The organism is Pseudomonas sp. MEJ086, from assembly GCF_030209025.1.
Lineage (GTDB): Bacteria > Pseudomonadota > Gammaproteobacteria > Pseudomonadales > Pseudomonadaceae > Aquipseudomonas > Aquipseudomonas fulva_A.
On sequence record NZ_JARVSV010000007.1, the window covers coordinates 1 to 115,343 of the forward strand.

Sequence of the window (115,343 nt, forward strand, 5' to 3'; positions counted from 1 at the left end):
CTCCTACGGTATTGGGGCGGTTGCGAGGTGAATGTACGGCGCCAATGCGCTAGGCCCGCGGCCCCGGCAACCCGTGGAGATCGAAACCTGTAGGAGCCCGCTTGCGGGCGAAGCGCTTGCGGCCATGGCAATCGTCACCCAGCGAAAATCGCCCGAGAGCGGTTCCTGCGCATGGGTTGTGAAATTTCTTCCCGCGCGCTGTCCCTTTTTTTTCACTGGCCTGTCATGGGTAGTAAGTGAATTAAAAAGAGAGTCTTGCCAATGCCATCCATGACACGTCATCGGCCTCGTCTGGTGTCATCCATTTCCTACTCGACGGTATGCCTGAGCCTGCTGCTCGGTTTCGGGGCGGTCGCACCGTTCGCCGCTCATGCCCAGAGCCAGGAGCGCAGCTACAACGTGCCGGGCAGCGACCTGGGTGCCGCGTTGAGCCGTTTCGCCAGTCAGGCTGGGGTGAGCCTTTCCGTCGATCCGGCGCTGGTCAGTGGCCACAGCACTCAGGGGCTTTCCGGCACCTACAGCGTCGACGAAGGCTTCGCGCGGCTGCTGCAGGGCAGCGGGTTGCGCCTGCAGCCGGTTGGTGCAGAAGCCTATACCCTGGTGCCAGCCAGCGAAGGCGCCTCTGCCATGGAAATTGCCCCGACGGCGATCAGCGGCGTTACCGATCCGGCCGAGAGCCTGCAAGGCGAGCGCTACGCCGGTGGCCAGGTGGCGCGCCGCAGTTCCCAAGGGCTGCTGGGTTCGCGAGACTTCATGGAGTCGCCGCTGAGCATGACCACCTACACCAGCGAGGCGGTGAAGAACAATCAGTCGCGCACCCTGGCAGACCTGACCGCCAGCGACCCGGCAGTACGCTCGACCAACCCGGCGGGCGGCCGTTTCGAGCAGTTCACCATCCGTGGTTTCAGCCTGTTCAACAGCGACGTGTCCTACGGCGGGCTGTACGGCATCATGCCGACGTACTCCATCGACATGGAAATGGCCGATCGTGTCGACATCCTCAGAGGCCCGACCCAACTGGTCAACGGCATCTCGCCGCGGGGCAGCGTTGGCGGCGGCATCAACGTGGTGCCCAAGCGCGCCACCGACAAGCCGATCACCGAATTCACCGGCAGCTATGCGTCGGACAGCCAGGTTGGCGGCGCCGTCGATGTCGGCCGTCGTTTCGGCGAGGACAACCGCTTCGGTATCCGTTTCAACGGGGTGAAACAGTCCGGCGATACCGAGTGGGATCAGCAGAAGGTCAACCGCGAAATGGCCGTGCTCGGTCTGGACTTCCGCGATGAACGCCTGCGTCTGTCGATGGATGTGGGTCATACCGAGCGCGACACCGACGCGCCGCAGGAGCGCGTACTGGTAAACGCAGCTGCACCGGTGCCAAGAGCCAGTGACGTGCGCCATAACTACGCCCAGGCCTGGACGAAGGCTGAAACCAGTGACACCTTTGGTGCCCTGCGCGGTGAGTACGATATCGATGACTCGCTAATGGTTTATGGCGCTGTGGGCGCGCGCAAGAGCAGCCATGACTTCCTCCGTCACAACGTATCCATCACCAATGCTGCCGGTGACTTCACCGTTTCGCCGCGCGACTTCACCCGGGAAGAAGACGTGCGTACGGTGAACGCGGGCGTGCGTAAATGGTTCCAGACCGGCCCAGTCAGCCATGAGATCAACCTGGCAGCCGATTACTTCTCCATGGACTTCGAGAACGGCGGCGGGCGTTACGCCAACCGCGCGGGCAATCTCTACAACCCGATCGCGACACCTGAGCCAACCGTACGGACTCGAGATGACGCCAAGGTCTACACCGAGAACCGTTTCAGCGGTGTCGCGCTCTCCGACACCATGGGTTTTCTGGACGATCGTGTATTGCTGACCCTTGGCGCCCGCTGGCAGCGGGTCAAGGTCGACGATTGGGAAAACGGCATCAAGGGTGAGACCGGCTACGACGAAGAGAAACTGTCGCCGTCGGTCGGCGTGCTGTTCAAGGCCACCGACCAACTGTCGCTCTACGCCAACTACATGGAAGGCCTGAGCCAGGGCAAGATCGCCCCCTCGACCGCCATCAACGAAGACGACATATTCCCTCCATTCATCAGCCGTCAGCTCGAGGCCGGTGCCAAATACGACATGGGTAAGTTCGCCATTACCGCTGCTGTATTCCGCATCAAGCAGCCTGCCTATGAGACAGGTGATGCACCCGCCCTAAATGTTGAGGGTACCTTCGGCCCCAGTGGCAAACGGGTGAACGACGGTATCGAGTTGAACGTGTTCGGCGAGCCGGTCGAAGGCTTCCGCCTGCTCGGCGGCGTGATGTACATCGACAGTAACCTGGAAGATACCAACAACGGCGGCGCCACCGACGGCAACCGCGCTCCGGCAACGCCCGAGTACAACGCCAACCTCGGTGCTGAGTGGGACGTGCCAACGGTTAACGGCCTGACCCTGACCGCGCGCAGCATGTACAGCAGCTCCCAGTACCTGGATCAGGCGAATACCAAGGAGATCGACTCCTGGACGCGCTACGACGTGGGCGCGCGCTATGCCTTCAAGGTCGACGAGACCGATGTCACCTTGCGCGGCACCGTCGAAAACGTGGCCAATTCCCGGGACTGGATCTCCGCTGGCGCCTCGGACGACAGCGAGCCTGGCCTTACGCTCGCGACCCCGCGCACCTTCATCCTGTCGGCGACCCTCGGGTTCTGACAGTTCGTAGCACCTCTGCGGTGAACGCCCGTGTACCGGGCGCTCGCCGCACACAATAAAACCAACCATTCAGGGATGAAGCGGGAAGCCTCGCAGAAGGCTGCCCCGTGCTTTGCGTGACCTGCCATTGACTGATGAGTGCAGTGCTGACGACTTTCAACGGCTCCAACCGGAGCCTCGAACAGATAGAGGCGAGCACCATGTTGAGTGAACGAGCGATACCACTGGACCGATTCCAGCGCGATTCGGCCCACAGCAACAACGCGGATTACCTGGAACGCCAGGAACGATTCGAATCCAATGTGCGCAGTTACCCGCGCAAGCTGCCCCTGGCCATTGCCAAGGCGCAGGGCGTGTGGGTGACCGATGTCGAGGGGCGTCGGTACCTCGACTGCCTGGCCGGCGCAGGAACCCTGGCGCTGGGCCACAACCACCCAGCCATCGTCGACAGCCTGTCGAGCTTTCTGGCTTCCGGGGTGCCCATGCACACCCTGGACCTCACCACGCCGCTGAAGGATGCCTTCAGCGAGACCCTGCTCGGTGTGCTGCCGAGCCAGGGCTATTGCCTGCAGTTCTGCGGCCCCTCGGGTGCCGATGCCGTGGAGGCCGCGCTCAAACTGGCCAAGACCGTTACCCGGCGCAGCAACGTGATCGCCTTTTCCGGCGGTTACCACGGCATGACCCATGGTGCCCTGGCAGTGACCGGCAATACCGGCCCGAAAGATGCCGTGGCCTCGCTGATGCCCGGTGTGCAGTTCATGCCGTTCCCCCACGAATACCGTTGCCCGCTGGGCATCGGCGGCGAGGCGGGTGCCCGTGCGCTGTCCTACTACTTCACCCAGTTCATCGAGGATGTCGAGAGCGGCGTTTGTCTGCCGGCTGCGGTGATCGTCGAGGCGGTGCAAGGCGAGGGCGGGGCCAACCCGGCCCCCAATCAATGGCTGCGAACCCTGCGCGAGGTCACCCGGCGCCACGGCATCCTGCTGATCCTCGACGAGGTGCAGGCCGGCTTTGGTCGCACCGGGCGGATGTTCGCCTTCGAGCATGCCGATATCGAGCCCGACATCATCGTCATGTCCAAGGCGGTCGGCGGCGGCCTGCCACTGGCGGTACTGGCCATCAAGCGCGAGTTCGATGCCTGGCAACCGGGCGCCCATACCGGCACTTTCCGCGGCAACCAGATGGCCATGGCCAGCGGCATGACCACCCTGCAGATCATTCAGAACGATGCCCTGGCCGAGCAGGCTCGGGTGCGCGGTGACTGGCTGAAAGAGCGCTTCGATGCGCTGCGTGAGCGCTACCCGGTGATTGGTCAGGTGCGTGGTCGCGGGCTGATGCTCGGCCTGGAAATCGTCGACGAGCGTCAGCCTGCCGACGCGCTGGGCGCCCACCCCATGGATGCTGCGCTGTCGGCTGCCATTCAGAGCCACTGCTTCAGGCAGGGGCTGCTGCTCGAACGAGGCGGGCGCAATGGCAGCGTCATCCGCCTGTTGCCGCCATTGATCATCGACGAGGCGCAGTGCAGTGAAGTGATCGTCCGTTTCGAGCGCGCGCTGGACGCCGCGCTGGGAGGTGCCCGTGGCTGATCTGTCTGCACGCGCCGTGCGTGCCTACCCAGACCTCGATGCCCAGCCGAGCGACGTCACTCGCATCGACTCCGTGCGTGCCAGCCTGGCACGGGTGGTCAGTGAAATGGCTGCCTCCCACGCGCTGCTCAACTGCCTGATCAAGGAGTTCGCGCTGCCCGAGAACTGCGCACGTTATGCCTGGCCTTCCCATGTAAGAGGTATCGCACCCGCCAGCTACCTGCGCGCCATTCAGGGCAAGGGCATGCCACTGGTGATCGATCTGCCGCAAAGGCGGCAGTTTCTGGTGCTGGTGGATCGCCGCGATCCGCTCGGCAGCCAGCGTTACTTGAGCGACGTGTACACGCGCCAGGGCGATGCCGACTGGCGTTGCCCGCCGTTCGCCGAATTCGCCGCGCAACTGCTGGAGGCCTGCCAGCAACTGACCGGCTCGCGCAACGACGAATTGCTCGAACAGGTCATGCAGAGCCAGGGCGTTACCGCGGCCATCGTCGACAGCGCGCTGCAGGCGCAGGACCAGCACCCGCTGCGCGACTACCTGGCCAGCGAGCAGGGACTCTGGTTCGGCCACCCCAACCACCCGGCGCCCAAGGCCCGACTGTGGCCCGACCATCTGGGACAGAAGACCTATGCTCCGGAGTTTCGCGCCCGGGTCCCGCTGCATGTTCTCGAAGTCCCCCGTGATGGCCTGCAGGTGCGCGGCAACGGCCTGAGCGATGAGCAGGTGCTCGAAGGTTTCGCCAGCCAGGGCCTGGCACGCAGCGGGCGTGCGGCTATCTGTCTGCACCCGGTGCAGGCGCAGCTGTTTCTCGCCGACCCGCGGGTCAAGGCGCTGATCGCCCGTGGCGAGATCGTCGATCTCGGCCAGAAGGGCCCGTTGGCCAGCCCCACCGCCTCGATGCGTACCTGGTACGGCGAAGGCCGCGGTTATTTCCTCAAGGGCTCGCTCAACGTGCGCATCACCAACTGCGTGCGCAAGAACGCCTGGTACGAACTGGACAGCGCCATGCTCATCGACCGTCTGTTCACGCGCCTGCAGCGCGAGCACAAGGCCAGCATCGGCGGCGCTACCCTGGTCAGCGAGCCGGGTTCGCTGAGCTGGGCCCCGGCGCAGAGCAGCGCCGAGGATAGCCACTGGTTCCGCGAGCAGACCGGCGCCATCCTGCGCGAGAACTTCTGCCGCTACGCACCGCCGGAATCCTGCCTGATGGCGGGTACGCTGTTCGCCAGGGACCTGCAACTGCGGCCGCTGATCCATGGTTTCCTGCAGCAGGGATCGAAAAAGCCCAGCGACGACCATCTGCTGGGCTGGTTCGAGGCCTACCAGGCGCTGTTGCTGCGGCCGGTGCTGTCGCTGTTCTTCAATCACGGCGTGGTGCTCGAGCCGCACCTGCAGAACGCGGTACTGGTCCACGACAACGGCTGGCCAGCGCAATTGCTGCTGCGCGACTTCGAAGGCGTGAAGCTCACCGACGATCTCGGGGTGAGCTACATCGAAGAGGGCGTGCAAGAGCGCGTTCGCCAGTCGCTGACTTACTCGCGGCAGCAGGGCTGGAAGCGCATCAGCTACTGCCTGTTCGTCAACAACCTGTCCGAAGCGATCCTGGCACTGAGCTGGGACCGCCCGCACCTGGCGGCCAGCATGTGGCAACGGGTCGAGCGCCAGTTGTTCGCGCTGCGTGGTGAACTGGCACGGCCAGCACCGGAGCTGGACGCGCTGCTTGCCGGGGAACCGATAGCCTGCAAGACCAACCTCAAGGTGCGTCTCTCGGCCCAGGCCGACCGGCATGCCGGTTACGTACAGCTGGTGTGCCCGTGGGGCGAGGGGGCAGCCCATGGATAAGCTGCCCACGACAGTGCTCGACGCCATCGAGCAGGCCCGCAGCCGCGCGGCGGATCCCCTGGCGGTGTTCGTCTACGACCTCGATGCACTGGCGCGGCATGTTCGCGAGGTGATGGCCGAGCTGCCAGCGGGCGTGGAGCTGTATTACGCGATCAAGGCCAACAGCGAGGCGCCGATCCTGCAGACGTTGTTGCCTCTGGTCGACGGCTTCGAGATCTCCTCTGGTGGCGAGATCGAGCGACTGCAAGCGGCCGCCAGCGACAAACCCTTCGTGTTTTCCGGCCCCGGCAAGCTGGACTCCGACCTGCGTGCGGCGCTGAACCATGGCGTGGCAGCGATCCACGTCGAGAGTCTCGGCGAGATCGACCGCCTGCAACGCATCGGCGCAGAGCTGGGCCGTGTGCAGGCGGTGTTCATCCGCATCAATCCGGAACTGCCAGCCACGCTTTCCAGCCGCCTGGCCATGGCCGGCACCGCGACGCCTTTCGGGTTGGACGAGGCCGACGTGCCTGAAGCGATCAGGCGGGTGGAAGCCTGCAGCCATCTGCGGCTGGAGGGCTTCCATGTGCATGCGATGTCCCATCAGCAGCAGGTGGAGCGCCACGAGCAGTTGCTCGATCTGTATCTGCAGCGCTGGACGCAATGGAAGGCCCTGGCCACGCGGCCTGGGACGATCACTCACCTGAACGTCGGCGGTGGCATCGGGGTGGACTACCTGAGCGGCGAGCGGTTCGACTGGGCGCGCCTGTGCCGCCACCTCGAGCAACGCCTTGGGGCGTTGCGCGACGCGCCGCTGGTACGCTTCGAGCCGGGGCGCTTCATCAGTGCGTTCTGCGGCTACTACGCCATCGAGGTGCTGGACGCCAAATCCAGCCACGGCCAGCATTTTCTGGTCTGCCGCGGCGGCACCCATCAGTTCCGCCTGCCGGTCGCCCAGGGCCATGACCACCCGGTGATCCATCTGCCAGCGACAGGCCGTGCACCGAGCGGTGCGCCTCGGCCATGGACCATCGTCGGCCAGCTGTGTACACCCAAGGACGTGCTCAGCCGTGGTCGTCAACTGGTCGATGCCGCCGTGGGCGATCTGCTGGTGCTGCCGCTGGCCGGTGCCTACGGCTACAACATCTCGCATGCCGATTTCCTCTGTCATCCGCGGCCTAAACAGCTGTTCATCGGGGCCGAGGGCCGCCGCGGAGGTGCTGGATGATGGCGCCGGCACGGGCTCCCGTCGTGGCGTCGCGCCGGCTGGTAGTGGTCGCCGTGATCCTCGGTACCACCACCGTGAGCCTCAACAACACCTCGCTGAATCCGGCATTGCCGGCCTTCATCGAGGCGTTCGAGCTGGGCCCGGTGATGGCCACCTGGATAGTCGCCGCCTTCATGGTGAGCATGGGCATGACCATGCCGCTGACCGGCTACCTGGCGCAGCGCGTGGGCCGCAAGCTCATGTACCTGGCCGGCCTGGCGCTGTTCGTGGCGGGCTCGCTGCTGGGCGCCATGGCCGACTCCATCGCCTGGGTGATCACCGCGCGGGTGGTGCAGGGCATCGCCAGCGGGCTGATGATTCCGCTGTCGCTGGCGATCATCTTTTCGGTCTATCCGAAAGGTGAGCGGGGTGCGGTTACCGGCCTCTGGGGCGCTGCCGTGATGCTCGCGCCTGCGGTCGGGCCACTGTGCGGCAGCCTGGTGCTGCAGGGGTACGACTGGCGTGCGCTGTTCCTGGTCAACGTCCCCATCGGTCTGCTGGCCTTCGGCCTGGGCGTCAACGTGCTACCGAGGAACGAGGCAGGGGCGGGCAAGCCGTTCGATCTGACCGGCTACCTGCTGGTCGCGGTCGGTATCGGCGTGCTCATGCTCACCGTGGGGCAACTTCGCCACATGCAGGCCCTGCAGGATCCGCTCAACCTGCTCGGTCTGCTGCTGGCGGCGGCTTGCCTGCTGGGGTTCGTCAGGCATCAGTTGCGCCACACGGCGCCCCTGCTGGAGCTGCGTATCTTCGCCCTGAAAGGCTACCGGTCGAGCGTGATCATCGCCGTGGTGCAATCCATCGGCATGTTCGAGTGCCTGGTGCTGGTGCCGCTGCTGGTGCAGATGGTGATGGGCCACAGTGCCATCTGGACCGGTATCGCGCTGCTCTGCACCGCCTTGTCGGCGAGCTTGTTCGGTCACTACGGCGGCAGGCTGCTCGATCGCCATGGGCCGCGGGGCATCGTTTCGCTCGGCTTGCTGCTGACCGGCCTGCCGACCTTCGCCCTGGGCACCGTCGACCACGATGTCGGGATGCTGGCCATCTGCCTGCTGATGGTGGTACGCGGTGCCGGCCTGGGGCTGTCCTACATGCCGGTGACCACCGCCGGGCTGGACGTGCTGCCGGAGGCGCTGATCACACAGGGGGCGGCGATGAACAACATCTCGCGCCGTCTGCTGTCGTCACTGGCCATCGTGCTGGCCTCGTTGTGGCTGCAGATTCGCCTCGGCGATGAGTGGGGGGCAGCCCATGCTGGCGCGGTGCACTCCGGGGCAGCCCAGGCCGGTACGGCCAGCGCCATCGGCGAAGTGTTCATCGCCACCGCGGTTTTGATCCTGCTCGCGCTGCCGTTCGCCTGGCGCTTTCCGCATTCCCCTTCCAACGACCCGGTCGAGCAAGGCTCGGCCCTGTCCGAACACCGTTCATGAGGTGTCTATCCATGTCTTCCTTTTCTCCACTTCGTTTGCCCGAACTCATCGCCCATGCCCACGGTTGGCTGACTCCAGCGGACCCTCAGCGCTACCGCCAGGTGTCGCAACGGGTGATCGGGCAACTGCTGCAAACCCTGCTCTTCGAAGATGTCCTGAGCTATCGCTGCGAGCCACTCGCAGACGGCCGCCAGCGCTTCATCGTCGAAGGGCGCGATGAGCAGGTCCAAGCCGTGGTCGAGTACCGCTGCCTGGGGCTGCTCAGCGACAGTTTCGCCATCATCCGCCTGGATCCGGCCACCCTGCAGCGTGTCGATGCCCAGGGCCAGACCAGCCAGCCGGATCTGCACCAGGCGCTGGCGGAACTGCTTGGCGCCCTGGCCGACGGCCCGCACATGCCACGCTTCATTCAGGAACTGGAGCAGACGCTGCTCAAGGATCTGCAGTCGCGCACCCAGAGCTACCGGCCCGCCGCAGCGCCGCACACCCTGGATGCCGATACCCTGGAGCGGCATTTCATGGATGCCCACAGCTACCACCCTTGCTACAAGTCGCGCATCGGCTTTTCCCTGGACGACAACCGTCGTTACGGCCCCGAGTTCGGCCAGCCGCTGGCCGTGGTCTGGCTGGGTATCGCCCGGCAGCTGGGTTCCGCCAATGGCTCGCGGGGTGTGGATCTGCAGGCGTTCCTGACGGATGCATTCGGTCAGCAGCGCTGGGCCGAGATCGACCGCGCATTGGCCGAGCAGGGCCGCTCTCTGGACGATTACTGGCCGATCCCCGTGCACCCCTGGCAGTGGGAGCAGGTCATCGTGCCGACCTTCCAGGCCGAGCTGGCGAGTGGCGAGCTGCTTTACCTCGGCACCTCGGGGGCCGATTACCGGGCTCAGCAGTCGATCCGCACGCTGGCCAACGTCGAGGAGCCCACCAAGCCCTACGTGAAGCTCGCGCTGAGCATGACCAACACCTCCAGCACGCGCATTCTGGCGCGGCACACGGTGATGAACGGGCCGATCATCAACGACTGGCTGCAACAGCTGATCGCCACCGACGCCACGGCCCGGGAACTGGGTTTCGTGGTGCTTGGCGAGGTCGCCGGGGTGAGTTTCGACTACGCCCAACTGCCGACCATCCGGCAAAGCCAGGCCTACGGCACCCTCGGTGCGATCTGGCGGGAGAACCTCAATACGTACCTGAAACCGGGCGAGCAGGGCGTGCCTTTCAATGGCCTCAGCCATGTCGAGAACCGCTACGGCGAAGGTGACCAGCAGCCCTTCATCGATGCCTGGATCGCCCGCCATGGCCTGCACGCCTGGGTGCAGCAACTGCTGCGGGTCAGCGTGGCGCCCATCGTGCACATGCTCTATGCCGAAGGCATCGGCATGGAGTCCCACGGCCAGAACATCGTGTTGATCCACCGTGACGGCTGGCCGGAGCGTATCGCCCTCAAGGACTTCCATGACGGCGTGCGCTACTCGCCTGCGCACCTGGCCCGCCCGCACCTGGCGCCGCACCTGGTGCCGCTGCCCGAGAGTCACGCGCGGCTGAACCGCAACTCGTTCATCCTCACCGAGGATGTCGATGCGGTGCGGGATTTTTCCTGCGATGCGTTCTTCTTCATCTGCCTGGCCGAGCTGGCGATCTTCCTGCGTCAGCACTATGGGCTGGAAGAGGGCGAGTTCTGGCGCATGACCGCCGCCGTGGTGCTCGACTACCAGCGCGAGCACCCGCAACACGCAGCGCGTTTCGCGGTGTTCGACGTGTTCGCCGCCGAGTACGAAGTGGAGGAACTGACCAAGCGCCGGCTACTCGGTGACGGTGAGCGACGCTTCAAGCGGGTGCCCAATCCACTGCACATCCATGGGCCACGCACATGCTGAGAACCAATCGACTCAAGGCGCAACTGGCCGCGGGCGAGGGGACCCGTGGCCTGATCGCGTCGATTCCCTCGCCGGCATCCATCGAGCTGATCGCCGAAGCCGGCTACGACTTCGTGATCATCGATCTGGAGCATGTGCTGATCAACCCGGAAACCGTTGAGCACATGATCCGCACCGCCGAGAGCTATGGGCTCACGCCCCTGGTGCGGGTGCCGGACTTCGACCGCAAACGCATGCTGCGGCTGCTCGACGGCGGCGCCCAGGGCATCGTTCTGCCCCAGGTGGAACGGCCGGAAGACCTGAGCGCGGCGATCCGCGCCTGCAAGTACCACCCGCTGGGCGAGCGCAGCCTGAATGCCGGTCGTCCCGGTGCCTTCGGCAAGGCCAGCCTGGCCGAGTACGTCACCCGGGCCAACGGCCAGATCATGGTCGTGGCCATGATCGAGAGCGTCGAGGGCGTGCGGCGTGCCGCCGAGCTGGCCGCAGTGCCGGGGCTGGACATGATCCTCGAAGGCGCTGCCGATCTTTCCCAGTCGTTCGGCACGCCCTGGCGTATCGACCAGCCCGCCGTGCAGGAAGCGCTGATCGATACCTGGCGCGCCGCCCAGGCTGCCGGCATCCCGTACTGCGCCATACCACGCCAGCCCGATGACCACCTGCGATGGCTCGAACGCGGCGTCAATACCTTCGTGCTGGGCGACGAACGCGGCATCGCGTTCCGCGCCCTCCAGGCCAGACTGGCCGCCACCTCGACGAGAGGAAACTGATCTCATGACCACCACCAAGCAAGCCATCGCCAACGATCTGGTGATGCAGGACCTGATCGACTGCCTGCTCGCCGAAGACTTCTTCGGCACCCTCGACGCCAACCTGACCGAGCCTGCCGCCTGGCGTGCCGCTCAGCCCGACTCGCCGCTCGCCAGCGTGGAGGCGCCGCACAAGATCTGGCACTGGCACTACGACCCGGCCGAGCAGCGCGGCCTGGCGGTCGCCCTGCGGGCCGGCATCACCCAGGCCTGGGAGAAAGTGCCGGGAACCCCGGTGCTCGACGTGCAGGGCGGCAGCACCCGGCCGCTGAGCCCCGATGCGTTCATGGCTCTGGCCCTCAAGGGCGTGAAAGTCGATGCGGTCGATAACGACAAGGGCATCGAGCTGTTCATGGACGTGCTGCGTACCAGCGTCCGGCAGACTGCGCTGTCACTCGACCATCAGGTGCCTACGGGCGGCCTGCTGGAAAAGGACGGTGCCGCATTCTTCCTGGCCATGGAGCAGTGGGGCTCGCTGCGCGACCGCCCGTTCCATCCCCTGGCCAAGGCCAAGCAGGGCCTGGACGATGCCCAGTACCGGCAGTATCAGGCGGAGTTCGACCAGCCACTGGCGCTCAACTGGGTGGCCGTGGCCAAGGACAGTCTGACCTTTGGCGACGGCGTCGACGGCCTGGACAGCTGCCAGCCAGCCCACTACATCCTCGATACCGAGCAGCGCGCAGACCTGGATGCCGAATTGCGTGCCCTCGGCCTCGCTGACAGCCATGTCGCCCTGCCTGTGCACCCCTGGCAACTGGAGCGGGTGCTGCCTGTGCAGCTCGGCGGCGCATTCGAGCGGGGTGATTGTCACCGTCTGAACTTCCAGAAGGGCAGCTTCAACCCCACGTCCTCCCTGCGTTCACTGGCTTGCGCGGCGGCGCCGGCCGATCACATCAAGCTGCCGATGGCCGTCTATTCGCTGGGCGCCTCCCGTTATCTGCCCGCGGTGAAGATGATCAACGGCGGGCTGAGCGAAGCGTTGCTGCGCCAGGGCCGGGAGCGTGACGAGGTGCTGCGAGAAACCCTGCACATCTGCGACGAAAGCAAATGGTGGGGGTACATGCCTGACGGCGGCACATTGTTCGACGAGGCGCCGCGGCACCTCTCGGCCATGGTTCGTGGCTATCCGCCGAAACTGCTCGCGGACCCCGCCAAGCGCCTGCTGCCCATGGCCGCGCTGGGCACACCGTTGCAGGACAGCGACCGGCATTTCTTCGACGATTGCATCCGCCAGCGCGGTCTGCCTGCGGGCCCGTCCTCGGTGCTGCAGTTGTTCGGCGAATTGTGCGAGCTGTTCTTCGACGTCAACCTGCGCATGTTCCGCCTCGGCATGCTGGGCGAGGTACACGGCCAGAATGCGGTGCTGGTGTATGACGCGGGCACGGTCAGCGGCCTGCTGCTGCGTGACCATGACTCGCTGCGCCTGTACGTGCCCTGGCTGGAGCGCAATGGCATGCTCGACCCGCAGTACCGGATCAAGAAGGGCCACGCCCAGACGCTCTACCACGAGCGCCCCGAGGATCTGCTGTTCTGGCTGCAGACGCTGGGCATCCAGGTCAACCTGCGCGGTATCATCGACACCCTGGAGCGGGTCTACGACGTGCCGGCCGTGCAGGCCTGGCGTGTGCTGCGTGACGCGCTGAACGGACGAATTGCCGCCGTGCCGTTCGACGACCAGGCCCGTGCCGTGTTGCGTGGCCAGTTGTTCGAGTCCGCCACCTGGCCGCAGAAACTCCTGCTGCGCCCGATGATCGAACGAGCCGGTGGGCCGGGCAGCATGCCGTTCGGCAAGGGGCTAGTCGTCAATCCATTGAATAGGATCGAGCTTGGAAGGTAATAAGGGATCGTTGTCCAGGCGCACGTTGATGCGCCTGTCCCTGGGAGCTCTCGCTGCAGGTGCAATCCCTCTGGCCAAGGCCGGGCCTGCACCGCAGCGCGTCATCAGCTTGTTTCAGGGCGCCACCGATACCGCGGTGGCGCTCGGCATTCGGCCGGCTGGCGTAGTCGATTCGTGGAGCGAGAAGCCCATGTATCGCTACCTGCGTCCAGCCCTGGCAGGCGTGCCCCATGTCGGCCTGGAAACCCAGCCGAGTCTGGAGGACATCGCCTTGCTCGCGCCGGATCTGATCGTCGCCTCGCGGTTTCGCCACGAGCGGATCCAGGGGTTGCTCGAACAGCTGTGCCCAGTGGTGATGCTGGACGAGGTTTTCGAATTTCAGAAGACCCTGCGCGTGATGGGTGCCGCCACCGCGCGCAGGGTCGAGGCGGATGCCCTGCAGGCGAGCTGGGACGCACGCATCGCTGCGCTCGGGGCTCGTCTGCAGGCGTATTTCGGCGAGCGCTGGCCGCTCAGCGTGTCGGTACTGGATGTTCGCGAGGATCACTTGCGCAGCTACCTGCCCGACAGCTTCGCCGGCAGCGTGCTCGGCCAGCTCGGTTTCGTGTGGAACGAGCAGGGCCGCAATGCACAGGGCGTGTCCATCAAGCTCAGCAGTCGGGAAAGCCTGCCGGTGGTGGATGCCGACGTGTTCTTCGTCTTCGGGCGTGCCGACAGCCCGGGCGTACAGCGTCACTACCAGAGCCTGACCGCGCATCCGCTGTGGCAGCGCATGGCGGCGCCCCAGGCAGGGCGGGTCTGGTGGGTGGATGGGGTGGCGTGGATCTTCTCCGGCGGCATTCTCGGCGCCAATCGCATGCTCGACGATATCGAACGCACGATTCTGCAGGGCGGCCAGTCATGAGCGGCGCCGTCAAACTCGGCATCGCGCTGCTGATGCTGCTGGCCTGCTGTGCGCTGAGCCTGTCCATCGGCGCCAGCTGGATCGCGCCACGCACGGTGTTCGCCGCGCTGCTGCATGCCGACCCGCTGAACATCGAGCAACTCTTGGTCAGCACCACACGGTTGTCGCGCACGCTGATGGCGGTGGTGGTCGGAGCCAGCCTGGCGGTGGCCGGCGCACTGATGCAGGCCATGACCCGCAACCCGCTGGCGTCGCCGGGGCTGTTCGGCATCAATGCCGGGGCCACTTTTTCGCTGATTCTCTGCCTGTCGCTGTTTTCCATCAGTTCTCCCGAGCAATGGCTGTGGAGCGCCTTCGTCGGTGCGGCGGTGGCCGGGGCGTTGGTGTGGCTGGTGGGCAATAGCGGGCAGGGTGCGCTCAATCCGTTGCGCATGGTGCTCGCCGGTGCGGCGATCACCGCGTTGTTCACCGCCTTCAGCCAGGCACTGCTGGTGATCGATCAACAGGGCCTGGACACGGTGCTGTTCTGGCTGGCCGGTTCGCTCAGCGAGCGCAGCCTGGAAACCGCTCAGCCGTTGCTGATCTGCGCGCTGCTGGCCTTGCTGGTCGCCTGCCTGCTCGGTGCCCAGGTCAACGTGCTCAACGCCGGTGTACAGATCGCCATCGGCCTGGGCCAGCGTACCGGGCTGATTCGCCTGCAACTGGGCGTGCTGGTGGTGATGCTGGCCGGTAGCGCGGTGGCGCTGGCCGGTAGCATCGGTTTCATCGGCCTGATCGTGCCGCACGTGGTCCGTCGTCTGATCGGCATCGACCACCGGGTGATGCTGCCCGGCTGCGCGCTGCTCGGGGCCACGCTGCTGCTGGTAGCCGACATCCTGGCCCGGGTGGTGATTCTCCCGCAGGAAGTGCCGGTCGGGGTGATGACGGCGCTGTTCGGTGCGCCGTTCTTCATTGCCCTGGCCAGGCGTGGAGGCCGCAATGCTTGACGTGATGACTTTACGCTGGCGAGGGTTCTCGCGTCGCATCGAGCGCAAGGGCTCGTTGCGTCTGCTGCTGGCCGTGCTGTTCAGCGTGGCGGTGATGCTGCTGAGCCTGTGTCTGGGCAAGGTCGCGCTGTCGCCGCAGAGCGTTTTGCAGGCGCTGGCGGGCGAGGGCAGTGCGGCCTTGTCGTTCATCGTCGAGCAATTGCGCCTGCCGCGCCTGCTGCTCGGTGCGTTGATCGGCGGCGCCCTGGCGATTTCCGGGCTGATCCTTCAGGCCATCGTGCGCAACCCACTGGCGTCGCCGGATCTGCTCGGGCTGTCCAGTGGCGCCAGTGCAGCGGCGGTGCTGTACCTGTCCAGCTTCGCAGCGGTGTGGGGCATGGGCGGCTTGCCGCTGGCGGCGATGCTCGGCGCCGGGGCCGCCGCGCTGGCGGTCTATGCCCTGGCCTGGAAGCAGGGCACGTCACCGCTGCGGCTGGTACTGATCGGGGTCGGCATCTCGGCGATGCTGGCTGCGGCCACCACCTTCATGCTGGTGTTCAGCCCGCTAAGCACCACCTTGTCGGCCTATGTCTGGCTGACCGGCAGCGTGTACGGCGCCGGCTGGCCCGAAGTGCGTGCGCTGGCGACCTGGCTGGCCTGCCTGCTACCGATCCTGATGCTGCTGTCGCGCCATGTGGTGGTTCAGCAACTGGACGAAGGGCTGGCTCGCGGCATCGGCGTACGCGTGCAGTGGCTGCGCGCCGCGTTGCTCGCCGTCAGCGTGGCGCTGGCGGGCTCGGCTATCGCCTGGGGCGGGGCCATGGCCTTCGTGGGGCTGATCGCTCCGCACATCGCCCGGCAGCTGATCCCCATCGGCTTCGCCGCCCAGGCCTGCATGGCGGCGCTGGTCGGCGCCAACCTGGTGATGCTCGCCGACCTGGCGGGGCGCACCCTGTTTCTGCCGCTGGACCTGCCTGCCGGCATCTTCGTCGCCGTGTTCGGCACCCCCTATTTTCTGTACCTGCTGATCAAACAGCGGCAGTGAGGAATCATCGACATGACTGCGATCGCGAGCCGTAACCTGACCCTGGCGTATCAACGCCAGACCATCATCGATTGCCTGGACCTGGAATTGCCACGCGGGCAGGTCTCGGTGCTGATCGGCAGCAACGGCTGTGGCAAGAGCACCCTGCTCAAGTCCTTCGCGCGGTTGCTCAAGCCCCAGTCGGGGACGGTGATCCTCAATGGCGCCGACATCCAGCGCAAGCCGACCGCCGCCGTGGCCCGGGAGCTGGCGATCCTGCCGCAGATGCCGGTGCCGCCCGAGGGCATCAGCGTGCGCCAGTTGGTCGCGCTGGGGCGTTATCCGTACCAGAGCTGGATGCAGCAATGGTCCGCCGAAGACGAGGCCGTGGTGGTCCGTGCCCTGAGCCGCACCGGCCTGGATGAGCTGGCCGAGCGCCCGGTGGACGCCCTGTCCGGCGGCCAGCGGCAACGCGCCTGGATCGCCATGACCCTGGCCCAGGAAACCGAGCTGGTGCTGCTCGACGAGCCGACCACCTTTCTCGATCTGGCCCATCAGATCGAAGTGCTCGATCTGCTGCGCGAGCTCAACCGTCAGGAGGGCAAGACCATCGTCATGGTGCTCCACGACCTCAACCTGGCCTGCCGTTACGCCGATCACATGGTCGCCGTTCACCAGCGCACCGCCTATGCCCAGGGCCGCCCGGCGGACATTCTCACCGAGGCGCTGGTCAAGACGGTGTTCGATCTGGATTGCCGGATCATTCCCGACCCGTTCTTCCATACGCCGCTGTGCATCCCCTTTGGCCGGGACATTCCGCGATGAGCTTCAGCGACGCCGAATGGGCCAGCCTGTCAGTCGCGCTGCGACTGCGCCGCGAGGAGGAACGCGACCGTGGACGCAGCCTGCCGGCTGCCGAGTTGCTGGACGAAACCACCTGTATCGCGCTGCTGGATCAGCTCGGGCCGGTGATCCTTTCGCCGTCGCGGCGCATCACCGCCTCCCTGCTGGGCAAGCGCCTGTCGTTCCTGCTCACCGGCGCCTGTCTGTACGCCATGTCGGCTTACGACAAGGGCCTGCAACTGTCGCTGGCCAACACCTTCATCGAGTATGGCCACGACGACGGTGTGTGGACGTCGTCGCTGCCGCTGCACAGCCTGGCGGTCAGCCGGCCCGAGCCGGGCGCTCGTGATGACTGGCGCGAGGCCGTGACCACGCAGCTGTTCGCCGGGCTGCTGCAGCCCCTATGGGATACCTTCTACGGCGTCACGGGCGTATCGCGGCGCATCCTCTGGGAAAACACCGCGGTGCGGGTGTACTCACTGTACGAGCGGCGCCTGGCCAAGCTCGACTGCGCCGAAACCGGCCGGCGCTGTGTCGAGGACTTTCACTGGCTGACGGAGCAGGCGCCGGGCAGCGTGTTCGGCCTCGACTACAACCCGCTCAAACACTTCAACCGGCCGCTGACGCTGGTCGACGACGGCGCGCGCGCCGTGCGCTTTCGCAGGACCTGCTGTTTCTACTACCAGGCCAGCGATCCGGTGGAGTATTGCTCGACCTGCCCATTGATCCGCCCGAGGGCCGCCAGATGACATTCGCAGCACCAGCCAACAGCATGCCCGCCGCAGTGCTCGATGCCTACCGAGGCATCGCCGCGTCGACCATCGGCCACTTTCTGCGTGAGGGCCACATTCACGGCCTGCCACCGCTGGTGGGCGACGTGCACGTCGTTGGCCGTGTGACCACCGTGCAGATCCACGCGCCGGATGGCAGCGTGCTGCGCGACGCCCTGATCGCCAGCCAGCCCGGTGATGTGCTGGTGGTCGCCAACCAGGGCGAGCGGGGCTGCGCCTGCTGGGGGGAACTGCGTACCCTCGCCGCACGCATCAAGGGCCTGGCCGCCGTGGTGATCGACGGCCCGGTGACCGACGTGCGCGCCCTGCGAGCGCTTGGCCTGCCGATCTTCTGCAGCGGCGTCAGTGCCTACACCACGCGCTCCCTCGGTGAGCACGGCGCGGTGAACGTGCCGGTGACCATCCGCGGCGTCGATGTGCACCCCGGCAATTTGCTGGTGGCCGACGACGATGGCATCTACGTGCTCGCGGCCGAACAGGCCGCTGACTTGCTGGAACGCCTGCAGAACAAGGAAGCCGCCGATGCCGCACGGCGCGCCGAGTTGCAGGCGCGGCTAGACCAGGTGGTGGGCTGAAGCCCACCCTACACGCGTCCCGAATGAGGATCGCGTCAGCTACGCGCCCCGATCCGCCCTACGGCGGGAGAGGGGCACAGGTAGGGTGGGCTTCAGCCCACCGAGCCCGCGACAAGCTGGCAGGACGACGGCCGGACAACGCTCTTTTTGTCCACCACGGCGGTCTCGGGCCCGTGCCCCTGGCTGATCATCCAGCGCAGCAGGCTGACCAGGGGCACCTTGTGGTCGCGTGTGGCACCCCAGATGGACTGGTCTTCGCAATACAGCTCGGTATAGCGGCTGAGCACCAGGTGGCGGCCATCGGCGTCGAGGCGCAGCTCGAGTTCGCGGCAGTGCAGCGACGCCCGGTCCGGCGTTCTTATCCGCCGATGCAGAAGCAGCACGTCGTCGTTGTTCATCAGTGCACCCCATTGTCGCAGCCATGAGCCAGGTCCAGCTCGGCACCGAGTTTCCCTTCGCTCACGAAGTGCGCCCGGCGCTCGGCCACGGCGTTACGCAGCGCCACGTAATAGTCGGGCTCCTTTCTCAGCTCGTCGGTCAGCGGCAGGGCCTCCGCGCGGCCATCGACGATGCCGCCGACGGTATCCACCGTACTGAGGGTTTGCACCGTATCGCTGTTGCTGCCGAACGGCGACACCGCGAAGCTCAGCACCTTGCCCGTGGCGTCGCGCAGGTTGCCGGTGCCCAGCAGTGGCAGTTCGACGATGGGGCCGTTGGCGATATTCCACACACCGAAGGTCTGGCCGAAGTCGGCGTCGTGGCGCTCCATGCCCAGCCGCCCGGACACATCCACCAGGCCAACGATGCCCACCGTGGTGTTGAGCGCGAAACGGCCCACCGTGGTCACCGAGCGCCGACCGTTGCCCTGCAGAAGGTCGTTGATGAACACCTTGGGCTCGCCGAAGTTGGCCACGAAGTTGTGCACGCCGCTCTGCACGAAGCCGGGCAGGTGCCGATAGCCCCGGGCGACCGGCGACAGCACGTAGTCGTCCACCGTCCTGTTGAAGGCGAAGATGCCGCGGTTGACCGGCTCGGCAGGGTCACGAGGTTCGTAGGTGGCCGCCTGGCAGACGGCACCGCTGCCAGCGGGTGGCGAGCTCGCGCAGCCACCTGCAAGCGCTACGGCAGCGGCGAGCGAAAGGGTGCGGACGAAGGGGGTAACGACAGTGATGGTCGGCATGCTGAAACCTCGATGGGGACTGCACCCATGCTGCCTCCTAGGTTTTGCTCGGGAATGTCTCAACTGTTGCGACAGCGCAGCTTTATTGCCGGATTGAAATATATGACGCGCCCGCGCCAATGGTTTTAGATAGCCGCTCCAGAACCTGCCGGCAGAGAGCGTTGCGTGATCCATTTACTGCTTGTCGACGATGACCTCGAAGTCCTCGCCCTGCTGAAGAAATTCCTCGAGCAACACGGCTATTGCGTCGATGTGGCAACCGACGGCGACAGCCTGTGGCAGGCGATGGAGCGGCAGTTGCCGGATCTGGTCATCCTCGACGTCATGCTGCCCGGCGAAAGCGGCCTGGTGCTCTGCCAGCGCCTGCGCAGCCAGCACGCGGTGGCGGTGATCATGCTCACCGCCATGGGCGAACTCAGCGACCGCGTGGTGGGCCTGGAACTCGGCGCCGATGACTACCTGACCAAGCCCTTCGACGCCCGCGAGCTGCTCGCCCGGGTAAGGGCGGTGCTGCGCCGCACGGGGGAGGTCAAGAGCGTGCTGAACGACAAGCCGCGACCAACCCTGGAGTTCGCCGGCTGGCAGCTGGACGTCACTCGCCGTGAGCTGCGCTCGCCGGACAAGGTGATGATTCCGCTCTCCGGCGGCGAATTCGAACTGCTTCTGGTGTTCGCCGAACATCCGCGCCGGGTGCTGAGCCGCCAGCAACTGCTCGACATGACCCGTGGCGAAGCCTTCGAGGCCTTCGACCGCAGCATCGACGTGCAGGTCAGCCGCCTGCGCCGCAAGCTGGAGGGCGATGTCAGCGCTTCACCGATGATTCGTACCGTGCGCAACAGCGGCTACCTGTTCACCCCCAGCGTGCTGGTGAAACGATGAAACTGCTGGAAAGGCTCAATCGCCCCAGCGATACCGTGGCCCGCTGGATCGCCCTGACCACCACGGCGGCGATGCTCACCGCATTGCTGTTGACCTGGCTGCTCAGCCAGCTGGCGGGTGTCTGGGCACGGCCACCCCTGCTGCAAACCGGCCTGCTGGAAAGCCTGGCCAGCATCAGCCGCATCATCGACGCAGCGCCACCCGAGCAACGGCCGTCGATTGCCAGGTCCGCCAGTGACGAGGTCTACACCACCACCTGGCTAAGCCGTTTCGACGATGCCGGGGTGCCCGCGCCGGACGACGACGCGGACTTTCGCTCCGGCGAGGACTTTCTGCGCCACCAGTTGCGCAACCCCAGCGCCAGGATCGTCGGTTACGAGCCAGCCGACTGGCCGGCCGATGACCCGCGCGCGGGATACGCCCTGCTGGTCGAGTTGCGTGATGGTTCCTGGGTGAAGTTCTCGGCTTTCACCCGCAACTGGGGCCTCGACGAGCTGCCGCGCAGCCTTGTCATCATCGCGTTGGTCCTGCTTTCGACCATCGTCGTCGCACTGGTCGCCACCCGCCATCTGGCCGCGCCCCTGGAGCGCTTCGCCCGTGGCGCGCGGCGCTTCGGCAGCGACTTTCGCGCGCCGCCGATTGCCGTCGAAGGGCCACAGGAAATTCGCCAGGCCATCGTCGCCTTCAACGCCATGCAGGCCCAACTGCAGCACTTCATCAACGATCGCACGCAGATGCTCGCCGCCATCTCCCACGACCTGCGTGCGCCGCTGACGCGCATGCGCCTGCGCGGCGAGTTCGTCGAAGACCCCGACCAGCAGGCCAAGCTGTTCCGCGATGTGGACGAGATGCAGGCCATGGTCAACAGTGCCCTGGAGTTCTTCCGCGACGACGCCCGCCTTGAACCGGCGACCGCCTTCGACCTCGCCGAACTGCTGCACACCGTGGTCGACGACTACAAGGATGCAGGCCTGGAGGTGCAATTGCGCGGCCCGAGCCGGGTGGTGTACGTGGGTCGCCCGATTGGCATCAAGCGCATGCTCACCAACCTGCTGGACAATGCCATCAAGTACGGCCATGAACCGCTCATCGAGCTGGGAGAGGGCGCGCATGCGGTGGAGATCCGCGTGCTGGACCGCGGGCCGGGCATCGCCGAAGAGCATCAGGAGGAGGTCTTCAAACCCTTCTTCCGCATCGAAGGCTCGCGCAACAAGCACACCGGCGGCGTTGGCCTGGGCCTGTCGGCCGCCCGTGCCACGGTACTCGAGCACGGCGGCAGCCTGACGCTGCGCAACCGCAAGCAGGGCGGCCTGGAAGTGCGAGTGGTGCTGCCGTTCGCCTGACGCCGGCTTACCTGCACGGCCGAAGCGCAAGGGCCATGGCGATCGACCTAGATGGCCAGCTCGCTGCGGTTGCGGCCATTGCGTTTGGCTTTGTAGAGCGCCTCGTCGGCCAGGGCGCGCAGCGTCTCGACATCATCGTCCTCGGCCTGGCTCGCCAGCGCGACACCGAAACTCGCCGTCACGGCGATGGGGTGATCCAGGCCGAGATCGAACGGCGCTTCGCTGATGGCACCGCGTATGCGCTCGGCGAAGTGCAGGGCAGCCTCGGCGCTCGATAGCCACAACTGGATGGCGAACTCTTCACCACCAATTCTGGCGATGCGCTCCTCTCCGCGGATCTGCGCCTGGCAGCGCGCGGCGATGAGCTGCAGGAGCCTGTCTCCAGCCGGGTGCCCATAGGTGTCGTTGACGCGCTTGAAGTGGTCGATATCGAACAGGATGATCGCGCGTTGGCGGCTGTCGTCCTGTGCGGGCGCCTGGAACAAGCGGTCGAAGGCGCGGCGATTCGGTAGCCCGGTAAGGTGATCGGTTTCCGCGTTGGCCTTCAGTTCGGCGATCAGTTCATCACGTTCACGACGCACCACGTGGGCCTGTCGCAGCTGACGCTCGAGCTCCTGCAGGGTCTCGAACACGCTGTAGCCATCGTCCGCCGAGACCGGGAGCGCCGTGCTGTGCGAATCGATGAGCGTCATGATCCTGTGCGTGCCCAGCAGCAGCGGTTTGATTACCCGCCGCCTGAGCCACAGATAGCCGGCAGCCAGTAGCAGCAGGAGCGCGAATCCCGAGCCGGCAACCAGCAGCAGGTGGGTCATCGATGTTCGAGTCGTGCGCTGCAGGTCGGTCTTGGTCAGGCGCAAGGTGGTGTCGCGCAAGGCGATGATGCTGGCCATGTGCGGCACATAGCGCTCCGCGAATGCGGCCGGGGTTGGTGCCGTGTGCCGGGCCAGGGCATCCATCACGTTACGGTGCAACTCCATTCCTTCACGGCTATACGCCTGTTGCATGCTTGCATAGGCAGTCTTCAACTCGCGTGTGGCCGCGCCACTGAAGTGGTTCGGCAGATTGTTCATGCCGAGGCCGAGCTGCACCTGCAATTGTTCGAGGCGGCCCTCCGTGAGCTGCAACTGGCGAATTTCCGCAGCGTGCAGAGGGCGCTGCTCGGCCAGCGCCGGGGTCAGCTGTGAGCCCCAGCGGCCAGCGACCTCTCTCAGCCGTGCAGCCCAATAGGTGTTGTACAGCGTGGCACCGATCTGCGGGGTGCGGCGAACCATGTCGCGGGCAAACCAATCGACGAGTGGGAACATCCGCTCCGTTGCCGCGATCATGGCCGAGACGGCCTCCGCGAGGCTCGCCGGGTCGCGCTGCCCGACCGGCTGCGACAGCAGACTGTCGACCCGTCCGCGCGCGCGCTCCAGGGCTTGGCTTATTTCCGCTACGGGGTAGGGCAATGCTTCGCAGGGCAGGCAGCCGGAAATCGCCACCTCGAGAGAGCCGAGCCTCTCGTCGCTCAGGGTTCGGGCACGCTGCAGTCGCTGCGGATCTCCACCGAGGCCGCCGAGCATGCCGTTGGTAGGCCCTCGCTCGGCGGATATGGCTTCCATGGTGCGCAATGCTTCTTCGAATACGCTCAGTTGCGTAAGGGTTTTTGCCTGTGCCCGGTAGGTGCGATAGAAGTCGGTAACTATCAGCGTAAAACTCAGCACAATGCCCAGGCTGACGACCACCAGCGTAGTATTGATCCACTTGTCCAGGCGTGTGGCGACGTGCAGCGGTCCGCCTGCCAGCATAGGTCACTTCCCATTCAATGCGCGTGATTCGATCGTGCGTTGGATTCCTCAGTATAGTGGCGCATGGCTATTTATCGATACCAGCCGAATGCCTCCCATGTTCGGGATGCACGCGGCTGGCCACTTGCCTTGGGGGACTGATGCCTAGCTGACAGCGCTCAGCTGACGGACCTTTCTTTCTGGCTGGCGAGGAAGGTGCCCACCGGAGGGCGAGCTGCGAAGTGTTTCTGCACGCCGTTGCAAATGGCTTCGGCGACGCGCTTCTGGTGAAGAGGGTCGCAGAGCTTGCGGCAATCGGCGGGGTTCGAGATGAAGCCGGTTTCCACCAGAATCGAGGGAATGTCCGGCGACTTCAGAACGGCGAAACCTGCCTGTTCGACGCGTTTCTGATGGACGCCGGCAACCTTGCCGACATCATCGAGAATGGTCTTGCCCAGATCCAGGCTGGTGGTGATGGTGGACGTCAGTGACATGTCCAGCAGTACCCCGGCCAACACCGGGTCCTTGTTCTTGAGCGAAAGCAGATCCCTGGCGCCGAGCAGGTCCGCGCTGTTTTCACGCTCGGCCATCCAGCGTGCGGTGGTCGAGGTGGCGCCATTTTCCGACAGGGCGAATACCGAGGCTCCCGATGCGCTCTTGCGGGGCGCGGCGTCGGCATGCACGGAAATGAAGATGTCGGCGTTGTGGCGGCGCGCGACTTCTACCCGTTTTCGCAACGGAACGAATACATCCTGGTTGCGCACGAGTTGCGCCTTGAAGCCACGCTGGCGGTTGAGCTTCTGCGCAAGCAGCCTGGCGATGGCAAGGGCCACGACTTTTTCCTGTTCGCCCTGGCTGCCCAGGGCGCCAGGGTCCTTGCCACCGTGCCCGGCGTCGATCACCACGACCACGTCCCGTAGCGAGCGATTGTCGGCGGGCTGCTGCTCGGCGACTCTGTGCGTGACGGGGGCGTTGCCGTGCAGGTCCACGACCAGCCGGTGGCCCTCACTGCCGGCTGGCCCCAGGAGGAAGCTTTCCACCCGGGCAGGCTGCTTCAGATCGAGCACGATGCGCGTGCCAGCCGACTGAGCGCCGCTGCGAATGGCGCTGACCACCCGGCTGCCGACGGACAGCTCGTCGAGGCTAGTGAGAATGCCCGTATCGGTGAGATCCACGACCAGTCGCTCCGGGGCCTTCAGGGAGAAAATCTGGTATTTGGCCGGACCGCTCAATTCGAATACCAGCCTCAGTTTCTCTCCATCGTCCCATGCGCGAGCGTGGAGGATTTTCTGCGAGGCGGATGCGGCCAAGGCCCAGGGGAGGGTGATACCGGCCAGGGCGAAGTGCAGTAGTTGACGTCTATGCATGATCATTCGCTTCCGAGCTAACGTAACTTGAAATGTTATGTTATTGCATTATCGCTCGGTATGTAAGGTGCTCCGATCAGACTCCTGTACCGTTCTCGCGGGCCTGGGGTACCGCGTGCCGATACCCCTGCCAGCGACGCCCATTGGGCCATTCAGGCACCGTCGTGGCCATCTCGCGCTTCACGCAGCGCCTGGCGATAGAGGGCTACCAGTTCCTCGACCAGGTCCTTGGCGAACAGATAAGCCACGCGTATCTCCAGGCTGTCGGTGCGTTCGTTCTTCTTGCCGAGCAGCTCGTTGAACAGACAGAGCAGCAGGTCCGCGCGTTGCTCGGCTTCGCTCTGGGCATCGAGTGATTGGCTGCCGGGCCTGGGAGTGGGGCGTTTTCGGCCGGGGAAGGGGGGGATGGGAGGGCGCGAATCAGTCATGACATCCCTCCCAAGTGATCGATTCTTCGTCGAACAAAAGAGGTTGGGCGAGATGATCGGCGTGCAGATCGAGGATGGTCACCTCGGCAAAGCCTTTTGCCGAAGTAACGTCGATCCACGCCCTTGCTTGTGCTGAGGTACGGGTGGCATGCATCATTCGAGTCCATTCAAAAGCATCCAGTAACTAGGAGATTACCATTCAATAGAGTGGTGTCAATAAGGAATTCTATTCAAATGACTGGTATTGGAGTTCGCCTGCGCGAAGAACGTGAGCGACTGGGAATGTCGCAGGTTGTTTTTGGTGAGCTGGGTGGCGTCAAAGCCAATGCACAAGGCAAGTACGAAAACGGTACGCGCTTTCCTGATGCCGCTTACCTTGCTGCTGTTGTAGATGCAGGTGTAGACGTTCTCTATGTCATCACCGGTGAGCACAAACTGGAGCGTGCCGACAGCATCTCGCCTCTTGAGGCCAGGCTTCTAGAGGATTTCAGGCGGCTGGAAAATGATCAGCGCAAGCACACCAGCACCATGGTCCATGCACTGGCCGAGATGGCGGGTCGCTACGACACCAGCGGGCCTGAGTAACTAGCGCGCGTAGAAGCTTCAGGCCAGCGGCCTAGGGCTTTGCCTCGCGCTCGGTAAGCTCGACCACCTTGGCAGCCGCATCCAGCTCACTGGTGAACATGAACGCCTCGCCATTATCGGCAACGACCTGGAACAGGGTGTCTCGATCGGGGTGGCGGTATTCAGCCGGGATATCGTCACCCTGTAGCTGTTTGAGTATTGCGGACATAGGGTTGCCTTTCTGAACGTGAGCCGTTCCGGTTCTGACGCCCGCGAGCCGGTGAAGTGCCTGCTGGATTTCCGTGCGTAACCCGGGCTCAGGTGCCAGCTCGCAGGCCTCTGGTAGAGCAGGGCGGTTCACTCGGGGTCGTCATCTCCCCGTGCTTCACTCAGCGCCTGGCGGTAGAGCACCACCATCTCATCGAGCAGGTCCTTGCCGAACAACGATGCCGCGAGCACCTGCAGCCCTTCCGGATACTCGCCTTTCTTGCTGATCAGTTCGTCGAACAGATCGGTCAGCATGCCTGCACGCAGCTCGGCATCGCCCTGGGCATCGCGAGGTGGGACGTAGTTCTTGGGGATAGGGCTGTGCCGCCGGGGGAATCGAACAATGCGGCTGCGTGGCTCAGTCATGGCGCACCTCCTGTGCGGAGGTGGTAAGGCCGTTTTCGCGGGCAAAGGGGTGCCCTGTTGTACACGCTGAATAGTGCATTTCCTTATGCTCCTCGAACATCTCGAAACGCCGTCATTGCGGTGATGACGGATCCTGCTGGCTGCGCTCAACGCTTGAGCGCCATAGGTTTACATGCCTGGTTGCCTGGTTTTCAGCCCCCCCTTTCCGGAACGGCCAATTGTGGCCTCGAACCCTTGCCCGGTAAGGCAGGCGTCGGCATAGTGGTGTGGATTCGTGCCATTGCATGTGGTGATGAGCGGTAAGCATGGTCCATTAAAATGGACCAGTCAAATTTACGGGTTCAATAAGTTGACAATTGGTGCTTTGATTTGACAATTGGAATTCGTCTCAAGGAAGAACGCTCGCGCCTGGGTCTCAACCAGACCGATATGGGGGCTGTCGGCGGCGTGGGCAAAACCACCCAGATCAACTACGAAAAAGGCGCCGGCGCCCCGGACGCCTTCTACCTGGCCGCCGTGGAGCGCCTGGGCGTGGATGTGTTGTACGTGGTGACCGGCGAGCGCCGGCCCGCGGCCGCGAACAGCATCAGCGGCGCCGAGCAGGACCTGCTCGAACACTTCCGCAAACTGCCGGAAGGCGAGCAGGGCTACACCACCACGATGCTGGCGGCACTGGCGCAGAGGGTTGGGCGCTAGGAAAGCGCTCTGCAGGGCGTTTCCTCATGGGCTCTTGGCGGCTCATCGCTATTGCTCCCGGATTCATTTGTGCTTCAGGAGTGCAACGTGCCTTATGAATTAGATGGCCGCCTGGTAATCGGCGTCGCTTCCAGTGCTGTCTTCGACCTGCAGGAGTCGGACTCGGTATTCCAGAGCCAGGGTGAAGAGAATTACCGGAAATTCCAGGAGCTGAATCTGGATAACCCGTTGCCCAAAGGCATTGCCTACCCCTTCATCAAGCGGTTGTTATCGCTCAATGACCTCAGCGCCGATCCGGCCGACCCCCTGGTAGAGGTGGTGTTGCTCTCGAAGAACGACCCGGACACTGGGTTACGCGTGATGAAGACCATCGAGCACTACGGGTTGCCGATGACCCGAGCCATTTTCATGCAGGGCAAATCACCCTATGAATACATTCCTGCTCTGAACATCGCGCTGTTTCTGTCGGGTGACAAAACCGATGTCGAGTCGGCAATCAAGGCCGGTTACCCAGCGGGGCAGATGCTCGAGTCCAGGTTCGACGATGACGAGACCGACCAAAGCCTGCGTATTGCGTTCGACTTCGATGGCGTGCTGGCAGGTGATGAAGCCGAGGCGGTCATGCAGTCAGCGGGGTTGACCGAGTTTCACGCTCACGAAGTCAAGAACGTGATGCAGCCCCATCACCCAGGGCCATTGAAAGAGTTCATGGTCAGGATCTCGAAGATCCAGTCAGTAGAAGAGCAACACAAGAAGCTCAATCCTGGCTATGAGAACCGGATTCGCGTCTCGATCGTCACTGCCCGGAATGCCCCCTCCCACGAGCGTGCGATGACCACCCTGAAAAGCTGGGGCGTGATGGCGAACGACGCATTCTTCCTCGGCGGAATCGAGAAGGGACGAGTGCTCGCGGTGTTGAAACCGCACATATTCTTCGACGATCAGCCAGGGCATCTCAAGTCAGCGAGTGCGGTCGCTCCCTCGGTACATGTGCCCTTCGGTATTACCAATCAGGCCGTCATCGAGCCGCCACCTCCGGTTGATTCGGACCTCGCCGAAAACGCCCGCTGACACCCGGATCATTCTTCCTGACTGAACCCTGCCGCAACGGGTCATACGTCTACGACGAATGATCAGGACGACACGATGAAGCGCCTGCGGATCGCCACCTTCAATATCAATGGCATCAACGCGCGGCTTCCGAACCTGCTGGCCTGGCTGGCGCGCGAGGCGCCGGATGTCGTCTGTCTGCAGGAACTGAAGACGCCTGACAAATCGTTTCCGGCCAAGGACATCGAGGCGGCGGGGTATGGCGTGGTGTATCAGGGGCAAACTGCCTGGAATGGCGTGGCGATCCTGGCGCGCGATGCGCAGCCCCTGGAAATTCGCAGAGGCTTGCCGGGCGCGGAATGGGACAAGCAGGCTCGCTACATCGAGGCAGCGGCGCATGGTGTGGTGGTGGCCTGCCTGTACCTGCCGAACGGCAATCCACGCCCAGGTCCGAAGTTCGACTACAAGCTCGCCTGGTTCGAGCACCTGATCGAGCATGCCCAGACCCTTCAGGCCCTCGAACACCCGGTGGTGCTCGCCGGCGACTTCAATGTGGTGCCGACCGACGTCGACATCTACAACACCCGCTCATGGTTGAAGGATGCCTTGCTGCAGCCGGAAAGCCGTGAGTGCTACCAGCGGCTGCTGGATCAGGGCTGGGTGGATGCGGTTCGCCATCTTCATCCCCGCGAACAGATCTTCACTTTCTGGGATTACTTCAGGCGCCACTGGCAGACCAATTCGGGGTTGCGCATCGATCATCTGCTGCTCAACCCCGCTCTGGCTCCCTATCTCGAATCTGCCGGAGTGGATACCTGGGTTCGCGGTGAGGAGCACCCGAGCGATCACGCGCCGACCTGGATCGAAATCGGCAGCCGCAAGCGGAGGCGTCGCTAGCCATCCGCTCACGGGCTCAGCCTTCTTCGCTTCCCTTGACCGCCAGGGAGTGCTCGGTGCCATAGCAGGGGAAGTACAGCTTGACGCTGGTGCCCTCGTTCAGCCGACTCTCCACGACCATCTGGCCATTCATGTCGGTGACCAGGCCCTTCACCATCGTCAGCCCCAGGCCTGGGCTCTTGTCAGCCGCCTTGGTCGTGTAGAAGGGGGTGAAGATGTGTTCCAGCACGTGGGGCGCGATGCCGGTGCCGTTGTCGGCAATATCGATCACCACATAGCGACCCGGTCTGAAATTGGCGTTGTGGTGGGGGAAATTGCTGCGGTCGAGGTGTGCATTGGCGGTGCTCAGGGTCAACACGCCGCCCTGAGGCATCGCCTCTCGCGCATTCACCACCAGGTTGAGAATGGCACTTTCGAGGTGCTGCCTGTTGGCCTTGAGAAAGGAGGTGTCCGACGCCAGCTTGAGATCGACGGCGATCTGCTCGCCAACCTCATTGCCGATCAACGCGCTCATGCCGAGCAGAATCTGGTTGGGATCGACTCGCTGGAGCTTTCTGCGGCGTGTGCGTGCGACCAGCAGCAGCTCCTCGGCCATCACCGTGATGCGATCCGTGGCTTCCTTGCACAGCGTGTAGTAGGCGCGCAGTTGCTCGGACCCGCCGCTGAGTATTTCCTTCTCCATCAATGACAGGCTCATCGACAGGCTGGTCAGTTGATTGGTGAAGTCCTTGCCGACGCTGCTGTCGACCTTGCCGGCCAGCTCCATCTTCTGCGCCTGGAACAGCGCGCTTTGCAGGTTGTCTTGCGCTTGCGCCTGTGCAGCGTGCTGACGCAGATCCTGAACGCTGTTCATGAAGCCAAGCATGGCGCCATCGTTGCCAAACAGCGGCACGATATTGGCGAGGATTGGAATCTGGCTGCCGTCACGCCGTTCGACCACCAGCCGCAGGTTGGTAACCGCCTTCTGGGTGAGCAGGACCGCAGCCAGGGGGGACTGGTCGTGGGGGATGTGAACCCCATCTTCGTTGCGCAGACGGTATGCGCCCGAGTACATGACGGGCCCTTTGCTCAGGTCTGGCGATTCGCCCCAGATCTCTGCCGCTTTAGGGTTGTAGGTGACCAGATTGCCAGCGGCGTTACACAGGTAAACGCCCACCGGCAGGAATTCGATGAGCTCGTGACCGAGTTTTCTTACGAGAGGGGCATCCGCTGGTAGCCGTAGACCAGTGGCTTGTGGTGTGTCCGCCATGTTGGCTCCGTTCGGCCATATAGCGCTAGGGTAGTCCCTAAGCACAGCAAATGCGACTGGCACGGCCCTGCAGGATGTGGTCGAGCGCAGCGAGACCCAGGGGCGATCCTGACATGAAATGGCGATGGGATCGAAGGCGCTCGGCATGCCGTGCCGGTTAGTCCGACGCCCTGCCGAGGTTGTGGCTGCGCTTCATTGGTTATGTCTTTTGGCGCTAAGCAAATAGCTTTTGGATATTTGCGGCGCTTTTCACAGGCAAGGAAAATGCCCGGTGGTTAAAAAATCTTGATGTAGGTCAAAGCCTTACTTTTAAAGGTGCCTTTTGAACACTTCCCTTAGCGGCCGGTTGGCCAAGGCGCTTTTCGACATCCATCCAGGTGAACGTGAACGTCAGCATGCCCGTGAAGGGGTGATGGATTACTTCGCGTGCCTGCTGCCTGTACAGTTCGGCGTGCTCGCCGATTCCGGGCTGGCGCCTGTTCGCGAGGTATTCCCCGCAGCGGGCAGTACGGAGAACCAGGCGCTGCAGCTGGGTTACATGAGCCATGCGCTGGACTTCGACGACTATCACGCGACGTTTCGCGGGCACCCCACCACGGTGGTGCTCTCCACACTGCTGGCGTTGAGCGGACGCTATCCGGGCCAGGCGTCTGACGATTTTCTCGATGCCTATGTGGTCGGCGTGGAACTGGCCGGCCGCTTGGGCAAGGCCATTGGCACCCGTCATTACGCGGCTGGCTTGCACAGTACCGCGACCCTGGGGGTGATTGCCGCCGCCGGTGCTGCCAGCCGCCTGCTGCGTCTGCCCCTGGAGCAGACCGAGGTCGCCATCGGCCTTGCCGCTACCCAGGCTTCGGGGCTGCGCGCCCAGTTCGGCTCTGCTGCCAAGGCGCTGCATGCCGGCTATGCGGCGCGCAGTGCGGTCAACAGCGTCGAGCTGGCCCGTAGCAGGTTCGCGGCGCAGCGCCAAGGGGTGCTGGAGGCGTTTCTCGCCACGCTCGGGTTCGGCGTGGCCCAGCCGGCTGACCTGCTGGCGGGCTGGGGCGAGCCATGGCGGATCATCGCGCCGGGGCTGGAGTTCAAGCGTTACCCCACCTGCGGCGGCACCCACAGCGCTGCCGAGGCGGCGTTCGTGTTGCGCGAGCGGATCGACACTGAACTGGACGCCGTGCAGCGCATCGAAGTGAGCTTCCCGCCGGGGGCCGATACCGCGCCGAACATCATCGCGCCGGTCAATGGCGTGGAGGCGCGCTTCAGCCTGGAGTACGTGATCGCCGATGCGCTGATCAACGGTGCGGTGTCCCTCGAACGCTACGGCGAGGCAGCGGTCGAGCCGACCATTGCCGCACTGGCTGCGCGGGTGAGCCGCGTGCCGGACCTGAATGCGCCGGCGGACGAGCTCGACCCGGACCTGCGCTTTCACCGGGTCACCCTGTTCATGGCCGATGGGTCTTCCCACAGCCATTGCGTGACCCGCAAGGAGACCGCCGCACTGCCCACCGACGTGCAGGCCAAGCTGCACAAGAATCTTCGATCGCTGCCTGATGAGCGGGTGTTCGCGATCAGTCAGGATCTACGCCTTGCAGACGATGCCGCGTTGCATCGCCTGATCTCACTCGTTGGCTTTCAATAAGGATTGGTTATGTCCGTGCAACAAACGTCGCCCCGTCAGTTACGCCTTGGTCTGTTCGTGCAGGCGTTGGGGCACCACGTGGGTGGCTGGCGTGCCGAGGGCGCAAAAGGTTCGCCCACCGATGTCGAGTGGTTCACCTGGATCGCCAAGACCGCGGAAGCGGGCAAGTTCGACATGTTCTTCGTCGGCGACGCCTTGGCTACCAGCGTGCATCGTCTGCCGTCCACCATGTCGCGCCTCGAACCGCTGACCCTGCTGTCTGCGCTGGCCGTGCAAACCAAGCACATCGGCCTGGCCGCCACGGCCTCCACGACCTTCGATGAGCCGTTCCACCTGGCCCGCGCGCTCTGCTCGGTGGACCACATCAGCCACGGGCGTGGCGCCTGGAACGTGGTCACGTCGTTTTCCCTCGACGCGGCCCGCAATTTCAGCCGCGAAGACCTGCCGTCCCACGCCGACCGCTATGAAATGGCTCGCGAGTTCCTCGATGTGGCCTTCAAGCTGTGGGACGGCTGGGAGGAGGGCGCCATCGTCCGTGAGAAGGACACTGGCCGTTACTCCGACGACAGCAAGATTCACGCGGCCAACCACAAGGGCAAGCACTTCCAGGTGCAGGGCCCGCTGAACATCGCGCGTTCTCCCCAGGGCCGCCCGGTGATCATCGAGGCGGGTTCTTCGCCTGCCGGCCAGCAACTGGCGGCGCAAACCGCCGAGGTGGTGTTCACCGCGGCGTCTTCGCTGGAAGAAGGCCAGGCGTTCTACAAGAGCCAGAAGCAGTTCGTGCGTGACGCCGGTCGCCAGGCTGACCACCTGCTGATTCTGCCGGGGGTGATGCCGATTGTCGGGCGCACCCGCGAGCAGGCGCAGGAAGTCTGGAACCAGCTCAATGAGCTGGTGGATATCGACAACGGTATCGAGCAGCTGTCCGCCCGCTTCGGGGTGGACATGACCGCCTATCCGCTCGATGGCCCGGTGCCGGAAATCCCCGCGACCGAAGGCAGCCAGAGCCGCGTCAAGCTGCTCACCGAGCTGGCCGCCCGGGAAAACCTGACCCTGCGCCAACTGGCTGCGGTGGCTGCTGGCTCGCGCGGCCACCGTGTGGTGGTCGGGACCGCGGAAGATATCGCCGATGACTTCCAGCTGTGGCTGGAGCAGGGCGGTGCCGATGGTTTCAACATCATGCCCGCCGTGCTGCCTGACCAGCTGGAACTGTTCGTCGAGCTGGTGATTCCCGAGTTGCAACGCCGCGGCCTGTTCCGCAGCGAATACCAATACAGCACGCTGCGGGAAAACCTCGGCCTGCCCCCCGTTGAAGAAAACTTTGCCGCCGTTGCCCCGCTGGCAACCGAGAAGGAATAAGCCATGAAACGTTCTGCACTGACCGCTGCTGCATTCGCACTGCTGCCACTGTCCGGCGCCTTTGCCGCCGACAAGGGTGTGCCCTTCAACGCTACCGCCAAGCCGGACGCCGATGCCGCGCTGCACGACAGCCTGCCGGAAGCGATCAAGAAGCGTGGCAGCATCATCGCCGGCACCAACCCGAACACACCGCCGACCACCTTCTACCAGGCCGACAACAAGACCCTGGCCGGGCGTGAAATCGACATCATCAGCGCCGTTGCCGATCGCCTTGGCGTGAAGCTGGAACTGCGCGATACCGGCGGTTTCGACAACATCATTCCGGGCCTGAAGTCCGGGCGTTACGATGCGGCGATCTCCAATATCGACGCCAATGCCAAGCGTCTCGAGCAGGTGGATTTCGTCGGTTACTACAATGCCTCCAAACTGGCGCTGATCGGCCGTAGCGATGCCAACCTGGGGCCGTTCAATACCTTCCCGGAACTGTGCGGGCAGACCGTCGGTGCCGGTGCCGGCACCTCTCAGGTGACCCGTCTGCAGCAGGCCAGCGAGGCCTGCGTGGCCGATGGCAAGCCGGCCATCAACGTGCCGATCTTCCCGGATCGTCCGGCTGGCGTGCAGGCGGTGATCAGTGGCCGTGTGCCGATGTTCTTCGGCCCCTACGAGGGCCTGCGCTACCAGGCCAGCCAGGTGAAGGCGCTGAAGCTGGCGGGTGAGATCACCATCGAGGACACCATCGTTTCCATCGCCCTGGCCAAGGACTCTGCGCTGGGTAAACCGATCCAGGCAGCGGTCAACTCGCTGATCAAGGACGGCACCTACCAGCAGATTCTCGACAAGTGGGAAATCGGCTTCGGTGCGGTCGAGTCCGCCGGCCTCAACGAAGAAAACATCAAATGAGCCCACGGCCTGACGACGACATCGCCGGGCTGCGCATCGTCAAACACCGTCACTGGGGGCGCTGGTTCAGCGCCCTGATCGTCTTGTTGTTGCTGTCGCTTGTGGCCACGTCGATGGTCAACAACCCGCGTTTCGAATGGGACGTGGTGGCGCAGAACCTGACGGAGGAGTCGATCCTCAAGGGCGTGCTGATGACCATCGAGCTGACGGTCATCTCGGTGGTCTTCGGCTTTGCTGGCGGTACGCTGCTGGCGTTGATGCGCCTGTCTTCCAATCCGGTGCTGGTCAGTGTCAGCTGGGGTTACACCTGGTTCTTCCGGGCCGTGCCGATGCTGGTGCAGCTGTTCCTCTGGTACAACATCGCCGCGCTCTACCCGCAGTTGTCGCTGAGCCTGCCGTTCGTTGGCGAGGTGTGGAGCGCTGCCACCAACGAGATCATCAGCCCGTTCAGTGCGGCGGTTCTGGCGCTGGTCATTCACCAGTCCGCCTATGCGGCGGAGATCATCCGGGCCGGCATCCAGAGTGTCGGCCAGGGCCAGCTCGAAGCCGCCAAGGCGCTTGGCTATCGCCCAGGGCAGATCTTCCGCCAGACGGTGCTGCCCCAGGCCATGCGCACCATTCTGCCGCCGGCAGGCAACGAGGTGATCGGCCAGCTTAAAACCACCGCGGTGGTGTCGGTGATCGCACTGCAGGACGTGCTCTATTCGGCGCAGATCATCTATCAGCGCACCTATGAAGTGATTCCGCTGCTGCTGGTGGCCACCGCCTGGTACCTGGTGATGACCTCGGTGCTGTCGGTGCTGCAGCATTACGTGGAAGTGTGGTTCAGCCGCGGCAATGGCCCGGCACGCAGCAGCTGGTTGCGCCGCAACAAGGACACGCAGGAGTCCGAAGCATGAGTGAGTCCATCCGCCTGCGGGGCGTGCACAAGCAGTTCTCCGGCAACACCGTGCTGCACGGCATCGACCTGGACATCGCCGCCGGCTCGGTGACGGTGATTCTCGGGCCGTCCGGTTCCGGCAAATCGACCCTGCTGCGCTGCATCAACCACCTGGAAAAGCTCGACGGCGGCACCATCCATGTCGGCGATACCCTGATCGGCTACCAGCGCAAGGGCCAGGCCCTGTACGAGCTGCCGGAAAAGGTCGTGGCCCAGCAGCGCCAGCGTATCGGCATGGTGTTCCAGCAATTCAACCTGTTCCCGCATCGCACCGTGTTGCAGAACATCGTCGACGCCCCGATGCGCATCCTTCGTCAGAAGCGTGCCGAGGTGGAAGCGCGGGCCATGCAACTGCTCGAGCAGGTGGGCCTGGCGCACCGCGCGCACGCCTGGCCGCGCGAGCTGTCCGGCGGCCAGCAGCAGCGTGTGGCCATCGCCCGGGCACTGGCCATGCAGCCTGACGTGATGCTGTTCGACGAACCGACATCCGCCCTCGACCCCGAACTGGTCGGTGAAGTGCTGCAGGCGATGAAGCAACTGGCGCACTCGGGCATCACCATGGTGGTGGTGACCCATGAAATCGGTTTTGCCCGGGAGGTGGCGGACAATATCGTGTTCATGGACAACGGCAAGGTGGTGGAGGGCGGTGACGCCCGTACGCTGCTCGACAACCCTCAACACCCGCGCCTGCGCGAGTTTCTTGCCAGCGTGCTGTGACTGTTGAAAATCCTCTCCGGCTCATCGATCAGGCTATCCGGCGTGGTGGGCGGAGAGGGCAGTGGTGCAGCACATCTGTGCTATTGAGCCCTGTTGGAGCTGCTGATAGTTTTCATGGTTTGTCTTTACCCTGACGCAGCCGAGCGATTCGCGCAGCGAGTGCCAGGCGAAGGGCGTTCATTGCTGCCAGACAAGAGGCGCTTCATGGGTGAAATCAGTTGGCAACGTCGTTCCCTCAAGCGAACGACGCGCGTCGCGGCTGTGATGGTCGTGGCGTGGAGCGGGGCATTCGCGGGTTCATCGGCGGCAAGTGACGCGTCATCGGGTGCCTGCATTGCCGAGGCAGACTTCCGCCAGGGCAGTGTGGTCGAAACGCAGGCGCGGATCAGCAACGCGCCCGACGTGTTGGGGCACAACAAAACCGAAACCCGGGGCCGTCAGTCATTCGCAGATGCCAATCCGCTGGTTCAGGCACAAACGACGCTGATCAATAACGCCCCCGCCTTCACGGGTTACGTCTTCGTTGACCTCGTGGATGGCAAGATCATCCGCTATGGCAGCCAACACGGCAGCGGTGCTTCACTGGTCACTACCTACAACATCCCGCCACCGGCCGTTCCGATCGATCTTCAACCTGGGCAAAGCGTCACGGTCAGCTACCTCAGTAAAACCGTCACGGCCGGCCCGGGCGTAGAGTCCGAGATCACGGAGAAGCACACCTACATCGGTCGAGAGACGATCACGACCCCGCTGGGCACCTTCGATACCTGCAAGTTCACCAACGAGATTTCCTCGGGGCCCACGTCCGGCAAGGATGGACGGAATCTGGCCGTCATCGAGAGCTGGTTCGCGTCCGAGGGGCCTTATGGTGGCCGACTCCTGAAAACTTTCGTTCCTGCCCAGGGCGGCTTACCGGACGTGACCAACGAAATGGTCAAGATCACCGCCACCTCGCCGTAATCCACGTCAGCGTTGGGCGCTCGACTCGAGCAGTCCAGCGTGTTGCGATTTCCCAGGGCCTGCCTTGGCAGCGCCCTGGGCAAATCCCGCCAGTTACCCGCTGACCGCTCGCGGTTACCCCATCCCGCTCAATGAGCGCCAGACCACACAGCCCGTCGCACAAAACCGTCGCGCTGGCGGATTCGCTTGCTCCGAGGGAGCAGGAATGTTCCTCTGCAGTGCGCACTCCACGGAACCGTAGTCGCGCATCGCGGGCCAAGAAGCCCGATTTCCTTTCGTTAAATGCCCTCTCTACCAGACCTGCGCACAGCGCTGCTTGGGCCAATTCGTAAACCGCGATACCCACGGTAGTACTTTCCACACAACCCACGTAGTGGTGCCCTCACCAGGTACGCATGCTCGACAGGAGGTCGTGGTATGCAATTCAGATCGGATATCAACGGCCTGCGTGCCGTGGCCGTTTTGCTGGTCGTGCTGTTTCATTTCGGTGTTGCGCCGGTTTCGGGCGGCTTCATCGGCGTGGATGTGTTCTTCGTGATCTCGGGCTATCTCATGACGGGGATCATCGTCTCACGCAGCCTGGCGGGTCGATTCAGCTTCGCCACCTTCTATCTGGAGCGCTGCAGACGCATCGTGCCGGCGCTGGCGGTGCTCTGTGTGGCGATGCTTGCGGTGGGGTGGTTCTTGCTGATGCCGGGGGAGTATGTCAGCCTGGGCAAACAGGTGATCGCCGCGCTGACATTCGTTTCCAATGTGCTGTTTTGGAAAGAGGCCGGCTACTTTCACGAAAGCGCTCATGACCTGTGGCTGTTGCACACCTGGTCGCTGTCGACCGAGTGGCAGTTCTATCTGCTTTATCCGATCTTGCTGGCCGTATTGGCACGCTTCGCCAGCCTCGCGGCCTGGCGCTGGGTGATTCTTGCTGCTGCTGCGCTGTCATTGGTCATCGCCGTACTGGGTTCGCTGCACTCGGCATCCGGAGCCTTTTACCTGCTGCCAGCGAGAGTCTGGGAGATGCTAGCCGGCGCGCTGGTGTATCTGTTCCCGCTGACGCTGGCAGTGACTCAGCGTCGTGCGCTGGCCTGGGTGGGCCTGGCGCTGGTTCTGGCGGCGGCATTGCTGGTCAATGAACAGGATCTGTGGCCGGGTTATCTGGCGTTGGTCCCCGTGGCGGGTAGCGCGTTGTTCATCGCCGCCGCGCACGAACGATGTGCGCTGACCGATAATCGCATTGCCCAGTATCTGGGGCGCACCTCGTACTCGGTATATCTGTGGCACTGGCCCATCGTGGTGTGGCTGGATTACTTCAGCCTGGAGAGCCAGCCAGCGTGGCTGGCAATCGGCATGCTGGCGTCGCTGGCGGCAGGGCATCTTTCCTACATGTTCGTCGAACTTGGCGCCACCCGCAGCGCAGGCTTGCTACGACGTACCCAGCCTGCGGCCAAGCTGGGCATGCTCTTCGGCGTAGTGCTCGCGGCTATGCTGACGGTGGTGGCCAGCGGCGTTCCAGTTCGTCTCTCAGCCAACTTTCGCCAGGCCTCGGCGCAATTGTCGATGCCGATCATCACCAATGGCTGGTGCTTCTACAGCGTGGAGACCATCACCACGCTGCCGGTGGGCAATCGCGGCCAACTCTGCCGCCTCGGTGCACGGGACGGCGAGCTCAAGGCGCTGCTGATCGGCGACTCCTTCGCGGGGCACTACGCGCCGTTCTGGGATGCCATCGGCAATACCCTGTCCATCGACGTGCAATCGGTGGCCAGCGACTGGTGTTTTCCTTCCGAGGGCCAGGCCTTCACCGGGCCAACCAGCAGTCGCGCCTATGAGCAGTGCCAGCTGAATCGCGCCTATCTGAAGGCTGGCATCGAGCGATACGACCTGATCATTTTTGCCGGCTCCTGGGGCGTGATCCGCAACCAGCAGAAAATGGATGGCGTCTATCAAGCGATACAGCTGACGTCGGGGAGGGCGCCCTTGCTGGTCGTGATGCCGACACCGACCAACTTCGACGTCAACGTTGCGGACCGCTATGCCCGCACGCTGCTCTTCGACATTCCCTTCGATATCGGCAAGTACGGCAAGCAGCGAGATGTGTCCGCACGCCTGGCCAACGCCGAGCTGCAGGCACAGGTCAGCGACGTGGCCAACATCATGTTCCTGGCCCGTGACGACCTGTTCCATATCGGCGGCGCGCCCTCCGACGTGACCCGCGACAACGTCCCGTTTGGCCTCGATGAATCCGGCCACCTGAGCATCTACGGTTCACAGCAGGCAGCAGAAGCCTTCAGCGAAACGGCCCGCTATCGCTCATTGGTAGAACGCCTGCAGCGGCTACGGTTGCAGCGGGCAGAGATGCAAATGGGAAGGGTGGGGATATGAGGGGCAGCAGTGGCGCCAACCACGACCGCTGCAGCCCCGATACGCGTCCACGCATATGAGCATCAACCTGGAGAACCCTGTGTTCACGGCCTCGACCATCAGTGAGATCGATACCCTGGAAGCGCTCAACAGGCTCTTCGATATCGAGTATGGCCACGTTTTCATCAAGGACACCTATCACCGCCCGCTGCGCTCCTACAACCTCATCAATTCCGATGCCCGCTGTCAGTTCCTCAAGCACAGCAGGTGCTGCGATACGGCTCACCAGCGCGGTTACGTGGTGGAAACCACGGAAAACAAACTGGTGCTGATTGGCCACTGCTGCGCGCTCAAGCACTTGGGGCTGGACGATGAGCAGGTCCAGAACGATTTCAAGCGACTCACCGCTGCGGAGAAGGATGCACTGCGCCGCCAGCGCGTGCAGGCGTTGCTGGAGCGAAGAGAGGAACTCACGCTGTGTGCGAAAGACCTGCTCAAGGCGTTCAAGCACCTGCAGGCCGAGGCCAGCAGCGTTCTGGAGATGCTCCCCGCTGAACTGCTGCCGGTGCTGGTCGATCGCTGGAAACGCAATGCGCTGAAGGTGATGTGGGAATACATGACCATAAAGCACGGCAGGGACGAGCGCGGGCGCGCCATCACCGAGAAGGCCTGGTACCCCCATGAATGCGGCACCCTCAGGGGCCTGGGCGCCTGGCTGCAGTTCGATGAAACAACGCATCTCCAGCAGCTGTACGAGTTCCTACGCCAATTCAAGAGCATTCCGCTGAAGGTCGCGTTGAGCAATGCTGAACTGGCGTCGGCCGAGGCCGTGCTGAGCAGTATTTCGGCGCTTGATCTGATGGCCAGGGAGCTCGAACTGCAGCGCAAGCTGATCGCCGAGTTCTGCGCACTGGGCAACCTGATCATCCAGGTTCAGCTGTTCGCCAACAGGGACTTACGCGCCAGGGTCGTGGAAGCGGTGCATCGGATCGCAGGGCAGCCACTCACCACATCGGCCAACCGTTTCGTGGATGCCATCGATGAGGCCATCCGCACGCAATACAAGGCTGCGGGAATTCGCATCGCTACCTAGCGCCTGCCGGGATGCCGTGACGAACGGCAGAACGGGTTGCGCGAACTGCCCGGGTTCGATGCGTTCGAAAGAGCTGTTCCGGGTATCGCTTCGCGCAACGCCGGGCTACATGGCCGTGACCATGTAGCCTGCGGTTGAGCACAGCGAGCCCCACGGCCTTTCCCTGCACTCGATCAAAGGAGCATCTACATGCCTTACGAACAGGCCAGCCTCTCCACGCGTGATGGCAACTGCGTGGTGCATCTGTTTACCCCGGTTTCCGAACGACCAAGCCCGGCGATCATCTTTTACCCGGACGCGGGCGGCATTCGGCCCGCTGCACTGGCGATGGCCGAGCGGATGTCGGAGGCCGGCTACGCCGTTCTGCTGCCCGATATCTTCTACCGCTACGGCCCTTATGGCCCACTCGACCCCAAGGAAGTATTCAAGGGCGACGTGCGTGCCATCCTCGGGCCGCTGATGGCGACTACCGGCAATGCCAAGTCGGTCGAGGATACCCATGCGTTTCTCGCTTACCTCGATGCGCATGAAGGTGTTCTGACGCAGAAGATCGGCGCGGTCGGATTCTGCATGGGCGGCGGCATGGCGATCGCAGCCGGCGGCACCTGGCCGGACCGATTCGCAGCGGTTGCCAGCTTCCATGGCGGCAATCTGGCCAGCGATGCACCCGATAGTCCCCATACCTACGTGGCGGCCCTTGAAGCCGAGCTGTATATCGGTGCCGCCGAGAACGACTCCAGTTACCCGGCTGCCATGGCCGAGCGGCTCGAAAAGGCGCTCGCGGACGCCCAGGTTCGCTTCACCACCCGAACCTATCCCGCCGCCCATGGCTGGATGATGACGGACTTCCCCGTCTACGATGAACGCGCAGCGGAGGAGGGGTGGCGCGACATGCTGGCCTTGTTCGCCCGCAACCTTCGCTAGGTATTCGGGCACATCCCGAATGCGCCGTGCCTCTGGCCATGGCCTGTACCGAGCGCAGCGATATTCGGGGAAGGGGTGGGGATAAAGCCGTCACGGAACCTGCAGCTCGATGATCCGACCGCCCTCACGCTCTAGGCGTACCAGATAGGCGGCAGCGTCGTGAACCTGATAGGGGAAGTACAGGCCAGGCGCGGTGGGCTGCACGCCATCGAGCCCGGCCAGTCGCTCGAGGAGCAGAGACACACCGATTGCTAGGAAGTTATGGGTATATTGAAAAATCTTTATGTCCGTCTTTTCTGATCAGTGCGTTAAGTAGGGATTGAGCATTACCCTCTAGATAATGGGGGTCTCCTTTAATTCGTTCAATTACCGCCAGTCCCCGAGTGAAGCAAATGACTAGTTTAGCGGTGTCTTCGGGGGACAATATCAAATCCTTCTTGAATCTAGGATCGCTCATGGCTTTCACAAGTAAAGCCTCTTGAGCGTTAATCAACGTCTGCAGCAAAGATAAAACTTCCTCACTTAGTGTAGGCGCGGAAAATGCTGTCCGGCTTGTGAAGCAACCACGAGCTGGCGAGTTACAAACCATTCGTGAAATAGAGGCTTTTAGAAACCGATCTAGAGCCTCATAAGCATTGTCAGCAATAAGCGCAGCATTCGATTCTTCAAGGAGATTGGCTCTGTATCGTTTAAACGCAAGGCAGAATATCTGCTCTTTGCCACCGTATGCATGGTAGAGGGAACCTCGTTGTACACCCGTAGCCTTCGCCAAGTCCGCCATTGACGTAGCCTGCAGGCCATACGTCCAAAATTGAGCAACAGCGGCGTCCAGCACGCTTTCCTCGTCGAATTGCCGAGTCATCACCATAAATCACCTTTGAAACATGCCGTTACATTCGTCATCGTTGACGCTTATGTCAACGATGGGTAGGGTGAATGTAGAAACCTCTTCAAAGGATAGCAGATCGGCAATTAGTCGATGCTTATTTAAAGGGAATGAATTTGATTAGTTTGAGGAGTAGAGGAAAGGCCGTCGTATGGATAAGCGCATCAGTAGTTCTGTTTGCCGTTTTCGACGCCGTTGTAAAATATCTTGCTGCTTTCTACCCGGTTACTAGTTTGATTTGGTCTCGATATGCGATGCATGTTGTGGTCATGGGATTGTTTTTCGCAAGAGCCATGGGTTTGACACTGGTTAGCACGGACCGCAAGTGGCTTCAGGTTCTCCGTGGTTTATTAATGTTAGGTGTTTCGCTATGCATGATGAATGCAGCACACTACCTACCACTGGCTGAGTTGACTGCAATTTACTTTACATATCCTTTGGTTGTAACTCTTCTTGCGCCTCTTCTTCTAAAAGAACGAATTGATAGATACAGTTCGTGCGCAGTAATTTTAGGTTTTATAGGTTTGGTTGTAGTGGTGAGGCCAAATGCAGAGATGACTTCGATGTATTCGCTTATGCCGCTTCTTGCTGCTGTTCTTTTTGCACTGTTTCAAATATTGACACGTTTCCTGAGTGAGACAGAGAATCCGATATCTACAAATTTCATGACTGGGCTCACTGGGGTCTTTATTATGAGTTTGCTAATTCCTACTGAAATCACTGGCAGTTGGATCCTTCCTGAGTTTTCTCATGTTCCTCTATTTCTGGTTTTAGGTTTTACGGGCTTTGCGGCTCAACAGTGCATGATTAACGCGTTTAATCTCGAAAGCCCGAATATCCTGGCGCCTCTAAGCTTTCTGCAAATAGGCTGGGCAGTGATCATTGGGTTGATTGTTTTTGGAGACGTACCTAGCACTAGTGCGCTAGTCGGGATTGGTCTGATTGCTATTGGAGGGCTTGCCGTCGCTTTTAAGAAGCGGTCCGCATGCGATGGACTCACTAGTCGCTGAACTGATTTGGGCTCCAGACATGATGGATTTCTGAGGGCCTCAGTTGAAGCTGGCTGTATGCCGTACTATGGGACTCATTTGTGGTTGTGCATGATTAGAATGGAGAGCCGAGCCGATCGACCGCAATTAGAGATCCGCCATGGCTCGGTTCTAAGGCACCTTGGAGTGGTCGTGAGCGAAGCTCCAGTTAAGCATTTTCTCTGGCCCAATACGGTGAAGGTTCTCGAGCAATCCAGCCCATAAACCTGTCGACGTGACAGACGTTGATGAGAGGGACGCTGGATTGATCTGGGCTAGCCGATTAGCTACAGCAATATTTGTGACGGGCACCGCTTTATCGGAATCGCATAACCAATTGATTTTATTGATAGAAATGAACAGTGCTAGCCCTAGATTGGAAAACAGATTCCTGTTTTCCGGTAAAAAGCTGCAATTCCAGCCATTTTCCACTCAACGACTGCACTGAACGGGTGTTTAGTCGAACAGTTATACGACAACCTCTAGCCCCGTCCTGAACTCAGCCACAGGCCAAGCGCGAATGTCTTTAAGGGGCTTTGTCGCGGCCTCGCCGCGAGCTCAGCTGTCAACGGCGGTTAGTCATCGCCGGGAAACAGACTGGCAGTCCGCAATCATTATTCAGAGGTTGAATTCAACGCGTTCGCTATCCTAAGCGCCTAAATGGCTCGTTTAAATCTTACCCAACAAGCCCAAGCAAACCGATGGTTGCATGCCAAGAAAGCGTCCAGGCGAAAGTACATTCAGTTCTGGAACGAGGTTCAGGCCATACATCAGGGATGCAGATTCTATCCTGCACTCATAAGAGACGCGATTTGATAGACGAAAAATTTCGCATTCTCTCGAGTGTTATAACCATGTCTAGGGGTAATCGGATACTCGCTTTATTTATGTATTGCAAAATTTCAATTTATAGGTAATTAAATTGCTCGCTCACAAGTGATTGTTCTGACAGGAAAAATAAATCAAAAAAAATACTAAATAAATCCCAATGCTCAAATATCAATTTAAGCATTATTCGGACTGCCAGTTTGTTGACAGTAGTGAGTTAATAAAAGTTGTTGTAACTATCGGCGTTGTAAGCTAGCGTCTGTCACTAGCAACTGACGTGTAGTCTTCTGATAGGTTTCAGTAGTCGTCTACCAAAACGTAAGTCCTGCGTGATGGGACTGCATGTCCATGAAGATCTGGCCGGCATACGGCTGCAAAAGTTTTAGATGTAGGCGAGCGCCGGACACTTACCAGTGGCAGCGATTACCTCAACCAAGATCATTCTGACGGTGGCGCAGAGTCATGGTTGCAAGAGGTCGCTGATTTGGCAATCGCGGCGTGGCCTGGCGTTATCCAATAGCGCGACTAGCCAGGTTCCGGAGCTGGATTTTCAGTCACTTCGAGTGGTCGATGATGGCTGGCCACACCATTCATCTTGCTGAAATTTCATTACATCCAAATTTTCCTGCTCTCACCTGTCTACACCTTATCGCTACGTGCGGGATTTGATGCACCTCTTTGTCAACACTCTGGAAGTCAATACAGTTGTTGTGATCGGGCTGCCGCTTGAGCGCCTGGCAGACCATCCCTCGACGCGTCGTGGGCGTCAGTCTGCAGTCGCCTTAAGAAAAAGCTAAGTAACCCGGCTGAGACGTCCTCTCGGACTTTGATCTCTGTCTATTCAGTATTCGAGAACTCGTGCTGACTAGCAGAGGTCTCCCTCCCAGCGTACCTCCCTGTGTCGAGGCCTGATTCTTCGAATTCCTAGCTAGTGCCGGCGACCCGATGCTCGGGTTCAACCAAGCGTTGATATCCAAAAGCCACTACCTTAAGGTACCCCTCAGGCGCATGCAAAGCTCCACAAAAGCACAGCAGTACGGAAATCAACATTACTAAGGAGAGTAGCTTTGAAGGTCATTTACGAAGGACGGCCTAGCCGACGTACAAATGTCTTGCCTGAAGGCAAAGGGGATGTCCTAGAGCTACTTTCCAACAACTGGAACGATTTCGGGTACGAAACTACATTTATCGTTTCCTGCAGGATCGGGGGAGAGCGCATTGAATTGGCACCCGTGCGTATTCTTTTGGAAGGGGTCAAGAATACCAGGCGATATCTTGACAAGCTGCTAAGCGATGGCTGGGATGGGCGCTTTCCAATACCTGATGTCAGCTACATATCCACTCCTGGTGAAATTGCATTTTATGAACAGCTACAAGGTGCTCTCTCAAAGGAAGGAGCACTTGATATTTCCGATTTACTTCGCGACGCGAGCTACCTTGTGCACATCAAAGACTCTAGAGATGCGCAAAAATTAATAAGAACTGAAGGCTTCAAAGAGTCACTGCAGCGAGAGCGAGGAAGTATCGAATCATTTGTTGATGGTTGGAAGGTGCTAGATCAGTCATCCATTACTGCGATGGACATCCCATTCACATTTAAGGATGTTTTTAACAATCAATCGTCGCTGAGTTTGAAATTCAGCAAGGACAGAACCGGTCTGCCTCGCGAAATCAACGTACTGATTGGGGCGAATGGCACAGGCAAATCTCAGTTTTTGCATCAGATGGTCGATGCTTGGCTTGCAGATGGTAGAAGGGCGCGGCGGCGTCACAACGATATGCCAGAGAGTATCAGTCGTCTGATTGTCGCCTCATATAGCCCATTCGAACTATTTCCTGTAGATATGGGGGAATCAAAGGTTAGAGATCGAGATGCTTATAAGTATTTCGGCCTGAGAGGTAGGCTTGTATCTCGCCCTGCCAATGAGTCGAAACAAATCTCGAGTTTATCAGTTTCTCTTTCTAGGGAAATCCCCAGAAAAGACACTGTTATGTCGATGCTTGATTGCATCGCAGATGATCAACAATATCGCCACATTAAACACTGGGGTCAAAAGGTCAAAACCGCGACTCGCGTCCTTCAGGCTGCAATCGATTTTGACACGATAGCTCTCAAAGTTAAGCCTCGGGCCAATTCTGACGATCTCGTCAGCGATGGCGATGTTGAAGAACCATTTAAGGTCATCACAACCGGAGCTAGAGAGACCAAATTTGCACTCATAGATCCCGCTACCATCCAAATGTGGGATTCAGATATCTTAGCTAAAAGCATAGATAAAAAATTTGGGCTGGCATTCGTGAAGGGGGAAAGGATTCTGGCTCTGAGCTCAGGCCAGCGTCTCTTTGCCTACTTGGTAATTAATTTATTGGGCGCGATCAAGCGGAACAGCTTGATCCTAATTGATGAGCCCGAGCTATTCTTGCATCCGTCCCTTGAGGTGCAGCTAGTTGATATGCTGAAGCAAATCCTGGACAAATTTAACTCCAGAGCCATACTCGCAACCCACTCCGTTTCGATTGTACGAGAAATGCCCTCTGACTGCGTTCATGTTTTCGAGCGCACTAAAGACAAGCTAGTGGTCAAAAATCCACCATTTCAGACATTTGGAGGCGACGTACAACGAATTGCGTCGTATGTCTTTGGAGATAAATCAGTTTCCAAGCCATTTGAGCAGTGGATCAGCGACCGTTTGGAAAACATGAATGCTGATGAGTTAATCAAGTCCTTGAAGGGCCACATTAATGAAGAGCTAATTATTCAGATCCATTCAATGGAGACTGATAAATGGTAATGCGCCTATCAAGACCCCAGCATTGTTGCGTAACACTTGTAGATGATGTGGTTAATGAACGGCAGGGTGGATCCAACGCCCGTTACTTCACCGACATCAAGGCGGAGTGGCAGGTGCGAACACAAGCGTATCTGGATAATTGTGGCTCCCCTGCATTTGTCCAAGCTTGGCCTGCCATCCCGGATGCAAGAAAGAAGAGCTTCAAGCATCTCTATACTCATGCCGCTCCTGGCAGCGCTCAGGGTGTCGTAATTGATGAGCTGAATGACCATGATCTGAATCTCTGCCCGGCATGTGGGGAATTTGGCAAGCCCAACACTCTCGATCACTATCTGCCTAAGGGGAAATATCCCCATTTCAGCATAACGCCACCCAACCTAACTCCAATGTGCGACCGCTGCCAAAAAGAAAAGCTTGAGAAAACAAATACGGCGCATGAGCCGAGGTTATTCCTACATCCGTATTATGATGATTTCATAGAAAGGCAAATCATACGCATAGTCATCCATCCACCCTATGACACTCCAACCTTCTCTATCGAATTAATGGATTGGCTATCAGAAGAACAGCGAGCAGTAGTGCAAGCCCACATTCGGGAATTAGCTATCGAGCGCAGATTCGCAGGCTTTTTTAAGGGGGAGAGTATGCGAATACTCAAACATGCAGCCAAGATCAGGTTGAGCAACCAGACTATTGAGGAGTCGCTCGAAATATTCCGATCACTGCACGAGGATCCTACTCTGAACAGCTGGCAACATTTGTATTACAGGGCTGTGTTGGATAACCCAGATATGCTTGAGTATCTAGTCGGCGGAATACTTCCCGACAGGATAGCTTAGCGAATACCTAAAGTTGCAGGCGCTGATGAAATGCGACCGTAGGTCTTCGTTCCTTGGAAAGGATAACACTCAGGCACTCCATCGGCACGCGTACCTTTGGTGATCGGTACCCCCTTTCATGCTTCAAGAGAAGAAGGGGAAAAGGCGGTACCGCCATGATCCGCAACCCAACTGATGGAGCCGCTTCTTCTGCAAAGTGATGTAGAAAGCATTATCGTTAGACCTCACAGCCTACGTAGTTTGTGCACCTTGTTCTCTGATGAAAAAGAGCACCATAGCATGTAGCCCAGTGGTGCTGAGACGTTCATCGCTTCCTTCCTTGGATAAGCCAACGGAGATGCAATAGTGTAAAACTGAAGAGTAGAGATAGTGGTTTCCTGCACTGGAATGCCGCTAAGTGAAGTTCAGTCGAAACCTGGTTCGATGGTTGAGTAAGTGACAGCGGCAGGTTGGAGGCACCTACACCCTCCGACTGGGGCAGAGGGTTAATTATAAAATTTTTATAGGCCAGGGTACTTAATAGTACTCCTGGTCCCTCGCTTGATTAATTGCAATTGGCAGATAGGCGGTATGTACCTAGGGAGCGCTTGATTTCCACATCAGGCAGTCCGTACTTGACTAGCAAGCTCCTGACGTGTTCGTCACTGTTCTCGTAACTTGGCCCGAGTACAACTTCTTTGATGGAGGGAATACCTTTAAAGTCTGAGCGAATTTTGTGAACAGTTGAGTCGCCGAAATCGCCCGACCTTTTAGAAACTTCGTACGGGTCGGCGTGCTCATTAATCTCAATAAATCCCCGAATTTCTCTCTCATCCACGAAGAAGTCATTTTTGTACAATGTGCAAAGTCTGACTAAGACACTGCCAAGCATTTTTTTTCTAAACTCCAAGATGAGCGGAATCTCTTCTGGGTCTGCCTCGCTGGATATAGAAAATACTCGTGTAATATTTTGACGAATTATTTCTCTGTAGTTTTCTTCCGAATAAATCACAGAATTGAATTTTACCTTACCATTAACAGGATCCATTTTCTGCAGAAAGCGAGCGAAAAGATGGTGGTTTTCAATTTCGTGAGTGTCATAGCCAATGGCCGCCCCCTTACCATTTTCGCCATAGCCGCGCCACATGCTCAGGCAGTCACCGTGACTTGAAAACGAGCAAATCAGTACCATGAATAGATCGCTCATCCGCTCTGGCGAGATCTCACCCAGAATGGATGCGTACTGAGGGAATTCGTCTGCTATCAGTTCGTTTGCGATCCTAAACCCTGCGGCGTACTCGTCCCAATCATTCATCTTCCGGAGGTCAGAGAACCATAGTTCCTGACTCTGAAGCATGTTCTCGAAAGTGTCAGCTGTTGCGTAGCGATAGGCAATTACGTTCATTGGCGATGAAATCCTTTTCAGGTGGAGCTGGGTGGAAGGCTCACATTACACGGAGAAGGGCAAAAATTTAATCCTCTACCGTGTCAAAAGCGTGGAATGACTTGCGAGCGTGCGCAACCCAAACCAGAGTGTTGCCCGCTATTCAGACCGTGTGCAGACTGGTTGCTACGGCATCGCGGCGATCTACTGCCCAGCAAACCAGGCTACACCGGCCCAGTCTGGCAAGGCCAGGCTAGCCAGGAGGGAATAAAGCCACCAACCCTATCGTAGATGCGTTTGAGGCTGAAGAGGATATCTCCCGATTAATCCGGGATAACGAGCGCTTCATTGCCGAAAATCGCCAGCATGCCAGGGAAGCCTCGCAACATCGTGAGGCTGTCGAAACCCTGCGGGGTGAGCTGAGCATTGCCAATGCTACTAATGCACGTGCGGAAGGAGCAAAGGAACTGCTCGCTCAACAGTTGGTAGCCAAGGCTGAAGAGGCTGGTGAGTTTCAGTCGCAATTCGCAACCGCGAAGCTAAGGGAGGTGGATCTGGCGCACAAACTAACCACCGCAGAGGCTGAGCTCGTGGCTTTGCGCGTATCGAGTGAGGCGGATGGCTCGCAAGCGTAATCCAGAGAGCCTTGAACCCATTAGCACATCGCGGAGTACATTTGTACTCCTGCCAGAATTCGCAGCTCGCGATTCGAGCCAGGTAGTCCCCATGCGAACCAGCGCCTGCCATACCCTCTAACTTCAGGCCTACCAGTATCATAGCCGAAGCCAGCTCGCTCAAAGCCCATGCAGCCACCTACACATAAGCGGCCGAAATCATGGGCGTGGAGAAGAGCGAACTCCTATTCGTTGCCAACCTGCGACTCCAGTGTAAGGAGTCGAGCTGTGGTGACCGCGGCTTGGAGATCAAGATGGCTTGAGGCGAACGACTTCATGAGGAGCGGGCGGGGAAGGGCCCAATCCCATTTCTCTCGGATCATGTTTTCGACATTTTCCAAGATCGGCTCTACGTTCGAGATGTCCATTTGAGCGACCACGCGCAACGCTCGCAATGTGTCCTCCGCACCGAATGCAACTTCCAGGAAAAGCCCTGTGTTTTCACACTGAATGCCCACATGCCTGAGCAACAAGGCCAGCGCATCGTTGGTGTAATCCCCTCGCCAGGTTGCCACATGGCTTACGCTGGCAGAGCCAATAATCGCCGCGCCACCCAACCCGAGAGCGCGGAAGTTACTCCGAGCCTCGTCTAGGAGCGCTTGAGCGTTTTTGTCCAGGAAGGGGCAGGATGTGGTTTCCATCAACACGTTTCGCATTTCAAGCCTGACACGATCATCGACCTGGGCACCAAGCCCATCAAACTGAGGGGGCTCGCCGCCCCGCGCCGGTGTGACCACGATCACCTTTGCTTCGAGGTCGACATCCTGAACCTGCCAACGCCTTCCGCCGAAGATGATGCGCTGTCCCTTGGTCAGGGGTTTGCTGACGGGCAGCGAGCCAAGTGGCTTCCCATCCCGGAGCAAACGAAACTCTTCATCGCTTGTGAAGGCGGTGTAGAACTCATAGTGGTTGATCAACCGCTCCCCGAGTTCGCCTGGTAGCAGAAGTCCTGAGCTGTCCTGGACGATCAATTCCTTCTCACCCATACCCTTGAGCAAACCCAGGAAATCAGGCTTGGTGACGCTCGCAAAACTGCCGCTTGCGATGAGATTTCCCCATAATTGCGCCGCAGAAGCACTGCCGAGCTGAGCAATTGAGGATAGGCACTGTTGCACCAGTGTCGAAGCGTGTAGCCCTCCGGATCGAGGCGGCTCAAACCATCCACTGATCAGCAATCGGATCATGGCGACTGTTTGGACAAGGCCCTCACGTAACTGATCGGAGAGATCCGACTTATCTGTTAAAGGGCGCTCCCGGCAGTACGTCCTGAGCATCGCAGGCTCACCGGCGCGGCGACCCGAGCGGCCAAGCCTTTGCCTGAGACTTGCCACAGAGGGTGGACAGCCGATCTGTGCGACCGTCCTGATGCTACCGATGTCTATACCCAGTTCCAGGGTGGTAGTGCATACGGCAGAAGCTGGAGGATCTCCCGCTTTCAACGCCCGCTCGGCATCCTGGCGTAGCTCCTTGGACAAGCTACCGTGATGCGGCCAGAACTCGTTCGGAACACCATCGTTCTCGCACAGTGAGCGCAGACGGTCGGCAAACCATTCAACCTCTTGGCGCCTGTTGGGGAAGATCAGGTTGTTATGCCCCCTCAGCACCTTGTACAGGTGACCTGCGATAGCCACTTTGGTACCTGAGGTGTCCTCCTTCTCTGCGCCTTCATCTGTTGACGCATTCCCCGGGTGTTCCACCACCAGCTGCTGCATGGGCTGCTCAATGTAGCCACGCACCTGTACCTGGAGCTCTTGGCCAGAGGACTTTGACTCAATAACCGTGATGCCATTCGGGCACGCTGGCCTCAGGAACTTGCGGGCCAGCGACATCTCCCCAAGCGTCGCCGAAAGCCCTACACGGGGCAGCGTTCTACCCACGACGATTTCAACCCGTTGCATGAGTGATTGCAGTTGCTTACCGCGCTCACTGCCAATGAAGGCATGAAGCTCATCGACGACTATGTAGCGCAGGTTCTGAAAAGCACCAGGTAAACTCGAGCCTCTGTTTACGAAGAGGGCCTCGAGGGACTCCGGTGTGATCAGCAAGATGCCCTCAGGCGATTTCAGAAACCGTTGTTTCTTGCTTGCGGCCACATCACCATGCCAAGCAACGACGGGCAGTTCGAGCCTCTCACATAGCCGGCTGAGCCTGTCCCACTGGTCGTTGATCAGCGCCTTAAGCGGGCTGATATACAGCACTGCGCCGGCGGTCTCGCCGTTGTTGAGCAGGTTGGTCAGGATAGGAAGGAATGCGGCCTCTGTTTTACCTGCGGCAGTGGACGCTGCAATGATCACATCGCGATCAGCGCCCACCAATGCCGGTATCGCCCATTCCTGGGCATCACGTAGAGTCGTCCACCCCTGTGACCAGATCCATTGCTGAACCTCGGGGTGTAGACGTTCGAACGAAGAAGAATCAGAGCTTGAAGCTGGCGAGCTCATCGTCTGCCTCAACTTCAAGATCTTGCTGCCCGGACTCATCCTTGGCCAGCTCTACGGCGCCCAGTAACGTTCGCCAGTCCGCTGTAGGGTTTTGCTCGATCACCGCGAGCAGGTTGATGAACGCTGTAATGGTCGTGCGCGGTGTCCGGAAATATGCTTCGCCCAAGCGCTGATTACAGTGCGCCATGAAAGCGGGGATGGCTTCATCCGGCAGCAATAACTTCTCAGGCTCACCGTAGGCGTATACGTTGCGCAACTTCTGCAGCAATACGTAGAAGTCCTCAGGCGTCAGGCTGCTGAGCCGAATGACAGGCCCGGAAAGGTCGACCAGGCCAGACTTCGCAAAGCTGTTTTCCGCGAGGCGCGATTGCAGGGCAGGGTAGCTGTAGAGTCCCCGACGAGTATCCATCAGAAACTCTGGTGTGCCGCCCAATACAAAACCCAGACCTTCAGCGGAACCCTGCAGTGAATCGTTGAGGATGCGCAGAATCTGTTCGTAATTGGCATTCCGGGCTTGGGTGTTTGCCAGTTTGTACAGGTTGACCAGTTCATCCAGGCAGACCATCAAGCCGCCGAAGCCAGCCAGGCGCACGAACCGTGACAGTAATTTCAACTGATCGTAGACAGAAGCATCATCGACGATCGTCCGCACGCCCAGTGCAGCGCGGGCGTCGGTTTTGGTGGAGAATTCCCCGCGTAGCCAACGGATGGCGTCAGCCTTGAGCTGCTCGTTACCTTCCTCGAAGCCGCGGCAGTAGGCGGCAATGACGTCGGCAAAATCATACCCATTGACCATCTCGGTGAGCTCTGCCAGATACTCACGAATAACCGCCTCGCTCTCGACACCTTTGGTCTTGGCTTCCGTTTTGGCCTGGGAGATGAACTTCTCAACGATACCCTGCAGAGCGCCGCCTTCTGGCTTGGTGCGGGTGGCCATGTTTTTGGCCAGCTCGGAGTAAAGGGAGCGCGCTTGGCCACCTGAAGCATGAAGACGACGGTCAGGGTTCAAATCGGCGTGCATGGTGACGAGCTTGCGCTCCATGGCGATGCCGCGCACCAGATTTAGGAAGAAGGTTTTGCCCGCGCCATACTCGCCAACGACGACGCGAAAAGCCGAGCCACCATCCGCGAGACGATCCACATCTTTGAGCAGTGAATCGAGTTCACCCGCTCGACCTACCTGGATGAGATGCTGCCCAACACGGGGCACTACGCCCGCACGCAGCGATTGAATGACCGCGTCGCGATCCTTGGCTCGTATCTTACTCATAGGGCTAACTCATCCAGAATGTCGGGGTTGATTTCGATGGGATCATCACCTTCGGTCACGGGCATGTCGAACAGCTCAAACGCTGTGTCGTTGATCCGCTCCAAGGCGCCATCCAGCATCAGTTCCATGTCACTGGCTGCGTCTTCCAGCTCGGCACGACTCCACTCAGGCCGTGAAACCAGAAGTCGAAGGAACGCTGAGTGCTCGACGTCCAAACCATGTACGGTAGCAAGCTGTTCGGCGGTACTTTCTTCCTGCCGTTGGGGCGCCTCGGGCTCCAGGGCGCTAGGCGTCTCAGTCAGCGACTCTTCATTAAAAACGCTGGCCAGGAGCGCCGACACCTCTGTCGTTTCTTGTTGCAAGCGAGCGACCTTGGCCATGTCCAGTGCAAAGCCAGAGCCAGTGCTTTCCGATGTCTGTGTCGCAGTGGTCAGAGCCGCAGTCGCAGTCAATGCCTCCGGCCCCTGGGAGGGACGAACAGCTGCACTGTGGAGGTCGCTGTAGACGAACTGCGGATCAAGGGCGAGCGATTTGTATACGCGCTCAAGGAGCTTAACTTCCTGTGGCGTCACCTCGCCATCCGCTTGTGCGAGGTGGGCCAGGAAGCTGGCAATTTTCCGCTTGGCCTCGATCGTCAGCGGCTCTAGTTTCTTCTTGAGGCTTGCCAGTGTCGGCGGTTGTTTCAGTTGAATCTGGAGGTGCGCCTTCAAGCGTTTTCGATGCGCGACGCAGAGGTGATCCCATGAGTCAATGTGGCCTGACAGCAGACTCACCTCCTCTAGCGAGGTGTCACCGTCTACCGCAGCCGCTGCACTGGCCAGGTCTAAAGTCACTGCTGCAGCACTGTAAGCATCGGTCGATCGAAGAGTGCCTTCATCAGTGTCCACTGCGAATAACGCGATGGTGTCTTCTGCCTTAGGCGTACGGCTGCCAGAAAGCACGTCGGGCTCCAATCCGATTCGCTTGCTTTCCAAGGCCCGGGCGAGCGCCACGACTTTGTCGCGGGAAAGCACGCCGGCGGATTTGAAACGGCCTGCCAGCTCAGCGAAACTCATGCAGATGTTTTCGCCGCCGACGCGTTGTTCCAACTGTTCGAGTTCTTCTTTTGCTTCAGCAGGCCAGAGTTCTGTTGGCAACTGCAGGATGGCTTCCAGGCTATCTCCAGCATCTGGGTTGCGCCCCAGATATCGACTGTAAGCGTCAAGAACGGTGGTGCATTCTTCGACAATAACCTGCAGCTTGTTACGCGTTCCTGAGGTTGCCGCGACATCGGGGAGGTCGCCTACGGCCGCTGCCGGGATGCTCAATCCGGAAGAGGCGGGGCGATAGGCAATCTTTAGCTTGGTCTTGTTCTGAGGCAGCACAATGCCATTGGGATACCGTTTTGCGAATTCGTTTTTGAAGAGCGCTGCGAATTGCTCAGGACAACGGGTCACAGGTGTGCGCCTGGAAATGTTGGGCTCTGCGAGCGCCCAGGCCAATGCCCAGCTCGGATTGAGAGGGTATTTATCCACGGCCATCTGACCCAGCGCGACTCTCAGTGACATGGGCAGCTCGTACCCATCTGCGGCACTGGCAATCGGTTCACTCATATAGCTCTGAGGCTGAACAGAACCCGCGTCGATATGGGCGAGAAAGCGGGTAGCGTAGCCGTGGAAAGAATGGTTGTCCCCGTAGAGACCAAGCAAGCGTTCCACCTCGGCCTTGATGGCAGGGATCTCTGCCTTGGCCTGAGGGTCGCTCGGTGCATCAATCAGCGCGCGGCGTTCAAGCCCGTAAAAAAACAGGAACACGTATCCCGCATCCGCAGGCTGGCGGCGACCTCCTGCCAACCATTGCAGATACGCTCGCCGCGCCTCAGGCGTGATGCTTCGGTAACTTGGCCAATAGGGCATCTGCCGCTCGGTAAGGCTCATGGGTGAGCGTGCGACTCGAATCGTTGCATCAATCAGGGACGGTTCAGTCTGACCGAACTGGGTTGCCCGCTCGGTGATGTAGAGCATTCCACCCGGGATAGCCAATCCGGCCACGGTGATGGACTCACCTTCTGCAAGCCAGCGAACGCCCATGGGCTTTGCACTTGGCTTTGGGATGGCGTAGTTCTGACTATCGCTGGACGAACCGACTTGGACAGTATGGAAGTCTCGCTCGCGGGTACTGGTGCCGAACTGGACGGTGAGACTGGGGGAGGTTGCCTGTCGAGATTCAGCGGCGATCTCCGCAACAATGTCATCTTCAGGCGCGTAACGCTTTGCCTGGGTGGCGCGTCTGACGGCCCATACCAACGCACTTACGCCCAAGATAACTCCAAGGGCGATCCACGCTTGCTTTGGAACTTGCGCCAAAAGGGCAACAACGAATAACAAGGCGTACAGAGCGATCGGCCCGCCGCCGCTCCCTTTGCGCTTCCGTGGCATATGAGTGTTCCGTACAGTTTATAATAGCCGAATGACATTCTTACGGATTTTCCATGGTCGGCCAAGTCGTCTGAGCGAAGGATGTCAACTTAGCGACGAATGAACATGGGTGTGGGACATTCAGGAAAACCGAGTCACCGCCGATGAGCGTTTTTCACGATCATTTGGGCTGCCAGCGGAGAGGTGCTTGGCAGGTATCCTGATTGAGGAATCAGTCTAGTCAATTCATCCTGGTGATCGTGATCGCGTCTCCGCCGACATCCAGGAGGCGATGAAGCGCGGCGGTGTTTACCGGTGCGATCGTGTGCGCCAGCACGATGGCAGCTTCAGGTGGATTGAGGCCAGTGGACGAGCTGAGCTCAACGAAGAGGGGCGGGCTGTTCGCTTCCCTGGGATTCTCATGAACACATAATTGATCCCCACAAGCCTAGCGGGAGCGGCTGCGTGAGAGGCGCATCGGACAGCCCATAGTCAATAAAGGCAAGTCGAGTCGGGTGGCTCGCGATATCGAATTGCCGTGCCCTTTAAAATTGTGGTAACAAGGACATGTTTTTTCGCGTGACTGATTAATACGGTTTGAGTTAGAAAGTCGAGTCTGATATCACACGGATGGTTTTTAAATATTAAGGCACCAAATGAAAATACTCAAAGTTGAAATACTCTCGGAAGGCGATTCTGTTGATCGCGTTGAGGGCAACATCGTACACGTGCGAAAAGCCGATGGTTCATATTTTGTCTACACACTACACACCGAAGATCCTAGCTTTCTGGATTTTGATTTGTTAGCAATAAAAAAAGGTAGTGGTTTTATTTCAATGAATGCTAGCGCTGACTTGTCGGACTTGGATGATATTAGCGAGGTCTCCGATGAATAAATCTACTGATGTTGAAGAGCTATCAAAGCTGCCTGCCGCTCCAGGTGAGCAAGTTGCCGTATCGTTAGTGTATCGTGATGTGCCTAAGGAAAAGCGTAAGCAACTAGAGACAATTGCTAAGGAATTCGCCAAAAAACATCGCAAGCTCGTTAACTACATAGAGAAGTAACGTGGGCGACAAGAAAGATGTTCTAGTCAAGATAAGCTATGTAGATAGTGCTGAGTTGTTGTCGGAATTTTTGACTGAAGTGAGCAAAATTGGACTTGAGCCAAGCGAAGTTCGACACAAGGCCCTTCCTAAGAGGCCAGGCGCTGCACCCGGCAATAATACGAAGGATGTGATGATCACCGTGTCTGGCGACCCAGACACCACGGATGAAATCATCGCGGAATTCCTGGTTCGAGTTGAAAATGAGATAGGGTTATTGCCTGCGTCGAAAAATGAAAAGCTTCTAGGGGTGGCAGTTGACCGCAAAAAGAAATAGCGAGCATAGGAGGGCTATCGCGATTGCTAAAACACGCGAAGAACATATGTGTGAGGTGTGCGCTAAAGACACCAATCTACATGGGCACCATATCGTAGACCTGGCATTTGGCGGTGTAGGGGAGCCGGAAAATATTCTGGTTGTTTGCAAGGCGTGTCACGATAAAATTCATAATAGTGAAATTTTAATAAATAATTTTGACTACCGAGCCAGATGATCTTTGATGACTTAGAGAAATCTTGGAAGGCAGCGTCTTGAGTGAAGGATTTGGCGTGGGTGAGTTGCTAACAGCCGTATGGTTAACCATACGACTTCAGCGCTAGCTTTCTGAAGAATACAAGCCCTCGATTGGGCACCGTCCAACGGTGTCAACTGCCTGATTGGCCCAGGAGACAGCGGTAAATCGAATATCCTGGATGCCATAGTTGTGCAATCTAACTGGTTGGCGTGGAATGTTTTCCGAATAAGTTGTCCACGTTTCCGATTAACCAGCGGGGGGGGGGGGGGGCACAGGCTGCTGCCCAGGACGATGCTCGAGCCCAGCATCTGATGCATGGTCTCAGATAGCATGATATCCAATTTAACATAATATACATTATGCGAACCTAAGGTATCGCACATCAGAGGCTCTCATCACCAGATTTGGCCTTTCCTCAGTCCAGCACCAGTGAAGACAACGACTGCTGATCGTTGACTGGGACCTTGCTGATGATGAGCCGCTACGTCAGTTCGTTCACTCACGTCCATGATCGAACCAGGCATTCGCCTTGGCGATCACTGCTTTGCGTGCGCTGCCGGGTTCGCTGAATGGACCTGGCACGCTGAGTCGTTTGACCGGCTTGCCTGCGTCGTCGTGAAATGTGGCGATGACCGCTTGTGCGACGCCGCCCGATTCGTTTGCCCAGATGAATTCGAGCTGCACGTTGTGTGTGCCGCTCTTGCTGGTGTGGGTGAATTCCGGGGCTTTGCTGGTGACTGTAGGCATGAAGAACGCTCCGTAGATAATGACGCCTGGCGGCTTCCTGTCGCAGGGTTGCTGGCCGCTTCTTGGCCTCTTGCTCCTCACTGTAGGTTATTGCGCGAATACGTCTAGGCAGTCTGTCCGCAAACCCACCGAAGCTGCGCCGGCAATCATTGCGGTCGTCGGCGAAGCTTCGGTGGCGCCAAGCGCTAGAGGATCAGGCTACCGATCACGGCCAGCAGGAATGCGATGCTGCCCAGCAGGGTTTCCATCACTGTCCAGGTCTTGAGGGTGGTTTTCTCGTCCATTTCCAGAAAACGGCTGACCAGCCAGAACCCCGAGTCGTTGACGTGTGAGAGCACCGTGGCACCGCCGGCAATCGCCACCACGATGAAGCACAGGTCGAACTCGCTGAGCCCCGGTGTAGCCGCGACCATGGGCGCTACCAACGCCGCTGTGGTGGTCAGCGCGACGGTAGCCGAACCTTGAGCCACACGCAGTGCTGCGGAGATCACGAAGGCTGCAAGGATCACCGGCATGCCGGTATCCGACAGCGTATCGGCCAGGGCATCGCCGATACCGCTGGTACGCAGCACGCCACCGAACATGCCCCCTGCCCCTGTCACCAGGATGATCGAGCAGATCGGCCCTAGCGCACCCTCACAGACTTTTTCCAGGTGCTTGCTGGTGTGTCGGCCACTGAAGGCGATCAGCGCGAAAAGTACGGTGATCAGCAACGCCACCGGCGTTTTGCCGATCATGCGCAGGAACTGCACCCAGGTGCTGTTACCGTCGACCGTTCCCATTACGCTGAGGGTGTTGAGACCGGTGTCCAGGAAGATCAGCACCAGCGGCATCAGCAGGATGGTCAGCACCAGCCCGAAGCGCGGTGGCGCTACGCTGTTGTCACGCTCGACATCGGTAAGGAAGCTCGCTGGCAGCTTGAGATTGAAGCGTTTGCCTGCCCAAAGACCGAACAGATAGCCACCGAAGTACCAGGTCGGCAAGGCGATCAGGGTGCCGATGATGACCAGCAAACCGATGTTCGCGCCCAGCAATTCAGCTGCCGCGACGGGCCCCGGGTGCGGCGGCACCAGAGCATGCATGGCTGCGAAAGCACCTGCGGCCGGCAATGCGTACGTCAGCGTCGAACCGCCGAAGCGCTTGGCGACGCTGAAGATGATCGGCAGCATGACGATCAGGCCGGCGTCGAAGAAGATCGGGAAGCCGAACAGCAGCGACGCCACACCCAGAGCGAACGGTGCCCGGTGCTCACCGAACTTGTTGATCAGGGTATCTGCCAGCACTTGAGCGCCGCCGGTTATCTCCAGCAGTCGGCCGATCATGGCACCAAGGCCGACCAGCAAGGCCACGGCCGCCAGTGTTGTACCGAAGCCGCCCAGTAGTGTCGGGACGATCTTGTCGAAGGGAATCTGCGTGGCCAGTGCGGTGAAAATGCTCACCACCACGAGTGCCAGAAAGGCATGCAGACGGAAGCGGATGATCATCAGCAGCAGTAGAAGCACTGCGCCTGCCGCGATGGAGAGAAGCGCCCCTGCGCCGAGAGTCGTGGTCACCTCATTCATGATGAGCGCCCTCCTCTGCAACTGCAGCTACTCGGCAAGACCGAGCACGATCATCTTTCAGGGACAGGTAACGGTGAGCTTGATGGATGGTTTTCATATCGTCTCCACTTGTCTTTGTTATGGGAGAAGCGTGGTTGTGTCGCGTTATCTGCGGGTGTTATCGACCGAACGCGCGCCACCAGTCAGCGGCCTGCTGGCCGAGCGTATCGATGGATTGCGTCGCATCGAGGGTCAGTGTCGCGTGCTCGCCGTGTGGCGGTTCTAGGGTCGCGAACTGGCTGTCGATGAGGCTTGCTGGCATGAAGTGACCCGGGCGATCACCCACACGCCTGGCGGCTTCTTCGCGGGTCAGTTCGAGAAACACGAAGCCCAGACCAGGCACGGCTTCGCGCAACCGGTCACGGTATTTGCGCTTGAGGGAGGAACAGGCCAGTAGCGGCCGATCATGGGTTTCGAGGGCGCTGGCCAGCTCCTCACCCAGACGGGTCAGCCAGTCGGCACGGTCCTCATCGGTAAGAGGAATGCCGGCGCTCATCTTCTCGATGTTGGCGGCAGGGTGAAACTGGTCACCTTCGATCAGGTAACCGCCGATCTTTTCGGCGATCGATTCTCCGACGCAGCTCTTGCCGCAACCGGATACGCCCATGACGACCAGGGCGGTTATTGGGTTATTCATCGTGCAACTCCAGCGGAAGACAGCGCTATCTTTGAAGATCGTGAACATCTGCAAGACGGCGGCTTCGAATGTTGTAAGTGTTGTTCGCCAGGTACTGCTGCTCGGGGCCAGTTACGCAATGCACGACATTGCCAAGCCTTCGAGACAGCGCTACCTTAAACATCAATTACTGCCGATGACAAGCCTTTGCAATGAAATCTCCGACGCACAGCAGTTCCCGTACCCTGGGCATGCCCACGCTGGCAGAGGTCGCCGAGCGTGCAGGCGTTTCCACCATCACTGCGTCCCGTGCATTGCGCGGCGTGGCCACGGTAGGTGCGGATCTGGCTGAGCGCGTGCGCAAGGCGGCCGACGAGTTGGGCTACGTGGCGAATCCTGCTGCACGCACCCTGGCATCGGCGCGCAGTACATCGGTGGTGGTGCTCATCCCTTCCCTGTCCAACCAGTTGTTCATCGAACCTCTGGATGCGATTCACGAAGTGATGCGTCCGCGCGGTATCGAGGTGCTGATTGGCGATTACCACTATTCCCGCGATGAGGAAGAACGGCTGGTTCGCAACTACCTGCCGTATCGGCCGATGGGCATGCTGCTGACCGGCTTCGACCGTACCGAAGGCACGCGGCATCTGCTCAGCGCCAGCCGTATTCCCTGCGTGCACATGATGGAATTGAGCAGCGCGCCCGGTATCGCCAGCGTCGGGTTCTCTCAGCAGGCAGCCGGTGAGGCCGTGGCGCAGCACCTGCTGCAGCAGGGGCGCAAGCGTCTTGCCTACATCGCCGCACAGCTGGACCCGCGGGTGATGCAACGTGGTGAGGGCTTTCGGCGCACCCTGCAGGCGGCCGGCGTGTATGACCCGGCGTTGGAACTGCTGCACCCCCTGCCCTCATCCATCGGTTTGGGTGGCCAGCTGTTCAATGAGCTGATGCAGCGCCACCCGGATATCGATGGCATCTTCTTCTGCAATGACGACCTTGCTCAGGGCGCACTGTTCGAGGCGCAGCGTCGTGGTATCGCGGTTCCAGGGCGTGTGGCATTGGTCGGTTTCAACGACCTGCCAGCTTCCGCGCATACCGTGCCGAGGCTGTCGTCGATCCACACGCCACGCACCGAGGTCGGCCGTGAAGCCGCCAACCTATTGCTGAAAATGCTCGATGGCCGCCCTGCTGCGTCGAGCGTCGATCTCGGCTTCGAGCTGCGGGTGCGGGAAAGCAGCTAGTCGATGAACGCGTCGCTTCCGGTCATCAAACCGCAATCGATTTTCGACATGCTTCTGGCCTGACACAGGGACGTGTCGCCCCAGAAAAAAGCCCGGTCGGATGCCGGGCTTCTTTCGTTCAGGGTTGGATCACTCCAGTGTCAGCGCGACTCGACCGCGATCCGGGCAGGCTTCCATGTAACGGTGCGCCTCGACGAACTCTTCGAACGGGAAGGTCTTGTCGATGCGCGGCTTGAGCACGCCTTCCGCGGTCAGTTTGTTGATGTGATCGAGCGCCCGCTGTACCGCCGCGCAATCCTGTTCGATTCCCAGTTCCGAGTGCCCGGTGAAGTCCAGCACGCAGTGACGGAAGAACTGTAGGTGCTTCTTGAACGCGGCGCAGGCCGGAAACGCGGTGTCGTTGCCACCGTTGAGGCCATACAGAATCAGCTTGCCGCGGGTGGCCGCAACGTCACCGAGCAGCTTGAGCTGCTGGCCGGCGCAGTGGTCGAGGATCACTTCGGCACCCTTGCCCTCTGTGTAGCGCTCGACCTCGAGGACCAGATCCTGCTCTTCGGTGAAGATGATCTTGTCGGCGCCCAGTTCGCGCAGGAACTCACGGCTGTCCGGCACGCTGGTCGATACGATGACATTGGCGCCCAGCGCCTTGGCAAGCTGTACCGACTGCGGAGCCAGGCAATGGCAAGCCTCGGTGATCAGGACGTGCTGACCGGCCTTGAGCTTGGCCAGGTCGACCATCGCGAAGTAGGCGAACAGCAGGCCGGTGTAGTGCACGCTGGCTTCCTGCGGGCTGAGCACATCCGGGAAACGGGTCAGTGCGAAGCGCGGCACGACCACACGGTCGCCCCAGGTCGGATAGCGATTCGGGGTGCTGGCCGGGAATGCAGCAACCTGTGCGCCGACCTCGAGGTCATCAACGCCCTCGCCCACGGCTTCTACGATACCGGCCAGCTCCGAGCCGACACCTGAAGGTAATTTGGCTTCTTCCGACGCCAGGTTCTGGCGCCACAGTACGTCGCCCCAGCTAACCCCGAGGGCCTGGACGCGTACCAGTACCTCCCCCGCTGCGGGGGTAGGTGTCGGCATTTCTTCGCACTGCAATACGCTGGCGTCGCCGAACTTGTGGAAACGGATCATGCGGGACATCGTCAACCTCAACTGATCGCGGATTGGTTATTCACTGGAGTCGACTTTATCTGCTGACCTTCACGTGCACCACCCGGCCCGATTGATAGTCGTCATGCCTGGCAGTGATATAGGCCACTAGAACGTGTGGATATATCGATGATACCGGTGTCTTTCCCAATTCGCTCAAGTGCTCGTACTATTGGCGAACAAGGCTCTCACTAGCGTCCCGCTCTGGCAAGCCCGCACATTGGTACTTGGATGAACCGCAACGACCTGCGCCGTCTCGATCTCAACCTGCTGATCGTCTTCGAAACGCTCATGCACGAACGCAGCGTGACTCGCGCGGCCGAGAAACTGTTTCTCGGCCAGCCGGCGATCAGCGCCGCATTGTCGCGGTTGCGCACGCTGTTCGATGACCCCTTGTTCGTGCGCACCGGGCGTAGCATGGAGCCCACGGCACGCGCCCAGGAGATCTTCGGCCTGCTCTCGCCTGCGCTGGATTCGATTTCGACGGCAGTCAGCCGTGCTTCGGAATTCGACCCAGCCACCAGCACGGCGGTATTTCGTGTCGGCCTGTCCGACGACGTCGAATTCGCCCTGCTTCCTGCCCTGCTCCGCCGTTTGCGCTCTGAAGCGCCCAATGTGGTGCTGGTGGTGCGCCGTGCCAACTACCTGCTGATGCCCAACCTGCTGGCCTCCGGGGAGATTTCGGTAGGGGTGAGCTACACCGAGGAACTACCGGCTAACGCCAAGCGCAAGACCCTGCGCCGCAGCAAGCCGAAGCTGCTGCGTGCCGATGTCGTGCCCGGGCCGCTGACCCTGGACGACTACTGCGCTCGCCCACATGCCATGGTGTCTTTCGCGGGCGACCTCAATGGTTTCGTCGATGAACAACTGGCGCGCTTGAACCGCAGCCGCAAGGTGGTGCTCGCCGTGCCGCAGTTCAATGGCCTGGGCACCCTGCTGGCGGGCACCGACCTGATCGCCGTGGTGCCCGACTACACCGCCGCCACTCTGACTGCCGCTGGTGGCCTGCGCGCCGAAGACCCACCGTTCGAAAGCAACAGCTTCGAGATGTCCATGGCTTGGCGCGGCGCCCAGGACAACGACCCAGCCGAACGCTGGCTGCGCTCGCGAATCCAGATGTTTTTCGGTGATCCGGACAGCCTCGAATAGCGGCTTTATCTGTATTTAGCGATCTATGCAATATAGATAGGTAGCTTGCTATTAATATTCCAAATCGTAATATCATCATTCACAGTGATATTTATCTTCAGGGCATTCGATTCGTTCCTGGATGTTGCTGAGACCAGACTCCGCCTCCATCACTACCAACACCTTGGCGGATCGTAATCATGGAACAGCCCACTACCCGGCTCTGGCCCTTCCCTCTTGCACTCGCCGCGACGCTGGTTCTCGCTGCCTGCGGCAAGAGCGAGGAAGTGGCACAGCAGATGCCCGCTGCGAAAGTCAGCGTGGCCGAAGTCATCGAACAGCCACTCAACGAGTGGGATGAATTCACCGGTCGCCTCGAGGCCCCTGAATCCGTGCAAGTCCGCCCACGCGTTTCGGGCTTCGTCGACAAGGTGAGCTTCAATGAAGGCGCCCTGGTGAAGAAAGGTGACCTGCTGTTCCAGATCGATCCGCGCCCCTTCCAGGCCGAAGTCAAACGCCTCGAAGCGCAACTGCAGCAAGCCCGCGCCAATCAGGCTCGTACGGTCAGTGAGTCACGCCGTGGCGAGCGTCTGCGTGAGGGCAACGCGATCTCCACCGAGCTGGCCGATGCGCGCAAGACCGCAGCCCAGGAAGCTCAGGCTGCAGCGGCCTCCATTCAGGCCGAGCTCGACAACGCCCGCCTCAACCTCAGTTTCACCCGCGTGACCGCGCCTATCGACGGTCGCGTCAGCCGTGCCGAAGTCACTGCCGGCAACCTGGTGACCGCCAGCGAGTCGCTGCTGACCTCGCTGGTTTCCACCGACAAGGTGTATGCCTACTTCGATGCCGATGAGCGCGCCTTTCTCAAGTACACCGATCTGGCCCGCAAGGCCGGCCATGACAGCCGCGACAAGAGCCCGGTGTATCTGGGGCTGTCGAACGAAGACGGCAATCCGCATCTGGGCCAGCTGGACTTCCTCGACAACCAGGTCAACCCGCGTACCGGCACCATCCGTGGCCGCGCGGTGTTCGATAACGCAGACGGTCGCTTCACCCCGGGCCTGTATGCGCGTTTGAAACTGGTCGGTAGCGATACCTACGACGCCACCCTGATTCAGGATGTCGCCGTCGGTACCGATCTCGGCAAGAAATTCGTGCTGGTGCTCGGCGCCGACAACAAGGTCGTCTACCGCTCCGTGCAGTTGGGGCCGAAGCTCGAAGGTCTGCGCATCGTCCGTGACGGCCTGGCCAAGGGCGAACGTGTGGTGGTCAACGGTCTGCAGCGGGCGATCCCGGGCAGTACCGTGGAGCCGCAGGCCGTGCCGATGGCCGACGAGAAAACCCTTGCGGCTCTGGAACGTCAGCGTCGAGCGGTGGCTTCGGCCCGCGCCGAGCGCAGTGACGAGCCGCTGAAGGTCAGCCTCAAGTAACACCCCGCTTCACCCGCTTCTCTTACCTGAAATCCTGCTCGCGCTGCTGATGGCGTGGGCAGGCTGGGCTGTGCCCGTCATTCCAAGGACACTCAGATGAACTTTTCCCAGTTCTTCATCCAGCGGCCGATCTTCGCCGCCGTGCTGTCGCTGATCATTCTGATCGGCGGCGCCATCTCGCTGTTCCAGCTGCCGATCAGCGAATACCCGGAAGTGGTGCCCCCCACCGTGGTGGTTACTGCCAACTTCCCGGGCGCCAACCCCAAGGTCATTGGTGAAACCGTGGCCTCGCCGCTGGAGCAGGCCATCGTCGGTGTCGAGGGCATGCTGTACATGTCCTCCCAGGCCAACAATGACGGGCGCATGACGCTGACCATCACCTTTGCCCTGGGGACCAATCTGGATACCGCCCAGGTGCAGGTGCAGAACCGCGTGACGCGCACCATGCCGACCCTGCCCACCGAGGTGCAGCGCCTCGGTGTGACGGTCGACAAGGCCTCGCCGGACATGACCATGGTGGTCCACCTGACGTCGCCGGATAACACCTACGACATGCTCTACCTGTCCAACTACGCCGCGCTGAACATCAAGGACGAGCTGTCGCGCCTGGACGGTGTCGGTGATGTACGGCTGTTCGGGCTGGGTGACTACTCGATGCGCGTCTGGCTCGACCCGGACAAGGTCGCTTCCCGCGGGCTGACTGCCACCGACGTGGTCAACGCCATCCGTGAGCAGAACCGTCAGGTTGCCGCCGGTTCCCTGGGCGCACCGCCCGCCGCGGGTGACAACAGCTTCCAGCTGTCGATCAACGCCCAGGGCCGCCTGGTTACCGAGGAAGAGTTCGAGAACATCGTCATCCGTGCCGGTGAGAATGGCGAGATCACTCGCCTCAAGGACATCGCGCGGATCGAACTGGGCTCCGAGCAGTACGCACTGCGCTCGCTGCTCAACAATCAGCCGGCGGTCGCCATGCCGGTCTTCCAGCGTCCGGGCTCCAACGCCATCGCCATTTCCGATGCGGTACGTGAGCGCATGGCCGAACTGAAAGAGAGCTTCCCTCAGGGCGTTGATTACGAAATCGTCTACGATCCGACCATCTTCGTGCGCGGCTCCATCGAGGCGGTGGTGCACACCCTGCTCGAGGCCATCGTGCTGGTGGTATTGGTGGTGATCCTGTTCCTGCAGACCTGGCGCGCGTCGATCATTCCCCTGGCTGCCGTGCCGGTGTCGTTGATCGGCACCTTCGCGGTAATGCACATGTTCGGCTTCTCGCTCAACGCCCTGTCGCTGTTCGGCCTGGTGCTGGCCATCGGTATCGTGGTGGACGACGCCATCGTGGTGGTGGAGAACGTCGAGCGCAACATCGGCCTCGGCAAGACGCCGGTCGAAGCCACCAAGCAGGCGATGAAGGAAGTCACCGGCCCCATCGTCGCCACGGCGCTGGTGCTGTGTGCGGTGTTCATCCCTACCGCGTTCATTTCCGGGCTTACCGGACAGTTCTATCAGCAGTTCGCGCTGACCATTGCCATCTCCACGGTGATCTCGGCCTTCAACTCCCTGACCCTGTCGCCGGCCCTGGCTGCCGTACTGCTCAAAGGCCATGACCAGCCCAAGGATCGCTTCTCCCGCGGTCTCGACCGCCTGTTCGGTCGCTGGTTGTTCAACCCCTTCAACCGGGTATTCGACCGGGCCAGCAATGGTTACGTCAGCACCGTGCGCCGGGTATTGCGCGGCAGCGGCATCGCGCTGGTGGTCTACGCCGGCTTGATGGGCCTGACCTACCTGGGCTTCTCCAGCACACCGACCGGCTTCGTGCCGCCGCAGGATAAACAGTACCTGGTCGCCTTCGCCCAACTGCCGGACGCTGCCAGCCTGGATCGCAGCGAAGCGGTGATCAAGCGCATGTCCGACATCGCCTCCAAGCACCCCGGCGTGGCCAATACCGTGGCGTTCCCGGGCCTGTCGATCAACGGCTTCACCAACAGCCCCAACAGCGGCATCGTGTTCGTCACCCTGAAGGGCTTCGACGAGCGCAAGGATCCGTCGCTGAGCGCCAATGCCATCGCGGCCGAGCTCAACGGCAAGTTCGCCGATATTCAGGAAGCCTACATCGCCATCTTCCCACCACCACCGGTGATGGGCCTCGGCACCATTGGCGGCTTCCGCGTGCAGGTTCAGGACCGCGCCAACCTGGGCTACGACGAGCTGTACAAACAGACCCAGAACATCATCGCCAAGAGCCAGCAGGTGCCGGAACTGGCTGGGTTGTTCACCAGCTATCAGGTCAACGTGCCGCAGGTGGAAGCCAGCATCGACCGTGAGAAGGCCAAGACCCACGGCGTGGACATCGATCAGATCTTCGACACCATGCAGGTCTACCTGGGCTCGCTGTACGCCAACGACTTCAACCGTTTCGGGCGTACCTATCAGGTCAACGTCCAGGCCGACCAGCAGTTCCGTCTGGAGGCCGATCAGATCGGTCAGTTGAAGGTGCGCAACAACCGTGGCGAGATGATCCCGCTGTCGACCTTCGTGAAGGTCAGCGACAGTGCCGGCCCTGATCGGGTCATGCACTACAACGGCTTCATCACCGCGGAAATCAACGGTGCGGCAGCGCCCGGCTACAGCTCCGGCCAGGCCGAAGCGGCGATGGCCAAGCTGTTGAAGGAAGAGCTGCCCAACGGCATGAGCTTCGAGTGGACCGAGCTGACCTATCAGCAGATCCTCGCCGGCAACACCGCGCTGTTCGTGTTCCCGCTCTGCGTCTTGCTGGCCTTCCTGGTGCTGGCCGCTCAGTACGAAAGCTGGAGCCTGCCGCTGGCGGTGATCCTGATCGTACCGATGACGCTGCTGTCGGCGATCACCGGGGTGATTCTGGCAGGTGGTGACAACAACATCTTCACTCAGATCGGATTGATCGTACTGGTGGGATTGGCGTGCAAGAACGCCATCCTGATCGTCGAGTTCGCCAAGGAGCAACAGGAGCATGGCCTCGATCGCGTCGCCGCGGTGCTGGAAGCCTGCCGTCTGCGCTTGCGACCAATCCTGATGACCAGCTTCGCCTTCATCATGGGCGTGGTGCCGCTGGTGCTGTCGAGCGGCGCGGGTGCGGAAATGCGCCATGCCATGGGTGTTGCAGTGTTCAGCGGTATGCTCGGGGTGACCTTCTTCGGCCTGCTGCTGACGCCGGTGTTCTATGTGCTGATCCGGGCGTTCGTGGAGAAACGCGAAGCCCGCAAGGCAGCCCGTCTGCAGGAGGTGCAGGCATGAAATCGCTGATCGATAAGGTGCCGCGCAGCCTGCTGCTCAGCGCCCTGACGCTTGCCCTGAGTGCCTGTGCGGTCGGCCCGGATTATCGGGCACCGGACAGCGCCGCCGTGACCTCGGCGCAGAGCGCCGGTGGCGGCTATGACACCAGCCGTTTCGAAACCCAATGGTGGCAGCAGTTCGAAGATCCGACCCTGAGCCAACTGGTGCAGCAGTCGCAGCAGGACAACCGCGAACTGCGCGTGGCTTATGCCCGACTGCGCGCCGCCCGGTCCATCCGTGACGATGTCGCCAATGACCGGCTGCCTACCGTGAGCAGCCGAGCCAGCAGCGAAATCGGCAAGGCCCAGCAACCTGGGGTGACCGAGGAACGCGTCAATGCCGAGCGCTATGACCTGGGCCTGGACATGGCCTGGGAACTCGATCTGTTCGGCCGAATTCAGCGACAGCTGGAAGCCAGCGAGGCGCAGATCGATGTCGCCCAGGCCGACTATCAGCAACTGCAGGTCAGCCTGATCGCCGAGCTGGTGGATGCCTACGGCACGCTGCGTGGCGCGCAACTGCGTGAACGTATCGCCCGTGACGACCTGGACAACCAGCGCTCGTCGCGGGACATCATCGAGCGACGTCGTGAGGTGGGCATGGGCAGCGAGCTGGACGTGCTGCGTTCCGATGCCCGCCTGGCTGCCACCGAGGCCACAGTACCGCGCCTGCAGGCCGAGCAGGTGCGGGCTCGCAACCGCATCGCCACCCTGCTCGGCCAGCGGCCTGATCAGCTCAGCGTCGACCTGGCGCCGCGGCCTCTACCCGCCATATCCAAGGCGCTGCCGATTGGCGACCCTGGCGAGTTGCTGCGTCGCCGCCCGGACATTCGTGCTGCCGAGCGCGAGCTGGCCGCAGCGACCGCCCAGGTTGGCGTGGCCACGGCCGATCTGTTCCCACGGGTCAGCCTGTCCGGCTTCCTGGGTTTCACCGCAGGCCGTGGCTCGCAGTTGGGCTCATCGGCGGCGCGCGCCTGGAGCGTGGCCCCGACGATCAGCTGGGCCGCCTTCGATCTGGGCAGCGTTCGCGCTCGTTTGCGCGGTGCCGAAGCCGATGCCGATGGGGCACTGGCCGGTTACGAGCAGCAGGTGTTGCTGGCCCTGGAAGAGTCCGAGAACGCCTTCAGCGATTACGGCAAACGCCAGGAACGCCTGCTCGCATTGGTGCGTCAGTCGGAGGCCAGCCGTGCCGCGGCAGCCCAGGCCGGTTTGCAGTACCGCGAAGGTACGGCCGACTTCCTGGTGCTGCTCGACGCCGAACGCGAGCGGCTGGCTGCCGAAGACAGCCAGGCTCAGGCCGAGGTCGAGCTGTACCAGGGCATCGTCGCCATCTACAAGGCGCTGGGTGGAGGTTGGCAGCCGGCGTCCTGAAGACTCATTTCCCTCCCGGCCGCTTCGTCGGCCCTTGCAGCCCCACGCAGATACCCCTCTGCGTGGGGATTTTTTTGGATGCTTGAAAGCGCGTGCACTGTTGTTGTGGGAACGGGCCATGCCCGTGATTTCGCGCGCATGGACTAGGCGTCCCCGCGCGCTCCCACAAATAGTGGTCAGGCATGGCCTTAAGCTGCCCCCCATCCATGCCCGCAAAAAATGATGGTTTTCATCGGAATCCTCGATTGCCGCGCACGCCACCTTCCGGTACAAACGGCAGCTTGTCGCCGTGGCCCGGCCGTCCCGTCTCGTTGGAGAAGTTCATGTCCCGCTCTACCACGCCCGCCCCGCTACTGCTCGTGATCGCTCTGGCCAGCGCCGCCATGCTCGCCGGCGCGCTGATCGCGCAACACGTCTTTGGCTGGGAGCCTTGCACGCTGTGCGTGCAGATCCGTCTGTGGCTGGCCCTGACCACCGTCATCGCCCTGCTGCTCAGCGCCGCCGCAGCGGCCCGGCAGACCTGGCTGGCGGTGCTGCTGTGGCCGCTGCTGCTCGCCGCCAGCGGCATGGCGCTGATCGACAACGCCCACGTCACGCTCATCGAGCTGGGCGTCATGGAGAGCTTCAGCTGCTCGCCCTTCCCCTTCTATTACCAGACCCTGCCTCTGCACGAATACTGGCCGGGCGTGTTCATGAGCGGTGGCATCTGCGGGCAGAACGATTACAAGATTCTCGGCCTGCCCTTCACCGTCTGGACCCTGGCAAGCATCGCCGCGCTGTTCGCGCTGGTGCTGTTCACCCTGTGGCGCAGCATCCGCGGCAAACGCTGAGCCCGGTATGCGCAAGGTATTGGTCATCGGCTACGTCTGGCCGGAACCCCGTTCGTCCGCAGCGGGCAGCCGCATGCTCGAACTGCTCGGCGTGTTTCGCGGCCAGGGCTGGCAGGTCACCTTCGCCAGTGCTGCGGCGCTGTCTTCGCACCGCGCGGACCTGAGCGAGTTGCAGGTCGCCGAAGTGGCCGTTGCCCTGAACTGCGACAGCTTTGATACCCTCGTCGCCAAACTGCAGCCGGATCTGGTGCTGTTCGACCGTTTTTTCACCGAAGAGCAATTCGCCTGGCGTGTCGAGCGCGCCTGGCCACAAGCCCTGCGAGTGCTCGACACCAGCGATCTGCACTGCTTGCGCGATGCCCGTCACGGCTTGCTCAAGGCCAGCCAGCAGGCCTGCTCGAACGAAACCGAGCGGCAACAGGTCGGCCCGGTACACGCCACTGCACAGGTTCTGTACGAGGCTATGGCGGATGGCGACATGGCGCAGCGCGAGATCGCGTCGATCTATCGTTGCGACCTCACCCTGATGATTTCCGAGTTCGAGATGAACCTGCTGCAGGAGCAGTTCGGTGTGCCGGCAGCGCTGCTGCACGACTGTGCGTTGATGCTGATTCCGCCTGCGCTCGACGACCTGCCTTTTGCCGAGCGACAACACTTCCTGAGCATCGGCAACTTCCGGCACGCGCCGAACTGGGATGCCGTGTTGTGGCTCAAGCATGCGCTGTGGCCATCGATCCGCGCGCGCCTGCCACAGGCGCAACTGCACGTTTACGGTGCCTATCCGCCGCCAAAAGCTACGGCACTGCACAACCCCAAGCAGGGCTTTCATGTACTCGGCTGGGTCGACGATGCTCACCAGGTGATGGCACAGGCGAGGATCTGTCTGGCCCCCCTGCGCTTCGGCGCCGGGATCAAGGGCAAACTGGCCGATGCCATGGCCTGCGGCACGCCCAGCGTGACCACGCCAATCGGTAGCGAAGGCATGAATGGCGAGCTGCCGTGGCCCGGTAGCATCGCGACCGACGCCAACTCATTCGCCGATGCGGCGGTGCAGCTGTACGAGGACGAAACGCGCTGGCTCGACGCGCAGCGGCAGGGATATGCCCTGCTCGACGCGCGTTTCGACCGCCCGCTGCTCGGCGAAGCGCTGGTGGCCCGCCTGAATCAGCTGTTCGCGACCCGAGAGCAACATCGTCAGAGCAATTTCGTGGGGGCCATGCTGCGTCATCATCAGCACAAGAGCACCCAGTACATGTCCCAGTGGATCGCAGCCAAGAATGCGGCTATACCGGTAAAAGCAGACGTTTGACGGCAATCTGCCCGTCTTCCTTCCGCTCCTCGGACGGATGTCACAAATAGGACGCGGCGTTTGCAGTAGACTCCGCGAACAACCGTTCCCGGTTCTAGCACGGACGCTCACGCCAACCGGCGTCCGACCTGAAAATAGTCGATAAGAATAAGGTCACCCGCATGTTCAAAAAGATCGCCGTTGCGGCCGCCTGCGCCCTGACGCTCACCTCCTACACTGCCCATGCCCAAGAAGCCACATTGGTGATCAAGCTCTCCCATGTGGTGGCTGACGACACGCCAAAAGGCCAGGGAGCGTTGATGTTTCAGCGCCTGGTCGACCAGCGCCTGGAAGGCAAGGTCAAGGTCGAGGTCTACCCCAACTCGTCCCTGTATGGCGACGCCAACGAGCTGGAAGCGCTGCGCAACAACGAAGTGCAGATGCTGGCCCCGTCGCTGGCCAAGTTCGACAAGTACACCAAACAGCTTCAGGTGTTCGACCTGCCGTTCATGTTCGACGACCTGGAAGCGGTCAACCGCTTTCAGAAGCGCGCCAAGGGCCGCCAGCTACTGCGCTCGATGGAAGATCAGAACATCGTGGGGCTGGCCTATTGGCACAACGGCATGAAGCAGATGTCGGCAACCAAGGCCCTGCGCCTGCCGACCGATGCCTCGGGCCTGACCTTCCGGATCCAGAACTCCAATGTACTCGACGCGCAGTTCGCCCAGTTGGGCGCCAAATCGGCGAAGCTGCCGTTCGCCGAGGTCTACAAGGCGCTGCAGAGCGGTCAGGTACAGGGTGCCGAGAACCCCTGGTCGAACCTCTACAGCCAGCGCCTGCACGAAGTTCAGCCGTTCATCACCGAGACCAATCACGGTGTGCTCGACTACATGCTGATCAGCAATGCGCGCTTCTGGTACGGCATTCCTCACCAGATTCGCACCGAGCTCGAGGCCATCATCGACGAGGTTACCTACGCGGTGAATCGCCAGGCAGAAGAAGCCAACCTGGCCGATCGCCGTCGCATCGAGGCCTCCGGCAAGAGCCAGATCATCACCCTCACGCCGGAACAGCGTGAAGCCTGGCGCGAAGCCATGCGCCCGGTATGGCAGCAGTTCGAAGGCGAGATCGGCAGCGACGTGATCAAGGCGGCGCAGTTGGTCAACCGCAAGCATTGATCCCTTAGCCTGTGGCGTGCATGGAGCGCAGCGAACCCCGGAAACCATCACTCCAGGGTGGCTCGCTCTCGTCGCCCGGCGTTGAGCGTGGCGTTACCCGGGAAGGGTCGACCGGAGTACAGCCACGCTCGAGCACAGGCTACCGGTAAGCGGCACACGACGCTATCGAGCCGTGTCCTGGGCGCCCTCGAACCAGGCCAGTTTTTCCCGCAACTGCACCACTTCGCCGACGATCACCAGCGTGGGCGCGTGCACCTCGTGGCGTGCGACCAGGTCGGGCAGATTGGCCAGGGTGCCGGTAAATACCCGCTGATTTTCCGTGGTGCCCTGCTGCACCAGCGCTGCCGGTGTGCTCGCGGCACGGCCGTGGGCGACCAGTTGCTGGCAGATGGTCGGCAGGCCGACCAGGCCCATGTAGAACACCAGGGTCTGACTGGGCGCGATCAGCTCCGACCAGGGCAGGTCGGCGCTGCCGTCCTTGAGGTGGCCGGTGACGAATCGCACCGATTGCGCGTGATCGCGATGGGTCAGCGGAATGCCCGCATACGCGGAGCAGCCGCTGGCCGCGGTGATCCCCGGTACCACCTGGAAGGGAATGCCATGGGCGGCCAGTTGCTCGATCTCTTCGCCACCCCGGCCGAAGATGAACGGATCTCCGCCCTTGAGGCGCAGCACGCGCTTGCCGGCCTTGGCCAGGTCGATCAGGCGCTGGTTGATCTGTTCCTGGGGAACGGCGTGATCGGCGCGACGCTTGCCAACGTAGATGCGTTCGGCATCGCGGCGGCACAGTTCGATGATCGCAGGAGCGACCAGGCGATCGTAGAGCACCACATCGGCTTGCTGCATCAGGCGCAGGGCGCGGAAGGTCAGCAGATCGGGATCGCCCGGGCCTGCACCGACCAGATACACCTCACCCAGCGCCCGAGGCGCAGCACCACTGACCTTGTCCTCCAGCAGGCGGCGGGCTTCGCCTAGCTTGCCGGCGAACACGCTTTCCGCGATCGGCCCCTGAAATACGTCTTCCCAGAACACCCGGCGCTGCTGCACGTCGGGAAACAGGCTCTTGACATGTGCCCGGAAGACTTTCGCCAGACCGGCCAGCTGACCGTAGGTAGCCGGAATCCAGGTTTCGATCTTGGCGCGAATCAGCCGGGCCAGCACTGGCGCATCACCGCCGCTGCTGACCGCGACGATCAATGGCGAGCGGTCGACGATGGCAGGAAAGATCACGCTGCACTGCGCTGGTGCATCCACCACGTTGACCGGCAGGCCGATGGCCTGAGCCTGTTGGGATACCTGGGCATTCAGGGCTTCGTCATCGGTCGCGGCAATCACCAGCGATACGCTGCTCAGATCGTCGGGCTGGTAGTTGCGCAGGCGCAACTCGCCCGTGCCCTGCTCCACCAGTTCGCGCAGCTCACTGCCCACCTCGGGCGACACGACACGCAGGCAGGCCCCGGCATCGGCCAGCAGGCGCGCCTTGCGCAGGGCGATCTCGCCGCCGCCGATCACCAGCACGCGGCGATCCTGCAGTTTGTGGAACAGGGGAAGAAAGTCCATGACGATGCCCATTGCGGTCGCTCGCAAGCGACGTGTTGAAAATGGCGACCCCGAGACTCAGCTCGGGGCCTGAAATACTATGCCAAGCGGCACGCTGAAGTGCCGCCGTTACGCATGGATCAGCCGATCACTTCGATACCACCCATGTAGGGCTTGAGCACCTCGGGAACACGAATGCTGCCGTCGGCCTGCTGGTAGTTCTCCAGTACCGCCACCAGGGTACGGCCCACCGCCAGGCCGGAGCCGTTGAGGGTGTGCAGCAGTTCCGGCTTGCCGGTTTCCGGGTTGCGATAGCGCGCCTGCATGCGGCGGGCCTGGAAGTCGCCACAGTTGGAGCAGGACGAAATCTCGCGGTACTTGTCCTGGCTCGGCACCCAGACCTCCAGGTCGTAGGTCTTGGTTGCGCTGAAGCCCATGTCGCCGGTGCACAGGGCAAGGACGCGGTACGGCAGTTCGAGCAGTTGCAGAACCTTTTCGGCATGGCCGGTCAGTTCCTCGAGCGCCTCGAAGGACTTGCCCGGCTCGACCACGTGGACCATTTCGACCTTGTCGAACTGGTGCTGGCGGATCATGCCGCGGGTATCACGGCCCGATGCACCGGCCTCGCTGCGGAAGCACGGCGTGTGCGCGACGAACTTCAGCGGCAGTTGCTTGGCATCGACGATCTCGCCGGCCACGATATTGGTCAGCGACACTTCGGCGGTCGGAATCAGATAGAAGTCGGCCTCGCCTTCGCGGCTGATCTTGAACAGGTCTTCCTCGAACTTCGGCAGCTGACCCGTGCCCTGCAGTGCCGGGGCCTGCACCAGATAAGGCGTATAGGCTTCTTCGTAACCGTGCTCGGCGGTGTGCAGGTTGATCATGAACTGCGCCAGAGCGCGGTGCAGGCGGGCGATCGGGCCACGCAGCAAGGCAAAGCGCGCACCGGACAGCTTGGCGGCGGTTTCGAAATCCAGCCAGCCGTGCTGCTCGCCAAGGCTGACGTGATCCTGCACGGTGAAGTCGAAGGCCTTCGGCGTGCCCCAGCGGCGTACTTCGACGTTGTCGTCTTCGTCGGCACCGACCGGCACCGAATCGTCCGGCAGGTTGGGAATGCTCAGCAGCAGGTTGTCCAGCTCGACCTGGATGGCGTCCAGCTCGCGCTTGCCCTCTTCCAGATCGCTGCCCATGCGGTCGACCTCGGCCAGCAACGGCGCGATGTCTTCACCGCGTTGCTTGGCCTGGCCGATGGACTTGGATCGACTGTTGCGCTCTGCCTGCAATTGCTCGGTACGGGTCTGAACGGACTTGCGCTGAGCCTCGAGGGCTTCAACGCGGGTCACGTCCAGTTCATAGCCACGGGTGGCCAGGCGCTGGGCAATTTCGTGCAGTTGGCTGCGCACCAGTTTGGAATCGAGCATTTCAGGTTCTCGTCGATCAGATTTTGGTTAGCGAAAGGCCTGCCCAGGTAGCGAGCAGGCCGCCCAGTACACTTACCGCCACATAGCCAAGGGCCAATGGCGCCTGGCTGCTTTCCAGCAGGCGCAGGGTGTCCAGGGAAAATGAAGAAAATGTCGTGAAGCCGCCCAGCACGCCGACGATCAACCCTGCGCGGATCGGCAGTGGCACCTCGGGGCGTAGCATGAACAGACCGTAGAGTACCCCGATCAGCAGGCAGCCGACGAGGTTCACCAGCAAGGTTGCCGCATAGAAATGCTGCGGCCAGTGGGCATTGACCCAGTTACCCGCGGCAAAACGCGCCAGGGTGCCGAGGGCGCCGCCAACGGCGACGGCGAAAATGGTCACCATCATGGCTTTCTGCGCTGCCGCGGGCTGTTGGCGTCCTGATCGGCCAGATGGGCGAGCTTGTCGCGAATCTTCAGCTCCAGGCCACGTGGCACCGGCTGATAATAGCGGCGCGGTTCGATGTCTTCGGGAAAGTAGTCTTCGCCAGCCGCGTAGGCTTCGGGCTCGTCATGGGCGTAGCGGTATTCGTCGCCATAGCCGAGCTGCTTCATCAGTTTGGTCGGCGCATTGCGCAAGTGCAGCGGCACTTCACGCGAGCCGTTTTCGGCGACATCGCGCATGGCGGCCTTGAAGGCGCTGTACACGGCATTGCTCTTCGGCGCGCAGGCCAGGTAGACGATGGCCTGGGCCACGGCCAGCTCGCCTTCGGGGCTGCCGAGGCGTTCCTGGACGTCCCAGGCATTCAGGCACAGGGTCAGTGCGCGGGGGTCGGCATTGCCGATGTCCTCGCTGGCCATGCGCACCACGCGCCGGGCGATGTACAGCGGATCACAACCGCCATCGAGCATGCGTGCGAACCAGTACAGGGCCCCGTCCGGGCTGGAGCCGCGCACCGACTTGTGCAGCGCGGAAATCTGGTCGTAAAAGGCTTCGCCGCCCTTGTCGAACCGCCGCCGGGTATCGCCAAGCAGGTCGAGCAGCAATTCGGTGCTGATCTCACCGCCGTCATCGGCCAGGTCGGCAGCGTTCTCGAGAAAGTTGAGGAAGCGTCGGCCGTCACCGTCCGCCGCGCTCTTGAGAATGTCGAAGCTGTCGTCCGGCAGCTTCAGTTGTCGCTCGCCCAGCCCTTTGGCCTCGCTCAGCGCGCGGTCGACCAGCTTGCGCAGCGCCGCGTCATCCAGACTCTTGAGAACGTAGACGCGCGCGCGGGACAGCAAGGCGTTGTTGAGTTCGAACGAAGGGTTTTCCGTGGTCGCGCCGATGAAGATCAGCGTGCCGTCTTCCACGTAAGGCAGGAAGGCATCCTGCTGCGACTTGTTGAAACGATGCACTTCGTCGACGAACAGAATGGTGCGGCGGCCATACTGGGCGGCGTGCTGCTGGGCGACCTCGACGGCCTGACGAATCTCCTTGACCCCGGACAGCACCGCGGAAATGGTCTCGAAATGCGCATCGGTGACCTGTGCCAGCAAGCGTGCCAGGGTAGTCTTGCCGACGCCGGGTGGGCCCCAGAAGATCATCGAGTGCAAGGCGCCCTGCTCCAGCGCTTCGCGCAGCGGCTTGCCGCGGGCCAGCAGATGCTCCTGACCAACGTATTCGTCCAGCGTGGTCGCCCTCAGACGGGCGGCCAGTGGCTGGGCGACGGGCGCACTGCGAAACAGATCCACGACTACCTACTCTTGAATGACGTCCGCGCCCTCGGGGATTTCGAAGCTGAACTGCTTGTCATCCAGAGGCTCGTTCATCTTCACGCTCATGAACAGAATGTTGGTGCGCTGGCCAATGCTGTCGATTAATTGCATGTCGTTCAGCACACCGTTGCGGAACGACAGGCGCAGGCTGTCGAACAAGGTGTCCTTGGACTTCGGCTTGAGGATGAAGTCCACCACGCTGCCGCCTTCCTTGAAGGTGATCTCGAAGTTCTCGCGGATCTGCGACACATCACCGGAGAGCAACAGCGCCGGTGTGTGGGTCAGGCGCTGGTCGAGGGACTGGATGGTTACCTGCTCGAGATCCGGGTCGTACAGCCACACCTGCTTGCCGTCGGAAACCAGCAATTGCTCCATCGGCTCGTCGGTGTGCCAGCGGAACAGGCCCGGGCGCTTGAGGGCCAGCTCGCCGGAAGTCTCCTGCAGCTGGGTGCCGCTGCCGTCGAGGGACAGCTGGGAGAAGCGCGCGGTAATGGTCTGCGCCTGGTTGAGCAACTGGGTCAGGCGCTGTACAGCGGCTTCATCGTCAGCATGGGCGAACAGGCTCGCGGTACTCAGCACGGCGAGCAACATCAGGCGAATCAGGCGCATGTGAATCCTCTGTCAGGGTGTTAGTCGCGGTTCTGCCCGGGTGCAATGACCTCGCGCGAACCGTTGGTATTCATCGGCGTTACCACGCCGGCCATTTCCATGGCTTCGATCATGCGGGCGGCGCGGTTGTAGCCGATCTTCAGCTTGCGCTGCACCGAGGAGATGGACGCGCGGCGGCTTTCCAGCACGAAATTGACCGCTTCGTCGTACAGTGGATCCGACTCGCTGTCGTCGCCACCGTCGGAGCCACCGCCACCACCGTCGAAGCCACCACCGCCCTCTTCGGAGCCGGCCAGAATGTCTTCGTTATAGTCCGGTGCGCCACGCAGCTTCCAGGCTTCGACCACACGGTGCACCTCGTCGTCGGAGACGAAGGCGCCGTGCACGCGAATCGGCAGGCTGGTACCTGGCGGCATGTAGAGCATGTCACCGTGGCCGAGCAGCTGTTCGGCACCGCCCTGGTCGATGATGGTGCGCGAGTCGATCTTGCTCGATACCTGGAAGGCCATACGGGTGGGAATGTTGGCCTTGATCAGACCGGTGATCACGTCCACCGACGGTCGCTGGGTAGCGAGAATCAGGTGGATGCCCGCCGCCCGTGCCTTCTGGGCGATACGTGCGATCAGCTCTTCGACCTTCTTGCCGACGATCATCATCATGTCGGCGAATTCGTCCACGACGACGACGATGGTCGGCAGCGTTTTCAGCAGCGGCGCTTCGTCTTCCATGCTCTCGCGGCGATACAGGGGATCGGACAGCGGCTCACCCGCTTCGATGGCATCCTTCACCTTGCGGTTGAAGCCTGCCAGGTTACGCACGCCCATCTTCGACATCAGTTTATAGCGGCGCTCCATCTCGGCAACGCTCCAGCGCAGCGCGTTGGCCGCTTCCTTCATGTCGGTGACGACCGGGCAGAGCAGATGGGGAATGCCTTCGTAGATCGACAACTCGAGCATTTTCGGGTCGATCATGATCATCTTGGCGTCTTCCGGCCCCGATTTGAACAGGATCGACAGAATCATCGCGTTGACGCCCACCGACTTACCGGAACCGGTGGTACCGGCGACCAGCAGGTGGGGCATTTTCGCCAGGTCGGTGATCACCGGCTTGCCGCCGATATCGTGACCCAGAGCCAGGGTGACCGGCGATTTGGCGTCGTCGTATTCGGGGGTCGACAGCACCTCGGAGAAACGCACGATCTGCCGGTTCTCGTTGGGGATTTCGATACCCACGGTGGTCTTGCCGGGAATCACTTCGACCACACGCACGCTGGTCACCGCCAGCGAGCGCGCTAGGTCCTTGGCCAGGTTGGCGATTCGGCTGACCTTGACGCCAGCGGCGGGTTGGATTTCGTAGCGGGTGATCACCGGGCCGGGATGGATCGAATCGACCGACACCTCGACACCGAATTCCTTGAGCTTGATCTCCAGCAGGTGCCCGACACCCGCCAGGGACTCTGGCGAGTACTCGATCTTCTTGGCTTCTGCGGGGTCGAGCAGCGAGATTGGCGGCAGCGTGCCTTCCACGGCGCTGTCGACGAACAGCGGCGCCTGTTTCTCCTTCTGCACCCGTTTGCTCGGCTCGGGCGCCTTGGGCGCGGCCGGAGCGGTAATCACCGGAGCGGGACGGCTTTCCCGTTCGCTCATGTGCTTGTTGAGCGACTCTTCACGCTCGATCAGGCGTTCCTTGACCTTGGCCTGCTCGCGACGATCACGCACCACCGGGGCCGCCACGTCGTGAACGCGCTCGTCCACTTCACGCAGTTGCGCAACCAGTTGCTTGCGGTCTTGGCGCGAGCTCCACCAGCGGTTGACCACGCTCTGCACCAGCTCCAGCAGATCCAAGGTGATCTTGCCGGTAAGGTCCATGACCTTGAACCAGGAAAGGTCGGTGAACACGGTCAGGCCGAACAGGAACAGAGCGATGAACAGCAGCGTACTGCCCTGCACGTTCAAGGCCGCGACGGTCAGTTGGCCGAGGCTTTCACCCAGCGCACCGCCTGCCGATGCCGGCATGCCTGCGCTGCTCTGGAAGTGGATATAGGCCAGTGCTGCGCCCGACAACACCAGGAACACCAGGCCGATCAGGCGCCAGGAGAACAGCCAGCCGCTCCAGTGCCAGGGTTCGTGACGGGCACGGAAGACCTGCAGCGCCTTTATGCCGAGCAATAACGGGAAGAGATAGGCGAAATAACCGAGGGCCATGAACAGCACATCGGCGAACCAGGCGCCGGCACGACCAGCGGCGTTGTGCACCTGCTCGACGTTGCTGGTATGGGTCCAGCCCGGGTCGGCCGGATCGTAGGTGAGCAGTGCCATCCACACATAGAGGCACAAGGCCCCAAGGGCGATCAGCGCACCCTCCTTGAGGCGGTACGGCAGTTGCTGACGCCAGGCCGGCGCCGGTGCTGTAGAGCTAGAATTCTTCAAAACGCATTTGTTCCTGCGCCAGTAGCGCGCCGCATGATCGGTAGAGGACGAAACGTCGCCATTGTACGGCATGCCGCACCGCTGATGGGGGCTGATCGCCCCACCCCGCTCCCGCTAGCTTCGTGCTTCGGTGTAGCATAGCGGCCACTATTCGTCCGTGCGGCTCAATTTGAGCACGCATTCTCTTTTGTGACAAAGGCTTATGAGGTGTTTTTATGAGCGAAGTCAAGCATTCCCGCCTGATTATCCTGGGCTCCGGACCCGCCGGCTACAGTGCTGCCGTGTACGCTGCTCGTGCCAATCTGAAGCCTGTCGTGATCACCGGCATTCAACCTGGCGGCCAGCTCACCACCACGACCGAAGTGGACAACTGGCCGGGTGACGTCGAAGGCCTGACAGGCCCGGGCTTGATGGAACGCATGCAGAAACACGCCGAGCGCTTCGAAACCGAGATCATCTACGACCACATCCACACCGCCGAGTTGCAGAGCCATCCGTTCACCCTCAAGGGCGACAGTGGCACCTACACCTGCGACGCGCTGATCATCGCCACCGGCGCATCGGCTCAATACCTGGGCCTGCCGTCCGAGGAGGCATTCGCCGGCAAGGGCGTTTCCGCCTGCGCGACCTGTGATGGCTTCTTCTATCGCAATCAGGTGGTCGCGGTGATCGGTGGTGGCAACACGGCTGTCGAAGAGGCGCTCTACCTCTCCAACATCGCCAAGGAAGTGCACCTGGTGCACCGCCGCGACAAGCTGCGTTCGGAGAAGATCCTCCAGGACAAGCTGTTCGACAAAGTGGCCAACGGCAACATGCGCCTGCACTGGAACCACACCCTGGAAGAAGTCCTCGGCGACGCCACTGGCGTAACCGGCGCCCGCCTGCGCAACACCCTGGACGGCAGCACCAGCGATCTGCCGCTGGCCGGTGTATTCATCGCCATTGGTCACAAACCGAACACCGACCTGTTCCAGGGCCAGCTGGAGATGCGCGATGGCTACCTGCTGATCAAGGGCGGCAACGAAGGCAACGCCACCGCCACCAGCATCGAGGGTGTTTTCGCTGCCGGTGACGTGGCCGACCACGTGTACCGCCAGGCCATCACCTCGGCCGGCGCTGGCTGCATGGCTGCCCTCGACGTCGAAAAATTCCTCGACGACAACTGATCAACCTGGGCGGTGTAAAACCCGCCCTCCCCTGCCGCGGTTTCGCCAATGCTCACCTGGTTGCAACGCGACTCTCTGACCTTTCCGCCCCTCGACAAGGCCCTGCGCGAGCCCAACGGCCTGTTGGCCGCTGGCGGCGACCTGCGCGCTGACCGGCTAATCGCCGCCTATCGACACGGCTGCTTCCCCTGGTACCAGGACGGGCAGCCGCTGCTGTGGTGGTCGCCAGACCCTCGCACGGTGCTGTTTCCCAACGAAGTGCATGTATCGCGCAGCCTGCGCAAGGTCATTCGCCAGGGGCATTACCGGGTCAGCTTCGACAAGGCCTTCCCGGATGTCATTCAAGCCTGTGCCGCGCCACGCGACTATGCGGACGGCACCTGGATCACCACGCCCATGCAACAGGCCTACATCGAGCTGCACGGGCGTGGCGTGGCTCACAGCGTGGAGATCTGGCAAGACGAGCGACTGGTCGGCGGGCTCTACGGCCTGGCCATGGGCAAGCTGTTCTTCGGCGAGTCGATGTTCAGCCGCGCCGACAATGCCTCCAAGGTCGGTTTCGTGACCCTGGTCGAGCACCTCAGGCGCTGGGGTTTTGAACTGATCGACTGCCAGATGCCGACCCAGCACCTGCACAGCCTGGGTGCCCGGGCGATAAGCCGCGCGCAATTCGCTGACTATCTGCAGCGCTATCTCGATCAGCCCAGCACCGCCCACTGGCTGGCGCCGCTACAACCAACCGACGGGTGACAGGCCTGTTCTGGTGGAGGCCAGCGACCTGGCATACACTCATTCCAGGCTAACCTAGGGAGTCGATCATGACTGAGCTGGCTCGCCTGAAGTTCTACGCCACCCAGCCGCACCCTTGCAGCTACCTGGCCGAGGAACAGGCCACCACCCTGTTCCTCGATCCCAGTCAGCCCATGGATGCGCATATGTATGCCGAGCTTTCCGAGCTCGGCTTTCGGCGTAGCGGCGATCATCTCTACCGCCCGCACTGTCAGCGCTGCACGGCGTGCGTGCCCGCGCGGATTCCGGCTGCCCGCTTCGTGCCCAATCGACAGCAGCGCAAGATCCTCAAGCGCAACGAGTCGATTCAGGTACGTGCGGTGCGCCCGGTATTCAGCGAGGAGTACTACGCGCTGTACGTTCGCTACATCGAGCAGCGCCATGCCGACGGCGACATGTACCCACCGAGTCGCGAGCAGTTCTCCACCTTCCTGGTCCGCGACCTGCCGTTCTCGTGCTTCTACGAGTTTCGCGAAGATGGCCGCCTGCTGGCCATCGCCGTCACCGACGTGTTGCCTAATGGATTGTCGGCGGTCTACACCTTCTACGACCCCGACGAGGAGCGCCGCAGCCTGGGGCGCTTCGCGATCCTCTGGCAGATCGGTGAGGCGCTGCGAATGGGGCTCCAGGCGGTCTATCTGGGCTACTGGATCAAGAACTGCCGAAAGATGAACTACAAGACGCAATATCGACCCATCGAGCTGTTCGTCAATCAGCATTGGGTAGCCCTTACCTGACGGCTTTGCGCACCTCGGCACGACTGCGTCGCCGAAACAGGAACAGACCCTTGGCGTCAACCCCGTTTTTCGGGCACAATGCACGCCGCTTTTGCCTGGGGCCAGTTGCGCCGGGCCATTCATTGGATACCGAGGGCTTTACTGCATGTCGAAAGAAGACAGCTTCGAAATGGAAGGCACTGTCGTCGACACCCTGCCCAACACCATGTTTCGTGTGGAGTTGGAAAATGGGCACGTCGTTACCGCGCACATCTCCGGAAAGATGCGCAAGAATTACATCCGCATTCTGACTGGTGACAAGGTCCGCGTAGAGCTGACCCCTTACGACCTGAGCAAGGGTCGCATCACCTACCGCGCCCGCTAACAGGTAGGAGCCACGCTCCCACCTGCTTCGTGCGGTAATGAAAACGCCCGGCATATGCCGGGCGTTTTCGTTGCTCTTGCAGCGTAATCCGCCTGATTTGGCGGGCTCGACGAGCCCGCCAGCCATGCCTCAGGCCATTTCCGCCGTGGTCTCGAAATCGAACGTCAGTTCGCCGTTCTCGAGATTCACATGGACGGTACCGCCATGCTCGGACAGCTCGCCGAAGAGGATCTCCTCCGCCAGCGGACGCTTGATCCGATCCTGGATGAGACGAGCCATTGGCCGCGCGCCCATCTGCACGTCGTAACCCTGCTCCGCCAGCCAGTCACGCGCAGCGTTGCTGACCTCGAGCATGACGCGCTTGTCTTCGAGCTGCGCCTGCAGCTCGATGAGAAACTTGTCGACGATGCTCTTGATCGTTTCGTGACTGAGGCGGCCGAACTGGATGATGGTGTCCAGGCGGTTGCGGAACTCCGGCGTGAAGCTCTTCTTGATGACTTCCATGGCATCGGACGAGTGATCCTGATAGGTGAAACCAATCGACGCCCGCGAGGCCGTTTCGGCACCGGCGTTGGTGGTCATGATCAGGATGACGTTGCGGAAATCCGCCTTGCGCCCGTTGTTGTCGGTCAGGGTGCCGTGGTCCATCACCTGCAGCAGCAGGTTGAAGACTTCCGGGTGCGCCTTCTCGATTTCATCGAGCAGCAGCACGCAATGCGGCTGCTTGGTGATGGCCTCGGTCAGCAGGCCTCCCTGGTCGAAACCGACATAGCCAGGAGGGGCGCCGATCAGACGAGACACGGTGTGTCGCTCCATGTACTCGGACATGTCGAAACGTACCAGCTCGACACCCAGGGCCTTGGACAGCTGACGAGCCGCCTCGGTCTTGCCGACGCCAGTCGGGCCGGCGAACAGGAACGAGCCGACCGGCTTGTCCGGCGCCTTGAGGCCTGCGCGCGACAGCTTGATGGCAGTGGCGAGCGAATCGATGGCAGCGTCCTGACCGAATACGGTCAGTTTCAGGTCGCGCTCCAGGTTACGCAGCAATTCCTTGTCGGAGCTGCTGACGTGCTTTGGCGGAATCCGCGCGATCTTGGCGACGATGTCTTCGACCTGCGGGACGTCGATGCGCTTGAGGCGCTTGTCCTGCGGCTGCAGACGCTGATAGGCACCCGCCTCGTCGATCACGTCGATCGCCTTATCGGGCATGTGCCGATCGTTGATGTAGCGCGAAGCCAGCTCGGCAGCTGCACGCAACGCCTCATCGCTGTACTCGATGTCATGGTGCTGCTCGAAGCGCCCCTTGAGGCCCCTGAGGATGCCGATGGTGTCTTCCACCGATGGCTCGACCACGTCGACCTTCTGGAAGCGCCGTGCCAGGGCACGATCCTTCTCGAAGATTCCGCGGAACTCCTGAAAGGTCGTGGAGCCGATACAGCGGATCTCACCCGACGACAGCGCCGGCTTGAGCAGGTTGGAAGCGTCCATGACGCCACCCGACGCAGCACCGGCGCCGATGATGGTGTGGATCTCGTCGATGAACAGGATCGCGTGGGGGCGTTTGCGCAGCTCGGTGAGCAGTGCCTTGAGGCGCTTCTCGAAATCGCCGCGGTACTTGGTGCCCGCCAGCAGTGCGCCCAGATCGAGGGAGTAGACCACTGCGTCGGCGAGCAGATCAGGCACCTGATTGTCGACGATGCGCTTGGCCAGCCCTTCGGCGATGGCCGTCTTGCCGACGCCCGCCTCGCCAACCAGCAGTGGGTTGTTCTTGCGGCGGCGGGCGAGAATCTGCGCCACACGCTCGACTTCGTTCTCACGGCCGACCAGCGGATCGATACGGCCCTGACGCGCCAATTCGTTCAGGTTGCTGGCGTAGGCATCCAGCGGATTGCTGGAAGACGAGGACTCACCGCCCTCTTCGTCCTGCATTTCCTGCTCGGCGTCCGGGGATGTTCCCTGGCCAGGCACCTTGGAAATGCCGTGGGCAATGAAATTGACCACGTCGATACGCGCCACGCTCTGCTGCTTGAGCAGGAACACGGCCTGACTTTCCTGCTCGCTGAAGATCGCGACCAGTACGTTGGCGCCGGTCACTTCACGCTTGCCGGAGCTTTGCACGTGGAACACCGCACGCTGCAGAACGCGCTGGAAGCCCAGTGTTGGCTGGGTTTCACGCTCTTCGTCATGCTGTGGAATCAGCGGCGTGGTCGAGTCGATGAATTCCTGCAGATCGTTGCGCAGCTTGTCCAGGCTGGCGCCACAGGCGCGCAGCACGCTGGCTGCGGCTTCGTTGTCCAGAAGAGCCAGCAGGAGGTGCTCCACCGTCATGAATTCATGACGCTTGGCACGTGCCTCCTTGAAGGCAAGGTTGAGGGTGACTTCGAGCTCTCGATTTAACATAGCTTCACCTCATGCCCAAGCGGCCGGCGTTAACCGTCCTTCTCGATTTCACAGAGTAATGGATGCTGGCTTTCCCGCGCGTATTGATTGACCTGGGTGGCCTTGGTCTCAGCGATATCGCGGGTGTAGAGACCGCAAACGGCGCGACCTTCGGTGTGCACGGTCAACATGATTCTGGTCGCCACCTCCCGATTGAGGTTGAAGAAGGTCTCGAGTATCTCGACCACGAAATCCATGGGGGTGTAGTCATCATTGAACAAGATCACCTTGTAAAGCGGAGGCGCCTGCAATGCCGGCTTGGATTCCTCGACGGCCAGGCCTGAAGAGTCGTCCTCATGCGGTGCGGGTCGATCCTGATTGAATGTTAGTCGAATCTGGCTACTTGCATGCATGCTGGATAAAAGGTTCGTGGGTGAATGGAGATGGGCAGCAAAAACTAAGACCCGTTTATCGTTGCTTCGTGCGTTGCCTTGACTATCGGCAAAAGGGTGTTACAACCAAAGGATACCCCTACGGGGTGAAAGGGCTTGCGCACGTACGAGCTATCTTACGGACGCGGGATCTAATGTGGATGATACTCCAGCAATGGAGTTCCTTGCAGAGGGATATCAGCATGCTAAGTGGTAAGGTCAAGTGGTTCAACAACGCCAAGGGCTATGGGTTCATCCTGGCCGACGGCCGAGATGAGGACCTGTTCGCCCATTATTCGGCCATCCAGATGGACGGGTACAAAACCCTGAAAGCCGGACAAGCCGTGAGCTTCGATATTATTCAAGGCCCCAAGGGCCTCCACGCCGTGAATATCAGCGCTGCTCAGGCAGCTTCTGAAGTTGCTACCACCGCCACCAGCAGAGTGCGCGGGGAGACCGTCGAGGTTTGATTTCCTAAGCTGCTTGGCTGCACGCAAAAGCCGGTCTCAGGACCGGCTTTTGCGTTTCAGCGATGAAATCGGTCACTCCTCATCGGATCTTCGTCCGTCGGCCTGCTACGACCTTGGTCCAATTGACCGCGGGATACCGCGAAACGCCTGAGCCCAGACAGTAACGCCATGGCCTGCGCTTGCTCGTCGAGAACCTCGACGAGGCCCCTTCATGGCGACTTCAGCAGCCCGAAACGCCCATCCGATCCGCGCTCCCAGCAACTTGGTCACTGCCATCGCCCTCTGGTTTGATATACTCGGGCGCTGACTGAGTAGTCATAAAGGCGCATTTGCCTGGAGTACGGCTTCCAGCACTCGTCGCGCCGACCTTCAGAGGCGATCCGCTACCGCCGTCGGTCGATTGCGACACCCAACATCATCGGGATGGAACTTCGAATTCACATCATTGATGCCGAGCCGTGGTCAGAAGCCACCTCACCCGGATCAGTGCTTTGTGCAAGTTCAGCAAAAAGAGAGTTAAATCAAATATGACCACACGCTCTAAGATTATCTACACCCTCACCGACGAAGCCCCTGCGCTTGCGACCTACTCCCTGCTCCCTGTCGTCAAAGCCTTCACCGCCTCTTCGGATATCGCCGTCGAAACCCGCGATATCTCGTTGGCCGGCCGTATTCTGGCCCTCTTCCCCGAGTTTCTGACCGATGCTCAGAAACAGGGTGATCACCTGGCCGAGCTGGGTGCACTGGCTACTACGCCAGAAGCCAACATCATCAAGCTGCCGAACATCAGCGCCTCGGTTCCGCAACTGAAGGCCGCGATCAAGGAGTTGCAGAGCCAGGGTTACGCCCTGCCTGACTACCCGGACACCGGCGACAGCGACGAAGCACGCGACATTCGCAGCCGTTACGACAAGGTCAAGGGCAGCGCCGTGAACCCGGTACTGCGCGAAGGCAACTCCGACCGTCGCGCGCCGCTGTCGGTCAAGAACTACGCCCGCAAGCACCCCCACAAAATGGGCGCCTGGAGCGCTGACTCCAAGTCCCACGTGGCGCACATGGAAAGCGGCGATTTCTACGGCAGCGAAAAGGCCGCTCTGATCGACGCCAAAGGCAGCGTGAAGATCGAACTGATCGGCACCGATGGCACCGCCACCGTGCTGAAAGAGAAAACCTCGGTCCTGGCCAACGAAGTCCTGGATTGCTCGGTACTGAGCAAGAAGGCACTGCGCAGCTTCGTCGCCGCAGAGATCGAAGACGCCAAGAAACAGGGCGTGCTGTTCTCGGTCCACCTGAAGGCCACCATGATGAAGGTCTCCGACCCGATCATCTTCGGCCAGATCGTTGCCGAGTTCTACAAGGCTGCCCTCGAGAAGCACGCTGCGGCCCTGCAGGAAGCCGGCTTCAACCTGAACAACGGTATCGGCGACCTGTACTCCAGCATCAAGAAGTTGCCCGCTGACAAGCAGGCCGAGATCGAAGCCGACATCGCCGCCGTTTATGCCGATCGTCCGGCGCTGGCGATGGTCAACTCCGACAAGGGCATCACCAATCTGCACGTACCGAGCGACGTGATCGTCGACGCCTCGATGCCAGCCATGATTCGTGACTCGGGCCGTATGTGGAACACCGCAGGCGAGCTGCAAGACGCCAAAGCGGTGATCCCGGATCGTTGCTACGCCGGCATCTACCAAGTGGTCATCGAGGACTGCAAGGCCAATGGTGCCTTCAACCCGACGACCATGGGCAGCGTACCGAACGTTGGCCTGATGGCTCAGAAAGCCGAAGAGTACGGCTCCCACGACAAGACTTTCCAGATCCAGGCCAACGGCGTGGTTCGCGTCAGCGATGCCAATGGCAAGGTGCTGATGGAGCAAAAGGTCGAGGAAGGCGACATCTTCCGCATGTGCCAGACCAAGGACGAGCCGATCCAGGATTGGGTCAAGCTGGCCGTGAACCGTGCACGCCTGAGCGACACCCCTGCGGTGTTCTGGCTGGACCCGGCGCGCGCGCATGACGCCGAAATGATCAAGAAGGTCGAGCAGTACCTGAAGGATCATGACACCAGCGGCCTGGACATCCGCATCCTCGCCCCGGTCGAAGCCATCAAGTTCTCCCTGGCACGCATTCGCGAAGGCAAGGACACCATCTCGGTGACCGGTAACGTACTGCGCGACTACCTGACCGACCTGTTCCCGATCATGGAACTGGGCACCAGCGCCAAGATGCTCTCGATCGTGCCGCTGATGAATGGCGGCGGCCTGTTCGAAACCGGCGCTGGCGGTTCTGCGCCGAAGCACGTCCAGCAACTGGTCGAGGAAAACTTCCTGCGCTGGGATTCGCTGGGTGAGTTCCTGGCTCTGGCCGCTTCCCTGGAGCACCTGGGCAACACCTACGACAATCCGAAGGCACTGGTACTGAGCAAGACCCTGGATCAGGCCACCGGCCAGTTCCTCGACACCGACAAGTCGCCAGCACGCAAGGTCGGCGGTATCGACAACCGTGGCAGCCACTTCTACTTGGCGCTGTACTGGGCTCAGGCTCTGGCGGCACAGAATGAAGACGCCGCACTGCAGGCGCAGTTCGCACCGCTGGCCAAGACCCTGAGCGACAACGAAGCCAAGATCGTTGCCGAACTGGGCGCGGTACAGGGCAAGCCGGCTGAAATCGGTGGTTACTACGCGCCGAACAAGGAGCTGACCGAAAAAGTCATGCGTCCAAGCGCGACCCTCAACGCCGCCCTGGCCTCTCTGGCTTGAGTGATTCGTTGAGTTAAAAGGACCCCGGCCCTGTGCCGGGGTTTTTTATTTCCTACCCGCTGAAGGAGGCTTCATGACCTGGCATGCGCACGTCACCGTTGCAACGATCGTCGAGCAAGACGGACGTTTTCTGTTCGTCGAAGAACTCAAGGGCGGCCGCCTGGTGCTCAATCAGCCCGCCGGCCATCTGGAACCCCGGGAAAGCCTGCTGCAGGCCGCGGTACGGGAAACCCTGGAAGAGACCGGCTGCGATGTCGAGCTGACCGGCGTTACCGGCATCTACCTGTACACCGCACCGAGCAACGGCGTGACCTATCAACGCATCTGCTTCACCGCCAATCTGCTCGCGCATCACCCCGAGCGCGCGCTGGATAGCGATATCAGCGGCATCCGCTGGCTCACTCATGAAGAGCTCCAGGCCGAGTCCGATCACCTGCGCAGCGAGCTGGTGATGCGCTGCCTGGACGACTACCTGGCGGGCGCCCGCTTTCCCTTGAGCCTCATCCACGAACCGATGTAGGCACGGGCGGCGCTCGCGCAAGCGGCCGAACTGAAACGTCGGGCACATCCTGTTAGAATCTCGCCCCTTTGAAGCCTGTATTGATCCCGACCATGCAAGATCCAGCCACTCAGCGCGTAATCGTCGGCATGTCCGGCGGCGTCGACTCCTCCGTATCGGCCCTGCTGTTGCTCGAACAGGGCTATCAGGTCGAAGGCCTGTTCATGAAGAACTGGGACGAGGACGACGGCACCGAATACTGCACCGCCATGGACGACCTGGCCGACGCCCAGGCCGTTTGCGACCGCATCGGCATCAAGCTGCACACCGCCAACTTCGCGGCCGAGTACTGGGACAACGTGTTCGAGCACTTCCTGGCCGAGTACAAGGCTGGTCGCACGCCGAACCCGGACATCCTGTGCAACCGCGAAATCAAGTTCAAGGCGTTCCTCGACTACGCCCTGATGCTCGGCGCCGACCTCATCGCCACCGGCCACTACGTGCGCAGGCGTGACATCGACGGGCGCAGCGAGCTGCTCAAGGGGCTGGACCCGAACAAGGATCAGAGCTATTTCCTGCACGCCGTTGGCGGCGAGCAGATCGCCAAGACCCTGTTCCCGGTTGGCGAGCTGGAAAAGCCCCAGGTGCGCGCCATCGCCGAGAAATACGAGCTGGCCACCGCCAAGAAGAAGGACTCCACCGGCATCTGCTTCATCGGTGAGCGGCGCTTCAGCGATTTTCTCAAGCAGTACCTGCCGGCGCAGCCGGGCGACATCGAAACCACCGAAGGCGAGGTCATCGGCAAGCACCACGGCCTGATGTACCACACCATCGGCCAGCGCCAGGGCCTGGGTATCGGCGGTCTCAAGGATGCCGGCGACGAGCCCTGGTACGTGTTGCACAAGGACTTGACCCGCAACGTGCTGGTGGTCGGCCAGGGCAACGAACACCCCTGGCTGTTCTCCCGCGCCCTGAACGCCTCGCAGATCTACTGGGTCAATCCGATCGAGCTCGATGCTCCGCGTCAGCTGACGGCCAAGGTGCGCTATCGCCAGGCCGACCAGACCTGCACCCTGGAACGCAGCGCCGATGGCTACCGGGCCACGTTCGACCAGCCGCAGCGCGCAGTCACGCCCGGACAGTCCGTGGTGTTCTACGATGGTGATATCTGTCTTGGCGGTGGCGTGATCGAAAGCGCCGAGCCCTGGAGCGAGGGCGCCCCGCGATGAACCCGATACAAGAACAGTTGATCGCCCTTGGCGCGGTATTTCAGGCCGCGGTGATGGTCGACAAGATCGCCAAGACCGGCCAGGCCGCCGAGAGCGAAGTGACCTGCCTGATCGGCAGCCTGCTGGTGCGTGACCCCAAAGGTACCCTGGATGTGTTCGGCGGGGATGACCTCAATCTGCGTGACGGTTACCGCGCCCTGGTCAGCGCCCTGGAGCGCGACCCGACCAGCCTGCAGCGCGAGCCCCTGCGCTATGCACTCGCCCTGCTCGGCCTGGAACGTCAGCTCGACAAGCGTGGCGACCTGCTGCAGTTGATGGGTGGGCGCCTCGATCAGATCCAGAGCCAGGCAGAACACTTCGGCATTGGCCACGAGAACGTGATTTCCTCGTGCGGCGCGCTGTATCAGGACACCATCAGTACCTTCAAGCAGCGCATTCAGGTGCAGGGCGACAGCCGCTTTCTGCAGCAGCCGGCCAATGCCTCGAAAATCCGTGCCTTGCTGCTCGCTGGCATCCGTTCCGGACGCCTGTGGCGGCAGTTGGGCGGTCATCGCTGGCAGTTGGTGTTCAGTCGTCGCAAATTGCTGCGTGAGCTTTACCCGATGCTGCGCGGCTGACAGCACTCTCAAGCCGAATATCAAGACTCTGGCTTATCTTTATGATTAGTATGGATTTTCACTTGAAAATCTCGCTTCTTGGAAAGCCATCAGTCCGCTGTTCCTCGAAGCCTGGCGCTTGCAACGCGCCACTTCGTGTATGATATGCCCCCTTTTCAACGCCCGACTGTCCGAGAACGCCTCCCATGCTGCTTTCCTCGCTCACCGCGGTTTCGCCCGTAGATGGCCGCTATGCCGGCAAAACCAGCGCTCTGCGCCCCATTTTCAGCGAATACGGCTTGATCCGCTTCCGCGTTCAGGTCGAAGTCCGCTGGCTGCAGCGCCTCGCTGCCCACGAAGGTGTGAGTGAAGTCGCGCCCTTCTCCGCCGAAGCAAACGCGCTGCTCGATGAGCTGGCCGAGAACTTCGCGGTCGAGCACGCTGAGCGCGTCAAGGAAATCGAGCGCACCACCAACCACGACGTCAAAGCCGTGGAGTACCTGCTCAAGGAACAGGCTGCCAAGCTGCCGGAGCTGGACAAGGTCAGCGAGTTCATCCATTTCGCCTGCACCAGCGAGGACATCAACAACCTGTCCCACGCCCTGATGCTGCGTGAAGGCCGTGACAACGTGCTGCTGCCGCTGATGCGCCAGATCGCCAGCGCCATCCGCGAATTGTCGGTGAAGTTCGCCGACGTACCGATGCTGTCGCGTACCCACGGCCAACCGGCCTCTCCCACTACCCTGGGTAAAGAGCTGGCCAACGTCGTCTATCGCCTCGAGCGTCAGATCGTGCAGATCGCCGCCGTGCCGCTGCTGGGCAAGATCAATGGCGCTGTGGGCAACTACAACGCTCATCTGTCGGCCTACCCGCAGATCGACTGGGAAGCCAACGCCCGCCAGTTCATCGAGAACGATCTGGGCCTGCAGTGGAACCCCTACACCACGCAGATCGAGCCGCACGATTACATCGCCGAGCTGTTCGATGCCATCGCCCGCTTCAACACCATCCTCATCGACTTTGATCGTGATGTCTGGGGCTATATCTCCCTGGGCTACTTCAAGCAGAAGACCATCGCCGGCGAGATCGGCTCGTCGACCATGCCACACAAGGTCAACCCGATCGACTTCGAGAACTCCGAAGGCAACCTGGGTATCGCCAACGCGCTGTTCCAGCACTTGGCCAGCAAGCTGCCGATTTCCCGCTGGCAGCGTGACCTGACCGATTCCACCGTGCTGCGCAACCTCGGTGTCGGCTTCGCCCACAGCGTGATCGCTTATGAAGCAAGCCTCAAGGGAATCAGCAAGTTGGAGCTCAATGCTCAACGTATTGCTGAAGACCTGAACGCCTGCTGGGAAGTGCTCGCTGAGCCGATCCAGACCGTTATGCGTCGCTACGCCATCGAGAACCCCTATGAGAAGCTCAAGGAGCTCACTCGTGGCAAGGGCATCACGCCAGAAGCGCTGTTGGCCTTCATCGATGGCCTGGATATGCCGCAGCAGGCCAAGGAAGAGCTCAAGCAGCTCACTCCCGCCAACTACATCGGCAACGCGGTGGCTCAGGCCAAACGCATCTAGGCTATAGCCAGTCTCAAGGACGCCCGGCTGAAGCCGGGCGTTTCTTTTTATACGCTTTAATAAATATCAAGGACTTACAGATGAATCCTGATGCTCCTCTTCAGCTATTGGGTGGCCTGAGCGCACGTGAGTTCCTGCGCGATTACTGGCAGAAGAAGCCCCTGCTGGTGCGCCAGGCCATCCCCGCGTTCGAAAGCCCGATCTCTCCGGACGAACTGGCCGGCCTCGCCCTCGAGGAAGAAGTGGAATCGCGCCTGGTAATCGAGCATGGCGAAACGCCTTGGGAGGTGCGCCGGGGCCCCTTCGCCGAGGATGCGTTCTCGCAGTTGCCAGAGCGCGAATGGACGCTACTGGTGCAGGCCGTCGACCAGTTCGTTCCGGAGGTTGCCGAGCTGCTGGAAGAATTCAAGTTTCTGCCCAAGTGGCGTATCGATGACGTGATGATCAGTTTCGCCGCACCTGGCGGCGGCGTTGGTCCGCACTACGATAACTACGATGTGTTTCTCCTGCAGGGCCATGGCCGTCGTCGCTGGCAGATCGGCCAGATGTGCGATTCGCAAAGCCCCCTGCTGCCGGATCTCGACATGAAGATCCTGGCTCAATTCGATCAAACCGAAGAATGGGTTCTCGAGCCCGGCGATATGCTCTATCTGCCGCCGCTCCTGGCCCATAGTGGCACCGCCGAGGATGACTGCATGACTTATTCCGTGGGTTTCCGCGCACCCAGCGCGGCCGAAGTATTGACCCATTTCACCGATTTTCTCGGTCAGTTCCTGCCCGATGAAACGCGCTATAGCGACGCCGGCACCGTGCCCGTCAGCGACCCCAACGAGATTCAGCGCGACGCCCTGGACCGCCTCAAGGCGCTGCTCGCCGAGCACATGAGCGACGAGCGCCTGTTGATGACCTGGTTCGGCCAGTTCATGACCGAGCCACGCTACCCGGAGCTGATCGCCGGTATCGAGATCGACGAAGACGGCTTCCTCGACCAGTTGGAAGACGGCGCCGTGATGATCCGCAACCCCAGTGCACGCATGGCCTGGTCCGAAGTCGGCGAAGACCTGGTGCTGTTCGCCAGCGGCCAGAGTCGCGTCGTTTCCGCCGGCCTGCGTGAGCTGCTGAAAATGATCTGCTCTGCCGATGCCCTGCACCTGGAAAACCTTGGCCCATGGCTGGCCAACGACGAAGCACGCACCCTGCTGCTGGAACTCGCCAAGCAAGGGAGCGTGGAGTTCGCCGATGAATGACCTGCACGTACGCATCGCCGACTGGCACAGGGATTACGAAGAACTGCGACGCATCCGTGAAACGGTATTCGTCGCTGAGCAGGCGGTGCCGCCTGAGCTGGAATGGGACGCCGAAGACAGTGATGCCGTGCATTTTCTCGCCTGCGAAGGCGATTACCCGATCGGCACCGCGCGCCTGCTGGCCGATGGTCAGATCGGTCGGGTATCGGTACTCAAGGACTGGCGCGGACTGAAGGTCGGCGAAGCGCTGCTGCATGCAGTGATCGCCGAAGCCGAGAAACGCGGGCTGAGTCAGCAAATGCTCAGCGCCCAGGTGCAGGCAACGCCGTTCTATGAAAAGCTGGGCTTCACTGTAGTGAGTGACGAATACCTGGAAGCGGGCATTCCCCACGTCGACATGGTGCGCAGCAGCGGCTGATGAATCAGCTGTGGCTACGCCGGTGCCACAGAGGTCAGCATGAACGATGAACACACGCCCGATGATGCCGAACTCGAACCCATCGAGTTCGAGTCACCCGGGCGTTTCACCTTGCACAACCCGGACAGCCAGCTGCCATCGCCTGCCGCCTGGGAACCGGCGCCCTTCGTGCTGGGCAGCGAGCAGGCGCTACAGCGTTTCAGTTTGCCCGACCACGCCCGTAGCCATGCGCTGGCACTGATGCAACAGGCCGGCCGTACACTGTGCCTTTACAGCCCCGACCTCGAGCCCTGGCTCTACCACCACAGCAGCATTCAACAGGCGTGCACGCAGTTTCTGTTGAGCCACCGCAACAGCCGGCTACGCATTCTGGTGCGTGACAGCAGTCGCGCAGTTCGTGACGGGCATCGACTGATCGCCTTGTCGCGCAAGCTGTCCAGTCACGTGCAGATTCGCCGCTGCCATCCCGATTACCCGGCCCCCGAGGGCGCTTTTCTGCTGGCTGACGATCAGGGCCTGCTGGTGCGCCCCGAGCCGGATCAATTTGCCGGCTATGCGAAATACCAGGATCCCGCTCGTGTTCGCCAGTTGCAGCGGCTCTTCGACCAAACCTGGGATACCAGTATCACCGATCCTGATTTGCGGAGTTTTCTGCTATGAAGAGTTTCCTGCTGAAACGGCGCTTTCTCGGCGCAGCGCTGCTCGCTTTCAGTCTCTCGGCGTCGGCTGCCACCGAAGTCATCCCGCTCAACTACCGGACCGCAGCCGACCTGCTGCCCGTGGTGCAGTCGGCCCTCGGTAACGAGGGGCGCGTCAGCGCCTACGGCAACCAGCTCATCGTCAATGCGTCACCCGGCAAGATCGAAGAGGTCCGCGCCCTGCTCGGCCAGCTCGATACCCAGCCCCGGCGGCTGCTGATCAGCGTCGACACCAGTGAGTCCGCCTACCGCGATGACCGGGGGTACAGCGTCGATGGCAGCATCAGCGCCGGCAACGGCCAGGTGGATATCGGCCGCGGTGAAATCCAGGGGCGTGATCAGGCACGCATCATTCGCCGCAGCACCGACAGCCGCGGCGGCGGCACTCAGCAGGTACAGACCAGCGAAGGCTATCCAGCGCTGATTCAGGTCGGCCAGAGCGTGCCGGTGACCACCAGCAGCCGCGGCCCCTACGGCCAGATCACCAACAACACCGAATACCGCAACGTCACCCAGGGCTTCTACGTCACCGCCAGCCTGGCCGGCGAAGTCGTGCATCTGGATATCAGCAGCAACCGGGATCGGCTGAATCAGAACCAGCCGGGCGTGATCGACATTCAGCAGGCCGATACCCGGGTCAGCGGCCGGATCGGCGAGTGGATCAGCATTGGCGGCAGCAGCGAGCAAAGCCAGGCAGACCGCAGCGGCGTATTGCGGCGCTACTCGACCGAAGGCCGTGAAGATATGAGCATGCGCGTGAAGGTCGACGTAATCGACTGAAAGCCCCGTAAAACGTGACTATACGGTCGATCTAAGACTTATGTAGTAGATCTAAAAAAACACTACAAAAACGATTGACGAACATTTTCGTCGGTCGCATGATGGCCTCGCTCCCGCTAATCAGGGGCTCTGGAAACGGAGCCTCCGGGTCGTATTCTTGCTTACCGCAAGATCGATTCGTGTTGTTAAGCCCACAAGGCAGTTCGACGAGATGGCGACTGGAACGAGGTTGTCCTGAGGGACGGGGAAGCGTTTCACGTATCGAATTGCACAGTGCCAAGGGCGTCCACGGGCCTGCACGCACAACAGCTCGCCTATCCGGCGAGTGGCAAACGATACGTTTCGTCCACCCGACCCAAGTGCCCTCCTCATTCCGGTTTCCTCTCAACGTCTGCGGTGAGCTCGCTCCGAGCCCTGCGCCTTGACTGCGCGCTACGTTCGGCGCTCGACCAAACACACACTTGAAGGATTGACCATGTCAGCTTACGAAAACGACATCAAAGCCGTTGCCGCCCTGAAAGAAGCCGCTGGCAGCAGCTGGAGCGCCATCAAACCGGAATCCGTCGCACGCATGCGCGCCCAGAACCGCTTCAAGACCGGCCTGGACGTCGCCAAGTACACGGCAGCCATCATGCGCAAGGACATGGCCGAGTACGACGCCGACTCCTCCGTCTATACCCAGTCCCTCGGCTGCTGGCACGGTTTCATCGGCCAACAGAAGCTGATTTCCATCAAGAAGCACCTGAAGACCACCAACAAGCGCTACCTCTACCTGTCCGGCTGGATGATCGCCGCGCTGCGTTCCGACTTCGGCCCGCTGCCCGATCAGTCCATGCACGAGAAGACCGCCGTCGCCGCGCTGATCGAGGAGCTCTACACCTTCCTGCGCCAGGCCGACGCCCGTGAGCTGGACCTGCTGTTCAACGCCCTGGACGCCGCCCGCGACGCCGGTGACAAGGCCAAGCAGAGCGAAATTCAGGCGCAGATCGACAATTTCGAAACCCATGTGGTGCCGATCATCGCCGACATCGACGCCGGCTTCGGCAACCCGGAGGCCACTTACCTGCTGGCCAAGAAAATGATCGAGGCAGGCGCCTGCTGCATCCAGATCGAGAACCAGGTGTCCGACGAGAAACAGTGCGGCCACCAGGATGGCAAGGTCACCGTTCCCCATGTCGACTTCCTGGCCAAGATCAACGCCGTGCGCTATGCCTTCCTCGAGCTGGGCGTGGACGACGGCGTGATCGTCGCCCGTACCGACTCCCTGGGGGCAGGCCTGACCAAGCAGATCGCCGTGACCAGCGAGCCGGGCGACCTGGGTGACCAGTACAACTCGTTCCTCGACTGCGATGAAATCAGTGCATCGGAACTGAAGAACGGCGACGTGGTGATCAACCGCGAAGGCAAGCTGCTGCGACCCAAGCGCCTGCCGTCCAACCTGTTCCAGTTCCGCAAGGGCACCGGTGAAGATCGCTGCGTACTGGACAGCATCACCTCGCTGCAGAACGGCGCCGACATGATCTGGATCGAAACCGAGAAGCCTCACGTCGGGCAGATCAAGGCCATGGTCGATCGCGTTCGCGAAGTCGTTCCCAATGCCAAGCTGGTCTACAACAACAGCCCGTCGTTCAACTGGACGCTGAGCTTCCGTCAGCAGGTATTCGACGCGTTCGTCGCCGACGGCAAGGATGTTTCCGGCTACGACCGCGCCAAGCTGATGAGCGTCGAGTACGACGAGACCGAGCTGGCTCAGGTTGCCGACGAGAAGATCCGCACCTTCCAGCGCGATGGTTCGGCCAACGCCGGTATCTTCCACCACCTGATCACCCTGCCCACCTACCACACTGCGGCGCTGTCCACCGACAACCTCGCCAAGGGCTATTTCGCCGACCAGGGCATGCTGGCCTACGTGAAGGGCGTGCAGCGTCAGGAGATCCGCCAGGGCATCGCCTGCGTCAAGCACCAGAACATGGCGGGCTCGGACATCGGCGACAACCACAAGGAGTACTTTGCGGGTGAAGCGGCACTGAAGGCCGGCGGCAAGGACAACACGATGAACCAGTTCCACTGACAGAACTGACAGACGTGCGCGTCGTCAGGCGCACGCTGTAACCCTTGAGCCCCGGCAGCGATGTCGGGTTTTTTTTATTGCTGCAACTAATAGGCGAGAAAGTTCAATGGTCATTGTGTGTTGAAGTGCGCCATGGATGGACAACTAAGCGACAAGTAAAAACTTAAAAGAACAAATTCTCAAATGATAAATATTCCCATTGAAGTCTGTTTAATTATTCACTACATGCATTTAAGCGGGGCGACCATAGAGCCATGTCATCTTTATAGGTCGTTGATTTAAAAGGGCCAATGCTCTTTTCTCGATGTCAGGCAAGCGACTTAATATTAATTTTTTGCGCTGAAAAATTTACTTACACCCAATACAGGCATAACATTATGCAAATAGATGCGAGGCGGCTGTGGTTGCCTTGCCATAACTTTAATTACGCGTGAAGCCGTTCCTTGCCTGAGGAGTCCCGGCATGTTGGAAGCAAGCAGTTCCCTGTCCCACAACTGGGCGTTGGCCGTTTTTCTGCTGGGGGTCGTTGGCCTCTGTGCGTTCATGATGGGCGTATCCAGCCTGCTGGGTAGCAAGGCATGGGGCCGCAGCAAGAACGAGCCGTTCGAATCGGGCATGCTTCCCACTGGCAGCGCACGTCTGCGTCTGTCCGCAAAATTCTATCTGGTCGCGATGCTCTTCGTGATCTTCGACGTCGAAGCCCTCTTTCTCTTCGCCTGGGCCGTCTCCGTTCGCGAAAGCGGCTGGGCCGGCTTCATCGAAGCAGCCGTTTTCATAAACATTCTGTTGGCAGGTCTTGTCTACCTTTGGCGTATCGGTGCGCTCGATTGGGCACCCGAGGGCCGTAAGTCTCGGCAAGCGAAGCTGAAACAATGAGGCTTTGGCGATGCAATACAAACTTACTCGGATCGATCCGGATGCTCCCAACGAGCAATACCCGATCGGCAAGCAGGAGGTCGTTTCCGACCAGCGTCTAGAAGACGAAGTGCACAAGAACATCTACATGGGGAAACTCTCGGATGTTCTCAGTGGTGCGGTGAACTGGGGTCGCAAGAACTCCCTGTGGCCGTACAATTTCGGCCTGTCGTGCTGCTACGTGGAAATGACCACCGCCTTCACCGCGCCGCACGACGTTGCGCGCTTCGGTGCCGAGGTAATCCGCGCATCCCCACGCCAGGCGGACTTCATGGTCATCGCCGGCACCTGCTTCATCAAGATGGCGCCCGTCATCCAGCGTCTCTATGAGCAGATGCTCGAGCCCAAGTGGGTCATCTCCATGGGTTCGTGCGCCAATTCCGGCGGCATGTACGACATCTACTCGGTCGTTCAGGGTGTCGACAAGTTCCTTCCCGTCGACGTCTACATACCCGGTTGCCCGCCCCGTCCCGAGGCATTTCTGCAAGGGCTGATGCTGCTGCAGGAATCGATCGGTCAGGAGCGCCGCCCGCTGTCCTGGGTCGTTGGCGATCAAGGCGTTTATCGCGCCGAGATGCCTTCCCAGAAAGAACAGCGCCGCGAGCAGCGTATTGCGGTTACCAACCTGCGTTCCCCTGACGAAGTCTGAGTCCCGCTTTCCAGCAAGGCCGGATTCACTCTCACCGTTGACCGATAGCGATCGAGACCATGACTGCAGACACCACCGTGTCCATTGCGCCGTACAAGGCGGACGACCAAGACGTCGTCGTTGAGCTTCAATCCCGTTTTGGCGCCGACAGCTTCACGCTGCAGGCCACCCGCACCGGCATGCCGGTCATCTGGGTCGGCCGCGACAAGCTCGTCGAGGTGCTGCGCTTCCTGCGCCAGGCATCGCGCCCCTACGTCATGCTGTATGACCTGCACGGCGTCGACGAGCGCCTGCGCACTCAGCGTCGCGGCCTGCCGGACGCTGACTTCACCGTGTTCTACCACCTCATGTCGCTGGAGCGTAACAGCGACGTGATGATCAAGGTGGCCCTGCGCGAGGGCGATCTCAACCTGCCTTCGGTGACCGGTATCTGGCCGAACGCCAACTGGTACGAGCGCGAAGTGTGGGACCTCTACGGCATCCATTTCACCGGTCACCCGCACCTGACCCGGATCATGATGCCGCCGACCTGGGAAGGTCACCCGCTGCGCAAGGACTATCCGGCGCGCGCCACCGAATTCGATCCGTTCAGCCTGACCCTGGCCAAGCAACAGCTCGAGGAGGAAGCCGCACGCTTCAACCCCGAAGACTGGGGCATGAAGCGCCAGAGCGAGAACGAGGACTACATGTTCCTCAACCTCGGCCCCAACCACCCGTCTGCGCACGGTGCGTTCCGCATCATCCTGCAGCTCGACGGTGAAGAAATCGTCGATTGCGTGCCAGAGGTCGGTTACCACCACCGTGGTGCCGAGAAGATGGCCGAACGCCAGAGCTGGCACAGCTTCATTCCCTACACCGACCGTATCGACTACCTCGGCGGGGTGATGAACAACCTGCCTTACGTGCTCTCGGTCGAAAAGCTCGCGGGCATCAAGGTGCCGCAGAAGGTCGACACCATCCGCATCATGATGGCCGAGTTCTTCCGCATCACCAGCCACCTGCTGTTCCTGGGCACCTATATCCAGGACGTCGGCGCGATGACCCCGGTGTTCTTCACCTTCACCGACCGCCAGCGTGCCTACAAGGTGATCGAAGCCATCACCGGTTTCCGCCTGCACCCGGCCTGGTACCGCATCGGCGGTGTCGCTCACGACCTGCCGCGCGGCTGGGAGAAACTGGTCAAGGAATTCGTCGACTGGCTGCCCAAGCGCCTCGACGAATACGAGAAGGCCGCGCTGCGCAACAGCATCCTCAAGGCGCGGACCATCGGTGTCGCTCAGTACAACACCAAGGAAGCGCTGGAATGGGGCACCACCGGGGCCGGCCTGCGCGCCACCGGTTGCGACTTCGACCTGCGCAAGGCACGCCCCTACTCCGGCTACGAGAACTTCGAGTTCGAGGTGCCGCTGGCCGTCAACGGCGATGCCTATGACCGCTGCATGGTGCGTGTCGAGGAGATGCGTCAGAGCATCAAGATCATCGACCAGTGCATGCGCAACATGCCGGAAGGCCCGTACAAGGCGGATCACCCGCTGACCACGCCGCCGCCGAAGGAACGCACGCTGCAGCACATCGAAACGCTGATCACCCACTTCCTGCAGGTTTCCTGGGGCCCGGTCATGCCGGCCAACGAAAGCTTCCAGATGATCGAAGCGACCAAGGGGATCAACAGTTACTACCTGACCAGCGACGGCAGCACCATGAGCTATCGCACCCGGATCCGTACCCCGAGCTTCCCGCACCTGCAGCAGATCCCTTCGGTGATCCGCGGCAGCATGGTCGCTGACCTGATCGCGTATCTGGGCAGTATCGACTTCGTTATGGCCGACGTGGATCGCTGAGGAAAACACCATGAGCAATGCAGCCCTGATTCAGACCGACCGTTTCGCCCTCAGCGAAACCGAGCGCTCGGCCATCGAGCACGAGATGCACCACTACGAAGACCCCCGTGCGGCGTCCATCGAAGCCCTGAAGATCGTGCAGAAGGAACGCGGCTGGGTGCCGGACGGCGCCGCCGACGCCATCGGCGCGATCCTCGGGATCCCGGCCAGCGACGTGGAAGGTGTCGCCACCTTCTATAGCCAGATTTTCCGCCAGCCCGTCGGCCGCCACATCATCCGTGTGTGCGACAGCATGACCTGCTTCATCGGCGGCCATGAAAACGTTCTCGGCAGCATCAAGTCCGAGCTGGGCATCGTGCCTGGGCAAACCACCGCTGACGGCCGCTTCACCCTGCTGCCCGTGTGCTGCCTGGGCAATTGCGACAAGGCGCCGGCGATGATGATCGACGACGAGACCTTCGGTGACGTTCAACCCGAAGGCGTGGCGCAACTGCTGGAGAATTTCCAATGATCAGTCGCAGCTCGAACCTGCTGACGTCTTTCGGCCCGGCGAACCGCATCGCTCGCAGCGAAGAGACTCATCCGCTGACCTGGCGCCTGCGCGATGACGCGCAACCGGTCTGGCTGGAGGAATACCAGCAGAAGAACGGCTATGCCGCTGCCCGCAAGGCACTGGCCGAAATGGCCCAGGCCGACATCGTGCAGACGGTCAAGGATTCCGGCCTCAAGGGCCGTGGCGGTGCTGGCTTCCCCACGGGCGTGAAGTGGGGCCTGATGCCCAACGATGAATCCCTGAACATCCGCTACCTGCTGTGCAACGCGGACGAGATGGAGCCCAACACCTGGAAAGACCGCATGCTGATGGAACAGCTGCCGCACCTTCTGGTGGAAGGCATGCTGATCAGCGCCCGGGCGCTGAAGGCCTATCGTGGCTACATCTTCCTGCGCGGCGAATACGTCGACGCGGCCGCCAACCTCAATCGGGCAATCGACGAAGCCAAGGCTGCCGGCCTGCTGGGCAAGAACATTCTCGGCAGCGGTTTCGACTTCGAGCTGTTCGTACACACCGGCGCCGGGCGTTATATCTGCGGTGAAGAAACCGCACTGATCAATTCCCTGGAAGGCCGTCGCGCCAACCCGCGCGCCAAGCCGCCCTTCCCGGCCGCCGTGGGTGTGTGGGGCAAGCCGACCTGCGTCAACAACGTCGAAACCCTGTGCAACGTGCCGTCGATCATCGGCAACGGCGTCGACTGGTACAAATCCCTGGCCCGCGAAGGCAGCGAAGACCACGGCACCAAGCTGATGGGCTTCTCCGGCAAGGTCAAGAACCCGGGCATCTGGGAGCTGCCATTCGGCATCAGCGCCCGCGAACTGTTCGAAGACTACGCCGGTGGCATGCGCGACGGTTACACGCTCAAGGCCTGGCAGCCAGGCGGCGCCGGTACCGGCTTCCTGCTTCCCGAACATCTGGATGCTTCCATGTACGCCGCCGGCATCGCCAAGGTCGGCACCCGTATGGGTACCGGCCTGGCCCTGGCCATCGACAACACGGTGAACATGGTGTCGTTGCTGCGCAACATGGAAGAGTTCTTCGCTCGCGAATCCTGCGGCTGGTGCACGCCCTGCCGTGACGGTTTGCCGTGGAGCGTGAAGATCCTGCGCGCTCTGGAGCGCAAGCAAGGCACCCGCGAGGACATCGACACCCTGCTCGGCCTGGTCAATTTCCTCGGCCCCGGCAAGACCTTCTGCGCTCACGCGCCGGGTGCCGTGGAGCCGCTGGGCAGCGCGATCAAGTATTTCCGCGAGGAGTTCGACGCCGGTGTGATCACCGACGCGATCCAGCCGCCCGTGGCGGCACACGCGGTATGAGCCTGATGGCCGGACATGTGGGCGCGCTGCGCCGTCCGGCCCGGGTCACGACAAAGAATTCCCTTAGCCCGTCCACCTTCGGGTGGGCAAACGAAGACTGAAGAAAATGGCCACTATCCACGTAGACGGCAAAGATCTCGAAGTCGATGGTGCGGACAACCTGCTGCAGGCCTGTCTGTCCCTCGGACTCGATATCCCCTACTTCTGCTGGCACCCGGCGCTCGGCAGCGTCGGCGCCTGCCGCCAGTGTGCGGTGAAGCAGTACACCGACGAAAACGACAAGCGCGGCCGCCTGGTCATGTCCTGCATGACGCCGGCGACCGACAACAGCTGGATTTCCATCGACGACGAAGAGGCCGTGGCCTTCCGCAAGAGCGTCGTCGAATGGCTGATGACCAACCACCCGCACGACTGCCCGGTCTGCGAGGAAGGCGGCCACTGCCACCTGCAGGACATGACGGTGATGACCGGCCACAACGCCCGTCGTTATCGCTTCACCAAGCGTACTCACCAGAACCAGGAACTCGGCCCGTTCATCGCCCACGAGATGAACCGCTGCATCGCCTGCTACCGCTGCGTGCGTTACTACAAGGACTACGCTGGCGGTACCGATCTGGGCGTCTACGGCGCTCACGACAACGTGTATTTCGGGCGTGTCGAAGACGGCACCCTGGAAAGCGAGTTCTCCGGCAACCTGGTCGAGGTCTGCCCGACCGGCGTGTTCACCGACAAGACCCACTCCGAGCGTTACAACCGCAAGTGGGACATGCAGTTCGCGCCGAGCATCTGCCATGGCTGCTCCAGCGGCTGCAACACCAGCCCGGGCGAGCGCTATGGCGAAGTGCGTCGCATCGAGAACCGCTTCAACGGCTCGGTGAACGGGTACTTCCTTTGCGACCGTGGCCGTTTCGGTTATGGCTACGTCAACCGTGAAGACCGTCCGCGTCAGCCGTTGATGGTGCTCAGCAAGATGAAGATGGGCCTCGATGCCGCCCTCGATCAGGCCGCTGCCCTGCTGAAGAACCGCAAGGTGATCGGCATCGGCTCGCCGCGTGCCAGCCTCGAGGGCAACTTCGCCCTGCGCGAACTGGTCGGCGCCGAGAACTTCTATTCCGGTATCGCGGCGGCTGAGCAGGCCAATATCCGCCTGATCCGTGACGTGCTGCAGAACGGCCCGCTGCCGGTGCCGACCCTGCGCGATATCGAAGACCACGACGCGGTATTCGTGCTCGGTGAAGACCTGACCCAGACCGCCGCCCGTATCGCTCTGGCGCTGCGCCAGTCGGTCAAGGGCAAGGCCACCGAGATCGCGGCCGGTGCGAAGATTCAGGACTGGCACATGGCTGCGGTGCAGAACGTCGCCCAGCACGCGCTCAATCCACTGTTCATTGCCAGCGTCACCGCCACGCGCCTCGACGATGTTGCCGAGCAGTGCGTACACGCCGCGCCGGACGACCTCGCGCGTATCGGTTTCGCCGTGGCTCACGCCATTGACCCGAGCGCACCGGCAGTCGAAGGTCTGGAAGCTGAAGCCGCCGAGTTGGTGCAACGCATCGCCGACGCGCTCTTGAACGCCAAGCGCCCGCTGATCGTCTCCGGTGCTTCGCTGGGCAATCGCGCCCTGATCGAAGCAGCGGCGAACATCGCCAGCGCCCTGAAGAATCGCGACAAGGCCGGCTCCATCAGTCTGGTGGTGCCGGAAGCCAACAGCATGGGCCTGGCCCTGCTGATGGGCGACAAGTTCGCCGGCAACAGCCTGGACGACGCGCTGCACGCGCTCACCTCGGGCCAGGCCGACGCACTGGTGGTGCTGGAAAACGACCTCTACCACCGCGCTGACGCTGCCCGTGTCGACGCTGCCCTGGCAGCCGCCAAGGTGGTGATCGTCGCCGATCACCAGAGCACCGCCACCACGGCCAAGGCGCACCTGCTGCTGCCAGCCGCCAGTTTCGCCGAAGGCGACGGCACCCTGGTCAGCCAGGAAGGTCGCGCGCAGCGCTTCTTCCAGGTTTACGATCCGTCCTACTACGACGCCAACATCCTGGTGCGTGAAGGCTGGCGCTGGCTGCACGCGCTGCACAGCACGCTGCACAACCGTGGCGTGGACTGGACGCAGCTGGATCAGGTCACCGCCGCCTGCGCGGCCAGCAGCGCCGAGCTGGCCGGTATCCGTGACGCCGCGCCAAGCGCCTCGTTCCGCATCAAGGGCCTCAAGCTCGCTCGTGAGCCGCACCGCTACAGCGGGCGTACCGCCATGCGCGCCAATATCAGCGTGCACGAACCGCGTCAGCCCCAGGACAAGGACTCGGCTTTCGCGTTCTCCATGGAAGGCTATTCGGGCAGCAAGGAAGACCGTCAGCAGATCCCCTTCGCCTGGTCGCCAGGCTGGAACTCGCCCCAGGCCTGGAACAAGTTCCAGGACGAAGTCGGTGGTCATCTGCGTGCAGGCGACCCAGGCGTACGCCTGATCGAAGCCAAAGGTGGAAACCTGGGCTGGTTCAGCGCGCCAACGGCCTTCAACCCGGCTCAGGGCACCTGGCAGGCAGTACCGCTGCACCACCTGTTCGGCAGCGAGGAAATGTCCTCGCGCGCCGCGCCGATCGCCGAACGCACGCCTGAGGCCTACGTGGCCCTGGCCAAGGATGAGGCCGATCGCCTCGGTGTCAACGACGGCGCCCTGCTGCAGCTGAACGTCAATGGCCAAAACCTGCGCCTGCCGCTGCGCGTCAGCGAAGAGCTGGGTGTCGGCCTGGTTGGCTTGCCAGCGGGCCTGGCAGGCATTCCTGCTGGCATCGCCGGTGCGGCCGTGACCAACATCGGGGAGGCCGCGCGATGAGTTGGCTGACGCCTCAGTTGCTCGACATCATTCAGGAAGTGCTCAAGGCCATCGTCATCCTGCTTGCGGTGGTGGTCACCGGTGCCCTGCTGAGCTTCGTCGAGCGCCGTCTGCTCGGCTGGTGGCAGGATCGCTACGGCCCCAACCGCGTCGGCCCGTTCGGCATGTTCCAGATCGCCGCGGACATGCTGAAGATGTTCTTCAAGGAAGACTGGACGCCACCGTTCGCCGACAAGGTGATCTTCACCCTGGCTCCGGTGATCGCCATGGGCGCGATGCTGATCGCCTTCGCGATCATCCCGATCACCCCCAACTGGGGCGTGGCGAACCTGAACATCGGCATTCTGTTCTTCTTCGCCATGGCGGGTCTGTCGGTATACGCCGTGCTGTTCGCCGGCTGGTCGAGCAACAACAAGTTCGCCCTGCTCGGCAGCCTGCGCGCGTCGGCCCAGACCATTTCCTACGAAGTGTTCCTGGCCCTGGCGCTGATGGGCATCGTCGCCCAGGTCGGCTCGTTCAACATGCGCGATATCGTCGACTACCAGGCGCAGAACCTGTGGTTCATCATTCCGCAGTTCTTCGGCTTCTGCACCTTCTTCATCGCTGGTGTGGCCGTGACTCACCGTCACCCCTTCGACCAGCCGGAAGCGGAGCAGGAACTGGCCGACGGCTACCACATCGAGTATGCCGGCATGAAATGGGGCATGTTCTTCGTCGGTGAATACATCGGCATCGTGACCATTTCCGCCCTGCTGGTGACCCTGTTCTTCGGCGGCTGGCACGGCCCGTTCGGCATCCTGCCGCAGATCCCGTTCTTCTGGTTCGCGATCAAGACCTGCTTCTTCATCATGATCTTCATCCTGCTGCGCGCCTCCATCCCGCGCCCACGGTATGACCAGGTCATGGCCTTCAGCTGGAAGTTCTGTCTGCCGCTGACCCTGATCAACCTGCTGGTGACCGGCGCCGTTGTGCTGGCCACGGCCCAGTAAGGAGAAAAAGCGATGTTCAAATACATATGGGACGTACTGGTCGGTACCGCGACCCAGTTGCGCAGCCTGGTGATGGTCTTCGGCCATGGCTTCCGCAAGCGCGACACCCTGCAATACCCGGAAGAGCAGGTTTACCTGCCGCCACGCTACCGGGGCCGCATCGTGCTGACCCGCGACCCCGACGGCGAAGAGCGCTGCGTGGCCTGCAACCTGTGCGCCGTGGCCTGCCCGGTGGGCTGCATCTCGCTGCAGAAGGCGGAAACCGAGGACGGTCGCTGGTACCCGGACTTCTTCCGCATCAACTTCTCGCGCTGCATCTTCTGCGGCCTGTGCGAGGAAGCCTGTCCGACCACCGCGATCCAGCTCACCCCGGATTTCGAGATGGGCGAGTACAAGCGTCAGGATCTGGTCTACGAGAAAGAGGATCTGCTGATCTCCGGCCCTGGCAAGAACCCGGACTACAACTTCTACCGCGTGGCCGGCATGGCCATTGCCGGCAAGCCCAAGGGCGCCGCGCAGGATGAAGCCGAGCCGATCAACGTCAAAGGGTTGTTGCCATAATGGAATTCGCCTTCTACTTCTCTGCCGGGGTCGCGGTTGCCTCGACCCTGGGCGTGATCACCAGCAAGAACCCGGTGCACGCCCTGCTCTACCTGATCATCTCGCTGCTGGCCGTTTCCATGGTGTTCTTCAGCCTGGGTGCGCCGTTCGCCGGCGCGCTGGAAATCATCGTCTACGCCGGCGCCATCATGGTGCTGTTCGTGTTCGTGGTGATGATGCTCAACCTGGGCCCGGCCTCGGTCGAGCAGGAACGTACCTGGCTCAGCCCAGGCATCTGGATTGGTCCGGCGCTGCTTTCCGCCGTGCTGCTGGGGCAATTGCTGTACGTGCTGTTCGCCGTACCGAGCGGTGCCACCATCGGCCATACCACGGTCGATGCCAAAGCCGTCGGCATTCACCTGTTCGGCCCTTATCTGCTGGCCGTGGAGCTGGCTTCCATGCTGCTGCTTGCCGCGCTGGTCGCCGCGTATCACCTGGGCCGCAATGACATCAAGGACGCTACGCCATGAACGGTATTCCAATGGAGCACGGCCTGGCGCTGGCCGGCGTGCTGTTCAGTCTCGGCCTGGTCGGCCTGATGGTGCGCCGCAACATCCTGTTCGTGCTGATGAGCCTGGAAGTGATGATGAACGCCGCAGCCCTGGCCTTCGTCGTGGCAGGTGCGCGCTGGGGCCAGGCTGACGGGCAGATAATGTTCATTCTGGTCATCGCCCTGGCGGCTGCCGAAGCGAGCATCGGCCTGGCGATCCTGCTGCAGCTGTATCGCCGCTTCCACACCCTCGATATCGACGCAGCCAGCGAGATGCGCGGATGAACTTCCTATTCCTGACGTTACTGTTCCCCCTGATTGGCTGGTTCATTCTGGCTTTCTCCCGTGGTCGCCTGAGCGAAGGCAGCGCGGCACTGATCGGCGTCGGCTCGGTCGGCCTGTCGGCACTGACCACCGCCTGGATCATGTGGCAGTTCAACAGCGCACCACCGGCAGGCGGGGTGTACACCCAGACCCTGTGGCAGTGGATGAGCGTCGATGGCCTGGCGCCGAGCTTCACCCTGTATCTGGACGGCCTGTCGCTGACCATGCTCGGCGTGGTCACCGGCGTGGGCTTCCTGATCCACATGTTCGCCAGCTGGTACATGCGTGGTGAAGAGGGTTATTCGCGCTTCCTCTCCTACACCAACCTGTTCATCTTCAGCATGTTGCTGCTGGTGCTGGGCGACAACCTGATGACCCTGTTCTTCGGGTGGGAAGGCGTAGGCCTGTGCTCGTACCTGCTGATCGGCTTCTATTACAAGCACGTGCCCAACGGCAATGCGGCGCTGAAGGCCTTCATCGTCACCCGCATCGGTGACGTGTTCCTGATGATTGGCCTGTTCCTGCTGTTCCTCAACCTCGGCACCCTGAACATTCAGGAGCTGATGGTGCTGGCCCCGCAGAAGTACGCGGCTGGCGATACCTGGCTGTGGCTGGCGACCCTGATGCTGCTCGGCGGCGCGGTCGGCAAATCCGCGCAGTTGCCGCTGCAGACCTGGCTGGCTGACGCCATGGCCGGTCCGACTCCGGTTTCGGCACTGATCCACGCCGCCACCATGGTCACCGCGGGCGTCTACCTGATCGCCCGCACCAACGGCCTGTTCCTGCTGACCCCGGAAATTCTCCATCTGGTCGGCATCGTCGGTGGCGTGACCCTGGTGCTGGCGGGTTTCGCCGCCCTGGTTCAGACCGACATCAAGCGCATCCTCGCCTACTCGACCATGAGCCAGATCGGCTACATGTTCCTGGCCCTGGGCGTTGGTGCCTGGGACGCGGCGATCTTCCACCTGATGACCCACGCGTTCTTCAAGGCGCTGCTGTTCCTGGCCTCCGGTTCGGTGATCCATGCCTGCCACCACGAGCAGAACATCTTCAAGATGGGCGGTCTGTGGAAGAAACTGCCACTGGCCTACGCCAGCTTCATCGTCGGTGGCTCGGCCCTGGCAGCGCTGCCGCTGATCACCGTGGGCTTCTATTCCAAGGACGAGATCCTCTGGGAAGCCTTCGCCAGCGGTAACTCCGGCCTGCTCTACGCCGGCCTGCTGGGCGCCTTCATGACTTCGATCTACACCTTCCGGCTGATCTTCATCGCCTTCCATGGCGAGCAGAAGACCGAGGCCCACGCCGGTCATGGCATCGCCCACAACCTGCCGCTGCTGGTGCTGATCGTGCTGTCGACCTTCATCGGCGCCTGGATCACCCCGCCACTGGCTGGCGTGTTGCCGCAGAGCGCCGGCCATGCCGGTGGCGAAGCCAAGCACAGCCTGGAAATCGTCTCGGGCTGCATCGCCCTGGCCGGCATCCTGCTGGCGGCCATGCTGTTCCTCGGCAAGCGCAGTTTCGTGAATACCGTCGCCAGCAGCGCGCCGGGTCGCTTCCTGTCGGCCTGGTGGTTCGCCGCCTGGGGCTTCGACTGGCTTTACGACAAGATTTTCGTGCAGCCCTACCTGTTCCTCTGCCGCGTGCTCGCCCGCGACCCCATCGACGGTGCCATTGGCATCGTGCCGCGCCTGGCGCGCGGCGGTCATGGCGTGTTGAGCCGCAGCGAGACCGGGCATCTGCGCTGGTACGCCATCTCCATCGCCGGGGGCGCCGTGCTGGTGCTCGCCGCTGTGTTGCTGGCCTGACCGATGATCCCGAATACTTTTTCTAAGGAAACTCGCCCGTCATGATTCTGCCTTGGCTAATCCTGATTCCCTTCATCGGCGGCCTGTTGTGCTGGCAGGCGGAGCGCTTCGGCGGAACCCTGCCGCGCTGGATAGCGCTGCTGACCATGTCCCTGCTGTTCGGCCTCGGCCTGTGGCTGTGGGGCACCGGCGACTTCAGCCTGGCGCCTGCGCCGGGTGCCGAGCCACGCTGGGCCCACGAGTTCCAGGTGCGCTGGATCGAGCGCTTCGGCATCAGCATTCACCTGGCGATGGATGGCCTGTCGGTACTGATGGTCACCCTCACCGGCCTGCTCGGTGTGCTCTCGGTGCTCTGCTCGTGGAACGAGATCCAGAACCGCGTCGGCTTCTTCCACCTCAACCTGATGTGGATTCTCGGCGGCGTGGTAGGTGTGTTCCTGGCCATCGACCTGTTCCTGTTCTTCTTCTTCTGGGAAATGATGCTGGTGCCGATGTATTTCCTCATCGCGCTCTGGGGTCATAGCGGCAGCCCTGGCAAGAGCCGCATCAACGCGGCCACCAAGTTCTTCATCTTCACGCAGGCCAGCGGCCTGGTGATGCTGGTTGCGATCCTCGGCCTGGTGTTCGTGCACTTCAACCAGACCGGCGTGTTCACCTTCAACTACGCGGACCTGCTCAAGACCGAACTGTCGGAAGGCACCGAATACCTGCTGATGCTCGGCTTCTTCATCGCCTTCGCGGTGAAGTTCCCGGTGGTGCCCTTCCACTCCTGGCTGCCGGACGCTCACGCTCAGGCACCGACCGCCGGTTCCGTGGACCTCGCCGGTATCCTGCTGAAGACTGCGGCCTACGGCCTGCTGCGTTTCGCGTTGCCGCTGTTCCCCAATGCTTCCGCCGAGTTCGCGCCCATCGCCATGTACCTGGGCGTGTTCGCGATCATCTACGGCGCATTGCTGTCCTTCGCGCAGACCGATATCAAGCGCCTGGTGGCCTACTCCAGCGTGTCGCACATGGGCTTCGTGCTGATCGCCATCTACTCCGGCAGCCAGATCGCCCTGCAGGGCGCGGTGGTGCAGATGATGGCTCACGGCCTGTCGGCTGCTGCACTGTTCATCCTCTGCGGTCAGCTGTACGAGCGCCTGCATACCCGCGACATGCGCGAGATGGGTGGCATCTGGGCACGCATGTCCTGGCTGCCGGCGTTGAGCCTGTTCTTCGCCGCTGCCGCACTGGGGCTGCCGGGCACCGGCAACTTCGTTGGCGAGTTCCTGATTCTGATCGGCAGCTTCCCGACCGCACCCTGGGTCACCGTGATCGCGGCGACCGGTCTGGTGCTGGGCTCGGTGTACTCGCTGATCATGATCCACCGTGCGCATTTCGGCCCGGTGAAGAACGACAGCCCACTGCCAGGCCTGCAATTCCGTGAACTGAGCATGGTGCTGTGCCTGGCCGTGCTGCTGATTCTGCTCGGCGTTTACCCGCAGCCGGTGCTCGACACCTCCGCCGCCAGCATGCAAGGCGTGCAGCAGTGGTTCAGCGGCGCCCTCAATCAACTCGCTTCGGGCCAGTAGACGTTATGGAACATCACGCTGTGGAATTCACCACCCAACACCTGATCGCCCTGCTCCCGCTGCTGGTCACCTGCGCCACCGTGGTCGTGGTGATGCTGGCCATCGCCTGGAAACGCAGCCACGCGCTGACCTTCGTGCTCTCGGTGATCGGCCTCAACGCGGCGCTGCTGTCGCTGCTGCCGACCATCGGCGTCACCCCGCTGCAGGTCACCCCGCTGATGCAGATCGACACTTTCGCCTGTTACTACATGGCGCTGGTACTGATCGCGACGCTGGCCTGCGTGACCCTGACCCACGCCTACCTGGGCGAGGCGACGGTCGACGACGGCAAGACCAAGGGCTACCCGCGCAACCGCGAGGAGATGTATCTCCTGCTGCTGCTCTCCGCCGCCGGCGGCCTGGTGCTGGTCAGCACCGAGCACCTGGCAGGCCTGTTCATCGGCCTGGAGCTGCTCTCGGTACCGACCTACGGGATGATCGCCTACGCCTACTTCAACAAGCGTTCCCTGGAAGCCGGTATCAAGTACATGGTGCTGTCGGCAGCCGGCAGTGCCTTCCTGCTGTTCGGCATGGCGCTGCTGTATGCCGACGCCGGCAGCCTGAGCTTCGCCGAGATCGGTGCCAGTCTGGCCGGTGCCAGCGGCAGTCAACTGGTGCAGATCGGCATCGGCATGATGCTCATCGGCCTGGCGTTCAAGCTGTCCATGGTGCCGTTCCACCTGTGGACGCCAGACGTCTACGAAGGTGCTCCGGCTCCTGTCGCCGCGTTCCTGGCCACGGCCAGCAAGGTGGCGGTGTTCGCCGTGCTGCTGCGTCTTTATCAGCTCTCTCCGGCCACCGCCGGCGGCTGGCTGAACGACCTGCTGACGGTCATCGCCATCGCCTCGATCCTGTTCGGCAACCTGCTGGCTCTGGTACAGAACAACCTCAAGCGTCTGCTCGGTTATTCGTCCATCGCCCACTTCGGTTATCTGCTGGTGGCACTGATCGCCAGCAAAGGCCTGGCCGTGGAAGCCATCGGTGTATACATGGCCACCTACGTGCTCACCAGCCTCGGCGCGTTCGGTGTGATCACGCTCATGTCCACGCCTTACAATGGCCGTGACGCTGACGCGCTGTACGAGTACCGCGGCCTGTTCTGGCGCCGTCCGTACCTGACCGCGGTACTCACGGTGATGATGCTGTCGCTGGCCGGTATCCCGCTCACCGCGGGCTTCATCGGCAAATTCTACGTGATTGCCGCAGGCGTTCAGGCGCAACTGTGGTGGCTGATCGGCGCGCTGATTCTGGGCAGTGCCATCGCGGTGTTCTACTACCTGCGGGTGATGGTCACGCTGTTCCTGGTCGAGCCCAATCTGCATCGCCACGATGCCCAGTTCAACTGGGGCCAGCGTGCCGGTGGGATCATGCTGATTCTGGTGACCATTCTGGCCTTCATCCTCGGCGTCTACCCACAGCCGCTGCTGGATCTGGTGCAACAGGCAGGCCTCAGCGCCGCGCTCTGATCGCACTGCAACGAAAAATGGCTGCCACTGGGCAGCCATTTTTCATTCAGCATCCGAAAGCTGGCCGGGCACACCACGTAGCCTGCCGCTGAGCGAAGCGATGCGCAGGAAGACGAGTACCCTCACTCACGCGGCTACCGCCGCCGGGTTTCGCTTGGCTTCACCCAGGCTACCGATGAACGATGGTTCTGCCTGATAACGAAGAACGGCTGCCCTTGGGCAGCCGTTCTGGTTTGTGCGCACTCTTATTCGGGCAATCTGACGGTCTTCTTACCGGCGCTGAACAGGTTCCAGCTGGCGACGAACAATGCCGCTATCAGCGGGCCGAGAACGAAGCCGTTGAGACCGAACAGCGCCATGCCGCCCAGGGTCGAGATCAGGATCAGGTAATCGGGCAAGCGAGTGTCCTTGCCGACCAGGATCGGACGCAGGATGTTGTCCACCAGGCCGATTACCAGCACGCCGAACAGGGTCAGTACCACGGCCTGCCAGATGCTGCCGCTGAGGAACAGGTAAATGGCAACCGGAGCCCAGACGATGCCGGCGCCTGCGGCGGGCAGCAGCGACAGGAAGGCCATCAGCACGCCCCATAGCAGTGGGCTGGGAATG

General features: G+C 61.4%; 102 protein-coding genes (1 of these 102 running past the window's edge). 73 read left to right on the forward strand and 29 right to left on the reverse strand.

Annotated elements, in window-relative coordinates; translation table 11 throughout:
* Positions 1 to 261: 261 nt before the first annotated feature.
* The 14 genes from QRN22_RS04210 (at position 262) to QRN22_RS04275 (ending at position 18,436) form a co-directional block, all read left to right on the forward strand.
* Positions 262 to 2,706: a TonB-dependent receptor gene (locus tag QRN22_RS04210; RefSeq protein WP_042556490.1), complete on the forward strand. Its 2,445-nt coding sequence runs from the start codon at positions 262 to 264 to the stop codon at positions 2,704 to 2,706.
* Positions 2,707 to 2,906: 200 nt separating this feature from the next.
* A complete protein-coding gene (locus QRN22_RS04215) occupies positions 2,907 to 4,292 on the forward strand; it encodes a diaminobutyrate--2-oxoglutarate transaminase (RefSeq protein ID WP_042556529.1) in 1,386 nt (461 codons plus the stop codon).
* Between the two features lie 106 nt (positions 4,293 to 4,398).
* The gene (locus tag QRN22_RS04220; protein ID WP_042556530.1) at positions 4,399 to 6,135 is read left to right on the forward strand and encodes an IucA/IucC family protein; all 1,737 of its coding nucleotides are present in this window, start codon (positions 4,399 to 4,401) and stop codon (positions 6,133 to 6,135) included.
* On the forward strand, positions 6,128 to 7,342 hold the full coding sequence (locus QRN22_RS04225) for a type III PLP-dependent enzyme (protein ID WP_042556491.1): 1,215 nt from the start codon (positions 6,128 to 6,130) through the stop codon (positions 7,340 to 7,342). The genes QRN22_RS04220 and QRN22_RS04225 overlap by 8 nt, the downstream gene beginning before the upstream one ends.
* A complete protein-coding gene (locus QRN22_RS04230) occupies positions 7,339 to 8,811 on the forward strand; it encodes a DHA2 family efflux MFS transporter permease subunit (protein ID WP_231570239.1) in 1,473 nt (490 codons plus the stop codon). The genes QRN22_RS04225 and QRN22_RS04230 overlap by 4 nt, the downstream gene beginning before the upstream one ends.
* Positions 8,812 to 8,822: 11 nt before the next feature.
* Positions 8,823 to 10,691: an IucA/IucC family protein gene (locus tag QRN22_RS04235; RefSeq protein WP_042556492.1), complete on the forward strand. Its 1,869-nt coding sequence runs from the start codon at positions 8,823 to 8,825 to the stop codon at positions 10,689 to 10,691.
* A complete protein-coding gene (locus QRN22_RS04240; protein ID WP_042556493.1) occupies positions 10,685 to 11,458 on the forward strand; it encodes an HpcH/HpaI aldolase family protein in 774 nt (257 codons plus the stop codon). Before QRN22_RS04235 ends, QRN22_RS04240 begins: the two co-directional genes overlap by 7 nt.
* Before the next feature lie 4 nt (positions 11,459 to 11,462).
* Entirely contained in the window at positions 11,463 to 13,334 is a 1,872-nt protein-coding gene (locus tag QRN22_RS04245; RefSeq protein WP_042556494.1) for an IucA/IucC family protein, read from the forward strand.
* Between the two features lie 28 nt (positions 13,335 to 13,362).
* Positions 13,363 to 14,238, forward strand: a complete 876-nt coding sequence (locus tag QRN22_RS04250; RefSeq protein ID WP_042556495.1) for an ABC transporter substrate-binding protein — start codon at positions 13,363 to 13,365, stop codon at positions 14,236 to 14,238.
* Positions 14,235 to 15,224: a FecCD family ABC transporter permease gene (locus QRN22_RS04255; RefSeq protein WP_042556496.1), complete on the forward strand. Its 990-nt coding sequence runs from the start codon at positions 14,235 to 14,237 to the stop codon at positions 15,222 to 15,224. The genes QRN22_RS04250 and QRN22_RS04255 overlap by 4 nt, the downstream gene beginning before the upstream one ends.
* Positions 15,217 to 16,248, forward strand: a complete 1,032-nt coding sequence (locus QRN22_RS04260) for a FecCD family ABC transporter permease (RefSeq protein WP_042556497.1) — start codon at positions 15,217 to 15,219, stop codon at positions 16,246 to 16,248. The genes QRN22_RS04255 and QRN22_RS04260 overlap by 8 nt, the downstream gene beginning before the upstream one ends.
* 12 nt (positions 16,249 to 16,260) lie before the next feature.
* Positions 16,261 to 17,052: an ABC transporter ATP-binding protein gene (locus tag QRN22_RS04265; protein WP_042556498.1), complete on the forward strand. Its 792-nt coding sequence runs from the start codon at positions 16,261 to 16,263 to the stop codon at positions 17,050 to 17,052.
* Positions 17,049 to 17,819, forward strand: a complete 771-nt coding sequence (locus QRN22_RS04270) for an IucA/IucC family C-terminal-domain containing protein (protein WP_042556499.1) — start codon at positions 17,049 to 17,051, stop codon at positions 17,817 to 17,819. Before QRN22_RS04265 ends, QRN22_RS04270 begins: the two co-directional genes overlap by 4 nt.
* Positions 17,816 to 18,436, forward strand: a complete 621-nt coding sequence (locus QRN22_RS04275; RefSeq protein ID WP_042556500.1) for an RraA family protein — start codon at positions 17,816 to 17,818, stop codon at positions 18,434 to 18,436. The genes QRN22_RS04270 and QRN22_RS04275 overlap by 4 nt, the downstream gene beginning before the upstream one ends.
* A 92-nt stretch (positions 18,437 to 18,528) precedes the next feature.
* Here QRN22_RS04275 and QRN22_RS04280 read toward each other — a convergent pair whose 3' ends face one another.
* Positions 18,529 to 18,834, reverse strand: coding sequence for a hypothetical protein (locus QRN22_RS04280; RefSeq protein WP_231570240.1), 306 nt, complete (start codon positions 18,832 to 18,834; stop codon positions 18,529 to 18,531).
* A complete protein-coding gene (locus tag QRN22_RS04285) occupies positions 18,834 to 19,616 on the reverse strand; it encodes an MlaA family lipoprotein (protein WP_042556502.1) in 783 nt (260 codons plus the stop codon). Before QRN22_RS04285 ends, QRN22_RS04280 begins: the two co-directional genes overlap by 1 nt.
* Positions 19,617 to 19,781: 165 nt before the next feature.
* On the opposite strand from QRN22_RS04285, the gene QRN22_RS04290 reads away from it, so the two are divergent.
* Positions 19,782 to 20,495, forward strand: coding sequence for a response regulator (locus QRN22_RS04290; protein ID WP_042556503.1), 714 nt, complete (start codon positions 19,782 to 19,784; stop codon positions 20,493 to 20,495).
* Entirely contained in the window at positions 20,492 to 21,838 is a 1,347-nt protein-coding gene (locus tag QRN22_RS04295; RefSeq protein ID WP_042556504.1) for an ATP-binding protein, read from the forward strand. Before QRN22_RS04290 ends, QRN22_RS04295 begins: the two co-directional genes overlap by 4 nt.
* A 47-nt stretch (positions 21,839 to 21,885) precedes the next feature.
* Here QRN22_RS04295 and QRN22_RS04300 read toward each other — a convergent pair whose 3' ends face one another.
* From QRN22_RS04300 to QRN22_RS04315, 4 genes are all read right to left on the reverse strand, one after another.
* Positions 21,886 to 23,625, reverse strand: a complete 1,740-nt coding sequence (locus QRN22_RS04300; RefSeq protein ID WP_042556505.1) for a GGDEF domain-containing protein — start codon at positions 23,623 to 23,625, stop codon at positions 21,886 to 21,888.
* A gap of 158 nt (positions 23,626 to 23,783) precedes the next feature.
* A complete protein-coding gene (locus QRN22_RS04305; protein ID WP_042556532.1) occupies positions 23,784 to 24,971 on the reverse strand; it encodes an N-acetylmuramoyl-L-alanine amidase in 1,188 nt (395 codons plus the stop codon).
* A 152-nt stretch (positions 24,972 to 25,123) separates the two neighbouring features.
* Entirely contained in the window at positions 25,124 to 25,399 is a 276-nt protein-coding gene (locus QRN22_RS04310) for a hypothetical protein (RefSeq protein WP_042556506.1), read from the reverse strand.
* Complete coding sequence (locus QRN22_RS04315; protein ID WP_156152807.1) at positions 25,392 to 25,553, reverse strand: hypothetical protein; 162 nt, start codon at positions 25,551 to 25,553, stop codon at positions 25,392 to 25,394. The genes QRN22_RS04310 and QRN22_RS04315 overlap by 8 nt, the downstream gene beginning before the upstream one ends.
* 80 nt (positions 25,554 to 25,633) lie before the next feature.
* On the opposite strand from QRN22_RS04315, the gene QRN22_RS04320 reads away from it, so the two are divergent.
* Complete coding sequence (locus tag QRN22_RS04320; RefSeq protein WP_042556507.1) at positions 25,634 to 25,984, forward strand: helix-turn-helix domain-containing protein; 351 nt, start codon at positions 25,634 to 25,636, stop codon at positions 25,982 to 25,984.
* Between the two features lie 31 nt (positions 25,985 to 26,015).
* On the opposite strand, the gene QRN22_RS04325 is transcribed toward QRN22_RS04320, so the two are convergent.
* Together QRN22_RS04325 and QRN22_RS04330 are read right to left on the reverse strand one after the other, a co-directional pair.
* A complete protein-coding gene (locus tag QRN22_RS04325; protein ID WP_156152808.1) occupies positions 26,016 to 26,192 on the reverse strand; it encodes a hypothetical protein in 177 nt (58 codons plus the stop codon).
* A 128-nt stretch (positions 26,193 to 26,320) separates the two neighbouring features.
* The gene (locus QRN22_RS04330) at positions 26,321 to 26,596 is read right to left on the reverse strand and encodes a hypothetical protein (RefSeq protein ID WP_042556508.1); all 276 of its coding nucleotides are present in this window, start codon (positions 26,594 to 26,596) and stop codon (positions 26,321 to 26,323) included.
* Between the two features lie 369 nt (positions 26,597 to 26,965).
* Here QRN22_RS04330 and QRN22_RS04335 point away from each other — a divergent pair, with 369 nt between their 5' ends.
* From QRN22_RS04335 to xth, 3 genes are all read left to right on the forward strand, one after another.
* A complete protein-coding gene (locus QRN22_RS04335; protein WP_042556509.1) occupies positions 26,966 to 27,292 on the forward strand; it encodes a helix-turn-helix domain-containing protein in 327 nt (108 codons plus the stop codon).
* Positions 27,293 to 27,379: 87 nt separating this feature from the next.
* Entirely contained in the window at positions 27,380 to 28,363 is a 984-nt protein-coding gene (locus tag QRN22_RS04340; RefSeq protein WP_042556510.1) for a 5'-nucleotidase, read from the forward strand.
* Positions 28,364 to 28,438: 75 nt separating this feature from the next.
* Positions 28,439 to 29,239: an exodeoxyribonuclease III gene (gene xth, locus QRN22_RS04345; RefSeq protein WP_042556511.1), complete on the forward strand. Its 801-nt coding sequence runs from the start codon at positions 28,439 to 28,441 to the stop codon at positions 29,237 to 29,239.
* A gap of 16 nt (positions 29,240 to 29,255) precedes the next feature.
* Here the strand turns inward: xth and QRN22_RS04350 are convergent, their stop codons facing one another.
* Positions 29,256 to 30,488: a two-component system sensor histidine kinase NtrB gene (locus QRN22_RS04350; protein WP_197077068.1), complete on the reverse strand. Its 1,233-nt coding sequence runs from the start codon at positions 30,486 to 30,488 to the stop codon at positions 29,256 to 29,258.
* Between the two features lie 322 nt (positions 30,489 to 30,810).
* Here QRN22_RS04350 and QRN22_RS04355 point away from each other — a divergent pair, with 322 nt between their 5' ends.
* The 9 genes from QRN22_RS04355 to QRN22_RS04395 all read left to right on the forward strand — a co-directional run bounded on the left by QRN22_RS04355 (position 30,811) and on the right by QRN22_RS04395 (position 41,372).
* Positions 30,811 to 32,121 carry an MmgE/PrpD family protein gene (locus QRN22_RS04355; RefSeq protein WP_042556513.1) on the forward strand — a complete coding sequence of 437 codons (1,311 nt, stop codon included), beginning with the start codon at positions 30,811 to 30,813 and terminating at the stop codon, positions 32,119 to 32,121.
* A 9-nt stretch (positions 32,122 to 32,130) separates the two neighbouring features.
* Positions 32,131 to 33,480, forward strand: coding sequence for an LLM class flavin-dependent oxidoreductase (locus QRN22_RS04360; RefSeq protein ID WP_042556514.1), 1,350 nt, complete (start codon positions 32,131 to 32,133; stop codon positions 33,478 to 33,480).
* 3 nt (positions 33,481 to 33,483) lie between these two features.
* Positions 33,484 to 34,380 (forward strand): ABC transporter substrate-binding protein, encoded by an 897-nt coding sequence (locus QRN22_RS04365; RefSeq protein ID WP_042556515.1) that lies wholly within the window; start codon positions 33,484 to 33,486, stop codon positions 34,378 to 34,380.
* On the forward strand, positions 34,377 to 35,279 hold the full coding sequence (locus QRN22_RS04370; RefSeq protein ID WP_042556516.1) for an amino acid ABC transporter permease: 903 nt from the start codon (positions 34,377 to 34,379) through the stop codon (positions 35,277 to 35,279). The genes QRN22_RS04365 and QRN22_RS04370 overlap by 4 nt, the downstream gene beginning before the upstream one ends.
* Positions 35,276 to 36,037, forward strand: a complete 762-nt coding sequence (locus tag QRN22_RS04375) for an amino acid ABC transporter ATP-binding protein (protein ID WP_042556517.1) — start codon at positions 35,276 to 35,278, stop codon at positions 36,035 to 36,037. The genes QRN22_RS04370 and QRN22_RS04375 overlap by 4 nt, the downstream gene beginning before the upstream one ends.
* Positions 36,038 to 36,241: 204 nt before the next feature.
* Entirely contained in the window at positions 36,242 to 36,997 is a 756-nt protein-coding gene (locus QRN22_RS04380; protein WP_156152809.1) for a hypothetical protein, read from the forward strand.
* Between the two features lie 417 nt (positions 36,998 to 37,414).
* Positions 37,415 to 39,376, forward strand: a complete 1,962-nt coding sequence (locus QRN22_RS04385) for an acyltransferase family protein (RefSeq protein ID WP_042556518.1) — start codon at positions 37,415 to 37,417, stop codon at positions 39,374 to 39,376.
* Positions 39,377 to 39,431: 55 nt separating this feature from the next.
* Positions 39,432 to 40,448 (forward strand): hypothetical protein, encoded by a 1,017-nt coding sequence (locus tag QRN22_RS04390; RefSeq protein ID WP_042556519.1) that lies wholly within the window; start codon positions 39,432 to 39,434, stop codon positions 40,446 to 40,448.
* Between the two features lie 189 nt (positions 40,449 to 40,637).
* On the forward strand, positions 40,638 to 41,372 hold the full coding sequence (locus QRN22_RS04395; RefSeq protein WP_042556520.1) for a dienelactone hydrolase family protein: 735 nt from the start codon (positions 40,638 to 40,640) through the stop codon (positions 41,370 to 41,372).
* A 90-nt stretch (positions 41,373 to 41,462) separates the two neighbouring features.
* Here QRN22_RS04395 and QRN22_RS04400 read toward each other — a convergent pair whose 3' ends face one another.
* Together QRN22_RS04400 and QRN22_RS04405 are read right to left on the reverse strand one after the other, a co-directional pair.
* Positions 41,463 to 41,615, reverse strand: coding sequence for a hypothetical protein (locus QRN22_RS04400; RefSeq protein WP_156152810.1), 153 nt, complete (start codon positions 41,613 to 41,615; stop codon positions 41,463 to 41,465).
* A 16-nt stretch (positions 41,616 to 41,631) separates the two neighbouring features.
* Positions 41,632 to 42,234: a TetR/AcrR family transcriptional regulator gene (locus tag QRN22_RS04405; protein WP_197077069.1), complete on the reverse strand. Its 603-nt coding sequence runs from the start codon at positions 42,232 to 42,234 to the stop codon at positions 41,632 to 41,634.
* A 134-nt stretch (positions 42,235 to 42,368) separates the two neighbouring features.
* On the opposite strand from QRN22_RS04405, the gene QRN22_RS04410 reads away from it, so the two are divergent.
* The 3 genes from QRN22_RS04410 to QRN22_RS04420 all read left to right on the forward strand — a co-directional run bounded on the left by QRN22_RS04410 (position 42,369) and on the right by QRN22_RS04420 (position 47,745).
* Positions 42,369 to 43,268: a DMT family transporter gene (locus tag QRN22_RS04410; RefSeq protein WP_082045922.1), complete on the forward strand. Its 900-nt coding sequence runs from the start codon at positions 42,369 to 42,371 to the stop codon at positions 43,266 to 43,268.
* A 1,913-nt stretch (positions 43,269 to 45,181) separates the two neighbouring features.
* Entirely contained in the window at positions 45,182 to 46,906 is a 1,725-nt protein-coding gene (locus tag QRN22_RS04415) for an AAA family ATPase (RefSeq protein ID WP_042556522.1), read from the forward strand.
* Complete coding sequence (locus QRN22_RS04420; RefSeq protein ID WP_156152811.1) at positions 46,900 to 47,745, forward strand: hypothetical protein; 846 nt, start codon at positions 46,900 to 46,902, stop codon at positions 47,743 to 47,745. Before QRN22_RS04415 ends, QRN22_RS04420 begins: the two co-directional genes overlap by 7 nt.
* 544 nt (positions 47,746 to 48,289) lie before the next feature.
* Here QRN22_RS04420 and QRN22_RS04425 read toward each other — a convergent pair.
* From QRN22_RS04425 to QRN22_RS04445, 5 genes are all read right to left on the reverse strand, one after another.
* Positions 48,290 to 49,129: a DUF2971 domain-containing protein gene (locus QRN22_RS04425; protein ID WP_042556525.1), complete on the reverse strand. Its 840-nt coding sequence runs from the start codon at positions 49,127 to 49,129 to the stop codon at positions 48,290 to 48,292.
* A 302-nt stretch (positions 49,130 to 49,431) separates the two neighbouring features.
* Positions 49,432 to 49,632 carry a hypothetical protein gene (locus QRN22_RS04430; protein ID WP_156152812.1) on the reverse strand — a complete coding sequence of 67 codons (201 nt, stop codon included), beginning with the start codon at positions 49,630 to 49,632 and terminating at the stop codon, positions 49,432 to 49,434.
* 335 nt (positions 49,633 to 49,967) lie between these two features.
* Positions 49,968 to 52,154 (reverse strand): DEAD/DEAH box helicase, encoded by a 2,187-nt coding sequence (locus QRN22_RS04435; RefSeq protein ID WP_042556535.1) that lies wholly within the window; start codon positions 52,152 to 52,154, stop codon positions 49,968 to 49,970.
* Between the two features lie 43 nt (positions 52,155 to 52,197).
* Positions 52,198 to 53,493, reverse strand: a complete 1,296-nt coding sequence (locus QRN22_RS04440) for an ATP-binding protein (RefSeq protein ID WP_042556526.1) — start codon at positions 53,491 to 53,493, stop codon at positions 52,198 to 52,200.
* The gene (locus tag QRN22_RS04445; RefSeq protein ID WP_042556527.1) at positions 53,490 to 55,910 is read right to left on the reverse strand and encodes a tellurite resistance TerB family protein; all 2,421 of its coding nucleotides are present in this window, start codon (positions 55,908 to 55,910) and stop codon (positions 53,490 to 53,492) included. Before QRN22_RS04445 ends, QRN22_RS04440 begins: the two co-directional genes overlap by 4 nt.
* A 223-nt stretch (positions 55,911 to 56,133) precedes the next feature.
* Between QRN22_RS04445 and QRN22_RS26440 the strand changes: the two genes are divergently transcribed.
* The 5 genes from QRN22_RS26440 (at position 56,134) to QRN22_RS26445 (ending at position 57,487) form a co-directional block, all read left to right on the forward strand.
* Complete coding sequence (locus tag QRN22_RS26440) at positions 56,134 to 56,322, forward strand: PAS domain-containing protein (protein WP_331386693.1); 189 nt, start codon at positions 56,134 to 56,136, stop codon at positions 56,320 to 56,322.
* Between the two features lie 223 nt (positions 56,323 to 56,545).
* Positions 56,546 to 56,785, forward strand: coding sequence for a hypothetical protein (locus QRN22_RS04455; protein ID WP_156152813.1), 240 nt, complete (start codon positions 56,546 to 56,548; stop codon positions 56,783 to 56,785).
* Positions 56,778 to 56,954: a hypothetical protein gene (locus QRN22_RS04460; RefSeq protein ID WP_156152814.1), complete on the forward strand. Its 177-nt coding sequence runs from the start codon at positions 56,778 to 56,780 to the stop codon at positions 56,952 to 56,954. Before QRN22_RS04455 ends, QRN22_RS04460 begins: the two co-directional genes overlap by 8 nt.
* 1 nt (position 56,955) lies before the next feature.
* A complete protein-coding gene (locus QRN22_RS04465; protein WP_042556528.1) occupies positions 56,956 to 57,270 on the forward strand; it encodes a hypothetical protein in 315 nt (104 codons plus the stop codon).
* A 46-nt stretch (positions 57,271 to 57,316) separates the two neighbouring features.
* Entirely contained in the window at positions 57,317 to 57,487 is a 171-nt protein-coding gene (locus QRN22_RS26445) for an HNH endonuclease (RefSeq protein WP_082045924.1), read from the forward strand.
* A gap of 516 nt (positions 57,488 to 58,003) precedes the next feature.
* On the opposite strand, the gene QRN22_RS04470 is transcribed toward QRN22_RS26445, so the two are convergent.
* The 3 genes from QRN22_RS04470 to QRN22_RS04480 form a co-directional block, all read right to left on the reverse strand.
* Positions 58,004 to 58,255, reverse strand: coding sequence for a hypothetical protein (locus QRN22_RS04470; RefSeq protein ID WP_042552669.1), 252 nt, complete (start codon positions 58,253 to 58,255; stop codon positions 58,004 to 58,006).
* A gap of 185 nt (positions 58,256 to 58,440) precedes the next feature.
* The gene (locus tag QRN22_RS04475) at positions 58,441 to 59,817 is read right to left on the reverse strand and encodes a GntP family permease (protein ID WP_042552668.1); all 1,377 of its coding nucleotides are present in this window, start codon (positions 59,815 to 59,817) and stop codon (positions 58,441 to 58,443) included.
* Positions 59,818 to 59,974: 157 nt separating this feature from the next.
* On the reverse strand, positions 59,975 to 60,493 hold the full coding sequence (locus tag QRN22_RS04480) for a gluconokinase (protein WP_042552667.1): 519 nt from the start codon (positions 60,491 to 60,493) through the stop codon (positions 59,975 to 59,977).
* Positions 60,494 to 60,684: 191 nt separating this feature from the next.
* On the opposite strand from QRN22_RS04480, the gene gntR reads away from it, so the two are divergent.
* Entirely contained in the window at positions 60,685 to 61,710 is a 1,026-nt protein-coding gene (gene gntR, locus QRN22_RS04485; RefSeq protein WP_042552666.1) for an HTH-type transcriptional regulator GntR, read from the forward strand.
* 129 nt (positions 61,711 to 61,839) lie between these two features.
* Here the strand turns inward: gntR and QRN22_RS04490 are convergent, their stop codons facing one another.
* On the reverse strand, positions 61,840 to 62,856 hold the full coding sequence (locus QRN22_RS04490) for a zinc-dependent alcohol dehydrogenase family protein (protein ID WP_042552665.1): 1,017 nt from the start codon (positions 62,854 to 62,856) through the stop codon (positions 61,840 to 61,842).
* A gap of 240 nt (positions 62,857 to 63,096) precedes the next feature.
* On the opposite strand from QRN22_RS04490, the gene QRN22_RS04495 reads away from it, so the two are divergent.
* The 7 genes from QRN22_RS04495 (at position 63,097) to QRN22_RS04525 (ending at position 73,398) form a co-directional block, all read left to right on the forward strand.
* Positions 63,097 to 64,014, forward strand: a complete 918-nt coding sequence (locus QRN22_RS04495) for a LysR family transcriptional regulator (RefSeq protein ID WP_042552664.1) — start codon at positions 63,097 to 63,099, stop codon at positions 64,012 to 64,014.
* 179 nt (positions 64,015 to 64,193) lie between these two features.
* Positions 64,194 to 65,423: a multidrug efflux RND transporter periplasmic adaptor subunit MexE gene (mexE, locus tag QRN22_RS04500; RefSeq protein ID WP_042552663.1), complete on the forward strand. Its 1,230-nt coding sequence runs from the start codon at positions 64,194 to 64,196 to the stop codon at positions 65,421 to 65,423.
* 96 nt (positions 65,424 to 65,519) lie between these two features.
* Positions 65,520 to 68,693 (forward strand): efflux RND transporter permease subunit, encoded by a 3,174-nt coding sequence (locus tag QRN22_RS04505; RefSeq protein WP_042552662.1) that lies wholly within the window; start codon positions 65,520 to 65,522, stop codon positions 68,691 to 68,693.
* Entirely contained in the window at positions 68,690 to 70,102 is a 1,413-nt protein-coding gene (locus tag QRN22_RS04510) for an efflux transporter outer membrane subunit (protein WP_042552661.1), read from the forward strand. The genes QRN22_RS04505 and QRN22_RS04510 overlap by 4 nt, the downstream gene beginning before the upstream one ends.
* A gap of 323 nt (positions 70,103 to 70,425) precedes the next feature.
* Positions 70,426 to 70,932 carry a disulfide bond formation protein B gene (locus tag QRN22_RS04515; RefSeq protein WP_052493753.1) on the forward strand — a complete coding sequence of 169 codons (507 nt, stop codon included), beginning with the start codon at positions 70,426 to 70,428 and terminating at the stop codon, positions 70,930 to 70,932.
* A gap of 7 nt (positions 70,933 to 70,939) precedes the next feature.
* On the forward strand, positions 70,940 to 72,241 hold the full coding sequence (locus QRN22_RS04520) for a glycosyltransferase (protein ID WP_042552660.1): 1,302 nt from the start codon (positions 70,940 to 70,942) through the stop codon (positions 72,239 to 72,241).
* A gap of 161 nt (positions 72,242 to 72,402) precedes the next feature.
* On the forward strand, positions 72,403 to 73,398 hold the full coding sequence (locus QRN22_RS04525; protein WP_042552659.1) for a TRAP transporter substrate-binding protein: 996 nt from the start codon (positions 72,403 to 72,405) through the stop codon (positions 73,396 to 73,398).
* Between the two features lie 162 nt (positions 73,399 to 73,560).
* On the opposite strand, the gene cysG is transcribed toward QRN22_RS04525, so the two are convergent.
* The 6 genes from cysG to ftsK form a co-directional block, all read right to left on the reverse strand.
* Entirely contained in the window at positions 73,561 to 74,958 is a 1,398-nt protein-coding gene (gene cysG, locus QRN22_RS04530) for a siroheme synthase CysG (protein WP_042552679.1), read from the reverse strand.
* Between the two features lie 119 nt (positions 74,959 to 75,077).
* The gene (serS, locus tag QRN22_RS04535) at positions 75,078 to 76,358 is read right to left on the reverse strand and encodes a serine--tRNA ligase (protein ID WP_042552658.1); all 1,281 of its coding nucleotides are present in this window, start codon (positions 76,356 to 76,358) and stop codon (positions 75,078 to 75,080) included.
* A gap of 16 nt (positions 76,359 to 76,374) precedes the next feature.
* Entirely contained in the window at positions 76,375 to 76,749 is a 375-nt protein-coding gene (gene crcB, locus QRN22_RS04540; RefSeq protein WP_042552657.1) for a fluoride efflux transporter CrcB, read from the reverse strand.
* Complete coding sequence (locus QRN22_RS04545) at positions 76,746 to 78,071, reverse strand: replication-associated recombination protein A (protein WP_042552656.1); 1,326 nt, start codon at positions 78,069 to 78,071, stop codon at positions 76,746 to 76,748. The genes crcB and QRN22_RS04545 overlap by 4 nt, the downstream gene beginning before the upstream one ends.
* A gap of 6 nt (positions 78,072 to 78,077) precedes the next feature.
* Positions 78,078 to 78,704 (reverse strand): outer membrane lipoprotein periplasmic chaperone LolA, encoded by a 627-nt coding sequence (gene lolA / locus QRN22_RS04550; protein ID WP_042552655.1) that lies wholly within the window; start codon positions 78,702 to 78,704, stop codon positions 78,078 to 78,080.
* Positions 78,705 to 78,724: 20 nt separating this feature from the next.
* Positions 78,725 to 81,133, reverse strand: coding sequence for a DNA translocase FtsK (gene ftsK / locus QRN22_RS04555; protein WP_042552654.1), 2,409 nt, complete (start codon positions 81,131 to 81,133; stop codon positions 78,725 to 78,727).
* A gap of 215 nt (positions 81,134 to 81,348) precedes the next feature.
* Between ftsK and trxB the strand changes: the two genes are divergently transcribed.
* From trxB to infA, 4 genes are all read left to right on the forward strand, one after another.
* The gene (gene trxB, locus QRN22_RS04560; protein ID WP_042552653.1) at positions 81,349 to 82,299 is read left to right on the forward strand and encodes a thioredoxin-disulfide reductase; all 951 of its coding nucleotides are present in this window, start codon (positions 81,349 to 81,351) and stop codon (positions 82,297 to 82,299) included.
* 48 nt (positions 82,300 to 82,347) lie between these two features.
* A complete protein-coding gene (gene aat / locus QRN22_RS04565; RefSeq protein ID WP_042552652.1) occupies positions 82,348 to 83,049 on the forward strand; it encodes a leucyl/phenylalanyl-tRNA--protein transferase in 702 nt (233 codons plus the stop codon).
* Between the two features lie 68 nt (positions 83,050 to 83,117).
* Positions 83,118 to 83,825 (forward strand): arginyltransferase, encoded by a 708-nt coding sequence (locus tag QRN22_RS04570; protein ID WP_042552651.1) that lies wholly within the window; start codon positions 83,118 to 83,120, stop codon positions 83,823 to 83,825.
* A gap of 145 nt (positions 83,826 to 83,970) precedes the next feature.
* Positions 83,971 to 84,189 carry a translation initiation factor IF-1 gene (gene infA / locus QRN22_RS04575; protein ID WP_002553999.1) on the forward strand — a complete coding sequence of 73 codons (219 nt, stop codon included), beginning with the start codon at positions 83,971 to 83,973 and terminating at the stop codon, positions 84,187 to 84,189.
* Positions 84,190 to 84,318: 129 nt separating this feature from the next.
* Here the strand turns inward: infA and clpA are convergent, their stop codons facing one another.
* Positions 84,319 to 86,589, reverse strand: a complete 2,271-nt coding sequence (gene clpA / locus QRN22_RS04580; RefSeq protein ID WP_042552650.1) for an ATP-dependent Clp protease ATP-binding subunit ClpA — start codon at positions 86,587 to 86,589, stop codon at positions 84,319 to 84,321.
* Positions 86,590 to 86,618: 29 nt separating this feature from the next.
* Positions 86,619 to 86,981, reverse strand: coding sequence for an ATP-dependent Clp protease adapter ClpS (gene clpS, locus QRN22_RS04585; protein WP_042552649.1), 363 nt, complete (start codon positions 86,979 to 86,981; stop codon positions 86,619 to 86,621).
* A 221-nt stretch (positions 86,982 to 87,202) separates the two neighbouring features.
* On the opposite strand from clpS, the gene cspD reads away from it, so the two are divergent.
* The 24 genes from cspD (at position 87,203) to nuoN (ending at position 114,734) form a co-directional block, all read left to right on the forward strand.
* On the forward strand, positions 87,203 to 87,469 hold the full coding sequence (gene cspD, locus QRN22_RS04590; RefSeq protein ID WP_042552678.1) for a cold shock domain-containing protein CspD: 267 nt from the start codon (positions 87,203 to 87,205) through the stop codon (positions 87,467 to 87,469).
* A gap of 527 nt (positions 87,470 to 87,996) precedes the next feature.
* Positions 87,997 to 90,225 carry an NADP-dependent isocitrate dehydrogenase gene (locus QRN22_RS04595; protein WP_042552648.1) on the forward strand — a complete coding sequence of 743 codons (2,229 nt, stop codon included), beginning with the start codon at positions 87,997 to 87,999 and terminating at the stop codon, positions 90,223 to 90,225.
* A gap of 73 nt (positions 90,226 to 90,298) precedes the next feature.
* Entirely contained in the window at positions 90,299 to 90,745 is a 447-nt protein-coding gene (locus QRN22_RS04600) for an NUDIX hydrolase (RefSeq protein WP_042552647.1), read from the forward strand.
* Between the two features lie 92 nt (positions 90,746 to 90,837).
* Positions 90,838 to 91,953: a tRNA 2-thiouridine(34) synthase MnmA gene (gene mnmA, locus QRN22_RS04605; protein ID WP_042552646.1), complete on the forward strand. Its 1,116-nt coding sequence runs from the start codon at positions 90,838 to 90,840 to the stop codon at positions 91,951 to 91,953.
* Complete coding sequence (gene hflD / locus QRN22_RS04610) at positions 91,950 to 92,570, forward strand: high frequency lysogenization protein HflD (RefSeq protein WP_042552645.1); 621 nt, start codon at positions 91,950 to 91,952, stop codon at positions 92,568 to 92,570. Before mnmA ends, hflD begins: the two co-directional genes overlap by 4 nt.
* Before the next feature lie 185 nt (positions 92,571 to 92,755).
* Positions 92,756 to 94,126, forward strand: a complete 1,371-nt coding sequence (gene purB / locus QRN22_RS04615; RefSeq protein WP_042552644.1) for an adenylosuccinate lyase — start codon at positions 92,756 to 92,758, stop codon at positions 94,124 to 94,126.
* 80 nt (positions 94,127 to 94,206) lie between these two features.
* A complete protein-coding gene (locus QRN22_RS04620) occupies positions 94,207 to 95,373 on the forward strand; it encodes a ribosomal protein uL16 3-hydroxylase (protein ID WP_042552643.1) in 1,167 nt (388 codons plus the stop codon).
* Positions 95,366 to 95,791 carry a GNAT family N-acetyltransferase gene (locus tag QRN22_RS04625; protein ID WP_042552642.1) on the forward strand — a complete coding sequence of 142 codons (426 nt, stop codon included), beginning with the start codon at positions 95,366 to 95,368 and terminating at the stop codon, positions 95,789 to 95,791. The genes QRN22_RS04620 and QRN22_RS04625 overlap by 8 nt, the downstream gene beginning before the upstream one ends.
* A gap of 39 nt (positions 95,792 to 95,830) precedes the next feature.
* Complete coding sequence (locus tag QRN22_RS04630) at positions 95,831 to 96,451, forward strand: DUF7931 domain-containing protein (RefSeq protein ID WP_042552641.1); 621 nt, start codon at positions 95,831 to 95,833, stop codon at positions 96,449 to 96,451.
* Positions 96,448 to 97,269 (forward strand): secretin N-terminal domain-containing protein, encoded by an 822-nt coding sequence (locus tag QRN22_RS04635; RefSeq protein WP_082045726.1) that lies wholly within the window; start codon positions 96,448 to 96,450, stop codon positions 97,267 to 97,269. Before QRN22_RS04630 ends, QRN22_RS04635 begins: the two co-directional genes overlap by 4 nt.
* Positions 97,270 to 97,744: 475 nt before the next feature.
* Complete coding sequence (locus QRN22_RS04640) at positions 97,745 to 99,340, forward strand: isocitrate lyase (protein WP_042552640.1); 1,596 nt, start codon at positions 97,745 to 97,747, stop codon at positions 99,338 to 99,340.
* 462 nt (positions 99,341 to 99,802) lie between these two features.
* Positions 99,803 to 100,216 (forward strand): NADH-quinone oxidoreductase subunit A, encoded by a 414-nt coding sequence (locus tag QRN22_RS04645; RefSeq protein WP_042552639.1) that lies wholly within the window; start codon positions 99,803 to 99,805, stop codon positions 100,214 to 100,216.
* Positions 100,217 to 100,226: 10 nt separating this feature from the next.
* Positions 100,227 to 100,904 (forward strand): NuoB/complex I 20 kDa subunit family protein, encoded by a 678-nt coding sequence (locus QRN22_RS04650; protein ID WP_042552638.1) that lies wholly within the window; start codon positions 100,227 to 100,229, stop codon positions 100,902 to 100,904.
* 59 nt (positions 100,905 to 100,963) lie between these two features.
* Entirely contained in the window at positions 100,964 to 102,745 is a 1,782-nt protein-coding gene (gene nuoC / locus QRN22_RS04655) for an NADH-quinone oxidoreductase subunit C/D (RefSeq protein WP_042552637.1), read from the forward strand.
* Positions 102,746 to 102,755: 10 nt separating this feature from the next.
* Positions 102,756 to 103,256: an NADH-quinone oxidoreductase subunit NuoE gene (gene nuoE, locus QRN22_RS04660; protein WP_042552636.1), complete on the forward strand. Its 501-nt coding sequence runs from the start codon at positions 102,756 to 102,758 to the stop codon at positions 103,254 to 103,256.
* Positions 103,253 to 104,614 carry an NADH-quinone oxidoreductase subunit NuoF gene (gene nuoF / locus QRN22_RS04665; protein WP_042552635.1) on the forward strand — a complete coding sequence of 454 codons (1,362 nt, stop codon included), beginning with the start codon at positions 103,253 to 103,255 and terminating at the stop codon, positions 104,612 to 104,614. Before nuoE ends, nuoF begins: the two co-directional genes overlap by 4 nt.
* A 106-nt stretch (positions 104,615 to 104,720) precedes the next feature.
* Positions 104,721 to 107,450: an NADH-quinone oxidoreductase subunit NuoG gene (gene nuoG / locus QRN22_RS04670; RefSeq protein ID WP_042552634.1), complete on the forward strand. Its 2,730-nt coding sequence runs from the start codon at positions 104,721 to 104,723 to the stop codon at positions 107,448 to 107,450.
* A complete protein-coding gene (gene nuoH, locus QRN22_RS04675) occupies positions 107,447 to 108,439 on the forward strand; it encodes an NADH-quinone oxidoreductase subunit NuoH (RefSeq protein ID WP_042552633.1) in 993 nt (330 codons plus the stop codon). The genes nuoG and nuoH overlap by 4 nt, the downstream gene beginning before the upstream one ends.
* A gap of 12 nt (positions 108,440 to 108,451) precedes the next feature.
* Positions 108,452 to 109,000 (forward strand): NADH-quinone oxidoreductase subunit NuoI, encoded by a 549-nt coding sequence (nuoI, locus tag QRN22_RS04680; protein ID WP_042552632.1) that lies wholly within the window; start codon positions 108,452 to 108,454, stop codon positions 108,998 to 109,000.
* Entirely contained in the window at positions 109,000 to 109,509 is a 510-nt protein-coding gene (nuoJ, locus tag QRN22_RS04685) for an NADH-quinone oxidoreductase subunit J (RefSeq protein ID WP_042552631.1), read from the forward strand. The genes nuoI and nuoJ overlap by 1 nt, the downstream gene beginning before the upstream one ends.
* Entirely contained in the window at positions 109,506 to 109,814 is a 309-nt protein-coding gene (nuoK, locus tag QRN22_RS04690) for an NADH-quinone oxidoreductase subunit NuoK (protein WP_027905359.1), read from the forward strand. The genes nuoJ and nuoK overlap by 4 nt, the downstream gene beginning before the upstream one ends.
* Entirely contained in the window at positions 109,811 to 111,658 is a 1,848-nt protein-coding gene (gene nuoL / locus QRN22_RS04695) for an NADH-quinone oxidoreductase subunit L (protein ID WP_042552630.1), read from the forward strand. Before nuoK ends, nuoL begins: the two co-directional genes overlap by 4 nt.
* Positions 111,659 to 111,699: 41 nt before the next feature.
* The gene (nuoM, locus tag QRN22_RS04700) at positions 111,700 to 113,229 is read left to right on the forward strand and encodes an NADH-quinone oxidoreductase subunit M (protein ID WP_042552629.1); all 1,530 of its coding nucleotides are present in this window, start codon (positions 111,700 to 111,702) and stop codon (positions 113,227 to 113,229) included.
* Between the two features lie 20 nt (positions 113,230 to 113,249).
* Positions 113,250 to 114,734: an NADH-quinone oxidoreductase subunit NuoN gene (nuoN, locus tag QRN22_RS04705; protein WP_042552628.1), complete on the forward strand. Its 1,485-nt coding sequence runs from the start codon at positions 113,250 to 113,252 to the stop codon at positions 114,732 to 114,734.
* Positions 114,735 to 114,979: 245 nt separating this feature from the next.
* Here nuoN and QRN22_RS04710 read toward each other — a convergent pair whose 3' ends face one another.
* Positions 114,980 to 115,343, reverse strand: partial view of an AI-2E family transporter gene (locus QRN22_RS04710; protein ID WP_042552627.1) — the 3' end only. It continues 701 nt past the right edge of the window; only the last 364 of its 1,065 coding nucleotides appear in the window; its start codon lies beyond the right edge, outside the window; the stop codon is at positions 114,980 to 114,982.

Bases quoted from the DNA above. Each gene is read 5' to 3' on its own strand.
- QRN22_RS04525 (WP_042552659.1), top strand. From the start codon at position 72,403: ATGTTCAAAAAGATCGCCGTTGCGGCCGCCTGCGCCCTGACGCTCACC.
- QRN22_RS04475 (WP_042552668.1), bottom strand. From the start codon at position 59,817: ATGAATGAGGTGACCACGACTCTCGGCGCAGGGGCGCTTCTCTCCATC.
- QRN22_RS04365 (WP_042556515.1), top strand. From the start codon at position 33,484: ATGAAACGTTCTGCACTGACCGCTGCTGCATTCGCACTGCTGCCACTG.
- QRN22_RS04515 (WP_052493753.1), top strand. From the start codon at position 70,426: ATGTCCCGCTCTACCACGCCCGCCCCGCTACTGCTCGTGATCGCTCTG.
- hflD (WP_042552645.1), top strand. From the start codon at position 91,950: ATGAACCCGATACAAGAACAGTTGATCGCCCTTGGCGCGGTATTTCAG.
- QRN22_RS04350 (WP_197077068.1), bottom strand. From the start codon at position 30,488: ATGGCGGACACACCACAAGCCACTGGTCTACGGCTACCAGCGGATGCC.
- QRN22_RS04245 (WP_042556494.1), top strand. From the start codon at position 11,463: ATGACCACCACCAAGCAAGCCATCGCCAACGATCTGGTGATGCAGGAC.
- nuoI (WP_042552632.1), top strand. From the start codon at position 108,452: ATGTTCAAATACATATGGGACGTACTGGTCGGTACCGCGACCCAGTTG.
- QRN22_RS04410 (WP_082045922.1), top strand. From the start codon at position 42,369: ATGAATTTGATTAGTTTGAGGAGTAGAGGAAAGGCCGTCGTATGGATA.
- serS (WP_042552658.1), bottom strand. From the start codon at position 76,358: ATGCTCGATTCCAAACTGGTGCGCAGCCAACTGCACGAAATTGCCCAG.
- QRN22_RS04380 (WP_156152809.1), top strand. From the start codon at position 36,242: ATGGGTGAAATCAGTTGGCAACGTCGTTCCCTCAAGCGAACGACGCGC.
- QRN22_RS04645 (WP_042552639.1), top strand. From the start codon at position 99,803: ATGTTGGAAGCAAGCAGTTCCCTGTCCCACAACTGGGCGTTGGCCGTT.
- gntR (WP_042552666.1), top strand. From the start codon at position 60,685: ATGAAATCTCCGACGCACAGCAGTTCCCGTACCCTGGGCATGCCCACG.
- nuoJ (WP_042552631.1), top strand. From the start codon at position 109,000: ATGGAATTCGCCTTCTACTTCTCTGCCGGGGTCGCGGTTGCCTCGACC.
- QRN22_RS04650 (WP_042552638.1), top strand. From the start codon at position 100,227: ATGCAATACAAACTTACTCGGATCGATCCGGATGCTCCCAACGAGCAA.
- QRN22_RS04570 (WP_042552651.1), top strand. From the start codon at position 83,118: ATGACTGAGCTGGCTCGCCTGAAGTTCTACGCCACCCAGCCGCACCCT.
- QRN22_RS04385 (WP_042556518.1), top strand. From the start codon at position 37,415: ATGCAATTCAGATCGGATATCAACGGCCTGCGTGCCGTGGCCGTTTTG.
- cysG (WP_042552679.1), bottom strand. From the start codon at position 74,958: ATGGACTTTCTTCCCCTGTTCCACAAACTGCAGGATCGCCGCGTGCTG.
- QRN22_RS04505 (WP_042552662.1), top strand. From the start codon at position 65,520: ATGAACTTTTCCCAGTTCTTCATCCAGCGGCCGATCTTCGCCGCCGTG.
- QRN22_RS04330 (WP_042556508.1), bottom strand. From the start codon at position 26,596: ATGACTGAGCCACGCAGCCGCATTGTTCGATTCCCCCGGCGGCACAGC.
- nuoG (WP_042552634.1), top strand. From the start codon at position 104,721: ATGGCCACTATCCACGTAGACGGCAAAGATCTCGAAGTCGATGGTGCG.
- purB (WP_042552644.1), top strand. From the start codon at position 92,756: ATGCTGCTTTCCTCGCTCACCGCGGTTTCGCCCGTAGATGGCCGCTAT.
- QRN22_RS04520 (WP_042552660.1), top strand. From the start codon at position 70,940: ATGCGCAAGGTATTGGTCATCGGCTACGTCTGGCCGGAACCCCGTTCG.
- QRN22_RS04460 (WP_156152814.1), top strand. From the start codon at position 56,778: ATGAATAAATCTACTGATGTTGAAGAGCTATCAAAGCTGCCTGCCGCT.
- QRN22_RS04220 (WP_042556530.1), top strand. From the start codon at position 4,399: ATGGCTGCCTCCCACGCGCTGCTCAACTGCCTGATCAAGGAGTTCGCG.
- infA (WP_002553999.1), top strand. From the start codon at position 83,971: ATGTCGAAAGAAGACAGCTTCGAAATGGAAGGCACTGTCGTCGACACC.
- QRN22_RS04595 (WP_042552648.1), top strand. From the start codon at position 87,997: ATGACCACACGCTCTAAGATTATCTACACCCTCACCGACGAAGCCCCT.
- QRN22_RS04280 (WP_231570240.1), bottom strand. From the start codon at position 18,834: ATGAACAACGACGACGTGCTGCTTCTGCATCGGCGGATAAGAACGCCG.
- clpS (WP_042552649.1), bottom strand. From the start codon at position 86,981: ATGCATGCAAGTAGCCAGATTCGACTAACATTCAATCAGGATCGACCC.
- QRN22_RS04625 (WP_042552642.1), top strand. From the start codon at position 95,366: ATGAATGACCTGCACGTACGCATCGCCGACTGGCACAGGGATTACGAA.
- crcB (WP_042552657.1), bottom strand. From the start codon at position 76,749: ATGATGGTGACCATTTTCGCCGTCGCCGTTGGCGGCGCCCTCGGCACC.
- lolA (WP_042552655.1), bottom strand. From the start codon at position 78,704: ATGCGCCTGATTCGCCTGATGTTGCTCGCCGTGCTGAGTACCGCGAGC.
- QRN22_RS04630 (WP_042552641.1), top strand. From the start codon at position 95,831: ATGAACGATGAACACACGCCCGATGATGCCGAACTCGAACCCATCGAG.
- QRN22_RS04620 (WP_042552643.1), top strand. From the start codon at position 94,207: ATGAATCCTGATGCTCCTCTTCAGCTATTGGGTGGCCTGAGCGCACGT.
- clpA (WP_042552650.1), bottom strand. From the start codon at position 86,589: ATGTTAAATCGAGAGCTCGAAGTCACCCTCAACCTTGCCTTCAAGGAG.
- nuoH (WP_042552633.1), top strand. From the start codon at position 107,447: ATGAGTTGGCTGACGCCTCAGTTGCTCGACATCATTCAGGAAGTGCTC.
- QRN22_RS04270 (WP_042556499.1), top strand. From the start codon at position 17,049: ATGAGCTTCAGCGACGCCGAATGGGCCAGCCTGTCAGTCGCGCTGCGA.
- QRN22_RS04480 (WP_042552667.1), bottom strand. From the start codon at position 60,493: ATGAATAACCCAATAACCGCCCTGGTCGTCATGGGCGTATCCGGTTGC.
- QRN22_RS04420 (WP_156152811.1), top strand. From the start codon at position 46,900: ATGGTAATGCGCCTATCAAGACCCCAGCATTGTTGCGTAACACTTGTA.
- QRN22_RS04445 (WP_042556527.1), bottom strand. From the start codon at position 55,910: ATGCCACGGAAGCGCAAAGGGAGCGGCGGCGGGCCGATCGCTCTGTAC.
- QRN22_RS04320 (WP_042556507.1), top strand. From the start codon at position 25,634: ATGACTGGTATTGGAGTTCGCCTGCGCGAAGAACGTGAGCGACTGGGA.
- nuoF (WP_042552635.1), top strand. From the start codon at position 103,253: ATGATCAGTCGCAGCTCGAACCTGCTGACGTCTTTCGGCCCGGCGAAC.
- QRN22_RS04635 (WP_082045726.1), top strand. From the start codon at position 96,448: ATGAAGAGTTTCCTGCTGAAACGGCGCTTTCTCGGCGCAGCGCTGCTC.
- QRN22_RS04285 (WP_042556502.1), bottom strand. From the start codon at position 19,616: ATGCCGACCATCACTGTCGTTACCCCCTTCGTCCGCACCCTTTCGCTC.
- QRN22_RS04235 (WP_042556492.1), top strand. From the start codon at position 8,823: ATGTCTTCCTTTTCTCCACTTCGTTTGCCCGAACTCATCGCCCATGCC.
- QRN22_RS04260 (WP_042556497.1), top strand. From the start codon at position 15,217: ATGCTTGACGTGATGACTTTACGCTGGCGAGGGTTCTCGCGTCGCATC.
- nuoK (WP_027905359.1), top strand. From the start codon at position 109,506: ATGAACGGTATTCCAATGGAGCACGGCCTGGCGCTGGCCGGCGTGCTG.
- nuoL (WP_042552630.1), top strand. From the start codon at position 109,811: ATGAACTTCCTATTCCTGACGTTACTGTTCCCCCTGATTGGCTGGTTC.
- mnmA (WP_042552646.1), top strand. From the start codon at position 90,838: ATGCAAGATCCAGCCACTCAGCGCGTAATCGTCGGCATGTCCGGCGGC.
- QRN22_RS04425 (WP_042556525.1), bottom strand. From the start codon at position 49,129: ATGAACGTAATTGCCTATCGCTACGCAACAGCTGACACTTTCGAGAAC.
- QRN22_RS04255 (WP_042556496.1), top strand. From the start codon at position 14,235: ATGAGCGGCGCCGTCAAACTCGGCATCGCGCTGCTGATGCTGCTGGCC.
- nuoM (WP_042552629.1), top strand. From the start codon at position 111,700: ATGATTCTGCCTTGGCTAATCCTGATTCCCTTCATCGGCGGCCTGTTG.
- QRN22_RS04455 (WP_156152813.1), top strand. From the start codon at position 56,546: ATGAAAATACTCAAAGTTGAAATACTCTCGGAAGGCGATTCTGTTGAT.
- QRN22_RS04600 (WP_042552647.1), top strand. From the start codon at position 90,299: ATGACCTGGCATGCGCACGTCACCGTTGCAACGATCGTCGAGCAAGAC.
- QRN22_RS04240 (WP_042556493.1), top strand. From the start codon at position 10,685: ATGCTGAGAACCAATCGACTCAAGGCGCAACTGGCCGCGGGCGAGGGG.
- QRN22_RS04305 (WP_042556532.1), bottom strand. From the start codon at position 24,971: ATGCATAGACGTCAACTACTGCACTTCGCCCTGGCCGGTATCACCCTC.
- QRN22_RS04490 (WP_042552665.1), bottom strand. From the start codon at position 62,856: ATGTCCCGCATGATCCGTTTCCACAAGTTCGGCGACGCCAGCGTATTG.
- QRN22_RS04440 (WP_042556526.1), bottom strand. From the start codon at position 53,493: ATGAGTAAGATACGAGCCAAGGATCGCGACGCGGTCATTCAATCGCTG.
- xth (WP_042556511.1), top strand. From the start codon at position 28,439: ATGAAGCGCCTGCGGATCGCCACCTTCAATATCAATGGCATCAACGCG.
- QRN22_RS04360 (WP_042556514.1), top strand. From the start codon at position 32,131: ATGTCCGTGCAACAAACGTCGCCCCGTCAGTTACGCCTTGGTCTGTTC.
- QRN22_RS04310 (WP_042556506.1), bottom strand. From the start codon at position 25,399: ATGACTGATTCGCGCCCTCCCATCCCCCCCTTCCCCGGCCGAAAACGC.
- QRN22_RS04295 (WP_042556504.1), top strand. From the start codon at position 20,492: ATGAAACTGCTGGAAAGGCTCAATCGCCCCAGCGATACCGTGGCCCGC.
- QRN22_RS04265 (WP_042556498.1), top strand. From the start codon at position 16,261: ATGACTGCGATCGCGAGCCGTAACCTGACCCTGGCGTATCAACGCCAG.
- QRN22_RS04390 (WP_042556519.1), top strand. From the start codon at position 39,432: ATGAGCATCAACCTGGAGAACCCTGTGTTCACGGCCTCGACCATCAGT.
- QRN22_RS04250 (WP_042556495.1), top strand. From the start codon at position 13,363: ATGCGCCTGTCCCTGGGAGCTCTCGCTGCAGGTGCAATCCCTCTGGCC.
- QRN22_RS04230 (WP_231570239.1), top strand. From the start codon at position 7,339: ATGATGGCGCCGGCACGGGCTCCCGTCGTGGCGTCGCGCCGGCTGGTA.
- QRN22_RS04275 (WP_042556500.1), top strand. From the start codon at position 17,816: ATGACATTCGCAGCACCAGCCAACAGCATGCCCGCCGCAGTGCTCGAT.
- QRN22_RS04470 (WP_042552669.1), bottom strand. From the start codon at position 58,255: ATGCCTACAGTCACCAGCAAAGCCCCGGAATTCACCCACACCAGCAAG.
- QRN22_RS04395 (WP_042556520.1), top strand. From the start codon at position 40,638: ATGCCTTACGAACAGGCCAGCCTCTCCACGCGTGATGGCAACTGCGTG.
- QRN22_RS04510 (WP_042552661.1), top strand. From the start codon at position 68,690: ATGAAATCGCTGATCGATAAGGTGCCGCGCAGCCTGCTGCTCAGCGCC.
- QRN22_RS04325 (WP_156152808.1), bottom strand. From the start codon at position 26,192: ATGTCCGCAATACTCAAACAGCTACAGGGTGACGATATCCCGGCTGAA.
- QRN22_RS26445 (WP_082045924.1), top strand. From the start codon at position 57,317: ATGTGTGAGGTGTGCGCTAAAGACACCAATCTACATGGGCACCATATC.
- QRN22_RS04375 (WP_042556517.1), top strand. From the start codon at position 35,276: ATGAGTGAGTCCATCCGCCTGCGGGGCGTGCACAAGCAGTTCTCCGGC.
- aat (WP_042552652.1), top strand. From the start codon at position 82,348: ATGCTCACCTGGTTGCAACGCGACTCTCTGACCTTTCCGCCCCTCGAC.
- QRN22_RS04300 (WP_042556505.1), bottom strand. From the start codon at position 23,625: ATGCTGGCAGGCGGACCGCTGCACGTCGCCACACGCCTGGACAAGTGG.
- QRN22_RS04210 (WP_042556490.1), top strand. From the start codon at position 262: ATGCCATCCATGACACGTCATCGGCCTCGTCTGGTGTCATCCATTTCC.
- QRN22_RS04640 (WP_042552640.1), top strand. From the start codon at position 97,745: ATGTCAGCTTACGAAAACGACATCAAAGCCGTTGCCGCCCTGAAAGAA.
- QRN22_RS04215 (WP_042556529.1), top strand. From the start codon at position 2,907: ATGTTGAGTGAACGAGCGATACCACTGGACCGATTCCAGCGCGATTCG.
- QRN22_RS04370 (WP_042556516.1), top strand. From the start codon at position 34,377: ATGAGCCCACGGCCTGACGACGACATCGCCGGGCTGCGCATCGTCAAA.
- QRN22_RS04405 (WP_197077069.1), bottom strand. From the start codon at position 42,234: ATGACTCGGCAATTCGACGAGGAAAGCGTGCTGGACGCCGCTGTTGCT.
- mexE (WP_042552663.1), top strand. From the start codon at position 64,194: ATGGAACAGCCCACTACCCGGCTCTGGCCCTTCCCTCTTGCACTCGCC.
- nuoC (WP_042552637.1), top strand. From the start codon at position 100,964: ATGACTGCAGACACCACCGTGTCCATTGCGCCGTACAAGGCGGACGAC.
- nuoE (WP_042552636.1), top strand. From the start codon at position 102,756: ATGAGCAATGCAGCCCTGATTCAGACCGACCGTTTCGCCCTCAGCGAA.
- cspD (WP_042552678.1), top strand. From the start codon at position 87,203: ATGCTAAGTGGTAAGGTCAAGTGGTTCAACAACGCCAAGGGCTATGGG.
- QRN22_RS04495 (WP_042552664.1), top strand. From the start codon at position 63,097: ATGAACCGCAACGACCTGCGCCGTCTCGATCTCAACCTGCTGATCGTC.
- QRN22_RS04225 (WP_042556491.1), top strand. From the start codon at position 6,128: ATGGATAAGCTGCCCACGACAGTGCTCGACGCCATCGAGCAGGCCCGC.
- trxB (WP_042552653.1), top strand. From the start codon at position 81,349: ATGAGCGAAGTCAAGCATTCCCGCCTGATTATCCTGGGCTCCGGACCC.
- QRN22_RS04315 (WP_156152807.1), bottom strand. From the start codon at position 25,553: ATGCATGCCACCCGTACCTCAGCACAAGCAAGGGCGTGGATCGACGTT.